The organism is Lysobacter hankyongensis, assembly GCF_039543145.1.
In the GTDB taxonomy this organism is placed as follows: Bacteria; Pseudomonadota; Gammaproteobacteria; order Xanthomonadales; family Xanthomonadaceae; genus Lysobacter_I; species Lysobacter_I hankyongensis.
In genome coordinates, this window is the sequence record NZ_BAABJE010000030.1 from 113,003 (window position 1) to 225,782 (window position 112,780).

Genomic DNA, 112,780 nt, shown 5'->3' on the forward strand with positions numbered 1-112,780 from the left:
GCACTACGAAGCCGCGGCCCTGCTGGTGCATCTGGCGGATGCCTTCCCGGCCGCCGGTCTGGCACCGACGCTCGCGGATCCGCAGCGGATCGATTACACCCAGTGGATGTTCAATCTCGCCAACATGGTGCAGCCGCTGTTCCGGCAGTGGTGGTATCCCCACGAACCCGCCGGCGAGGCGCAGGCCGATGCCGTGCTGCAGCACGTGCGGCCGCGGATCGAAGCGCAGTGGGACCGGATCGATCGGCACCTCGCGGAACACGGCCCGCATCTGCTGGGCGGGCGTCCGAGCGCGGCCGATTTCTATCTGGTCATGCTGATGCGCTGGTCGCGCAACATGCCGAAGCCCGCCACCGAATGGCCGCATCTGGCCGCGCTCGCGGCGCGGTTGAAGGCGCGTCCGTCGTTCGCGCAGTTGTACGCACGCGAAGGGCTGACCGAGTGGGCGTGAGTTCGTCGCACTGATCGTGTCCGGCTGAACGGCGGTCGCGACAGTCGCCGGGGCGGGGACATGCGCGCCCGCCCGCTTCCCCACTACACTCGGCGCTCTGTCCGCCCCGTGCCCGTTTCCCAATCGAGAGATCTTTCATGACCGCAGCCGCTGAAGCGACTCCGGCCGGCGACCCGGCCCGCCTGCCCCGCCAGATCCCCTACATCATCGGCAACGAGGCCTGCGAACGCTTCAGCTTCTACGGGATGCGCAACATCCTGGTACCGTTCCTGATCGGCAGCGTGCTGCTGTCCTACCTGCCCGAGGCCGAGCGCGAGGGCATGGCCAAGGAGGTCTTCCACAGTTTCGTCATCGGCGTGTATTTCTTCCCGCTGCTCGGCGGCTGGCTGTCGGACCGCTTTTTCGGCAAGTACCACACGATCTTCTGGCTGTCGCTGCTGTACTGCGCCGGCCACGCCTGTCTGGCCCTGTTCGAGGGCAACCGGACCGGTTTCTACACGGGCCTGTTCCTCATCGCGCTGGGCTCGGGCGGCATCAAACCATTGGTCTCGTCGTTCGTCGGCGACCAGTTCAACCAGTCGAACAAGCATCTCGCGAAAATCGTCTACGACGCGTTCTACTGGACGATCAACTTCGGTTCGTTCTTCGCCTCGCTGCTGATGCCGCGAATCCTCAGCGCCTACGGGCCGGCGATCGCGTTCGGCATCCCGGGCGTGCTGATGTTCATCGCCACGATCATCTTCTGGATGGGCCGGCACAAATACACCAACGTACCGCCGGCGCCGCGCGATCCCGATTCCTTCATGAGCGTGACCATGACCGCACTGCGTGGCGGCGCGCGCGGCGACAAGGGCGTCGGCACCGTGGTGGCCGCGTCCGGCGTGCTGCTCGCGTTCGCGCTGCTGGTCGGCTGGGCCGTTTCGCCGGCGTGGTGGCCGGAGAAATTCGGCTTCGTGATCTCGTTCTGCCTCGCGCTGGGCGCGGTGCTCGCGCTGGGCGGCATCGGCACGGCGCTGCAGCTCGAACGCGCGCGCGGCGCGCATCCGGATGCGGCGGTCGACGGTGTGCGCGCGGTGCTGCGGATCCTGATCGTGTTCGCGATCGTCAGTCCGTTCTGGTCGCTGTTCGATCAGAAGGCTTCGACCTGGGTGCTGCAGGGCAAAGAGATGATCGTGCCGCACGACCTCTGGTGGTGGCCGAGTTGGCTGGTGAAGGAAGCCGCGCAGATGCAGGCGCTGAATCCGCTGCTGGTCATGTTGCTGATCCCGTTCAACAACCTCGTGCTGTATCCATTGCTGACGAAACTCGGTTTCAAGGTCACCGCGCTGCGCCGGATGGGCTTCGGCATCGGGTTCTCGGGGCTGGCGTGGGTGCTCGCGGGCGTGATCCAGCTGTGGCTCGATGGCGGCGATCCGGTGTCGCTGGCGTGGCAGATCGTGCCCTACGCGCTGCTCACCTTCGGCGAGGTGCTGGTGTCGGCGACCGGCCTCGAATTCGCCTACAGCCAGTCGCCCCCGGCGATGAAGGGCGTGATCATGAGTTTCTGGATGCTGTCGGTGACTTTCGGCAACGTCTGGGTGCTGCTCACCAATGCGGGGGTGAAGAACGAGGCGATGAAGACGTGGATCGGCTCGACCGGGTTGAGCGAAAACGCCTTCCTGATGTTCTTCTTCGCCGGCTTCGCGTTCGCCGCGGCGATGATCTTCGCCTTGTACGCGCGGCGCTATCCGATGCAGGATTATTACCGTGAAGCCTGACCCCGCCGGTCGCCGCGGAGCGCGCGCATGACCGCCTACATCACGCTCGCGTTGATCGCGATCACCGTCATCGTGTCGTGGCAGGCCTGGGAGCGCGATTCGCTGTTCCAGCGGCTGATCCTGTGGCCGCCGGCGATCGACCGTCGCCGCGAGTACGACCGGCTGTTGACCCACGGCTTCATCCACGCCAACGGCATGCACCTCGCGTTCAACATGATCACGCTGTATTCGTTCGGCGGATTGATGGAAGCGTACTTCAGCGCCCGGATCACGCCGGTGGGCTATCTGCTGTTCTATCTGTCGGCGATAGTCGTCGCGATCCTGCCGACGTATCTGCGCCACCGTCACGACGCCCGCTACAGCAGCCTGGGGGCTTCGGGGGCGGTATCGGCGGTCCTGTTCGCGTCGGTGCTGCTCGACCCGTGGGGCGGCATCGTGCTGTTCTTCGTGCTGCCGGTGCCGGCGTTCGTGTTCGCCGGCCTGTACATCTGGTACAGCATCTGGATGGACAAGCGCGGCGGCGACAACATCAACCACAGCGCCCACCTGTGGGGCGCGCTCTACGGCCTGTTGTTCACGTTGCTGCAGCAGCCGGCGCTGGCCGGGCACTTCCTGCGCCGACTGGTCAGCCCCGACTTCGGGGGCTGACCAGTCCGTTCCGTCACGCCGCGTAGGCGGCGCGGGTATATTCGCCGCCGTAGGTCTGCTGCAGGCGTTTCTGGATCACGTAATCCAGCAGCTGGTACTCGCGGGTGGCGGTGTCGCCCTGGCGGGCGAGGTCGTAGAGACGCGCGACGACGGCGTCGTCGCTGACGTTGGCGGTGGGTACTTCGGGTTGCATTGGACTCCTCGAAAGGTCGTCGTCGCGTTGGACTCGGGTGGAACGCATTGCGATGAAACCTGCGATAAAGCGGGACACGCTGCACGGGTGATTCGCAGAGTGTTCAAGCAGGAAGCGTGCCAATCGATCCGTGCCCTCGGTCGCCGCGGAAACTTGCCGCAGCGCGTCACTTTCGACCGACCGGGGGCGTTGCTGACCCGCCGGGTCGGGTCCGTGGTCGTTTCGGCCGCCCGCAGGCGGAATCGGGCTCGCGCAGCGGAATCTCCGGGTGAAATCGCATGTCATCGCCGTTCGGCCTGCGGCGGGCCGCCAGCCGACGGGCGGCGACCGCCAGCCACGAAAAAAGTTCCATCCCCCACTTCACAAAACGGCGGCGTTGTGGTGTATGGTGGGCGCACTGTTCCAAGCGGGATCACGGTACATCGTGGCCCGATGGTAGATCCAAGGCAGCAACCGTTCCACGGTCGGCCCCAGACGATCCGCTCATCGTTCGCGTTACCCCTGGCTAGACAGTCGCGGCGCTCGCAAGGCCCCGTGTATCCACAAACTGTTGAAAGTAGTGAGGAGTAACACCCATGTCCGATCGTCAGAGCGGCACCGTCAAGTGGTTCAACGATGCCAAGGGCTATGGCTTCATCACCCCGGAAAGCGGCCAGGACCTGTTCGTCCATTTCCGCTCCATCCAGGGCACCGGCTTCAAGTCCCTGAAGGAAGGCCAGAAGGTCACCTTCAAGGTCGTGCAGGGCCAGAAGGGCCTGCAGGCCGACGAAGTCCAGGCGCTGTAATACAGCGTCGCCGAGACAACACCCTGGGCGCACTCGTCCGGGGTTTTTTATTGGTTCCCCCGGGGGGCCTCCGCCGTCAGGCGGAGCCCGGCGGCACCGTCCAGCAATTCTCAGGAGCAAACGCAACATGTCAGATCGTCAGAGCGGCACCGTCAAGTGGTTCAACGATGCCAAGGGTTTTGGCTTCATCACCCCGGAAAGCGGCCAGGACCTCTTCGTCCACTTCCGCTCGATCCAGGGCAACGGCTTCAAGTCGCTGAAGGAAGGCCAGCAGGTCACCTTCAAGGTCGTGCAGGGCCAGAAGGGCCTGCAGGCCGACGAAGTCCAGGCGCTGTAATCCAGCGTCGCCGGTACCGGGCCCCGGGCGTTCGCGCCCGGGGCTTTTTTGTGTCTGCCGTCTGCCGGTGCGCACCGTCGCCGCCGCTTCCGCTATCCTGCGCCCACTCCCCCATTGCGAACGGGACCTCGTCCCGACATGCGTCCCCCATGCGCACCTCCATTCCCAAGTTTTCCGTGAAGACCCCGGCGATGCTGGCGGTCGCCCTGACCCTCGCCTTGGGCCTGGGCGCGTGCAAGAAAAACGACGACGCTGCGCCGCAGGCGCAGGTCGAAGCGCCCGCGCCGGCCCCCGCGCCGCCGGCGGCCGTGGATCTGAAGGACGTGATCGAACAGGATGCCCGCTATGTCGTCGGCATCAGCTATCCGCCCGCAGCGAAGAAATACCCGGGCCTCGCCGAGGCCCTGCAGCGTTATGCGAACGGCGCGCGCGCCGAGCTGCTGAAATCGGTCCAGGCCGCCGACCCGGCCAAGCAGAGCGGCCCCTACGAACTGTCGCTGAATTTCACGCTGCAGGCGGAAACGCCCGAGATCGTGGCGGTGGGCGTGGAAGGCACCAGCTACACCGGCGGTGCGCACGGCGCGCCGCTGGTGGCGCGATTCGTCTGGCTGCCGCAGCAGAACCGGCTGTTGACCGCGAACGACCTGTTCCCCGAGGCCGCCAGTTGGGTCGCGATCTCGGACTACACCCGCGAACAATTGCATGCGTCGCTGTCGCAGCGCGTGGACGCCGACGAACTGCCGCCAGCCGAGCGCGCCGAAGTCATGCGCACGGTCGGGCGCATGATCGACGAAGGCACCGAACCGACGCCCGCGTCCTTCGCCGCGTTCGAACCGGTGCTCGCACCCGATGGTCACAAGCTGATGGCGCTGCGGTTCGTGTTCCCGCCCTATCAGGTCGGGCCCTACATCGACGGCGTGCGTTCGGTGGAAGTGCCGACATCGGTGCTGGCGCCGATGCTGGCGCCGCAGTTCCGGTCGATGTTCGTGTCGGTCGCGCCGGCGCCGACACCCGCCGTGGATCCTTCGGCACCGCCCGCGCTGCAGTCGACCACGCAGTAAGCGTCAATCGCGTCCGAATGCGGCGGCGAGCACCGCGCCGCATTCGCCTTCCAGCTTCAGGTCGACGAGCGCGTCCGCACGGGTGCGGCCGCGGTTGAGCACGGCCAGCGGCAGGCCGCGTTCCTTCGCCATCCGCGCGAAGCGGAATCCCGAATACACCATCAGCGACGAGCCGACGACCAGCATCGCTTCGGCCGCCTCCAATGCGGCCACGGCCCGGACATAGCGCGCCCGCGGCACGTTTTCGCCGAAGAACACCACGTCCGGTTTCAGCAGGCCGCCGCAGACCTCGCAGTGCGGCGGGGCGAATTTTTCCACCGCCGCGGCATCGATATCGGCGTCGCCGTCGGGCGCGGCCGCGGCATCGCGCGGACGCCAGCCCATGTTCGATCCATGCATCCGCGCCTGAAGCGCATCGCGTGCGGAATCTTCGCCGCAGCCGAGGCAGACCACGCGATCGAGACGCCCGTGCAGATCGATGACCGCGCGGCTGCCGGCGCGCTGATGCAGGGCATCGACGTTCTGCGTGACCAGCGCGGTGCAGCGATCCGTGGCTTCGAACGCGGCCAGCGCGCGATGCGCGGCGTTCGGCTGCGCCGACGAAAAGCCCGGCCAACCGACGAAACTGCGCGCCCAATAGCGACGATACGTGGCGGTGTCGCCGACCAGCGCCTGAAAGGTGACCGGGGGCGGGCGTTTCCATTCGCCGCCGGCATCGCGGTAATCCGGGATGCCGGAACCGGTGCTGACACCGGCGCCGGTCAGCACGAACACGCGGCCGAAGCCGTCGAGCCATCCGCGCAGGGTGTCCGCTTCCGCGGCGATGTCGGATCCTGCGTCGGGCGAGTGCGTCATGGCGACAGCTTATGCGATCCGCAGAGGGCCGAGTGCGTGGTGCATGCGCATGTTCCGAAGCCCGGAAACGACACCGCCCGGACGGGCCGGGCGGTGTCGTTGACGCGGAGCGGTGGAACTTACTTCGCGGTCAGGCCGCGACGTTCCAGCAGCGGAGCGATCTGCGGATCGCGGCCGCGGAAGTCGCGGAACAACTGCAGTGCGTCCTTCGAACCGCCGCGGCTCAGCAGCTTGTCGCGGAACCAGTCGCCGTTCTTGCGGGTGAGGCCGCCGTTTTCCTTGAACCATTCCACGCTGTCGGCATCCATCACTTCCGACCAGATGTAGGCGTAGTAGCCGGCCGCATAGCCGCCGAGGATGTGGCTGAAGTAGGGCGTGCGGTAGCGCGGCGGCACCGGCGCGTAGTCCAGACCGATGTCCTTCAGCGCCTTCGCCTCGTAGGCCATCACGCCCTTGGCGTCCGGCAACTGCTCGGCGCCGACCTGGTGCCAGCGCTGGTCGAGCATCGCGGCGCCGAGGTATTCGGTGGTGGCGAAGCCCTGATTGAACTTCTCGGCCGACAGCACCTTGTCGAGCAGCGCCTTCGGCATCGGCTCGCCGGTCTGGTAATGCTTGGCGTAGTTGGCCAGCACTTCCGGCCAGGTCGACCACATTTCGTTGACCTGCGACGGATATTCGACAAAGTCGCGCGGCACGTTCGTACCGCTGAAGTACGGATACTTCACGTTCGAGAACATGCCGTGCAGCACGTGGCCGAATTCATGGAACGTGGTGTTCACGTCGTCCCAGGTCATCAGCGCCGGCTTGCCGTCGGCCGGCTTGGTCACGTTGAGATGCAGCGCGACCACCGGCTTGGTGCCCATCAGTTCCGACTGGTCGACGTAGGAACTCATCCACGCGCCGCCGCGCTTCGACGGACGGGCGTACGGGTCGACCAGCACCAGCGCCAGCTGCGAACCGTCTTCGTTGAAGATCTCGTAGACGCTGACGTCGGGATGGTAGGTCGGCAGGTCGCTGCGGCGCTTGAACTTCAGGCCGTAGAGTTTCTCGGCGGCGAAGAACATGCCCTTTTCGAGCACGTTGTTCATTTCGAGGTAGGGCTTGAGCTGGGCTTCGTCGAAGTCGTACTTCGCCTGGCGCACCTTCTCGCTGTAGTAGGCCCAGTCCCAGGCCTGCAGCGGGAAGGTCGGTTCGCCCTTGGCCTTCTGCTCGCTGTCGATCATGGCCTGCAGTTCGGCGGCCTCGACCTTGGCGTTGGCCACCGCGGCCGGCGCCAGCTGGGCCAGCATCTTGTTCACGGCTTCCGGGTTCTTCGCGGTTTCTTCGGCCAGGCCGAAGGCGGCGTAGTTCGGATAGCCCATGATCTTCGCCCGCTCGGCGCGCAGCTTGGTCACGCGCGCGACGATGTCGGTGGTATCCCACTGGTTGCCGCGGCTGCCGCGGCTCATCGACGCCTTGTAGATGCGCTCGCGCAGGGCGCGGTTCTCGAGCTGCGCGGTGAGCGGCTGGATGGTGGTGTTGAGCAGGGCGATCAGATACTTGCCGTCCTGCTTCTTGTCCTTGGCGGCCGCGGCCAGACCTTCGATCTGTTCGTCGGTCAGGCCCTTCAGCTCGTCCTTCGAATCCACGATCACGGCCGAGTCGTTCACTTCGTCCAGCACGTTCTGGCCGAACTTCGTCGACAGCGTCGCCATCTCGGAATTGATTTCCTTGACCCGGGTCTTCTGCTCTTCGGTGAGGTTGGCGCCGGCGCGGACGAAATCGGTGTAGTAGCGCTCGACCAGGCGCACGCCCTGTTCGTCGAGGCCGAGCGTGTCGCGCTTCTCGTACAGCGACTTGATGCGCTCGAACAGTTTCGGATTCAGATAGATGCCGTCGCGATGCGCGGCGAACTTCGGCGAGTATTCCTCGTCGATCTTGTCCAGCGTGTCGTTGGTGTTGGCGCTGGTGAGATTGCCGAACACGTAGATCGCGCGCCCCAGCAACAGGCCGGAGCGCTCCATCGCGAGGATGGTGTTGTCGAAGGTCGCCGGCTCGGCGCTGTCCGCGATCGCCTGGATCTCCTTGACCTGTTCGGCCATGCCGCGATCGAAGGCGGGGGCGAAGTGGCTGTCCTTGATCTTGTCGAACTGCGGGAACTTCAGCGGCAGCGGGCTTTCGACGAAGAACGGGTTGTCCTGGGCGGCGTCGGCGGGCATGGCGGCCTTGTCGTTGGCGGTGGGGGCGGTGTTCTTGTCCTTGTCGCAACCGACGAGCGCGGTGGCGGACAGGGCCAGCGCCAGGGCGCAGGCGAGCGGGCGGTTCATCGGGAGGTCCTCGACGGGGCGGAACGTGCGGAATTGCGGCGCTCAGGGTAGCCGACGGGCGGGGTGCAGGGCCCATGACGAAAGACATGCTGCCGGCCGCTGCGGCCCGATCGGACTTGTCCGAACTTGTCCGCATGGAGGCCGGGGCCCGATCGGCGCCCCGGGATCACGAATTGTTTACAATTCGACCTCACGATTCGGCGCAGTACGGGGACCACCGGCCAGCCGGTCCCGCCGGGCGCGCCGGCCGGATTCATCACCCCCCAACCGCAGGATCCGCTCCCATGACTCACGCTCACCGCCACGGCCGCCGCGCGCTGCGCTTCGGCAGCCTCGCCGTCGCCATCGTCCTCGCACTGCCGGCCATGGCCCAAGAGGCCGCACCGGCCGACGCCGACGCCCCGGAACTCGACGCCATCACCGTCACCGCGCAGCGCCGGGTGGAGAACATCCAGGACGTGCCGATGGCGATCACCACGATCGACCGCGAAAGCCTGGAAGCGCTGACCGCCAGCGGCGACGACATCCGCCTGTTGTCCGGCCGTCTGCCCAGCCTGAACATCGAGTCCTCGTTCGGCCGCGCCTTCCCGCGCTTCTACATCCGCGGCCTGGGCAATACCGATTTCGACGTCAACGCTTCGCAGCCGGTGTCGCTGGTGTACGACGGCGTGGTCCAGGAAAACCCGATCCTGAAGGGCTATCCGCTGTTCGATCTCGATCAGGTCGAAATGGCCCGCGGCCCGCAGGGCACGCTGTTCGGCCGCAATTCGCCGGCCGGCGTGATCAAGTTCGAATCGGCCCGTCCGCAGGACGAATTCGGCGGTTACGCGCGCATCGGTTACGGCTCGTACGAAACCCTCAACGTGGAAGGCGCGATCACCGGCGCCCTCTCGGACAATGTGTCCGCCCGCCTGTCCGTGCTGCACCAGGAACGCGCCGACTGGGTGAACAACACGCGCAACGGTGGCGGCGACGATCTCGAAGGCTACGACGAGACCGCGGCACGCGCCCAGTTCCTGTTCGCGCCCGGCGACAATTTCGAAGCGCTGTTCAACATCCATGCGCGCAAGCTCGAAGGCACCGCCCGTCTGTTCCGCGCCAACATCATCCAGCCGGGCACGAACGAGCTGATCGACGGCTTCGAGCGCGAGGAAGTATCGATCGACGGCCGCAACGAGCAGCAGCTCGACCAGCTCGGCGCCAACCTGCGCATGCGCTGGGATCTCGGCCGGGTCAGCCTGTATTCGATCACCGGTTACGAAAGCGTCGACGCCTTCAGCCGCGGCGACATCGACGGCGGTTTCGGCGCCGCGTTTCTCGGCCCGGGCAACTTCGGCCCCGGCTTCATTCCGTTCCCGGCCGAATCCGCCGACGGTCTGCCGAACCATCGCCAGTACAGCCAGGAATTCCGCGTCGAATCCAACGAATGGGGCCGCTTCGACTGGCAGGCCGGCGTGTTCTGGTTCGACGAGACCATCGATGTCGACAGCTTCAGCTACGACAGTCTGAGCGCAGGCAACCCGCAGAACGGTTACGCCACCCAGCGCCAGGAGAACACCGCCTGGGCGGTGTTCGCATCGGCCGACTTCGACGTGACCGACAAGCTCAAGCTCCGCGGCGGCGTGCGTTACACCGACGACAAGAAGGACTTCACCGCGCAGCGCGTCGTCGGTCCGTTCGGTCCGCCGATCGCGCCGATCTCGGTCAGCCCGAGCGATACCGATGTCAGCTGGGACCTCAGCGCCGTGTACGCGATCAACGACGACGTGAACGTCTACGGTCGCGTCGCCCGCGGCTTCCGCGCGCCGAGCGTGCAGGGCCGTCTGATGTTCGCCGATGCCACCCTGCCGGCCGACGAGCTGGTCACCGTGGCCGACACCGAGACCGTGCTGTCGTACGAAGCCGGCGTCAAGGCCACGCTGTGGGACAACCGTCTGCGCGTGGGCTTCGCGCTGTACCGCTACACCGTCGACGACCAGCAGCTCACCGCCGTCGGCGGCGCCGCCAACGTCGCCCGTCTGGTGAACGCCGACCGCACCGTCGGCCAGGGCGCCGAACTCGATCTGCAGGCGTGGCTCACCGACCGTCTGCTGGTCACCTTCGGCGCCAGCTACAACGACACCGAAATCCAGGACGACAACCTTGCGGTGTTCGGCTGCGGCGGCGGCTGCACCATGCGCGATCCGGCCGGCACCGTCGCGGGCACGTTCCTGATCGACGGCAACGCCCTGCCGCAGGCGCCGAAGCACGTGTACAACCTCACCGCGCGCTACGGCATCCCGACCAGTCACGGCGAATTCTTCGCGTACACCGACTGGGCCTATCGCAGCGAGGTCAACTTCTTCCTGTACGAGTCGACCGAATTCACCGGCGACCCGCTGCTCGAAGGCGGACTGCGCGCCGGTTACCTCTGGGGCGACGGCAACTACGAGCTGGCGATGTACGGCCGCAACATCACCGACGAGGAAGCCATCGTCGGCGCCATCGACTTCAACAACCTCACCGGCTTCCTCAACGAGCCGCGCACCTGGGGCGTGGAGTTCAAGGCGCGCTTCTGATCGCTACGACGATCGCCGAGGGCGATCGCGCAACACGATCATGAATGACGATCGTGAAAGACAAAACCCGGCCTGCATTGCTGCAGGCCGGGTTTTTCATGTCAGCTCGGCGGCGCAGCCGCGATGCCACTGGGGGAGCATGCGACGGCCGCCAAGCGCGCCGACTCAGCGCTTGTCGCCGCCGGTCTTCGGGTCGTTCTGCTTGTCGCCCTGCTTCTGATCGGCCTGCGACGGATTGGTCACCGGAGCCTTGGTCGGCTGGCTCTGCGTGTCTTTCTTGTCGTTCTGGTTGTTGGGCTGGTTCACGGGTATTTCCTTGTGGGGGCATGCGCGGATTGCGCACGTGGAAGCTGTTGCATCATCCGTGCCAGATGCGAATGTAATGCGAATCAGTCGCTTGCGTTCTCGACGATGGCTGCGCATCGTGCAGGCTGCGGTGCGGTCGTGTGGCCCGTTCATTTGCGGACGATGTTTTGCGCTCTGGATGAACGAAAGTTTGACGCACTCGGCCTTTGGCTCATCGAAGATGCTGGCGTGCATCACGTGTTCGCATTCGCACAACACCAGACGTTGAACGCAGACGCCGGACGGAATGCCGTCCGGCGTTTTTCTTCCCGGCCTCAGAACTTGAAATTGCCGTCGTTGCGCGTGGTGGTGCCGCTGCAGTTCGCGGGAACCGTGAACTCGCGGTTGCCCGAGGTGGTGGTCTGATTGCTTTCCCACGCGGCGGTGCTGCCGTTCCACTTCACGTACTTGTACTGGATCGCCGCGCCCGCCGGCAGGTTCACGGTCCCGGTCCACGGCACGTTGGCGCCGCTGCCCTGGATCGTGAGCGCGAAGCCGGCGCCTGGCGACCAGTTGCCCAACGCGGCGACATTGCCGACCACGTAGAGGTTCTGGCCGACGACGGTGTTGGCATTGGCGATGGTGAAGGCGACCGCGCAGCTGCCCGGCGCCTGCGTGGTCACGTTCAGCGTGGCGCTGGCTGCGGAGACGTTGCCGGCGGCGTCGTAGGCGCGCACGGTGTAGGCGTACGCGGTGGAGGCCGACAGCCCGGCGTCGCTGTAGCTGGTCGAGGCCGTGGTGCCGATCTGGTTGCCGTTGCGGAACACGCGATACCCGGCGACGCCGACATTGTCGCTGGACGCCGCCCAGGACACCGTGGCCGAAGATGCGGTGACGGCGCTCGCGGCAAGTCCGGTCGGCACCGTCGGCGCGGTCGCATCGTCGTTGAGGCAGGGGTCGGTGGTCGTGATCGTGCCGTTCTCGATCCGCGACAGGCCGGTGCCGACCGGATAATTCGCGCCGTTGCGGCTGTCCCACGTGCCGCTGCCGTTGTTGAAGGTGACCTGCGCGCCGGTGGCGGCACCGAGGTTGATCACCTTCACCCGCCAGCCGGTGCAGGCCGCGTTCATCGCCTCGCCGGGCACCGCGGTCCAACTGCCGCCGTTCGGCGCGTAGTGGATGTTGACCGTGGTCCAGCCCGTCGCCGGTTTGTAGTAGACGGTCGCGGTGTTGTTCACCAGCGGTGGCGTGGTCACGTTGAGCGCCGTGCTGGCCGCCGACAGATTGCCGACCGCATCCTGCGCACGCACCGTATAGCTGTAGGCGGTGCCGGCGGTGAGCCCGCTGTTGGCGAAGCTGGTGGCCGACGTGGTGCCGATCTGGGTGCCATTCCTGTACACGAGATAGGTCGCGACGCCGACGTTGTCGGTGGACGCGGTCCAGGCGAGCGTGAGCGAGGTCGAGGTCAGGTTCTGCGCGACGAGTCCGCCCGGCACGCTCGGCGCCTGGGTGTCGCTGGGCGCGGGCGTGGCGACCGACACCGCGGCGCTCGCCGCGGAGAGATTGCCGGCGGCATCGTAGGCGCGGACGGTGTAGCTGTAGCTCGTCGACGCCGCGACCGTGTTGTCGACGTATCCGGTCCCCGTGGTTACGGTGCCGACCTGGGTCGCGCCGCGATACACGCGATAGCCGGCGACGCCGACGTTGTCGCTGGCGGCGGTCCACGACAGATTCACCGAATTCGCATCGATGGCGTTCGCGGCCAGCCCGGTGGGCGTCGACGGCGCCTGCGTGTCGATCGCGCAGGGATCGGTGCCGCTGCTCGCGGCGCCGTTCTGCACCACCGAGATTCCGGTGCCGAGCGCGTAGTTCTGGCCGCCGCGGTTGTCCCAGACCCCGCTGCCGTTGTTGAAGGTGGCCGCGAGCCCGGTGGCGCCGCCGAGATTGGCGGTGTAGCGATGCCAGCCGCTGCAGGCGACGCTCATCGCGACGCCCGGCACCGTGGTCCAGGTGCCGCCGTTGGGCGAGAAGTGCAGATTCACCGTGGTCCAGCCGCTGGGCGTGCGGTAGTAGACCGTGGCGACATTGCCGAAGGCGGTGGTGACGCTGGTCGCGGCCGATGCCGCGGACTGGTTGCCGGCCGCGTCCTTCGCGCGGATGGTGTAGCTGTACGCGGTCGACGGCTGCAGGTTGGTGTCGGTGTAGGCCGTCGTGGTCGACGTGCCTGCGAGCGCGCCGTTGCGATGGATCTGATACTCGGCCACGCCGTAATTGTCGGTGGAGGCGGCCCAGCTCAGCGCGATGGTGCTGGCGGTGACGGTGCCCGCCGTCGGTGCGCCGGGCGCCGACGGCGCCGTGGTGTCGGCCGTACGCGTGGTGATCGTCAACACCGGGCTGCGCGCCGACTGGTTGCCGGCCGCGTCGTAAGCGAGCACCTGATAGGTGTAACCGGTCGAGGCGGCGAGACCGCTGTCGTTGAACTGGGTGCCGCTGCCGGTGCCGACCAGGGTGCCGTTGCGGAAGATCTGGTAGCCGGCCACGCGCACGTTGTCGGTGGCGGGCTGCCACGACACGCTGACCGAGCGATCGGTGAGATTGCTCGATGTCAGCGCGCCCTGGAACACCGGCGCGGTGGTATCGATGGTCAGGAACGGGCGCACGCCGGCGACGGTGCCGTTCACGTCTTCGACGTGGCCGGAGCCGGTGGTGGTCTTGCGATAGGTGCCGGCGCCGACGTAGACCTGCTGGATCTCGCTGCGCGTGACGTTGCCGCGGCTGTCGGTGGCTTCGATGTAGTAATCGAGCAACTGATTGCGATAGTTGCCGAAGTAGGCGTAGTAGAGATTGCCGATCTCCTGCGCCGGCAGCACCTGCATCGTCTGCTGGGTCACCGGCATCCACGACACGCCGTTCATCACCGGACGCAGATCGCGCACCTGCATCGGATACGAGGCCCAGGCGCCGACGTTGGCCGGCGTCACCGACAGCCCGGGTTTGCCGACGTGCGCTGCGGGATCGTAGAGCTTGTAGGTGTCGTCGGTGGCGCTGATGTTCGACGAGGCGTGGGGGCGCACCTTGACCTGGATGCTCGCGATGTTGGAGACATCGTAGGCGTAGGTGTAGATCGCGAATTCGTGGTTGTAGTGCTGCACGGTCCAGCCTTCGGCCTTCGATGCGTTCACCGAGCCGGGGTTGTACGGATAGCGCTGCGGCCACCAGATCGACGGGCCGGTGCGATCCTTCGCCGCGTTCGGCTGCACGAACAGCTTCGAGAAATACAGCGAGTTGTTGAAGGCGAGCGTGGGCTTGACGTTGTCGTCCTTGTTCTCGTCGTAATAGCCGAAGCCGGAGTCCATCGCCGGCAGCAGGAAATACCACGCGAGCTCGGCGGGATTGGCGCCGCCGGCGTAATCGTTCGCGGGATTGCCCTTCACCGGATACGACATCATCCACGGATTGAGCTGATTGCCGGCGTGGGTGATCTGCTGGTCGAGCAGGGTGGTCGGCGACCAGTGTGCCGGATGATCGTCCAGCCAGATCTGTTCGGCGGTCTTCGCGTAATTCAGCGCCGCCTGCAGCAGCGCGAAATTGCGTTCGAGGTAATGCCAGCCGTGTTCGAACGACACCGTGGCGCCTTCTTCCTGCCCGGCGAGATTGGTCTTCGGCGCCAGGTTCATGCCGGTCGCGGCGTTGAACGCCGGGAACTGGCCCTTCCAGATCAGGAACGGCAGCCGCCAGTGGAACCAGGTCGGGTCGGAAGACGAATCGCGGGTGTCGATCCAGGAACCGTCCTGCACGTGCTGCACGTCGTTCTCGGGAATCGGGAAACGCTGCAGATACTCGTCGATGCCGAGGCAATAGCCGCTGCCGCTGCAGGTGGTGCCGTAGCCGTTCTGCCAGGTCGACAGTGCGCCGGCGCGACCGCCGGAGTTGTCGCCGTCGTGCGCGACCACGTGGAACTGGCGCGGTTCCAGCGCGGCGTAGGGCACGTATTCGTCGACCGTGACCGCGCCTTCCCAGCCTTCCAGCCACGAGCCGTTCTGGGTCACCGGAATGCCGGCGACCTTCGTCACCGCACCGGTCGCCGGATCGACATGCCGCACCCAGTGCGGGGTCGAGGCGAACGGGTATTTGTTCACCACCACCTGCTGCTCGTGCGCCATCTGCTGCGCGACCCACGATCCGGTGGTCGAGGTGTTGCGCAGGTCGGCGCGATTCGGCGGCGAGGTCAGGGTGTCGCCGGTGGCGTCGTAGGTCGCGTACGGATAATCCTTCAGCGTGCGCGAGAAGTGATTGTTGCCGATCACCGACCACTGGATGCCGAGTTTCGCCAACGTCGGGATGAGGCGATCGGAGAAGCCGAGTTCGGTGGGGAAGAAGCCGCGCGACGAGCGGAAATTCGCGCCGAGGAAAAACGGCTGCGCCAGCGTGGCGCTCTGGTGGATCAGGTCCTTGAGGAAATATTCCTGTCCGACCAACGGGCCCATGGTGTGGTGCCCGGTGAAATGGATCAGATCGAGCGTGCGATGACCGTTCTCGGTCGGCAGCCCGCCGTAGGCGTTGCGCCAAGACGCGCCCCAATTGGTGTTGTTGTAGCCGGGCACGTTCTGCAGCCGCTGCAGGCTGTCGACGTTGTTGACCACGGCGCCGGACATGGTGACGTGGATCTGCCCCTTCGCCGCCGACCAGTTGCGCACCTCGTTCGCCACCTGCTGAGGCCAGTACTGGTAGGCGCCGGTCTTCGCATCGTGGCTGTAATAGGCCACCAGATCGTCGTGCGGCATGATCGTGCCGCCGAGCGCGGGCGGCAGGTAATAACTGTAGCCCGCCGGCGGATTGTTCTTGAGCGCGATCACATCGCCGTCGTAGGCGTAGCGGATCGGCGCGCCGACCGCGGTGGCGTTGTAGGCCTTGCCCACGTCCACCGCGTAGAACGGCCAGAAATTCGGCATGTGGTTGTGATAGACGTGCGCTGCGGGGATCGCCGCGGGCGCGCCGGGAATCGCGGAGCAACAGATCACCATGCCGATCGCCAGCGCGATCGACGTTTTGCGCATCGCCATCGATGTCTCTCCCTGGACCTACGAATGCCGCTGACGGATCGCTTGTGGTTCCCGCTGCCGTTCGTCCCCTTCGCGTCGGCATCGTCGGGATGCGGACGCGCGAATCGTGCAGGCGATCCATGCCGCACGGTCGGCCCGCGGATTATTGAAGGGTTTCGATCCGAGGTGCGCGAATCTGCAAACGTATACATGCAAAAACATGTGCTGCTGCGCAGCAATTCCGCGCGCGATCGCACGCATCGCATTGCGCGGATGCGTGCGCATGCGACGTCGCGATCCGCATGCGGTCGGCATGCGGATCGCCTTGCGATGCGTTCGCTTCTTCGTGACCGCTATGCCTGCGGATGCGTCTGTGCGTTCGCGCGGATCGCCGCTTCGATGTAGGCGGCGAGGCCTTCGCCGCGCCTCTCGTAGTACGCCTGGAAGCGCGCGTCCGAGATGTACATGGCGGCCACGTTCGCATGCATCGCATGGCTGCAGGGATAGAAATGCCGTTCGATGTGTTCGCGGTGACATTCGGCGAGCGCGCGTGCGCGTTCGCTGTCGGCCGCATCGCCGCGCCGCATCGCGGCGAGGAATTCCGTGGCGATCGCATCGGCTTCGGCCTGGATGCGCGCCCAATCGTCCTTCGAGTATCCGCGCGTGCGTTGCCGCGATGTCGTCCATGCGTCGGTATCGCCCCAGCGGCGTTCGGCCTCTTCGGCGTATTCGCCATGCTGGAAGCGTTCGTAGCCGTCGAAAAGCTGTTCGGTGTTCATCGGAGTGTCGTCCCGTATCGATTGGAGGGTCGCATCGACCGCCATCAGAACCGCTTCCGCATGCCTGCGTTTCCGTTCCAGCGCCTCCCTCTGGGCGAGCAGCGCTTCGCGCCGCTGCTCGGCGGGCGCGTCGACCAGCGCGCGCACCGCGTCCAGGCCGAAGCCCAGTTCGCGGAACAACAGCACCTGTTGCAGGCGTCGCAGATCGTCGTCGCCGTAGAGCCGATAGCCTGCTGCGCTGCGGCATGAGGGCGTCGCCAGGCCGATGGCGTCGTAATGGTGCAGGGCGCGGACGCTCAGTCCGGTGAGCGCGGCGACCTGGCCGACGGTGCGTTCGCTGGCGGGCATGATGGGGATCCCGTGGTGGTGGATGCGGATGCGATCCTCATGCCTGACGCGGCGTGAGGGTCAAGCCCCCGCATCGTTGTCCGATGGGCGATTGTGCAGCTCGACGGTCGCGAACGCATCGGTGCGACGGGTGGCATGTCCTTCCGGCCTGTCAAAAGGACATGGCACGCTCTAGACTCCGTCCACGGAAGGGCTTGCGGCAGCGTGCCGCCATGCCGACAGGGGGCATGTTTTTTCATTCCCGACGGGAGAGGCTCATGAACCGCAGTGGTTTCCTCGGCATGCTGTTGGCCCTGACGCTCGCGCCCTGCGCGGCGCAGGCCGCCGAAACGCTCCGCTATGTCGTCCTGGTCGACGACGGCAAACAGGCCGGCCACCAGATCGTGGAACGCGGCGACGACGGCGTCACCCGCGTCGACTTTCTCTTCAAGGACAACGGCCGCGGGCCCGAGATCAAGGAGGAATACACCCTCGCCGCCGACGGCACCTTCGAGCGGTATTCGGTCAAGGGCAGCTCCACCTTCGGCGCGCCGGTGGACGAACAGTTCCGGATCGAGAACGGCATCGCGTCGTGGAGATCCACGGCGGAGTCCGGCGAACAGCCCGCAATGCCGGGCGCCGCCTACTGGTCGCTGGGCGGTACGGCGCAGAGCACCGCCGATGCGCTGGCCGCGCTCGCGCGTCGCGCGGACGGCAAACTGCCGCTGATTCCGAGCGGCACCCTGAGCATGCGCACCGTGGCCCAGGCCGACGTGACCAAGGGTGCCGAGAAGCGCACCGTCCGCCTGATGCAGGTGACCGGTGTCGGCTTCACGCCGTTCTTCCTGTGGACCACCGGTGGCGAACGGCCGCAGTTGTTCGCGCAATTGGTTCCCGGCTGGATGCAGATGATCGAGGAGGGCTGGCAGGAGAATGCCGGCCGCCTCGAAGCCCTGCAGAAGCAGGCCGAAGCCGACGCGTTGACCGATCTGCAGCGCCGCCTCTCGCATGCACTGTCCGGCACCACGCTGATCCGCAACGCGCGGGTGTTCGACAGCGAGAGCGCCACGCTCGGTGCCGCTTCGGACCTGCTGATCCGCAACGGCCGCATCGTTTCGATGTCCGGCGCCAACGAAGAGCGCTCGACCGCCGATCACGTCATCGATGCAGGCGGCCGCGTGCTGCTGCCCGGCCTGTTCGACATGCACGGCCACATCGGCGCCTGGCAGGGCGGCCTGCATCTGGCCGCCGGCGTTACCACCGTTCGCGACATGGGCAACGACAACGCGACCCTGCAGACGCTGATCGCGGACGAACGCGAGAACCGCGTGCTGTCGCCGTCGATCGTCGCGGCGGGTTTCCTGGAAGGCGAAAGCCCGATGTCGGCGCGCAACGGTTTCGTGGTCTCCGATCTCGCCGGCGCCAGGCGTGCGATCGACTGGTACGCGGCGAACGGTTATCCGCAGATCAAGATCTACAATTCGTTCCCGAAGGACATCCTGCGCGAGACGGTGTCGTACGCGCACAGCCGCGACCTGCGCGTCAGCGGCCATATCCCGGTGTTCCTGCGCGCGCAGGATGCGCTGGACGCCGGTTACGACGAGATCCAGCACATCAACCAGGTGCTGCTGAACTTCCTGGTCGACGAGACCACCGACACCCGTACGCTGGAGCGTTTCCGTCTGCCGGCGAAGCGCGTCGCCGACATGGATTTCAACGCGAAGCCGGTGCAGGACTTCATCGCGCGGCTGGCGAAGGACCAGATCGCGATCGACCCGACCCTCGCCACCTTCGATTTCATCCGCCACCGCGCCGGCGAGACCTCGCAGGCCTACGCCGCGGTCGCCGCGCACATGCCGCCGGACGTGCAGCGCGGCCTGAAAATGGCCGAGTTCGACATTCCCGACGACGAGACCGCGGCGCGCTACAACCGCTCCTACGAGAAGATGGTGGAATTCGTCGGCCGTCTGTACCGCGCCGGCGTGCCGATTCTCGCCGGCACCGACGGCACCCCGGGCTTCACGCTCCAGCGCGAGCTTGAGCTGTACGTGAAGGCGGGGCTCACGCCCGCGCAGGCGCTGCAGGTCGCGACCTGGAACGGCGCCAAATATTCGCGGACCCTCGACGAACGCGGCTCGATCGCGGTCGGCAAGCGCGCCGATCTGGTGCTGGTGGATGGCGACCCGACCCGCGACATCGCCGACATCCGCAAGGTGGCGCTGGTGATCAAGAACGGCAACGCCTATTACCCCGCCGACATCTACGAGGCCTTCGGCATCCAGCCGTTCGCGGCGCCGATCAAGGCGCAGCCACCGGTGGCATCGCCATGATCGCGGAGACGGTCGGCAGGATGCCCCTGCTAGACTGGTCCTCTTTCCGTGACCCGACAGGAGTCCCCGCATGACGACCGCCTACGATTTCTCCGCCATCGACATCGATGGCCACGACAAATCGCTCACCGACTACGAGGGCAAGGTCCTGCTGGTGGTGAACGTGGCCTCCAAGTGCGGCTTCACGCCGCAGTACACCGGTCTGCAGGCGCTGTGGGAGAAATACCGCGACCGCGGGCTGGTGGTGATGGGCTTCCCCTGCGACCAGTTCGGTCACCAGGAGCCGGGCGACGAAGCGGAGATCATGAATTTCTGCTCGCTCACCTACGATGTCGATTTTCCGATGTTCTCGAAGATCGACGTCAACGGCGCCAACGCGCACCCGCTGTGGAAATGGCTCAAGGAGGAGAAGGGCGGGCTGCTCGGGATCGGCGCCATCAAATGGAATTTCAGCAAATTCCTCGTCGGCCGCGACGGCAGGGTGATCAAGCGCTACGCGCCGACCGACAAGCCGGAATCGATCGCGCGGGACATCGAGGCCGCGTTGGGCTGATCGAGCGACGGATGACGCCCGGTTCCGGTCCCGACGAGCCCGGTTTCGATCTTCGCCTCGAAACCGAAAGCAGCGGCCTGGTGGCCAACGTCACCGGCCGCATCGACACGCTCGATGCGTTGATCGCCATGTTCCTGCGCATCGCCGCGGAACTGCGGCGTACCGGGCTGCGCAGCATCCTCGTGATCGACCACACCCACGGCGTGGTGCCGCCCGAGGATCAGTTGCGCAAGCTGGTGGGTGCGATGGAGGGGCAGGGCTTCGCGACGGTCCGCATGGCCTATGTCGACGCCCGCGGCACCGCGATCAGCCGGATGGAAGTGGGCGAGATCATCGGACGCGAACACGGTTACGAATGTCGGGTGTTCGACAACGAAGCCCGTGCCCGCATCTGGCTGCACTACGGCGAATAGCCCGGTCCGGCCGTGCGGCCGGCGACATCATCGCCCGCGTTTCGCGTCCGCTCGGCGCAGCACCTCGCCGATCGCGGGCGACCATACCGTCCACGCATGTCCGCCTTCGCGCACCAGCACCTGATCCTTCGGCAGGGCCGGGATCAGCAGCGGCATGGCCTTGCGCAGGCGGTCGCGGTCGCCGTAGGCCAGCCAGACGCGATCGGCCTGTTGCGGATTCCGCGACCAGCCCTGGATGTGGCGCCAGATCTCGCGTTGCCAGGTGTCCGCGTTCACGTCCTGCTTCGGGCCCGCATCCCATCGCGCGATGCCGCCGGCGTCGCCGATGTCGCGCAGCAGCCCGCGGTCGCCGAGATACGGCGCCAGCAGCACCAGTCCGTCCATCTCGCCCGGGTGCAGCCGGTCGTAGAGCAATACGCCCATGCCGCCCATCGAGGCCCCCACCAGCCAGACCTCGCGGTAAGCGCCGCGTTCGCGCGCCGGGGCGATGACTTCCGAATGCAGGCGTTCCGGCGCCCGCCCCTGCATGTAATAGCTCAGGGTCAGCTCGGCCAGCAGCACGTCGGCATCGGGCCATGCGCCCTGGATCGATTCGGCCATGCCGCTGCCGCGCAATGCGTCGAGGTCGTCGGCGCGCCCGGGAAGCACCACCACCAGGCGCGTCGCCGCCTGTTCCGAACGGACCAGATGGGTCGCGATCGGGCGATCCGCGTCGCGGACAGGGATGCAGCCGGCGATGGCGAGCAGGCTGGCGAGCAGAGCGACGGCAGGGATGAGGCGCATGGCGTTCTCCGGACGGGGCGAACCCAGCATACGCCCCGGGCCGATGCCCGGATGCACTCCATCGGCATGCGCGCCGCCGGGCGCGTCACTTCTCGACGAAGGCGCGCTCGAACACGTATTCGCCGGCGGTGCCGATCCGCGGCGACGCAGTGAAGCCGCGGGCGTCGAGGATGCGACGGAAATCGGCCAGCATCTGCGGGCTGCCGCAGATCATCGCGCGGTCGTGCGCCGGGTCCAGCGGCGCGAGTCCGAGGTCGGTGGCCATCTGCCCGCTTTCGAGCAGATCGGTGATGCGTCCGCGCCGCAGTTGGCCGTGCCAGTAGAAGTCCTCGCGGCTCACCGCCGGGTAGTACAGCAGCTTGGCGCGGATTTCCTCGCCGAGGAATTCGTGACGCGGCAGTTCGTTGACGATGTAGTCGCGGTAGGCCAGGTCGGGTTCGCCGCGCACGCCGTGGACGATGACGACCTTCTCGAAACGCTCGTAGGTCGCGGGGTCCTTCACCACCGCCATCCACGGCGCCAGGCCGGTGCCGGTGGACAGCAGATAGAGGTTGCGCCCGGGATGCACGTCGGAAATCAGCAGCGTGCCGGTGGGCTTGCGGCCGATCAGGAGGGTGTCGCCGGGCTTGATGTGCTGCAGGCGCGAGGTCAGCGGCCCGTTCGGAACCTTGATGCTGAAGAATTCGAGCTGCTCTTCCCAGTTCGCGCTGGCGATGGAATAGGCGCGCATCACAGGTTTTGTGCTGCCGTCGTCCTGCGGTACTTCCAGCCCGATCATCACGAATTGCCCGTTGTCGAAACGGAAGCCGTCGTCGCGGGTGGTGGTGAAGCTGAAGTACGCGTCGGTCCAGTGGCGGACGTCGAGGACGGTTTCCGTGCCGTAGGGGGAGGCCATGCGTGGGGTCTGGAGTATTAGTAGGGTCTAATTATAGCGGGGGGCGCGCACGACAATTCCTGATCCTGCTCAGAAATGCCGAAGGCCCGGGCGCTGCTGCGGGCCTTCGCATGCGCGGCGATCGCCGGACCTTCCAGCGCCACCGTGGATCGACCGCGCTCACAGCACGAGGGTGTGCACCACCTGCGCCCGGTCGTCCGGGTCGCTTTCGGTCGTGAAGCCCAGGTGATGCGCGAGATGCGCCATTTCCCGGTTTTCGGCGAAATCCAGCGACACCATGCGCTTGATTCCGCGTTCGCGGGCGGCATCGATCAGGCGATGCATGAGCACGGTGCCCAGACCGCGGCCCTGCCAGTCGTCGCGCACGGTCACCGCGATTTCGCACGCCAGCGGATCGGTGCTCACCGCATAGCGGGAAACGCCGACGATCGCCTTGAATTCGCTGTCCTCGGACAAGGCCACGAACGCCTCATCGTTGACGTGATCGACATCGACCAGTTTGGCGACCATTTCCGGGCTGGGTTCGCGGATCTGCTCCTGGAAGCGGTAGCGCCGGGACTGCGGCGACAGCGCGGTGATGAAGTCGCGTTCCGCATCGGCATCGCCCGGATTCATCGGCCGGATCAGCACCTTGCGCTGGTCCGCCAGGGTTTCGACGGTGTAGGGCAGGAAATGGCCTGCCGGATCGGCGGCGGGGGCGGCGGGGGCGGCGTTGGGCTGGACGTTGCTCATGGAACGACTCCGGCATGTGGGATGTCCGGAATTGTGCGCCGCAACAAGAAGCGGTTTTCTGATTCCGATCAGTTTGTGCCGATCGGTTTGTCCCGATCACGTTGTCATGACCGCATCGTGAGGACCGCTTTGTCGCGATCGCTTTGCTCCGATCGATCCGCCCGGCCACCGGCATGCCGAGCCGGCGGCCGGGTCGCGAGGTGGCATCAGCCTTCGGCGACGCGCTTCATCGTCGCCAGGCCGGTTTCGAAATCCCTGCCGATCATCTTGTCCATGCTCATGACCGTGTCCATCAGCTTGGAGACGTAGGGGCTGGGGCCATGCATCGCCCAGACCACCTCGGTGCCGGTCGGCGTGGGCGTGAGCGTGAATTCGGCGATGTTGTTGGCCTCGAACGGCGCGATGAAATCGAGCTTGACCACCAGCTTGCCCGGCGGTGCGGATTCGACGATCTCCATCCTGCCCTGGCCGATATCGCTGTTGCCGCTCCAAGCATAGGTTGCGCCAGTCCCTTTGGGGGCGCCGCCGTGGGTGCGGGTCATGGCCGGATCGAGATGTTCCCAGGGCGACCATTCGCCCCAGCGGTGGAAGTCCTCGATCATGGCGAACACCTTGTCCGGCGGCGCGGCGATCGTCGTCCTGCGCTCGACCCGGAAGGTATCGGGCTTGGTCGCCGCGTAGCCCAGTACGCCCGCGATCGCGATCAACACCACGATCAGCGATGACACCAGGATCTTCTTCAGCATGGCCCCGCCTCCCGCGCATGGATGTCCGGGCATTCTCTGCCGTTTCGCGGCGACCGCAAGCGTCTCCGGCCCGTCCCCCGACTTTCCGCCCGATGGCGCAAGGCGCGCTAAAATCGCGTCCCCACACGCCACGCCCGGTCTTCGCCCGTGTCCGCAGCCCATGACTCCGCCGCCAGCGCCTCCGCCATGCCCGCCGACCGCCGCCCGGTCTCGATCCGACAGGAAGACCTGATCCAGTCGATCGCCGACGGCCTGCAGTACATCAGCTATTACCATCCGGTCGACTACATCCAGAGTCTCGCCGCCGCCTACGAACGCGAGCAGAGCGCCGCCGCCAGGGACGCCATCGCGCAGATCCTGATCAACTCGCGGATGTGCGCCGAAGGCCACCGCCCTATCTGCCAGGACACCGGCATCGTCACCGTGTTCCTCGAAGTCGGCATGGACGTGCGTTGGGACGACGCCACCATGGGCGTCGAGGACATGGTCCACGAAGGCGTGCGCCGCGCCTACAACCATCCGGACAACAAGTTGCGCGCGAGCGTGCTGGCCGACCCCGCCGGCAAACGCATCAACACGAAGGACAACACGCCCGGCGTGGTCAACGTGAAGATCGTGCCCGGCAATACCGTCGACGTGATCGTGGCCGCGAAGGGTGGCGGCTCCGAGGCGAAGTCGAAGTTCGCGATGCTCAATCCCTCCGATTCCATCGTCGACTGGGTGCTGAAGACCGTGCCGACGATGGGCGCCGGCTGGTGCCCGCCGGGCATGCTCGGCATCGGCATCGGCGGCACCGCCGAGAAGGCGATGCTGCTGGCGAAGGAAGCGCTGATGGAACCCATCGACATCACCGAACTGCAGGCCCGCGGTGCGTCCAATCGCGCCGAGGAACTGCGGCTGGAGCTGTACGAGAAGGTGAATGCCTTGGGCATCGGCGCGCAGGGCCTGGGCGGTTTGACCACGGTGCTCGACATCAAGGTCAAGGACTATCCGACCCACGCCGCCAATCTGCCGGTAGCGATGATTCCGAACTGCGCCGCGACCCGCCACGCGCATTTCACCCTCGACGGCAGCGGCCCGGTGATGCTGGATCCGCCTTCTCTCGCGGACTGGCCGCAGCTGACCTACGACGCCAGCAAGGGCCGCCGCGTGAACCTCGACACGGTGACGCCGGAAGACGTCGCGAGCTGGAAACCCGGTGAAGTGCTGCTGTTGAACGGGAAGCTGTTGACCGGTCGCGACGCCGCGCACAAGCGCATGGTCGACATGCTCGACAAGGGCGAATCGCTGCCGGTCGATTTCAAGGGTCGCTTCATCTACTACGTCGGCCCGGTCGATCCGGTGCGCGACGAGGTGGTCGGCCCCGCCGGCCCGACCACCGCCACGCGCATGGACAAATTCACCGAGCAGGTGTTGGCGCAGACCGGTCTGCTGGGCATGGTCGGCAAGGCCGAACGCGGGCCGGTCGCCATCGATGCGATCCGCAGGCACCAATCGGTCTATCTGATGGCCGTCGGCGGCGCCGCGTATCTCGTGTCGAAGGCGATCAAGGCCTCGAAGGTCGTGGGTTTCGCCGATCTCGGCATGGAAGCGATCTACGAATTCACCGTCGAGGACATGCCGGTCACCGTGGCCGTGGATTCCACCGGCGAATCGGTGCACAAGACCGGGCCGCGCGAATGGCAGGCGAAGATCGGCAAGATTCCGGTCGTGGTCGAATAAGCTGCAGGAGACAGCGTCGTACGAAAGAAAAAGCCCGCAGACGATGCGGGCTTTTTCTTCGCGGGATTTTTCTTCGTCGGAGCGATGCGCCGACGGTCAGCGCAGCGTCGCGCGGTTGTTGACGATGCGGACGGTGGAACCTTCGCGGATGCCGTTCAGATCGTCCTGCGATACCACGATCTCGCGGCCGTCGCGCATCCGCACGAAGATGTTGTAACCCGTGCCGGCGCGGTTCTGGATCGCGTTGCCGATGACGCCGCCTGCGGCGGCGCCGGCGACGGTGGCGGTGTTTTTCCGGCCTTCGCTGTCGGTGCGGTTGTCGGCGAGTTCGCGTGCGGCCAAGCCGCCGATCACCGCACCGACCACGGCACCCGTGGCGTTCGGCGCGCGGCTGCCGGCGCCCTGTTCGATGCGGGTCACGGTGCCGCAGTCGTAACACGTGGTCTGCGAGCTGCCGTACCCGGTGCCGCTGCCGGCGTAGCCCGGGCCGGACGTGGCGCAACCGGCGAGCGCGAGCGGAGAGAGGGCGATGGCGATGGCGAGAATGCGCGATTTCATGATGAACCTCCGGAACGGATATGACTTCGGACTGCGATGCGGGCGCATCGCGATGTGACCGAACCGTATGCCGCGCAGAATGAATGTTCCGGAACCGTGCGCGATACACGAAGGCCGTGGTTCAGCAGGCCGCGCAAGGCTCGCAGCGTGCGACGCGTGGAATGTCGCGGGAATGCCGCTGGTCGGCGATATCGGTTTGTTATCCTTGCGCATCGAAGTAAGAAGCGCGGAGCGGGGCATGAGCCGGAAAAAATCGTACTGGGGGCAGTTCGATGCGCGCCCCGAGGCCGTCAAGGGCCTCGAGCAGCGACCCGATGTGATCGAAATGTCGAAGGGCGAGCTGTTCCTGGCCTCGATCGCGAACATCCTGCGCCACGAATACGGTTTCGTCGCCGCCACCGACGTCGACACGCCGCTGGATGCGAACGGCGCGTGGATCCCGCTCTTCACCTATCCCTGCATCGAATACATCGCGCAGTTCGATCTCAGCGACAAGCGCATCTTCGAGTGGGGCGCCGGTGCATCGACGCTGTACTGGATGTCGAGGGCGCGCTCGGTGGTCAGCATCGAAAGCGATCCGACCTGGTTCGAGCGGATGAACGGCCTGAAGGCCGACAATGTCGAACTGATCCTCGATCGGGGCGACGGCTATCCCGGACAGATCCTGCGCCAGGACGGATTGTTCGATCTCATCGTCATCGACGGCGGCGGCTACCGCTACGATTGCGCGACGCTGGCGCATCGCAAGCTCGCGCCGGGCGGCATGATCATCCTCGACAACGCCGACTGGCATGCGATGAGTGCGGGGCAGTTGAGGGCCGCCGGCCTGATCCAGGTCGATTTCTCGGGCTTCAAGGTCACCGAATCGCATGCGTCGACCACGTCGGTCTTCCTGCACCGCGCGTTCGATTTCAAGACGCTGCAGCCGTCGCAACCGGGGTATGCGATGGGTGCGAAGCGCGCGCTGTCGCGCTGGGACCAGCCGCAGATCGGCAAGCCGGACGCTTGATGCGCGCCTGTTTCAGATGCCGCGGAAATACACGTCCACGTAATCGGTGACGCCGTCGCAGGGATTGTCCATTTCCTGCATCCGCCAGTATCTGCGCTTGCCGGTCGCCTTGAAATGGAAGGTGCCGCTGCGCTTGCATTCGGCGCCGTCGGCGTTGTGGTGGACGCGGATCGCGATGTCGCCTTCGAACACGAAACCATCGCGACTGGCCGAAACGATCCGGCCCGACATCCGCAGGTAGTCGCCCGCGTTGTCGCCGCTGCCGAGCTGTTCTCCGCTCGCGGAGAGCGTGTCGCCGCTGTCCTCGACGCTCAGCCGGCCGGCGCCGGACAGGTCGCCCCAGCCGATCCACTGCAGGGTCAGCAGGTGTTCGCCGACCAGTCGCGCTTTCGCTGCGGCATCGAGGCCGTTCGCGACGGACTTCGCGGAAGTTATCTTCGAAGGCGCCGCATTCGAGGGCGAGGGATTTGCGGCATGCGCACAGAGCGGCGCGAAGGCGAAGACCGTGGCGATGAGGGCGACGATAGGGAGGCGCATGGGCGGTTCTCGTGAGACGGGCGCGTTGGGACGGATGATGCGTGCGGAGCGGCTCAGTTCTTCGGCGGCGGACCGCCGGGTGCGATGTCGGGCTGCAGCAGGTTCTGGGCTGCGTCGGCGCGCGCCTGTGCGACCTGCACATCGATGTCGCGGTTGACCGACGTGTCGACGTTGCCGTTCTGCGTCGGCTCGGCGATCGCATCGATTTCCTGCGCATCGCGCTGCCGCGAGGTGACGATGTGATAGGTGGTGCGCGGGCCTTCGACGCCGGCTTTCGCGAATGCCGCCTTCACCTGCCGGATCGCCTCGCTGCGGACCTTGCCCAGATCGCTCTCGCGCTGGTCCAGCCAGCCGAAGAAGCGCAACTGGATGCCGGCGGCGCCGTATTCCACCACCGTCCACGAGGGCGCGGGATCGTCGAGCACGCCTTCGATGTCGGTGATCGCCGAGATCGCCAGCGTCTGCGCCTCGCGGATCGACTGGCCGGCATCGATCAACATGGCGAAATCGAAGCGGCGCTTCGGGTTCTTGCTGTAGTTGAGGACCACCGACTTGAATACCAGGCTGTTCGGCAACTGCAGATGATTGCCGTCCATCGTCATCAGCACGGTGGCGCGCGAGTTGACCGAGATGACCCGGCCCTCGCGGCTTTCGATCAGGACGTGATCGCCGGGTTCGAACGGCCGGCGCACGCTGAGCAGGATGCCGGCGATGTAGTTCTCGGCGATGTCGCGGAAGGCGAAGCCGAGGACCAGGCCCACCACGCCGGCCGAACCCAGCACCGCGCCCACCACCGAGGTCAGGCCGAGCAGGTCGAGGGCGATCAGGATGCCGATCAGCATGATCGCGGTGCGCACGATCATCCGCATCAGCCCGCTCATGTACGGGTTCTGCGAGCGCAGCTTGATCAGGTGCAGTCGATTGGCGATGAAGCGCGAGGTCCATTGCGCGATCAGGATGACCAGCACCGCCAGCACCAGCTGCGGCACGCGCGCGAGCAGTCGCGCCAGCGCCGCGTTGCTGTTCTCGACGATCGCATCGAGACAGTCGCCGAGTTTGTCCAGCTTGCATTCGGCCGCCGCCACCGCGGGCGCGGCGATGATCGCGGCCGCGCCTTCGATCGGCGACGGCTTCTTTTCCGGTTGTGCGTCTGCCGGCGACTGCGCGCTCGCAATGGTGGCGCAGAGCAGGCCCGCGATCAGTGCGACTAAGAGCAGGCGGGTCAGTGTGCGGAGAACGGCCATGCGCGAACGCTCAGAAGAACCAGGCGAAGAAGAACAGGCCGAGCATCGCGAAGCCCAGGGTCAATTTCACGACCACGCCGAAGATGATCCCGAGCCAGGTGCCGAGACCGATCTTTGCGGCGTCGCCGAGATCGTTGCCGCTCATCTTGCGTCGGTACAGCAACTCGCCGACCACCGCACCGATGAAAGGCGCGACGAATACGCCCACGAATCCGAAGAACAGGCCGGCGATCGTGCCCACGGCCGCGCCGACGACCGCCCAGCGACTGGCGCCGACGCGCTTGGCGCCCATGGCGGTGGCGATGAAGTCGATCAGCAGGGAGAGGAGGGTGAGGATGCCGAGCACGACCAGCGTGATCACGCTGATCCGCTCGAATCCGTCGGTCCATGCCGCCAGCAGCATGCCGCCGTAGACCAGCGGCAGGCCCGGCAATGCGGGCAGGATGACGCCGAGCAGACCGACGACGATCAGGACCGCGGCGAGAATGTAGAAAAGGACCTGCTGCTCCATGGACGTTCCAGACGCGCGAAGGGGAGCGCGACGGGCGGATGATGGCATGCCGTGTACGGCCCTGCATGACCCGGAAGTGACGTGCCGATGTCCCGGCGACGCGGGACCGCAACGCACACGGCCCCGCGAGCGGGGCCGTGGCGATGACGCGTGACGCCGCTGGACTTGCGGCGCCGGCGTGGATGGATGGTCAGCGCAGGCTCAGCGGAAATCCTGATGGCAGCCCTTGCAGGTCTCGCCGATCTTCGCCGCCACTGCGGTGACGCCCTCGCAGTTGATCGGTGGCGCCGCCAGCGCGCCGTCGAGGGTCGCGCGCATCGCGCTGGCGTGCTTCGTGAAGCGCTCGTCGTCGCGCAGGTCGGGGAACGCGGGCTCCAGATCGTTGGTCAGCTCGCGCAGCGTGCGCAGGCTGGGCAGGATGTCCGTGGCGCCGCAGCGGTTCTGGGTCACCTTCTCTTTCAGCGTATTGGTATGCGCGTTCATCACGTGCATGGTCGCTTCGTGCCAGCGATCCTGCCAGGTCTTGCGGCCGTCCAGCGTGCGCAGCAGCATCACGACCGCGATCGCGCCGAGGACGAGGCCGATCAGGAAGACGAAGAAATAGCGGCTGAAGGCGGAGGACTTGGGGCGGGCCTGTTCGGGCGTGGTCGACATGCGGCAACTCCGTGCGAATTCGGCGGAAACATACCATGCCGGCGCGCGTCCGCGCCCGGACGGGTAAAATCGCGGCATGCAGGACACCCCTCTCGACGACCGCTGGGTCGAACGCTTCGCCGGCATCGACCGGCTCTACGGCGCCGGTGCGCTGGCCCGCTTCGCGCGCTGCCGCGTCGCCGTCGTCGGTCTGGGCGGCGTGGGCTCGTGGGTGGCCGAGGCGCTGGCCCGCAGCGGCATCGGCCACCTCACCCTGATCGACGCCGACGACCTGTGCGTGTCCAACACCAATCGCCAGTTGCCGGCGCTGGAGGGGCAATACGGCCGCAGCAAGGTCGAGGCCATGGCCGAGCGCTGCCGCGCGATCAACCCCGGCATGACGGTCGATCCGGTGCAGAGCTTCCTCACGCCGTCCAATCTCGAGGATCTGCTCGGCCGCGGCGAGGACCTGGTGATCGACGCCTGCGACAGCTTCCGCACCAAGGTCGAGGCCATCGCCTGGTGTCGCCGCCGCAAGCTTCCGATCATCACCGTCGGTGCCGCCGGCGGCCGGCTCGATCCGACCCTGGTGCGCGTGCGCGATCTGTCGCGCACCGAGCACGACGCGATGCTCGCGCTCATCCGCAAAAAGCTGCGTTCGGAATTCAATTTCCCGAAGAACCATCAGCGCTATTTCGGCGTCCCGGCGATCTATTCGCTGGAGAACGTGCAGTATCCGCAGGCCGACGGCAGCGTCTGCGGCCTGCGTCCGAAACTCGGCGCCGACGCGGCCCTGAAACTCGACTGCGGCGCGGGCCTCGGCGCCGCCACCCACATCACCGGCGCGTTCGCGTTCGCGGCGGTCGGCAAGGCGCTGGAGATGCTGCTGAAGCTGAAACGCGTCGAATAAGTGTGCTTCGGCGCATCGTTTCAAGGGCGAACAAAAGCGGTGCGCTGGGGCGCACCCTATGCGGGGGGAAGTCCGAACAGGCGTTCCGCGTTCGCGGTCGTCGCCTGCGCCAGCGATTCGGGCGACATGCCGCGCAGCGCGGCGATGGTGTCGCGGACGATCGTGAGTCGCGCCGGTTCGTTGCGCTGCCCGCGATGTCCGCTGTCCGGCTGGTCGGGGGCGTCGGTTTCGAGCAGCAGGCATTCGATCGGCAAGGTCGCTGCCAGCGTGCGCAGCCGGTTCGCGCGATCGTAGGTCACCGGGCCGCCGATGCCGACCAGGAAGCCGAGGTCGTACAGCCGCTTCGCCTGGTCCGCACTGCCCGGATAGCTGTGGATCACGCCGCGCAGCGGGCCGAAGCGACGGATCGCGGCCATCACCTGATCCACCGCGCGGCGCGCGTGCACGATCACCGGCAGCCCGAAGTCGCGGGCCAGCCGCAACTGGCCTTCGAAAAACAGCGACTGTCGCTGCGGATCGAGCCCTTCGACGAAGAAATCCAGTCCGCATTCGCCGACCGCGAGCGGGCGTTCGCGTGCGATCCATTCGCGCAGCGAGGCCAGGTGCTCTTCGCGATGCTGGTCGAGATACATGGGATGCAGGCCATAGGCCGGATACAGTCCGGGCTCCGCCGAGCACAGCGCGCGCAACGCGTCCCATCCGGACGCGACGATCGCCGGCACGATCTGTCGGCGCACGCCTGCGGCGCGCGCGCGGGCGAGCACCGCGTCGCGGTCGGCGTCGAATTCGGGCGCGTCGAGATGCGAGTGGCTGTCGACCAGCATGCGAAGCGCGTCAGCCGATGCGTTCGCCTTCGATCGGCGGCTTCGGCGATTGCATCTGCGGTTCCTTGCGCTTGCGGAAACTGGCCAGCAGCAGCGTGCCGATGCCGAGCAGCAGTTCGTCGATGAACGGGATGAAATCCGGGATCACCATGTCCAGCGCCCACAGCGCGGCGGCGAGCATGAACAGGCGCGGGAAACTGAGTCGGCCTAGGAAGCCGAGGATCGGTGCGACGAGCGGGTTGGCCATGGCGCGGCTCCGACGAGGACGAATGTGCGAACGCTAGCACGCGAAGAACGATCCGAGTGGCCCGATTCAGGGTTTCGTCATGCCCGGCTCGCCGGGGCGGGGCGTGGTTCAGGCGGGCGGTGCTGCAATCCGCCCCAAGGTGGGGGATTCGACTGATCGCACGACTCTCAGGAGGTCCGAATGAACAAGAACATGGTGGCCATCGCGCTCGCTTCGCTGCTGGTGGGCGGTGTCGCCACGGCGGCCTACATCAACAATCGCGGCCCGTCGCAGACCGGCGCCGATAGCTTCGACGCCGCGTCGGCCGCGCATCCCGCGAACGAACCGCAGATCTACGACGGCATGATCGACGACGGCACGATTCCGGCCGGCGGCAAGATCGAATACGCCGACGTGATTTCGGCCGAGCCCATCTTCGAGAAGGAAGCGCTGTACGCCACCGTCATCGGCACCGAGCCGGTGCGCGAGACGATCACCGGCTCGGCGCCCCGCGAAGTCTGCGAGGACGTGGCGGTGCAGGAGCGTCTGCCCGAACGTGACGGCAACGTCGGTGGGACCGTGGCCGGCGCGTTGATCGGCGGCCTGGTCGGCAACCAGGTCGGCGACGGCAATGGCCGCAAGGCCGCGACCGTGGCCGGTGCTGCGGCCGGCGGCTACATCGGCAATCGGGTCGACCGCAAGCATCAGGGCGGTCAGGTCGTGACCCGCACCGAGCGCCAGTGCCGCACCGTCTCCGACACCACCACGAGCAGCCGCACCGTCGCCTGGAATGTCACCTATCGGACGCCGGACGGCCACACCGACACGATGCGCACCGATCGCAAACCCGGCAGCCGGATTTCGATGGGCACCGAAAAGCGCGTGGTCGGCTACGACGTGACCTATCGCTACCGCGGCGAGCGGCAGACGCTGCGGATGGACGACAAGCCCGGCGACCGTCTGCCGGTGATCGACGGCCGCGTGGTGACCGGGGTCGCCGTCGCGGGGACTCCGGATCGTGGCTGAGTTCTGACGGCCTGCCCCGGGTGCCAGGAACGCCCGGAGCGGGAACGAAACGCTTCGCGGCCGACCCCTCGGACGGTCGCGAATCGGGCGGGGCCGGAGCGATCCGGCCCCGTCTTTTTGGGCGACATGCGAAATCGCGTCGTTCAGTCTGGAAATCGTCGTTTCGCCGGACCCGATTGGGCGGTTCGCAGGTACCGTCTGTGCAGGATGCCCACGTACAATGACGCTTTGCCCAAATCGGTCCCGGAACCATGGCCCTGAACCCCTACGATCTGTACGACGTCCGTTCCCTGCTCAGCGAAGAAGAGCGCGCGGTGCAGGACACCGTGGCCCGTTTCACCGACGAACGCGTGCTGCCGATCATCGGCAATGCCTTCGACGAGGGGCGTTTTCCGAAGGAACTGATCCCCGAGATCGCGGAACTCGGCCTGCTCGGTTCTTCGCTGCCCGAGCAATACGGCTGCGCCGGCCTCAATGCGGTCAGCTACGGTCTGATCTGCCAGGAACTCGAACGCGGCGACTCCGGGATCCGCAGCTTCGTCAGCGTGCAGTCTTCGCTGTGCATGTATCCGATCTACGCCTACGGATCCGAAGAGCAGCGCCAGCGCTGGCTGCCGGACATGGCCGCAGCCAGGGCCATCGGCTGTTTCGGTCTGACCGAACCGCACGGCGGCTCGGACCCGGCGAACATGAAGACGAATGCGAAGCGCGACGGCGGCGACTGGGTGATCAACGGCTCGAAAATGTGGATCACCAACGGCAACCTCGCCGACGTGGCCATCGTCTGGGCGATGACCGACGAAGGCATCCAGGGTTTCCTGGTCGAGAAGGGCATGCCGGGGTTCACCGCCCAGGAAATCAAGCACAAGATGAGCCTGCGCGCCTCGGTCACCAGCGCCCTGTTCTTCGACAACGTGCGCGTGCCCGACAGCAACCGCCTGCCGAACGTGAAGGGCCTCAAGGGCCCGCTGGGCTGCCTGACCCAGGCCCGCTACGGCATCACCTGGGGGCCGATCGGCGCCGCCATCGCGTGTCTCGACGAAGCCTTGCGCTACGGCAAGGAACGGATCCTCTTCGATCGTCCGCTGACCGCCAATCAGGCCGTGCAGCTCAAACTGGCGGACATGGCCCGCCGCATCACCACGGCGCAGTTGCTGTCGCTGCAGCTCGGCCGCCTCAAGGATGCCGGCAACATGCAGCCGACCCAGGTGTCGCTGGCGAAGTGGAACAACGTGCGCATGGCGATCGACATCGCGCGCGAGGCGCGCGACCTGCTCGGCGGCGCCGGCATCACCACCGAACATTGCCCGATCCGCCATGCGCTGAATCTCGAATCGGTCATCACCTACGAAGGCACCGAGACCGTGCATCAGCTGGTGGTGGGCCGCGAGCTGACCGGCATCAACGCGTTCTGAGTCGTGTGTGTCATACCGAGCGAGGCGAGGGACCTGCTTGATCCCAAAATCAGGTTCCTCGCTTCGCTCGGAATGACAACATGCCGATGAAGGAAGGTTGTCGATCTTCGCCTCTGTCCCGACCGGGCCCGCACGCATGTCCACCGCGCAGATCCAACTGGAAACCGAACGCCTGATCCTGCGCGTGCCGCGAATCGAGGATTTCGAGCGTTACGCCGAGATGCTCGCCGACGACTCCGCGCGCTTCATCGGCGGACCCAGCGTCCGTGGCGATGCTTGGCGTCGGTTCCTGCAGATGCCCGGGGCATGGGCGCTGCAGGGGTTCGCGATGTTTTCGGTGATCGAGAAATCGAGCGGCCTGTGGCTGGGCCAGGCCGGTCCCTGGTATCCCGAGGGTTGGCCCGGGACCGAGGTCGGGTATTCGTTCCATCCGGACGCGCGCGGCAAGGGTTACTGCACCGAAGCCTGCGTCGCGTCGATGGATTTCGCGTTCGACGCGCTGGGTTGGGACGATGTGGTCCATACCATCGTGCCGGACAATGCGCCGTCGCAGGCGGTGGCCCGCCGGCTGGGGTCGCGTCTCCGGGGGGCGGCGACCATGCCGCCGCCGCTGCACACGCTGGTCGCCGAGCTGTGGGGACAAACGCGCGAAGAATGGCGCATCAATCGCAGGGCATTCGCATGATCACGCTGTACGGCATGTCTTCGTCGGGCAACTGCTACAAACTCCAGTTGCTGATGGCGCAGCTCGGGCGCGAGTACGCCTGGGAAGAGATCGACGTCACCCGCGGCGAGAATCTGTCGCCCGAATTCCTGGCGATGAACGACCGCGGCAAAGTGCCGGTGATGAAGCTGGACGACGGCCGCACGATGTCGGAGTCGAACGCGATCCTCAATTATCTCGCGCAGGGCAGCGAATTGTTGCCCGACGCGCCGTGGGATCGCGCCAAGACCCTGCAGTGGATGTTTTTCGAGCAGTACAGCCACGAGCCCTACATCGCGGTCTCGCGCTTCATCTGCAAGTATTTGCCGGCCGACCATCCGCGCCGCGCCTCGCTCGATGCGCTGAAGGCGTCGGGCGAAGAAGCGCTGGCGGCGATGGAGCGCCATCTCGTCCGCCTGCCGTGGTTCGGCGGCGAGCGTTACACCATCGCCGACATCGCCCTGTTCGCCTACACCCATGTCGCCGAGGACGGCGGTTTCGATCTCGCGGCTTATCCGCACGTCGAGCGCTGGATCAAGCGCGTGCGGATGCAGCCGGGATTCGTGCCGATGCGCGACCCGCAGGCCGACTGACCCTACTCATTACAAACGACCGGCCTTCGCGCGCGAGGGCAGGGGAGACGCACATGTTCGCAGCCGTACCCAATCCGATTCCCGCCCGCATGAAAGGCCTGAACCGCGCCGAGATCTGCGACGCGAACTTCCAGGCGTTCGTGCGCGACTGGAGCGGCAGCGCGCTGCCGAAACCGTCGGCGGGCGAAAGCATCCTGGACGGCAGCGCGCTGGACGCGCAGGGCTTCCGGGAGCTGTTCGAATCGCAGTTGATCAGCCGCCATCTCGACCTGATGGCGCGCGTGCTGCGCGTGCAGAACAAGGTCTTCTACACCATCGGCTCCTCCGGTCACGAAGGCAATGCGATGGTCGCGCGCCTGACCCGCCATACCGATCCGGCGTTCCTGCACTACCGCTCCGGCGGGTTCATGGCCGAGCGTTTCCGCAAGATCCCGGGCATGGATCCGATCATGGATTCGGCCCTGTCGTTCGCGGCCAGCGCCGAGGACCCGGCCAGCGGCGGCCGCCACAAGGTCTGGGGCAGCAAGCCGCTGTGGGTGCTGCCGCAGACGTCGACCATCGCCTCGCATCTGCCGAAGGCGCTGGGCACCGCGATCGCGATCGACCATGCGCGCCGCATCGGCCACGCGCTGCCGATCCCCGGCGACAGCATCGCGATCTGTTCCTTCGGTGACGCTTCCAGCAACCACGCCACCGCCCAGACCGCGTTCAACGCCGCGGCGTGGACGGCGTACCAGAAACTACCGGCGCCGGTGCTGTACGTGTGCGAAGACAACGGCATCGGCATTTCGGTGAAGACGCCGGACGGTTGGGTCGCGCGCAACTTCCGCGATCGCGCCGATCTCGATTATTTCTACGCCGATGGTCTCGATCTCGCCGGCGGCTACGGCCAGGTGCGGGCCGCGGTCGAGCACTGCCGACGCACGCGTCGCCCGACCTTCCTGCATCTGCGCACCACGCGGATCATGGGCCACGCCGGTACCGACTTCGAGATCGAATGGCGCAACATCGAGGAACTGTGCGCGGTGGAAGCGAGCGATCCGCTGCTGCGCAGCGCCGGGATCGCGCTGGAATCCGGGGCGATGTCGAAGGAGGAGATCCTCGCGCTGTACGAAGACACGCGGAAGAAATGCTTCGCCGCCGCCGAGGAGGCCGACCGCCGTCCGCGCCTGACCTCGCTGGACGATGTGATGCGGCCGCTGGCGCCGTACACGCCGGACGCGGTGAAGGCCGAAGCCGAGCGCTTCGATTACGCCGAAGAGCGCATCGCCGCGTTCGGCGGCGAGGGCAAGCTGCCCGAGAAACAGCCGGCGAAGCATCTCGCGATCCAGATCAACCAGGCCCTGCACGATCTGTTCTGCAAATACCCCGAGACCCTGCTGTTCGGCGAGGACGTGGCCCAGAAGGGCGGCGTGTATACCGTTACCAAGGGCCTGCACAAGGCGTTCGGCAACAAGCGCGTGTTCAACACCCTGCTCGACGAGACGATCATCCTCGGTCTCGCCCAGGGCTACGCCAACATGGGCATGCTGCCGATGCCCGAGATCCAGTACCTCGCGTATTTCCACAACGCCTGCGACCAGATCCGCGGCGAAGCGGCCAGCCTGCAGTTCTTCAGCAACGGGCAGTACCGCAATCCGATGGTGATGCGGATCGCATCGCTGGGTTATCAGCGCGGCTTCGGCGGCCACTTCCACAACGACAACTCGATCACCGCGCTGCGCGACATTCCGGGGCTGGTGGTCGGCTGTCCCTCGCGCGGCGACGATGCGGCGATGATGCTGCGCACGCTGATGGCGCTGGCGAAGGTGGATGGTCGGGTCTGCGCCTTCCTCGAGCCGATCGCGCTCTACATGACCAAGGATCTCTACGAAGCCGGCGATGGTCTGTGGCTGACCGAATATCCGTCGCCGGAACAGGCAATGACGCTGGGCGAGGGCCGGGTCTACGCACCTGCGGACGGCGACGCGGGCGACGATCTGGTGATCTTCACCTTCGGCAACGGCGTGCCGATGAGCCTGCGTGCGGCGCGGGCGATCGAGGCGAAGCGCGGCTGGCGGGTGCGGGTGGTCGATCTGCGCTGGCTGGTACCGCTCAACGAGGCGTTCATCCGCGAACAGGCCGCGGGCGCCAGGCGCATCCTGGTCGTCGACGAGGGTCGGCGCAGCGCCGGCGTGGGCGAGGGCGTGATCACCGCGCTGGTCGAGGGCGGGTTCGGCGAGGTGCCGCTGCGCCGCGTGGTCGGCGCCGACACCTTCACCCCGCTGGCCGGGGCGGCGTTCCTGGTCATTCCCTCCGACGACGATATCGTCGCCGCGGCCGATGCGTTCGCCGGCTGAGGCGCGACGGACGCTGGGCGCTATGGGCAACCTGAACGACCGGCCTGTCGGCGGGGCATGACCCGCCGACGCGGGCCAGTGTAGTATCGGCTCATCCGTCTGGCCTGCCGATCGATCCGGCCCCGCGCGTACAGGAGCGAACCATGAAGTACGAAGCCAAGAACCCCTCCGATCCCGGTCATCCGGACTACGACCAGTACATGACTCTGAGGGGCATGGTCGACAAGATGCACGGCGAGAACGGCATCGACATCAACAGCAGCGACATCAGCCATCGCGCGTCCGCGGCCATGCTGCGCGCCTACAAGAGCGAAGCCGTTCGCGAGAACAGCACCCTCGATCCGGATTCCCGCGTCGATGGCGTGGTGCTCAGCCGCAACAACGGCCGTTTCGACGATGTCGGTGGCCGCTACGCGATCATGTATCAGGGCGACCCGAACAGTCCGACCGTGCGCACGCTCGCCGTGCCGACCCACGAGCTGACCCAGCCGGCCGAGCGGAACTTCGAGGAAGTGAACCGCATCAACCAGCAGCGCGAGCAGCAGTACGCGCAGACGCAGGTGCGGGAACAGGATCAGCGCCAACAGCACCACGACCACGATCAGGAACAGATGAACCGCGGCTCGCGTTCGCTGATCTGAGTCGCGGCGTCAGCGCGCAGTTCCTCGGTACGCCGATCCTCAGCGAACCAGTCCTCCGCGCATCGGCATCCGCACCCAGGAAGCCCCGCCCCCGGCGGGGCTTTCGTCGTTTTCGGGCCCGGCGACGGCGGATTCCAGCGACATCACCGCCAGCGCGACATCGCCGGCCGCGGAAACCACGGTGCCGACCGTCGTGTCGCTCACCGACAACCCGTCTCCCGGCGCCAGCAGTTCGGTGGCGCGAACCAATCCCAGACCACGCTTGGCTTGGCCCAGGAAATGGGTGCGGGCCACGATTTCCTGCCCGGGGTAGCAGCCTTTCTTCACGCTGTAGGCGCGCAACCGGTCGAGCGAGAGCTGCTGCGGGGTCCACTGTTCGGACTGGGTCGCGTCGAGGCGCGGCCAACCGTGCTCCAGATCGGCCCGGCGCCAGGCCTCGATCCCCGCTGCATCGCGTCCGGCTCCGGTGGCCGGCCCCAGCCGCAGGCTGCGGCCGGCATGGCCCGGGTCGAGGTCGCCGCTGAGATCCAGCTCGATCGCGGTCGCCGGGTCGCCGGCCCAGTGGTTGCCCGAGGCCAGATCCGAGGCTCTGAGGCGCCCGGCCACGTGCAGGTCGTCGCGAACTGCCAGACTCACCTTGCTGCGGAACACGAAACGCCGCAATCGTTCCACCAGGACATCGGCATCTGCATCCGGAACCACCATCCACAACGTATCGGTGTCGATGCGGATCAGCGCGAACAGGGCGATCACCCGCCCTTTCGGCGTGAGCCAGCCATTCCAGTGCCACTCGCCATCGAGCAGGGCGGCGACGTCGTTCATCGTCTGCGCCTGGGCGAAGGCCACGGCATCCCGTCCCTGCAGGACCACCAGACGATGGTCGTAGAGCGAAAACCACGGTGCGTTCGATGTTTGCGGGTTGTCCGGCATGGGGGTGGGACTTAAACTTGCGGGTTCAGGAATCACGACCATGATAGGCGAAACCATTCTCATTCCCGAACCGCGTCCCGACACGCCGGAAGGCGATGCCGAGGCGGGGCAGGTTCCACGTCCTGCGGGCAGGGAGATCGGCGGCCGCGAGGGCCCCGACCCGACCCGTTACGGCGACTGGGAAAAGAATGGCCGCTGCATCGACTTCTGAACCGTGTTGAGCAACGCAATCCCCTCTCCGATCTGGGCGCACCACGAATGAGCAACCGCGCACGTCCCCTGTCGCCGCATCTGCAGATCTACCGCAAGCAGATCACCAGCGTGATGTCGATCCTGCATCGCATCAGCGGCATCGTTCTTTCCTTCGGCGCGTTCGTGCTGGCCTGGTGGCTGCTGGCGGTCGCGCAGGGCGGCGAAGCCTACGACCGGGCCGCGGCATGCCTCGCGTCTCCGTTCGGCAAGCTGGCGCTGTTCGGGTTCTCGCTGGCGCTGATGTACCACCTGCTCAACGGCATCCGCCATCTGCTCTGGGACGCCGGCTGGGGTTTCCAGATTCCCCAGGTGTACAAGTCCGGTTACACCGTCGCGGGGCTGACGGTGGTGTTCACCGCCGCGATCTGGTTCTTCGCGATGCGGGGTGCGGCATGAGCGGTTCTCCGGTTCGCGATTTCCGCACGCCGGTCGGCCGTGCCCGCGGTCTGGGCTCGGCGAAGTCCGGCACCGGCCATTTCTGGTGGCAGCGCGTCACCGCCGTGTTCCTGGCGCTGCTGGCGCCCTGGATTCTCGGCATGATCGTCGCCCTCGTCGGCGCCGACCACGCCCAGGTGCTGGCCTCGCTGGCCAAGCCTGTCAACGCGATCGCCCTGGCGTTGTTCGCGATCAGCCTGTTCTGGCACGCCCGCCTCGGGCTGCAGGTCGTGGTCGAGGACTACTTCCATCATCGCCCGACCGAGATCTTCCTGCAGTTGCTGATCACGTTCGCCTGCGCGCTCGGCGCGCTCGCTTCTCTCTACGCGATCGGCCGCATCGCGATCCTGGCCTGACACCATGACCTCCGCATACAAGATCACCGAACACAAGTACGACATGGTCGTGGTCGGCGCCGGCGGCGCCGGCCTGCGCGCGACCTTCGGTCTCGCCCACAAGGGCCTGCAGACCGCGTGCATCACCAAGGTTTTCCCGACCCGTTCGCACACGGTCGCGGCGCAGGGCGGCATTTCCGCGGCGCTCGGCAACATGGGCGAAGACGACTGGCGCTTCCATTTCTACGACACCATCAAGGGTTCGGACTGGCTGGGCGACCAGGACGCGATCGAATACATGTGCCGCGAGGCCATCCCGGCGATCATCGAGCTCGAGCATCAGGGCGTGCCGTTCTCGCGCACCGAAGACGGCAAGATCTACCAGCGTCCGTTCGGCGGCATGACCACGCATTACGGCAAGGGCATCGCCCAGCGCACCTGCGCCGCCGCCGACCGCACCGGCCACGCGATCCTGCACACCCTGTACCAGCAGTCGCTGGCGCACGATGCGCGCTTCTTCATCGAATATTTCGCGCTCGACCTGATCATGGACGAGGACGGCGCCTGCCGCGGCGTGCTCGCGCTGGACATGGCCGAAGGCACGCTGCATCTGTTCCGCGCCCAGGGCGTGGTGCTGGCCACCGGCGGCTATGGCCGCGCCTACTTCTCCGCGACCTCCGCGCACACCTGCACCGGCGACGGCGGTGGCATGGCGCTGCGCGCGGGTCTCGGCATGCAGGACATGGAGTTCGTGCAGTTCCATCCGACCGGCATCTACGGCGCCGGCTGCCTGATCACCGAAGGCGTGCGCGGCGAAGGCGGCATCCTGCGCAACAGCAAGGGCGAACGCTTCATGGAGCGCTACGCGCCGAACGCGAAGGATCTCGCTTCGCGCGACGTGGTCTCGCGTTCGATGACCATGGAAATCCGCGAAGGCCGCGGCGTCGGCGAACACGGCGACCACATCCATCTCGACCTGACCCATCTCGACCCGAAGGACATCCACGAAAAGCTTCCCGGCATCGCCGAGAGCGCGCGGATCTTCGCCGGCGTCGACGTCGAGAAGCAGCCGATCCCGGTGATTCCGACCGTGCACTACAACATGGGCGGCATTCCCACCAGCTATCACGGCGAAGTGGTGCAGAAGCGCGGCGACGACAACGACGCCGTGGTCCCGGGTCTGTACGCGATCGGCGAAGCCGCCTGCGTGTCGGTGCACGGCGCCAACCGCCTCGGTTCGAATTCGCTGCTCGATCTGGTGGTCTTCGGCCGCGCGGTCGCCAACCGCTGCGCGGCGACGATCAAGCCCGGCGCGGCCCACAAGACGCTGCCGGGCGATGTCTGCGACAAGGCGCTGGCGAATCTCGACAAGCTGCGCAACGCCAACGGCGGCACCCCGACCGCGACGATCCGCGATCGCATGCAGCGCACGATGCAGAACGACGCCGCGGTGTTCCGTACCGGCGAAACCCTCGCCGAGGGCGTGGCCAAGATCCGCGAGATCCACGCTTCGTTCGCCGACGTCAAGGTCAGCGACCGTTCGCTGGTGTGGAACTCGGACCTGATCGAAACCCTGGAGCTGCAGAACCTGCTCGACCAGGCGCTGGTGACGATCGTGTCCGCCGAGAACCGCAAGGAATCGCGCGGCGCGCACGCCCGCGAGGATTTCCCGGATCGCGACGACACCGAGTGGCAGAAACACACCCTGTGCTGGGTGGACGATGCCGGCAAGACCCGCATCGACTACCGGCCGGTGCACATGTACACCCTGAGCGACGACGTCGACGTCGTCCCCGCGAAAGCGCGCGTCTACTGATTGGCGGATCGACAGCATGGCCGAGTTCACCCTTCCCAAGAATTCCAGGGTCCACAAGGGCAAGCGCTTCACCGCGCCCGCGGGCGCCAAGCGCGTGCGCGAGTTCAAGGTGTATCGCTGGAGCCCGGACGACGACGAGAATCCGCGCACCGACACCTATGAAGTCGATCTGGACACCTGCGGCCCGATGGTTCTGGACGCGCTGATCAAGATCAAGAACGAGATCGACCCGACGCTGACCTTCCGTCGCTCCTGCCGCGAAGGCATCTGCGGTTCCTGCGCGATGAACATCGACGGCACGAACACGCTGGCCTGCACCAAGGCGATCGACGATTGTTCGAAGAAGGAAGTGCCGATCTATCCGCTGCCGCACATGCAGGTGATCAAGGATCTGGTGCCGGACCTCACCCACTTCTACGCGCAGTACGCGTCGATCAAGCCCTGGATCCGCACCCAGACGCCACCGCCGCCGGACAAGGAGCGGCTGCAGTCCAAGGAAGACCGCGCCAAGCTCGACGGCCTGTACGAATGCATCCTCTGCGCCTGTTGCAGCACCAGTTGCCCGAGCTACTGGTGGAACGGCGACCGCTACCTCGGCCCGGCGATCCTGCTCCAGGCCTATCGCTGGCTCATCGACAGCCGCGACGAGGACACCGGTGCGCGTCTGGACGACCTCGAAGATCCGTTCAAGCTCTATCGCTGCCACACCATCATGAACTGCGCGCGGACCTGCCCGAAGGGGCTGAATCCGGCGCAGGCCATCGGCGAAATCAAGAAGATGATGCTGGCGCGGCAGGTCTGATCGACCCGTCGGGCGCCTTTCCCGATCCCGATTCCAATGCCGCGCATCCGCGCGGCCCGCGAGGTGGTGCATGTCGAACCAGGCGATCTTCCTGCCCGCACTGGCCATGGTCGCGCTGACCTTCGCCGTGCTGGGCGTGATGTTCAGGCGCCGGGTCGCGCAGATGAAGCGCGATCGCATCCATCCGCAGCGGGTATCGACGTCGCAGGAGGCCGCGGCGCTCTACACCGACGTGGCGCCGGCCGACAACTACCGCAATCTGTTCGAAATGCCGGTGCTGTTCTATCTGGCGCTGGTGGTGGCCGCACTGACCGATCAGGTCACGCCGACCGTGCTGGGGCTCGCCTGGGCCTATGTCGGCGCACGCGCGCTGCACAGCCTCATCCATTGCACCTACAACAAGGTCATGCACCGCTTCCGCGCGTTCCTGCTGAGCATGATCGCGCTGGTGTCGCTGTGGGGAGTGCTCGGCTACGGTCTGCTCGCGGGATGACGGGCTCGATGGGCGCGCGCGACGCCGACGCCGCCGAACTGCAGCGGCTGCGCTGGCGCAGCCGGCGCGGGATGCGCGAACTCGATCAACTGTTCGGTCGTTATCTCGACCGGCGCTGGGGCCAGGCGTCCGCCGAGGAACGCGCGATCTTCGAGCGCCTGCTGGCCTGCGAGGACGACCGTCTCTGGCGCTGGTTCCTCGGATACGACGCCGCCGAAGATCCCGAACTGCATGCGCTCGTCGAACGCATCCGCGCCCTGCCGGTTTGAACTGCGGCCTTCGCGGTGGCGGATCGGCGTCCTGCTGGCGCTGGCCGTGCTGGCGCCATTCGCGGTGCTCGTCTCCGACATGTCGCGCGCAGTGGCCTGGCCGCTGGCCGTGATCGCGCTGTCCGCGGGCGTTTTCTCGGCGTGGCGCGAGCGACGCCAGCCCGTGCATGCGGTCGTGATCGACGCTGCAGGCGCCGCGAGCGTGGACGGGATCGCCGTCGAGCGCCTGAGGATCGACTGGCGCGGGCCGCTGGCGTTCGTGTCCTGGCGGGACAGCGATGGACGTACGTTCCGCCGCAGCCTGTGGCCGGACACGCTGAGCGCCGCCGGGCGCCGTGAACTGAGGCTGGCCGCGGACCGTGATGATGCTGGGCGGCGGCCGGGTCCGATGGCACCATAGCCCGAATCACATCGCAGCCACGCATGTTCAAACCCATCCCCGTCGCCATCGGCCTGCGCTATCTCCGCGCGAAGCGCCGCAACGGCTTCATTTCCTTCATCTCCCTGGCGTCGATGCTGGGCATCGCGCTGGGCGTCGCCGCGCTGATCACCACATTGGCGGTCATGAGCGGGTTCCAGCGCGAGATCCGCGATCGCATGCTGCAGATGGCCGCCCACGCCACGGTCAGCGCCGACGGCGAGCCGCTGCGGGCCTGGGTCGACGCGGTCGACGAGGCCAAAAAGGACACACGCGTGGCCGGCGCCGCGCCCTACATCGAACGCCCGGTGATGCTGCAGGGTCCGCGCGAGGAAGGTGCGCTGCTGCGCGGCGTCGATCCGACCCGCGAGCGCGAAGTCTCGGTGCTTGCGGACAAGATGCTCGATGGCGCGTCGCTCAAGGCCCTGGTGCCGGGCGAGTTCAACATCGTCCTCGGCCGCGAACTCGCGCTGTGGCTGGGGGTGGGCGTGGGCGATACGGTCACCGTATATACCCCGGAATTCCAGACCACCCCGGTCGGCGCGATGGTGCAGATGAAACGCTTCACCGTGGTCGGCCTGTTCGAGGTCGGCCATCAGGAGTTCGACCGCAATCTGGCGGTGGTGCATCTCGCCGATGCGCAGCGTCTGCTTCGGATGGGCGACGGGGTCACCGGCGTGCGGCTGCGGCTGCACGACATGGATCAGGCGTGGACGGTCGCGGTGGATCTCGCGCACCGGCTCAGCAGCCGCATCGACGAGGCCTATCGCGTCAGCGACTGGTCGCGCGAGAACGCCAACATGTTCCGTGCGCTCAAGCTGGAAAAGACGATGATGGCGATCCTGTTGTCGCTGATCATCCTGATGGGCGCCTTCACCCTGGTGAATTCGCAGGTGATGCTGGTGACCGACAAGCAGGCCGACATCGCCATCCTGCGCACGCTGGGGCTGACTCCGCGCGGCGTGATGCAGGTATTCATGGTGCAGGGTTCGATGATCGGCATCATCGGTACCGTGTCCGGGGTGGTCGGCGGCATTCTGCTCACCCTCAACCTCGAAAACATCCTGCAGGCGATCGAGCGCGTGTTCGGCGTGGTGTTGCTGCCCGGAGACGTGTACTACATCACCGGGCTGCCCACCGAACTGAAACCCTTCGATGTCGGCGTGATCGCATTGGTGGCGCTGGTCATGGCCTTCCTGGCCACCCTGTATCCGGCGTGGCGCGCGGCGCGCACCGCACCTGCGGAGGCGTTGCGCTATGAATGACCGCATTCCGGTCGATGACGGCATGGTCGACGCGGTGATCCGCTGCGAAGGCCTCGCCATGACCTATGCCGAAGGGACGCTGCGCACACCGGTGTTCGCGGGCCTCGATCTGGTGGTGCGGCCGGGCGAGACGGTCGCCATCGTCGGCGCATCCGGTGCGGGCAAGAGCACGCTGTTGCATCTGCTGGGCGGCCTGGATACGCCCACCGACGGCGAGGTCTACGTCGCCGGACAGAAGATGAGCGACCTCTCCGATGCCGATCGCGGTCGCCTGCGCAATCGCGCCCTTGGTTTCGTGTACCAGTTCCATCATCTGCTGCCCGAGTTCACGGCGCTGGAGAACGTGATGCTTCCGGTGCTGCTGAACGGCACGTCGGTCGCCGATGCGGCCGGCCGCGCGCGCGCGCTGCTGGAAGCGGTGGGGCTGGGACACCGGCTGGAGCACAAACCGGGAGAACTGTCCGGGGGCGAGCGCCAGCGCGCCGCGGTCGCGCGCGCGCTGGTGAACCGGCCCGCCTGCGTGCTGGGCGACGAGCCCACCGGCAATCTCGACGAAAAAACCGCCTCCACGGTGTTCGAGCTGATGCTGGCGCTCAATCGCGAGCACCGGACCAGCCTCGTGCTGGTGACGCACGACCGCAGCCTCGCGCGTCGGCTCGATCGCGTACTGGAACTGCACGACGGCCGGCTGCGTCCGCTCGCCTGAGCGGTCTATGCGTCGGCACCGTTCATTGCATTGCCCACCGCGCTCCGGGACGGCATGCGCGCAGCTTGCGATCTTTCCGGATCGCTGAACGCGATGAAACAGGCCGCCTGCAGGCCATGCGGCGCCGAAGTGCGCCGGATTTCTTGACCAGCCGCAGCGGATCGGGCTATGTTCCCTAAACGCAGCCAAGGATGCGTTCCAGGCTGCCGGTCCCGCGAACCACCGGTTCGTTGGTCGAGCGGGGGCCGGGGGAGCATACTGGGGTACGTTAAGGACGCCGCAGCGGTTCGCAAGATTGTGGAACGGCTGTCGGCGGTGATCGGTGCGAGGAGGGGGCCTGATCTGTCGTGACAACAAGGATTTCGTCAGGCCGTTCCCGGCCGCACCGTGTCCGGTGCATCTTTCCAGTCGTGCCCTCGTCGGGGACGCAGGGTCGTGCGCCGCGCGCGTCCGTCCGTATCCGTTTACAGAATGCAGCCGTTCCGCCCGCTCCGTGCGGCGGGGCGGCGTCCGTTTCACTCAATTTCTCCGATCTTTCTCCGGGTGGCGTGTGAAATATCCAATCTCGATCCTGACCAAACTCCTGCTCGGCGCCGCGCTCGCGCTCGTGCTGTCCAGCTGCGCCACGCGTCCGGCCCCGGACTTCGGCGGACGCTGGAAAAACATCAACCGCTTCTCGGAAGAGACCCAGGCCATTCCGCTTCAGGACGCCTACCTCTTCTACGCATCGCCGATGGACCGCACGCTCAAGAACATGCTCGAGCGCTGGGCCGACGACTCCAACATGGTCCTGACCTATCGTCATCCGATGGATTACACGCTGTATTCCGCGGTCGCCGAGATCCGCACGCCGAGCCTGCAGGAGGCGCTGTCGCAGTTGAATGCGGCCTACGCATCCCAGCAGGTCTCGATCGGCGTGAGCGGCAACGAGATCGTCGTGCGCATCTCCTCCGGCGACGCCGGCGGCGGGTCGGCCCGCTGATCGGCGACGGCGCGACGCGCCCGATCCGTCGGGACGTCCGCCAGCCGCTTCGTCACGCTCCTTACCAGACATCCGGAATACAGGCGCCACAATGTTCGGCAAGAAGAAAGATTCGCCACAAATCGACAACACCGCCGCGAAGGGCGTCAATTTCGAGGTCAGCATCGCCGACCTCGCGCGCCGCAGCGAAAAGCGGGCGTGGATGATCGCCTGGACCTCGATCCTGATCGTTCTGATCATGCTCGGCGGTTTCGTGTACATCCTCCCGCTGAAGAAGGAAGTGCCCTATCTGATCATGGCCGACGCCTTCACGGGTCAGGCGACCGTCGCGACCCTCCGCGGCGATTTCAGCAGCCCCAACAGCATCACCCAGAGCGAAGCGCTGAACCGCGCCAACGTCGCCCAGTACATCACCGCCCGCGAGTCGTTCGACGTGGCGATGATGAACCTGCGCGACTGGGATCTCGTGAACGTGATGTCCTCGCCGAACGTGCGCAACGGTTATGCCGCGATCCACGCCGGCAACAATCCGGACAGCCCGTTCAAGAAGTACGGCAAGGAACGCGCCGTACGGGTGAAGATCCTCAGCATCCAGCTCCAGCGCAGCGGCCAGGGCGAAAGCGCCCGCAACAGCGCCACCGTGCGTTTCCAGCGCGTCGAATACGACAAGAAGACCGGCGACACCAAGCCGATCGACAGCAAGATCGCGCGATTGGAATTCACCTACAAGCCGAACCTGGCGATGGATGAGAAGCAGCGTTACAACAACCCGCTCGGCTTCCAGGTCACGGAATACACGCTCGACAACGACTTCTCGGCGTCGCCTCCGGTGGAAAACCCGGTGTCCGCGCAGCCGCAGGTGCCGGCGGGCTATCCCGTGCAGCCGGGTGCGCAGCCCTATCCGGGCCAGACCGTCCCCGGCCAGCCGGTCCCCGGTCAGCCCTATCCGGGTCAGCCGGTCCAGGGCCAGCCGGTCCCCGGTCAGCCCGCAGGTGCGCAGGCCTACCCCGCGGCGCCCGACTTCGGCGCGCCGGGCACCGTGCCCGCCGGTCAGCCGCAATATCCAGCCGTTCCCGCCGGTGCCGTACCGGCTGGTCAGCCGCAGGCTCCGGCCGTGCAGGCCCCCAATCAAGTCAATGGAGTAGGCAACAGATGAGTCGCTTGCATCGCTCTTGCTATGCGGTCCTGCTGTGCGTGCTGGCGTCGATGACGCTCGCCATGCCGGCGTTCGCGCAAGTCATCGTCGAGTACGAATACGAGCCGGACCGGATCTACGAGGTCCGTACCGGTCTGGGCATCACCACCCAGATCGAACTGAGCCCCAGCGAGGACATCCTCGACTACAGCACCGGTTTCAATTCGGGCTGGGAGCTCAACCGGCGCGACAACGTCTTCTACCTGAAGCCGAAGAACGTGGACGTCGACACCAACATGATGGTGCGCACGGCGACCCACTCGTATCTCTTCGAACTGAAGGTGGTGGCGACCGACTGGACGGCGCTGGAACAGGCCAAGCGTGCGGGCGTGCATTACAAGATCGCCTTCAGCTATCCGAACAACACCGTGTTCTCCGCCGCCGCCGCGGCCGAGGCCAAGGGTGGTCCCAAGCCGCGTCAAAGCGAGATCGACACCGAGCTCGACAAGACCCGCGCCTACTACTTCGACTATTCGTATTCGACCCGCACCAAGAACAAGTGGCTGGTGCCGGTGAACGTGTACGACGACGGCCAGTTCACCTACATCCGGTTCAACAACATCAACCGCTTCCCCACGGGCGACTTCCCGGCCGTGTTCGGCCGCGAGCGTGAGGGTGGCGAGGATTTCCTGGTCAACACCACCGTCGAGGACAACACCCTCGTCGTCCATGGCACTTATCCCTTCCTGGTCGTCCGTCACGGGAAGAACGTCGTCGGTCTGCGTAGGAACAAGCAAAAGTGAACCAGAATTTCCCGCCGAATCCGCCGGGACAGTCCGGCGACTACTCCTCTGGCGATCCGCAGGGCCAGGGCTACGATCCCAACGCGCAGGGGAGCAATCCCTATTACGCCGCACAGCAGCAGCCGTCGCAGCAGCCGAATCTCGATGCCGGCGCACCGCAGCTGAAGTCGGTCGAATCGCAGAAGATGAACCGCAAGGCGCTGATGTTCCTCGCCGGTATCGTCGGCCTGCTCATCCTGATGACGTTGATCGTCATCAAGAACGCAAGCTCCGACAAGGACGAAGACGTCAAGAAGCCGAAGGAAGAAAAGGTCGTCATCCCCGACCTGCCCAAGGGTGCCGGGCAACCGGGTGGTCCGGACTTCGCTGACGTGCAGCCGGAACCGCAGCCGGTGCCGGTGCAGGAACTGCCGCCGCTGCCGCCGGAAGAACCCGCGCGCCAGGCCGACAACCGTCGTCCCGAGCGCGATGAGTACCGCGATGCGGGTCCGCCGGAACCGCAGGGTCCGACCCTGGCCGAGCGCCGCATGGGCATGACCGACAGCGGTCGTGGCGGCTACGGTGGCGCGACCGCGGGCGGTCAGGCCAACGATCCGGTGCTGAATGCCATGCTCGGCAATCTGCAGAGCGCCCAGCAGCAGGCCGCGGGCGGCCCTCCGCAGGCGGCGGCACAGGCCCGCGACGGCGGCAACAAGGTCAGCATCGCGCAGTATCTCCGCAATCCGGACACGCTGCTGGTCCGCGGCACGTACATCCGCTGCGTGCTCGAAACCCGAATCATCACCGACGTCGACGGCTTCACGTCCTGCATCGTCACCGAGCCGGTGTACTCCATCAACGGTCGCCGTCTGCTGCTGCCGAAGGGTTCGAAGGCGCTGGGCCGCTACCAGGGCGAGCCGAAGGGCCCGCGCGTCGCTGTCGTCTGGGATCGCATCACCACCCCGACCGGTCTGGACGTGGTGCTCGAAGGTCCGGGCGTCGACAACCTCGGCGGTGCCGGCCATCCGGGCGACTACAACGCGCACTGGTTCAGCCGCATGAGTTCGGCGCTGATGATCAGTCTGATCAGCGACGCCTTCAAGTATTACGCGGCGGAAGAAGGCCCGCAGACGGATTCGGTCACCACCGGCGGCAACATCGTCACCCAGCCCTTCGAGAGCAACACCGCGAAGACGATGGAGCGCCTCGCCAATCAGGCGTTGAACAAGGCGATGTCGCGTCCGGCCACCGTGACCATCAACCAGGGTACGGTGCTGAACATCTACGTCGCCCAGGACGTCGATTTCTCCGGCGTCATCGCGCGCCGCTGATCGACGGGCCATCCTCGGGCAGGTCCATCCGGACCTGCCCGCCGGTCGCGGGTTCGGTCGCTCCGAACCCGTTTCCGCTTGTACGGTCGTCCTGACGATCGATCCGGGTGCGGCGCATCGCCGCATCGCCACGACGCCGAATCGTTCTGCGTTGCTCCACTACCCGACAGCGCCCTGCATGGATATCGACAACTCACCGATCGCCAACGTTTCCAACGACTTCCTGGAATACCAGTACAGCGTGCTGGGCATCCTGGACTACATGAGTTCCCCGGAAGTCACCGAAATCTGCATCAACCGGCCCGGCGAGTTGTACCTGGAAACCAACAAGGGTTGGCAGCACATCGAAGTGCCGTCGCTGACCTTCGAGCGGGCGCGGCAGTTCTGTACCGCGGTGGTCAACGAAAGCAATACCGGTCAGCGCATCACCGACGTCGACCCCGTGGTCTCGCTGACCTTTCCCACCGGGCAGCGCGCCCAGTTCGTGATTCCGCCGGCCTGCGATGCGGGCAAGGTCTCGATCACGATCCGTCTTCCGGCCAAGCGCAACTTCACCCTGCAGAGCTACGAGGAAAGCGGCTTCTTCAAGCAGATCCTCGAAGGCGCGCCGGAAGTCAGCGAACAGGACAAGGAACTGCTGGCGCTGCGCGCCGACCGCGACTACGCCGAATTCTTCAAGAAGGCCGTTTCCTACAAGAAGAACATCGTCGTCGCCGGCGCCACCGGCAGCGGCAAGACCACGTTCATGAAATCGCTGGTCGGCCATATTCCGCACGAAGAGCGGTTGGTGACCATCGAGGACGCCCGCGAACTGTTCATCGAACAGCCGAACATCGTGCATCTGCTGTATTCCAAGGGTGGCCAGAGCGCGAGCAACGTGACCGCGAAAAGCTGCATGGAGGCCTGCCTCCGCATGAAGCCGGACCGGATCATCCTGGCCGAGTTGCGCGGCGACGAAGCGTTCTACTTCATCCGCAACTGCGCCTCCGGTCACCCGGGTTCGATCACCAGTTGCCACGCCGGCAGCACGGCCCAGACCTGGGACCAGCTCGCGCTGATGGTCAAAGCCTCCAACGAAGGCTCCGGCCTCGAGTTCGCGGTGATCAAGCGCCTGCTGATGCTGACCATCGACATCGTCGTGCACATCAAGGCGCATGCCGGCCGCCGCTACATCACCGGCATCGATTTCGATCCCAGGCGTTCGCTGGGCATTCCCACCGCCGATTGACGCCGGCTCCGATCGAGGCCGGCACGGCGCTTCAGTCGCGCCGTTCTTCCATCGAGATACGGCCGTCGGCCGCGATCCGGATGTCGATCCGGCGATCGAATTCGTCCTCGCGCATCGGCGCGACATCGCAGGCGCACAGTGCCGCGGCCAGCGCCGGCACCGTATTGCTGTGGCCGACGATCAGCACCGTTCGACCGGCATGGGCCTGCCGCAGCGCTGTGGCGAATTCGGCGGCCGGTCGCGATGCATCGTAGGTCGTCACCGCGATGCCGTGACGGGCTGCGGCGGTCGCGGCGGTCGCTCGGGTGCGGCGATAGGCGGTCGCGTACGCCGCCGCCAACGGCGTGTCCGCGAGCGCATCCGCCAGTCGCGCGGCGCGCGCCATGCCTGCCTCGCTCAGCGACGGATCTTTCGGGTCGTCGTTCGCCTTCTCGGCGTGACGGACGAGCACGAAATGCGTCTCGCCCGTTGCGGCCGGGCGTTCGCCGCTGCCGCCCTGCGACGCGCAGGCGGCGATGAACACCAGCGACAGCGCGAGGAAACGGCGTGGACGGGTCATGCGTTCGGCCTCAGCGTGGCGAACAGGCCGCGGGCGGCCTGCAGGCGAGTGGCGGCATCGGGCAGATCGAGCTTGATCCGCAGCTTGTCGGGACCGTCCATCTGGTAATGCTTCGGCTGGCCCTGGATGAGCCGGATCACCGACATCGGATCGACATTCGGCTTTTCGACGAACTGGATCCGTCCGCCGGCGGCGCCGAGATCCAGTTTGCGGATGCCCAGCGCGGTGGCTTCGAGCTTCAGTTCCGCCGCCGCGAACAGATGCTTCGCCGGGGCCGGCAGCAGGCCGAAACGATCGATCATTTCCACCTGCAGCTCGCGCAGATCGTCGGCGCTGCGGGCGCTGCTCACGCGCTTGTACAGCGTGAGCCTCGTGTGCACGTCGGGCAGGTAATCGTCCGGAATCAGGGTCGGCACGTTCAGCTCGATATCGGCGCCGCGCTGTTCGTCCAGATCCAGGCCGAGGTTGTCCACGCCCGGCAGTTTGCCCTGGCGGATGCTGCGCACCGCGCGTTCGAGCAGTTCGGTGTAGAGCGAGAAGCCGACCTCCGCCATCTGGCCGCTCTGGTCCTCGCCGAGCAGCTCGCCAGCGCCGCGGATTTCGAGGTCGTGCGTCGACAGCGTGAAGCCTGCGCCGAGCTCATCCATCGATGCGATCGCCTCCAGACGCTTGCGCGCGTCGGCGGTGATCGTGCGGCCGTCGGGAATGACCAAGTACGCGTAGGCGCGATGGTGCGAGCGGCCGACACGGCCGCGCAGCTGGTGCAACTGCGCGAGGCCGAACTTGTCGGCACGGTTGATGATGATGGTGTTGGCGTTCGGGATGTCGATGCCCGATTCGATGATGGTCGAGCACAGCAGCACGTTGAAGCGCTGCTTGTGGAAATCGAGCATCACCCGTTCCAGTTCGCGCTCCGGCATCTGGCCGTGGGCGATGCCGATGCGCGCGTCGGGCACCAGCGCTTCGAGTTCGCGCTGCATGCGGCCGATGCTCTCGACGTCGTTGTGCAGGAAATACAGCTGGCCGCCGCGCGCGAGCTCGCGCTGGAAGGCTTCGCGCAACTGGTTGTCGTCCCAGGGCACGACGAAGGTCTGCACCGCGAGCCGGTGCGCCGGCGGGGTCGCGATGATCGACAGATCGCGCAGTCCGGTCATCGCCATGTTCAGGGTGCGCGGAATCGGCGTCGCGGTGAGCGTGAGCAGATGCACGTCCGCACGGAGCGCCTTCAGCGCTTCCTTCTGGCGCACGCCGAAGCGCTGCTCCTCGTCGACGATGACCAGGCCGAGATCCTTGAATTTCACGTCTGGTTGCAGCAGCCGGTGGGTGCCGACGATCACGTCGATGCGGCCGTCCGCCACCTTCTCCAGTTCGGCCTTGATCTCCTTGGTCGATTTGAAGCGCGACAGCACCTCGACCTTCAGCGGCCAATCCGCGAAACGGTCGCGGAAATTGCGGTAGTGCTGCTCGGCCAGCAACGTGGTCGGCACCAGCACCGCGACCTGTTTGCCGGCGATCGCGGCGGCGAAGGCCGCGCGCACCGCGACTTCGGTCTTGCCGAAGCCCACGTCGCCGCAGACGACGCGATCCATCGGTCGCGACGACGACAGGTCGCGCAGCACGGCTTCGATCGCGGCGAGCTGGTCCGGCGTTTCCTCGAACGGGAAAGTCGCCGCGAACGGTTCGTAGATGCCGCGGTCGACATCCAGCGCCAGGCCGGCGCGGGCGTGGCGCTTGGCCTGGATTTCGAGCAGTTCCGCGGCCACGTCGCGGACTTTTTCCGCGGCCTTCCGTTTCGCCTTGCTCCAGGCTTCTCCGCCCAGCGAATGCAGCGGTGCGGTTTCGGGCGAAGCGCCGGAATAGCGGCTGACCAGATGCAACTGGGTGACCGGCACGTACAGCCGGTCGCCCTTGGCGTATTCGATGTCGAGGTATTCGCCGGTCTGCCCGCCGGCTTCCAGCGTCACCAGCCCGCGATAGCGGCCGACGCCGTGGTCTTCGTGCACCACCGGCGCGCCTTCGCTGAGTTCGCCGAGATCGCGGATGATCGCTTCCGGCTCGCGTCCCGCGCGCCGCCGCCGGCGCGGCTGCGATGCGCGCTCGGGGAACAGTTGGCGCTCGGTGACGACGATCCACGGCAGCGTGCCGTCCTCTGCCGTGGCGTCGACGCCGAAGCCGTTGTCCAGCGGCGCGACCGCGACGAACAGGCGTTCGCCGCCCGCGGGCGCGGCGTGGAATGCAGGAAAGTCGGCGACCACCTGCGGCCGCAGCTCGGCGGCGCGCACGGTGTCCAGCAGCGCCTCGCGGCGACCGGCGGAATCCGCCGCGACCAGCACGCGGCCGGGATACGAGGACAGGAAGGATTTCAGCGCTGCGGCCGGCTCGGCATCCTTCGCCATCAGCGGCAGATCGGGGGCCGGCTGCACGCCGATGGCCAGCGCTTCCTCGCGGCGCGGATGCGTGTCGCCGCAGACTTCGATGCGGCGTACGCGGTTCAGAATTTCGCGCAGCGCGTCCGGCGGCAGGTACAGCTCGTCCGGCGGCAGCAGGGGCCGTTCGATATCGTGGCGACGCTGTTCGTAGCGTTCTCCGGTCGTGCGCCAGAAATGATCCGCGGCCTCCTGCACGCCCTCGCCGAGCACCGGCAGCGCGTCCGCGGCGAGATAGTCGAACAGCGTCGCGGTGCGATCGAAGAACAGCGGCAGGTAGTACTCGATGCCGGCGGGCGTGAGCCCGGCCTTCAGGTCCTGGAACAAGCCGCTGCGCCGGGTATCGATGTCGAAACGGTCGCGCAGCGTGTCCATCGCGCGCCGCAGCGCGTCGCCCTCGATCGGCACTTCGCGGCCCGGCAGCAGTTCCACCGACGCGTATTTCTCCAGCGAACGCTGCGACTCCGGATCGAAGGCGCGGATCGTCTCGATCTCGTCGTCCAGCAGTTCGATGCGATAGGGCTCGTCGGCGCCCATCGGATAGATGTCGAGCAGACCGCCGCGCACCGCGAAGTCGCCGGGATCGAACACCTGCGGGACGTTGCGATAACCGGCGCCTTCCAGACGCCGCTTCTCGGCGTCCATGTCCATCCGCTGGCCGACCTTCACGTCGAAACTGCCGCCGACCAGATGCGACAGCGGCGCCAGCCGCTGCATCAGCGTCTGCACCGGCACCACCACCACGCCGCGGCGCAGCGACGGTAGCCGGTGCAGGGCCGCGAGTCGCTGCGAGACGATGTCCGGATGCGGGCTGAACTGGTCGTAGGGCAGGGTTTCCCAGTCGGGGAAATGCAGCACCGGCACCGTATCGTCGCGGCCGATCAGCGTGCGCAGGTCCTGTTCGAGCTGGTGCGCGGACTGGTTGTCGCGGGCCACCGCGAGCAGTGGCGCGTCGTGGCTGCGCGCCAGCCGCGCGAGCGTCCACGCCAGTGCGCTGGCGCTGGCGGGCATGCGCCACCAGGCGCGCGATTGGCCCGGTTTCGGCAGGAGCCGGGCGAGGAAAGAGGCGTCGGACATGAGCCGCCGATTTTAACAGCGGTTCCCTGCGGCGGATGTCGGCATCGGATCTTCAAGGATGATCCGCACGGCCGATCTTCGTGGTCGATCTCCACGACGTCCCTTGTGGGCCGAACGCATCTTTCAGGTGTCGGCCGATTCCACGGCCGCGAGCGACTTCGGGTCGGAAAGATCGAGCGCCACCCGCACCAGCCCGGGCGTATCCGAATGCTCGCGACGGAATCCCAGCGATTCGGCCAGCGCGAGCATGGCGGTGTTGTGTTCCAGGACATCGCCGTAGAGACGGGTCAGCTGTTTGCGGCGGGCCCAGCGCACCAGGCGCAGCATCAGATGCCGCCCCAGGCCCATGCCGCCGATGAAATGACTGACGAGGATCGCGAATTCGGCCTCGCGGGTGCCGGGGTCGATGGCGACGCGCGCGACCGCGCCGATCAGGGCTTCGCCGGGAGGCAACGGTTCGGCTGCGACCAGCGCGAATTCGGTCTCGGAGTCCGGCCGGGTCAGCCGCGCGGCCGTTTCGGGGGTGAGTTCCTTGATCGCGTAGAGAAAGCGCTGCCGGATCTCCTCGGGACGCAGCAGGCTGAAGCCCGCGCGCAGCGGCTCGGCATCTTCCGGGCGGATCGGGCGGATGAGGATCTCGCGGCCGTCCAGAAGCCGTTTGTACTCGTGCCAGGGCGGTAGCCGATCGCGTTTCACGGCGGCATCTTCGCATACGCCGGATGAAGTTATGCTCTAGCCGGATTCTGCACGGAAAGGTCCTGAACGATGACGCCGGATGCCTTGCGCGCGCTGGTCTCGCCCTGGCCCGGCGTGACCGAAGACATCAAATGGGGCAACGATCTCGTCTTTTCGGTCGCCGGGAAGATGTTCTGCGTGCTCGACATCGCGCCAGCCGGGGAGGGCGGAACCGGTCGCCTCAGTTTCAAGGTCGACGATGGCCGTTTTCTCGAATACACCGACCGGCCGGGCATCGTTCCGGCGCCGTACATGGCGCGGGCGCACTGGATCAGTCTGACCGGGCCCGCTGCGCTGCCTGCTGCCGAGCGCGATGCGCTGATCCGCGGCAGCTATCTGCTGGTGCGGGCCAAATTGACGAAGAGAGTGCAGCGCGAACTCGGCGACGGCTGAGCCGTCGCGAGGTCTGCGGTCCGCGATGCCGGTCAGGCGGCCTTGGGCTTCTTGCCGCGCAGTTTCGCGACCAGCGCCAGCGCGGCGACGATGACGGCGCCGGCGACGATGCCGACCGCCGCGTCGAACAGCATCTGGATCAGCCAGCCCATCGAGCCGTGGGTGAAGGGTTCGATGAAGTGATGCGCGGCCGGGATGCCGTGGACGAGGATGCTGCCGCCGACGAGGAACATCGCCGCGGTGCCGGCGACCGACAGGAATTTCATCAGCAGCGGCGCCCCGCGCAGGATCAGTCCGCCGATCTTCCGCTTGAAACCGGCCCATGCGCTGGCCGCGGTGTCGCGGTTCAGGGCGAGACCGAGGTCGTCGAGCTTGACGATGCCGCCGACCAGGCCGTAGACGCCGACGGTCATGATCAGCGAGATCGCGGCGAGTACGCTCAGCTGTCGGGTGAAATCCGCATCGGCGACGGTGCCGAGCGAGATCACGATGATTTCCGCGGAGAGGATGAAATCTGTGCGCACCGCGCCCTTGATCTTGTCCTTCTCGAACTGGACCATGTCCACGTTCTCGTCCTGCACCGCCTGCACCAATTGCTTGTGGTGCTGGTCGTCCTCGGCCTTGCTGTGCAGGAACTTGTGCGCCAGCTTTTCCACGCCTTCGTAGCAGAGGAAGGCGCCGCCGAGCATCAGCAGGGGCGTGATCAGCGGAATGTTGATGCCCTGCCCATGCAGCCAGTGTTCCAGCGCGCTGATCGCCAGCGCCGCGGGCACGAGGATGATCTTGTTGACCATCGAGCCCTTCGCCACCGCCCACACGACCGGCAGCTCGCGGTCGGCGTCGATGCCCGAGACCTGCTGCGCGTTCAGTGCGAGGTCGTCGCCGAGCACGCCGGCGGTTTTCTTGGTGGCGACCTTGGTCATCACCGACACGTCGTCGAGCAGGGTGGCGATGTCGTCGATCAGGGCGAACAGGCTGGATCCGGCCATGGCGTCAGTCGGCGTTGCGAAGAGGGCCGCGGATTGTCGCATACCCGCCACCGTGGGCCATCCGGTGGCGGGTCCGGGATGTGGCCGACGGATGCGGTCGATCCAGGATCAGGCCGGCGCGCGCAGCCAGTCGGTCCGCGACGACGTCCCGGCCTCGCCCAGCGCGTCGCGCAGGGCGTCGGCCGCGGTGCGGGCGGCCTGGTCGAAGCGCCACGGTGCGTTGAGCACCAGCAGGCCGCTGCCGTTCATCCGCAGCGGCGAATCGTCGGGCCGCACCAGCAGTTCGCAGACCAGCGCCGATTTCGCCTCCAGCGCCGCCGCGGCGCGGTAGAAGGGCATCAGCGCACTGCGGCGCTTGATCGGATACCACAGCACGATCACCGCCTGAGGCCAGCGCGCCAGGCCGTCGCGGATCGCCGCGAGCGCGATGTCGAATTCGTCGAGCTGTGCCTCGTACGGCGGATCGATCAGCACCAGACCGCGCGCGAACCGCTGTCCCGCGACCTTCGGCGGCAGCAGCGCGCGCATCGCCGCATAACCGTCGCGGACATGGACCGCGACCCGCGGGTCGTCGCCGACGGCACGCTTGAGCAGCGCGGCGTCGTCCTCGCGCAGTTCGCAGCAGGCGATGCGGTCCTGCCCGCGCAGGGCGTGTGCCAGCAGCCGGGGCGAGCCGGGGCAGGCATCCGGCCCGCAGGCCGCGCGGCAAGCCGCCACGGCCGCGAGATAGCGCTGCACCGAAGGATCGCGCGGTGGCGCGGCCAGCAGCCGCAGCAGGCCGCCTTCGGCCTCGCCGGTGCGCGTCGCCTCGTCGCCCTGCAGCGCGTACACCCCCGCGCCGGCGTGGGTGTCCAGCGCAAACAGCGGCGCCGGCTTGGCGGTCAGCGCATCGCATAGCGCCAGCAGCAGCGTGTGCTTGAGCGCATCGGCGTGATTGCCGGCGTGGAAGGCGTGGCGGTAGTTCATGCGACCGTGGGCGCCCGGGTGGGCGGATGCGAGGCGGGTGCGCCATGGTATGCGAAGCGGCGCACCGCGAAACCGGCCGGCCTGCGGCCTACAATGCCGGCGACGCCCTTTCGCGACCCGCCATGGCCGCCACGCCCACGTCCAGCACCATCCTGATCGCCGAAGACGAGACCGCCATTGCCGACACCGTCGTGTACGCGCTGCGCGCCGAAGGATTCGCGGCCGAACATGTGCTGCTCGGCAGTGCGGTGGTGCCGCGACTGCAGGCCGGCGGCATCGATCTGATCGTGCTCGACATCGGTCTGCCCGATGTCACCGGCTTCGAGGTCTGCCGCGCGATCCGCGCCTTCAGCGAGGTGCCGGTGATCTTCCTCACCGCCCGCGACGGCGAGATCGATCGCGTGGTCGGACTGGAGCTGGGCGCAGACGACTACGTGGTGAAACCCTTCTCGCCGCGCGAACTCGTCGCCCGCGTGCGTGCGCGCCTGCGCCGCCGCGTCCAGGCCGAATCGGCGACCTGGCGGGTGCATGGCCATTTCCAGATCGATCGCGAAGGCAAGCGCATCCGTTATCAGGGCCGCGCGCTCGATCTCACCCGCTACGAATACGGCCTGCTCGAAGCGCTGCTGCAGCGCCCCGGCGCGGTGCTGTCGCGGGCGCAGCTGATGGATCGGGTCTGGGCCGATGCGCTGGACAGCGGCGATCGCACCGTCGACACCCACATCAAGACGCTGCGCTCGAAACTGCGGGTCTCGGACAGCGAGGACGATCCGATCCGCACCCACCGCGGTCTCGGCTATTCGCTCGAGACCGGCGCATAGACGATCCGGCACATCGCATGAACGCCATTCGATTGAAGCGCATTCGATGAACATCGGCCTGCGCATCCTGCTCGGCTATTTCCTGATCGTGGCCGTGGCCGCGCTGCTGCTGGGGCGGGTATTCCTGCAGGAAGTGAAGCCGGGCGTGCGCCAGGCGATGGAGGACACGCTCGTCGACACCGCCAACCTGCTGGCGGAACAGGCCAAGGACGATCTGCTGGCCGGGCGCATGGCCGACGGCCGCTTCGCCCAACACGTGCGCACGCTCACCGATCGCGATCTCGGCGCCGAGATCTGGGGCTTCAACAAGCGCAAGGTCAGCACCCGCATCTACGTCACCGACGCCCGCGGCATCGTGGTGTTCGATTCCAGCGGCGAAGACCTGGGCAAGGACTATTCGCGCTGGAACGATGTCTATCTCACCCTGCGCGGTCGGTACGGCGCGCGCTCGTCGCGCAGCGATCCCGCCGACGAAAGCAGCTCGGTGATGCACGTGGCCGCGCCGATCAAGCTGCGCGAGCAGGGCCGCGAGCGCATCGTCGGCGTGCTCACCGTCGCCAAGCCCAACCAGACCATCGCGCCGTTCATCGCGCGCAGCCAGGGCGTGATCCTGCGCTGGGGCTCGGTGCTGCTGGGCGTGGCCCTGGTCATCGGTCTGGTCGCCGCGTGGTGGCTGTCGCGCCAGCTCGGCGCCCTGCGCCGTTACGCCGATGCGGTCACCGCCGGCGAACGCGCCAGCCCGCCGGACAGCGCCGGCGAGTTCGGCGATCTCGGCCGCGCGCTGGAAACCATGCGCGCCAAGCTCGAAGGCAAGCAGTACGTCGAACAATACGTGCATGCGCTCACCCACGAGCTGAAGAGCCCGCTCGCCGCAATCCGCGGCTGCGCCGAACTGCTGGAATCTGCATCGATGGAATCCGCATCGATGGAATCGGCAGCCGGCGGCATGCCCGAAGCCGATCGTGCGCGATTCGTCGCGACCATCCGCGCCCAGAGCGAACGCATGGCCGAGATGATCGACAAGCTGCTCGCGCTGGCCGCGGTCGAACACCGGCAGCGCATCGAGCAGCCGCAGATCCTCGATCTGCGCACGATCGCCGACGAGGCCGCGGAGCGCATCGCGCCGAAATTCGCGCAGCGATCGCTGCGCCTCGATGTGCGCGAAGCGGTCGATACGCGCGGGCTGCGGGTGTCGGGCGACGCCTTCCTGCTGCGGCAGTCGCTGCTCAATCTGCTGGAGAACGCGGCGGATTTCGCGCCGCCGGGCAGCACGGTCGAACTGCGGCTGCGCCGCGATGCGGATCGCATCGGCGTGGACGTCTGCGATCGCGGCCCGGGCGTGCCGGACTATGCGCTCGATCGGGCATTCGAGCGGTTCTATTCGCTGCCGCGCCCCGAAGGCGGCAGCCGCAGCAGCGGCCTGGGCCTGTGCTTCGTCGCCGAAGCGGTGGAGCTGCACGGCGGCAGCGTCGCGCTGGCCAACCGCGACGAGGGCGGGGCGGTGGCGTCGATGGTGTTACCCGCGGTTTGATCCGCTTGATCCGGTAGAGCGGCCTTCAGGCCGCTGCTTTTATCGGAAATCCAGCAGCGGCCTGAAGGCCGCTCTACCGGGCGGGTGCCTTCGGAATTCACCCCGACTTCACACAAGCGCCATCGCCGCCCCGCATGCGCCGCCGAGACTGCCCGCGTCCACAACGCCGGAGGCGGTTATGCGCTTGTTGCTGAAGATTCTGATGGTGGTCGGCATGACCATCCTGTTGCTCGTTCCGTTGATGATGATCCGCGGCACCATCCAGGAGCGGCAGTACTACCGCGACGAAGCGGTGCGCACGATCGCGCGCACCACCGCAGGCGCGCAGGCGCTGGCCGGACCGGTGCTGGTGGTGCCCTACGTCGAGATCGTCGAAGTCGAAGAGAAGAACGCCAACGGCGAAGTGATCCGCAAGGTCAAGCAGGACGGCGAGTCCGGGCAGTGGGTGTTTTTCCCCACGACCATGGACGTGAAGGGCACCATCGACCCGCGCAGCAAATTCCTCGGTCTGCACGAAGTGCGCAGCTACGAATTCTCGAGCGCGACGAAGGCGAGCTTCCGCGCGAAGATTCCGGCCGACGAGAATCCGGAACTGCCGCGCAGGATCGGCCAGCCCTGGCTGAACTACGGCATCGCCGACGTGCGCGGTCTCGCCGGCGTGCCGCGGCTGAGCATCGACAATGTGGACGTGAAGCTGGAGCGCGGCCTCGGCGGTCGCGATGGCAGCGGCCTGCATGCCCGCCTGCAGGCGCCGAAGGCCGGCGAAGAAGTCGCGTTCGACACCGAGTTCAAGTTCTCGCTGGAAGGCACCGAGACCCTGGCGATCGCGCCGCTCGCGCAGCGCAACAAGGTCGTGCTGGAGTCGCCATGGGAACACCCGCAGTTCAACGGCTCGTTCAGCGCGCGCAGGAAGACGATCGGCAGCAGCGGATTCCGCGGCGAATGGGAAGTGTCGGCGCTGGCGACCAACGCGCAGGCGCAGTACCTCTCCGGCAGGATCCTGCCCAACACCGGCACCCTCGGCCATGCCGCGAGCGATGGTGAGACCGCGGTGGAACTCGATGCGGTCGCGGTGTCGCTGGTCGATCCGGTGAATATCTATTCGCAGGCCGATCGCGCCAGCAAGTACGGCATCCTGTTCGTGCTGCTGACCTTCGTCGGCTTCTTCATGTTCGAGCTGATCAAACAACTGCGCATCCACCCGATCCAGTACGGCCTCGTCGGCCTCGCGCTCGCGATCTTCTTCCTGATGCTGGTGGCGCTGTCGGAGCACATCGCGTTCGGGCAGGCCTATCTCGCCGCCAGCGCCGCCTGCATCGGCCTGCTCGCTTACTACGTCAGCCACGTCTTGCGCTCCTGGCTGCGCGGTCTCGGCTTCGCCGCGATGATCGCCACGCTCTACGCCGTGCTCTACGGTCTGCTGATCTCGGAGGACAACGCGATGGTGCTCGGTGCCGGCCTGCTGTTCCTGATCCTCGCCGCGATCATGGTGGTGACCCGCAAGGTCGACTGGTACGCCCTGGGCAGCATGGGCGCGCCGGCGAAGACCACGCCGCCGCCGGTGCCGCCGCCGGCCCCGATCGCCGGCGCCGAGTGATCCGGGAGCACGCCATGACCGCGAATCGTCGCTACGCCGCCCTGCTGGCCGCCGTCTTCGTCGCCTCCGCCAGCCTCTCGAGTGTCGTGCTCTATCGCGATCTGCAGCGCGAGGACTGCGGACTGCAGGTCCGTCAGGCGCGGGCGATGGTGGTCGAGGACCTGCGCAGTCGCGGCCAGCCGGTACGCGATCTGGTGCCTTCCGGAACAACGGGACCCTGCCGCTACGCTTTCCGCTACGGCGGCGACGGCACGCGGGTCGACTATGCGGTAAGCAGCGACTGGATGCGCGGCGTCAGCGTCGTGAGGCATGCGCGCGGCGACGCGCACTGAGATCTCCGCCGCGATGCCGACCGAACGCCGCGGGCCACGTGCCCGCGGCGTTCGCTTTGGCCTAGAATCCGTGCATGTCCACGCATCCCGCCCGCACCATCGACGCCCGCGCCATCGACATCCAGCGCCGTTCCGGGGCCGACGTGCGCGATCATCTCGAGGCCGTCGCCGCGCTGCGCATTGCGGTCTTCCGCGACTGGCCGTATCTGTACGACGGCGATGCCGCCTACGAGCGCGAATATCTCGATGCCTATGCGTCGTCGCCCGACAGCGTGTTCGTGCTGGCGTTCGATGGCGATGCGGTGATCGGCGCGTCCACCGGTTTGCCGCTGGCGGACGACACCGCCGAATTCCGCGCGCCGTTCGACGCCCGCGGCATCGATGTCGATCGCGTGTTCTATTTCGGCGAATCGGTGCTGTTGCCGGCGTATCGCGGGCAGGGCATCGGCCATGCCTTCTTCGATCATCGCGAAGCCCATGCCCGCGCGCTCGGTCGTTTCGATCTCGCCGCGTTCTGCGCGGTGGATCGCGACGACGGCGATCCGCGTCGCCCGCCCGGGCATCGCGGCAACGAGGCGTTCTGGACGAGGCGTGGCTATGCGCGGCAGCCCGGCATGACCATGCATCTGCACTGGAACGAGATCGACCGCGGCGAGATCGGCCACGACCTCACGTTCTGGACGCGAGCGCTGGCCGGGGAGAACGCAGCATGAGCGATGCGGGCCTGACCCTGGCGGTCGCGAAATATCCGATCGACGCGCCGTCGCGGTTCGACGATTTCGCCGACAAGCAGACGCGCTGGCTGTGCCAGGCCGCGGCTGCCGGCGCGCAGGTCGCGATACTGCCGGAGTATCTGTCGCTGGAACTCGGTGCGACCTTCGCGACGGGCGTGCGCGACGATCTGCATGCGTCGCTGGCGGCGTTGCAGGCGCACCGCGCCGCCTGGTGCGCTCTGTATGCCGGGCTCGCGCGCGATACCGGGCTGCACGTGGTCGCCGGCACCTTTCTGCTCGACGACGGCCGCGGCCGTTATCGCAATCGCGCGGATCTGTTCTCGCCCGGTGGCGGTCACGTGTGGCAGGACAAGCTGCAGTTGACCGGCTTCGAAAAGAAGACCGGCGTCATCGACGGCGGCGATGCGCTGAAGGTGTTCGAGATCGAGGGTGTCCGGGTTGGCATCGCGATCTGCTACGACATCGAATTTCCGCTGCCGGTGCGCGCGCAGTGCGAGGCCGGCGCGCGACTGGTGCTGGTGCCGAGCTGCACCGACACCGCCGCGGGCGCCACCCGCGTGCGCGTCGGCTGTCTCGCGCGGGCGCTGGAGAACCGCTGCTTCATCGCCCAGTCGGTCACCGCGGGCGACGCCGCGTGGAGCCCGGCGCTCGACGTGAACACCGGCGAGGCGACGATCTACGCGCCGATGGATGTCGGCCTGCCCGCGGACGGGATCGTCGCCGAAACGCGCGAACCGCACGGCTGGATCTACGCCGACTTCGACCCGCAGCGATTGCGCGAGACCCGCGACAGCGCGCAGGTCGCCAACGATCGCGATTGGCCGGGACAACTCGCGCCGGGTCTGCGCCAGGCGAAGCTCGAACCTGGCGCGTAGGGCGGGCCCTGGGCCCGCCGCTTTTCCAAAGCAGATCGCAGGCCCCCTATCCTCGGGCGCGCGTGATCGCAGAAAAACGGACCGCAGCGCGTCCGCACCCGCTTCCGGACGGGTTGGACGCGCTGCGCTCCGTGTGACCCGATGGCGATTACCCGATGGCGAACTGGATCGTCATGTTCCGCGCCCAGATCGAAGCGAGCGCAAGCCCACTGCCGATGCCGGTGGCGGCGAGCACGTCGCTGGGATAGTGCAGCCCCAGCACCACGCGCGAGACCGCGACGCTGGCGGCGAACGGAATCAGCAGCCACGCCAGCGCGGGCACGTAGGCCAGCGCGACGATGGTGAAGGCGACGGCATGCAGCGTATGCCCCGACGGAAAGCTGAATTCGTCCAGCGGCGCCACCCAGGCGCGGATGCGCAGATCCGCGGCGCAGGGACGCGGGCGTCGCGTCCAGCGCTTCAGCGCCTTGTACAGCGCCAGCGAGACCAGCCCGATCGCGGCCAGATGCAGCGCCGCCGCGCGACCGGCGGCGCCGCCCAGCAGCGCGAGTCCGGCCATCAGTGCGTACCAGAACACGCCGTCGCCCAGCCGGCTCACCGCGGCGAAGAAACGGAACGCGACGCGACGCCCGCACAGCGCGTTCGCGCGCAGGCACCAGGCCGATTCATTCGCGCGCAATCGGCGACGCAACGTAGGCTGAGTCATCACGGATCCCCGTTTGGGCGAGACGTTGGAGAATGGCGTCGAAATCCGCAGCGACCTGCGTGGGCCGCAGCGCCGACACCGCGTCGCGCGCGGCCATCCGCATCTGCGCGCGCAGGCCGGTGTCGGTCGCGATGCGCAGCGCGGCGCGCACGAAGGCATCGTCGGCCTGTGCATGTCCGTCGGCGACCGCGGCGCCGTGTTCGCCGTCGCGCAGGCATTCGTGCGCGGCGCCGTAGTCGAAGGCGACGGTCGGCACGCCGCTGGCCATCGCTTCCAGGGTCACGTTGCCGTAGGTTTCGCTGCGGCTGGGGAACAGGAACAGATCGGCGCTGGCGAAATGCCGCGCCAGCGCTTCGCCGCGCTGGATGCCGCAGAACACGAAATCCGGGTTGTCCCTCTGCAGCTGCGCGCGTGCCGGACCGTCGCCGACCCAGACGAAGCGGGCCTTGGGGATGTCGCGCTGGATCTCGCGGAAGGCGCGGACCGCGAGGGCGAGATTCTTTTCCGGCGCGATCCGGCCCAGATGGATCACCGCGAGATCTTCGGCGCGCAGTCCCCATTGGGCGCGCAGAACATCGTCGCGATGACGGGGGTGGAACAGGTCGGTGTCGACCGCGCGCGGCAGCCGTACGGCGTTCGCGAAGCCAAGATGGTGCAGTTCGCCGCGCAGCGCTTCGGTGGGCACCAGCGTCGCCTGTGCCCGGTTGTGGAAACGGCGCATCCAGGCCAGCGCCATCGGCTGCAGGAAAGGCACGCCGTAGTGGCGCATGTAGTCGTCGAATCGGGTGTGGAATCCGGTGGCCGCGGGAATGCGCAGTCGCCGCGCCGCACGCAATGCCGACCACCCCAGCGGGCCTTCCGTGGCCACGTAGATCGCATCCGGGCGGTGCAGGTGCCACTGCGAGATCAGCCTGCGCGTCGACGGCAGACCCAGGCGGAGGCCCGGGTAGCGCGGCATCGGCAGGCTCGCGATCAGTCGTTCGTGCGCGGCCGGCGATTGCCCGCGGGCCTGACGGGGCCGCACCAGCATCACGTCGTGGCCGCGTTCGCGCAGGCCCTGGTCGAGGCTCTGCACGGTGAGGGCGACGCCGTTGACTTCGGGCGGCCAGGTTTCGGTGACGATCGCGTAGCGCATCCGCTGTCTCTCGTTTTCGAGAGTGTGGGCGGCGGCGATGAAATCCCGATGGCGCGGCGGTGACAGCGCGATGACGCGCCGCGATCAGCCTTCGATCTGCAGATCGATCGCCAGCCCGGCGATGCCTTCCGGTTCGTGTTCGAGGTCGGAACGCAGCAGCGGGCGTTCGTCCAGCCACGATTTCGACAGCGACAGCGCGATCGCGTTGCCGGACGCGCGCGCGGTGAGTTTCGGGATCGATTCGGCTTCGTGCGAACGATGCAGCAGCACCGCCAGGCGCAGCACCGCGGCGCAGCGGCGCGCCGGCGCGAGCAGGCGGTCGGGCAGCACTTCCAGCGATTTGTTGGAGACGTTGCGGCGATGATTCCGCACCAGCGCCGCGAGGAACAACTGCTCCTGGCGCGAGAAACCGGCGATGTCGGAGTGTTCCAGGATGTAGGCGCCGTGGACGTGATACTGGCTGTGGGCGATGGCCAGGCCGATTTCGTGCACGCGCGCGGCCCAGATCAGCATGCGGCGTTCGTCTTCGCCGAGGTTCCACTTCGCGGCGACCTGATCGAACAACTGCAGCGCGGTGTCCACGACCCGCTGCGCCTGCGCGCGGTCGTTGCCGTAGCGCTGCATCAGCGCATCGATGGACGCGTCGCGCGGATCGTCCACGCCGCCGCGACCGAGCATGTCGTACAGCACGCCTTCGCGCATCGCCGCCTTGCTGACCTGCATCTTCTTCAGACCGAGCGTTTCGAACGCCGCCTCCAGCACCAGGATGCCGCCGGCGATGATCGCCTTGCGGTCTTCCGGCAGGCCGGGCAGGTCGATGTCCTCGATCCGGTCGGCGGCGAGCAGGCGATCGCGCACGATCGGCAGCGCCTCGGCGGTCACCGCGCCCTTGGTGAGCTTCATCGCCGCGCAGATCTCGCCGATGGCCTTGTTGGTGCCCGACGAGCCGATCGCCTCCTGCCAGCCGAGCGCGCGATACAGCCCCGCGAACTGCTGGAATTCGGCCTCGATCTCGGTCAGCGCGTCCTTCCAGCGCTTTTTCGAGAGCTTGCCGTTGCCGAAGAACCGTCGGGTGCTGGCGACGCAGCCGATCTGCAGGCTTTCGCGCTCGATGGTGTCGAACCCGGAGCCGATGATGCATTCGGTGGAACCGCCGCCGATGTCGATCACCAGCCGCCGCTGTTCCGGTTTCGGCGGCTGCGCGTGGGCCACGCCGAGATAGATCAGACGCGCTTCCTCGCGGCCGGAGACCACTTCGATGCCATGGCCGAGCGCGGCTTCAGCGTCGGAAAGGAAGACCTGCGGATCGCGCAGCGCGCGGACCGTGTTGGTCGCGATCGCGCGCACGCCGTGCGCGGGAAGATCGCGGATGCGCTCGCCGAAGCGCGAGAGGCAGTCCAGCGCACGCTGGCGCGCGTCGGCGCTCAATCCGCCGCGGGCGTCGAGGCCGTCGGCCAGGCGCACGGCCTCGCGCAGGCGGTCGATGATGCGCAGCTGGCCCAGCACCGTACGCGCCACGACCATGTGGAAGCTGTTCGATCCCAGATCGATGGCGGCCATGGCGTCGCCGTCCTGCAACAGGGCGGTGGGCGCGCGACCGTAGGCGGCGGATCGGTTCAAGCGGCTGGCCTGGGACGGGACGGTACGGGAGCGAATGCCGCGCAGCCTACCAACATGACCGGCCGAACGGAACGGCTTGCGGCCGGCTGGCGGATGCGCTTGGCGTCCACGCGCGGGGGCGACCGCTCAGAGCGTGTTATGCACTTTTTCATATGCCGCGAAGGCTGTCTGCGGGCCTGAGCCAAGGCGCGCGCCGCGGACAATGCTGGTGGCCTTGGCAAGGTGCGCAACGCCGGATGGGGCCCGCAGACGGCCTTCCCTTCGGGTTGCGCCCCTGTGGCGCCGATCCTGCGGCCCGCGGCTTGCCTTGGCCACCAGCCAAGACTGCGCCGCGGAACTTTGTCTCGGCGCCACAGGCTGCGCAACGCGGCACATGAAAAAGTGCATAACACGCTCTCAGCCGCAGAGCTTGGCGAGCAGACTGGACTGCGCCGAATGCGGCATCGCGTCGCTTTCGGGCTGCAGATGGCGATAGGTCCCGTCCGGCTGCAGCTCCCAGGCGTTGAGATTGTCGAGCAGATAATTGTCCAGCGATTCCTCTTTCACCCGCGCCGCCAGCGCCGGATCGACGATCGGGAAACCGATCTCCACCCGGCGCAGCAGATTGCGTTCCAGCCAGTCGGCGCTGGAGCAGAACAGCTCGGGCTCGCCGTCGTTGCCGAACCACCAGACGCGGCTGTGTTCGAGGAAGCGGCCGACGATGGAGCGCACGCGGATGTGGTCCGACACGCCGGGGATTCCGGGGCGCAGGGTACAGGCGCCGCGCACGATCAGATCGATGCGCACGCCGGCCTGCGAAGCGCGGTACAGCGCGCGGATCACCTGCGGTTCGTTGAGCGCGTTCATTTTCGCGACGATGTGCGCAGGCCTGCCGGCCCTGGCGTGCTTCATTTCGCGCTCGATCCGCTTCAACACACCGGCGTGCAGCGTGAACGGCGACTGCAGCAGCCTGCGCAGCTTGATCGCCGGCGCCAGCCCGGAGATCTGCTGGAAGATCTGGTGCACGTCGCTGCCGATGTCGGGGTCGGCGGTGATCAGGCCGAAGTCGGTGTAGGCGCGCGATGTGCCGGCGTGGTAATTGCCGGTGCCCAGATGGGTGTAGCGCTGCAGCTTGCGGCCTTCGCGGCGCACGATCAGCAGCATCTTGGCATGGGTCTTGTAGCCGACCACGCCGTAGACCACCTGCACGCCGGCGTCCTGCAGCCGGTCGGCGAGGCGGAGGTTCGCTTCTTCGTCGAAACGCGCGCGCAGTTCGATCACCACGGTCACGTCCTTGCCGTTGCGCGCGGCCTGGATCAGGTGTTCGACGATCGGCGAATCCTTGCCGGCGCGATAGAGCGTCTGCTTGATCGCGAGCACGTTCGGATCTTCCGCCGCCTGCCGGATCAGTTCCAGCACCGGCGTGAACGCGTCGAACGGATGGTGCATCAGCACGTCGCCCGCCGCGGCGCGCTCGAAGATGGTCTCCATGTCCTTCAGCTGCTGCGGCTGGTACGGCGGATACTTGAGGTCCGGCCGCTGCACCATGTCGTAGATCTGCGCCGCGCGATTGAGGTTCACCGGGCCGTGGATGCGGTAGACCGCGTTCTCGGGCAGTTCGAAGTTCTCCAGCAGCGAGCGCACGATCGGTTTCGGACAGTCCGAGGCGATCTCCAGGCGCATCGCGCGCAGGAACCCGCGGCCGGCGAGTTCGTCGCGCAGCGCGAGCGCGAGGTTCTCGACTTCTTCCTCGTCGACGATCAGTTCGGAGTTGCGGGTCACCCGGAACTGATAGGCGCCCTTGACCTCCATGCCCGGGAACAACTCGTCGACGAACGCCGACAGCACCGCGGACAGGAACACGAAATCGTGCTCGCCGCCCGAAGCCTTTTCCGGAAGCTGGATGATCCGCGGCAGCGAACGCGGTGCGCGCACGATCGCCAGATGTCCGGCGCGCCCGAACGCGTCCTTGCCCTTGAGCACCACCACGATGTTCAGCGACTTGTTGAGGATCTTCGGGAACGGATGCGCTGGATCCAGCCCCAGCGGCGACAGCACCGGCAGGATCTCGTCGCGGAAATACGCGCGCAGCCAGCGCGTCTGCCGTGCGGTCCAATGCTGGCGATGCAGCACGCGCACGCCGTTCTCGCTGAGGGCGGGCCGCAGCACTTCGTTCCAGCAGCGGTACTGCGCGTCCACCAGGTCCGCGGCGCGGTCGTGGATGCGTTTCAGCAGCGTCGCGTGCGGCACGCCGTCGGCGGCCAATGGCATGCCGAAATCCTGCGCCTGGCGCACGGTCGCGGCGCGGATCTCGAAGAATTCGTCGAGGTTGGTGCAGGAAATGCACAGATAGCGCAGCCGTTCCAGCAACGGCACCGAGGCGTCCTGCGCCTGCGCGAGTACGCGGAAATTGAAGTCCAGCTGCGACAGCTCGCGGTTGAGATACAGCGACGGGTCGCGCAGCGGGTCGGTTTCCTGTGGCGTCTCCGGCGCGACGGGCTGGCGCGGGGGCGTGCGTGCGGACGGACTCGGGCTCATGCGTGCTCTTCGGGATAGGGGACGCGATCGCGGGCGCGGATGCGCTCGCGTCCGAAACGACAGGCGAAACGGCTGCCGCGACCGACTTCGCTCTCGATTTCGAGACGTGCCTGATGCAGGTTCAGCACATGCTTCACGATCGACAGGCCCAGGCCGGTGCCGCCGCTTTCGCGCGAACGGCTGGTGGAGACGCGATAGAAACGTTCGGTGATGCGCGGCAGATGCGCGGCCGGGATGCCGTAGCCGGTGTCCTCCACCGCGAGGCTGACGCCGCCGTCGCGTTCGGAGACGAAGCGGATGTGGATGCTGCCGCCGGCCGGTGTGTAGCGGATCGCGTTGCTGACCAGATTCGAGAACGCGCTGTGCAGTTCCTTGGTCGAGCCCCACAGGTCGACGCCCGCGGCATCCTCGATCGCGATGCTGTGCCTGCGTTGGCTCAGCGCTTCGGCTTCGCGCTTGAGCGTGGACAGCATCGAGGCCATCGACACAGTCTCCTCGGGCAGGGCTTCCTGTGCCTCCAGCCGCGAGAGCGTCAGCAGATCCTCCACCAGTTGCGTCATGCGCTGCGATTGGCGCTGCATTTCGGTCAGCATCGGCGCCCAGTCCGGCTGTTCGGCCGGATCGAGCATGTCGAGGTAGCCGTGGACCACGGTCAGCGGCGTGCGCAGTTCGTGCGAGACGTTGGCGACGAAATCGCGGCGCATCTGCTCCAGCCGCATCAGCTTGCTGACGTCGCGCGCGACCAGCAGCCACAGTTCGTCGGAATAGGGAATCAGGCGCAGGCTCAGCCGCAGTTCCGGGCTGACCGGCGAGGGCGCGTCCAGCAGCGGTTCGGCGTGACGCCCGGCCGCCAGCCAGTGCGCGATCGGCAGCGGCTGCAGGCGGTCGCCGAGCGCGGCGCCGAGGTCGCGCGGATGACGCAGTCCGAGCAATCGGGTGCCGGCTTCGTTGAACCACAGGATGCGCTGGCTGTTGCGTTCGACCACCACGATGGCATCGGGCAGGGCGGCGGTCGCGGCACGATAGGCGCGCAGCATCTCGATCAGACGGCGCTTGCGGGCGCGCACTTCGTTCTGGCTGCGATAGAGGAGGCGGTCGACCTGGTTCCAGACGCCGTCGCCGACCGGTGGCGCCAGACGCTGGCGCGCGGTCAGCCGCAGCAGCAGCCGGCGCAGTTTCCAGTAGTGCCAAGCGACCACGCCGAGCGCGGCGACGGTGAGCACCGGCCACGGCTCGCCGACCGCGAAGCCGAGCGCGAGCGCGAGCCCCAGGGCCAGCGCGAGCTGGCCGAGCGTCGTGCGCCATGCGGAGCGGGCATCTTGCGGCATTACGCGCAGTCTATGGGATTGCGCGACGGGATCGCACGGCCGCGGCGACGCTCAGAGCGTCGCCGAGAACCGGTAACCGGCGCCGCGCACGGTCTGCACCATGCCTTCCAGCCGGACCGGTTCGAGCGCCCGCCGCAGCCGGCGGATGTGCACGTCGACCGTGCGCTCCTCGACGTAGGTATTGCCGCCCCAGACATGGTCCAGCAACTGGTTGCGGGTGTAGACGCGCTCGGCGTGGGTCATGAAGAAATGCAGCAGCCGGTACTCGGTCGGACCGATCTGGATCTGCGCGTCACCCGCGAACACGCGGTGCGAGGCGCCGTCGATCCGCAGGTCGCCGACCTGCACGCTGCCGTCCTCGTCGTCCTCGCGCGAACGGCGCAGCACCGCGCGGATCCGCGCCAGCAGCTCGCGCGCCGAGAACGGTTTGACGACGTAATCGTCGACGCCCGCTTCCAGCCCGCCGACGCGGTCGTTCTCCTCGCCGCGCGCGGTGAGCATGATGATCGGGATGTCGCGGGTCAGCGCGTCGCGCCGCCAGCGCCGGGCCAGCTCCAGGCCGCTGGCGCCGGGCAGCATCCAGTCGAGGAGGATCAGGTCGGGCACGCGTTCGGCGATGGCGGCCTGGGCCTCGCGGCCGTCGCCGGCATGGACCGGCTCGTATTCGCCCTTGCGCAGGGCGAAGGCCACCATGTCGCGGATCGCGGGTTCGTCGTCGACGATGAGGATGCGCTTCTGCATGACGTCTTCTGCGTGCAACCGCTGCGGGGGAGTGCCCGGCCGGGAACGGCTGGCCGGGGCGCGGATCACAGTAGACGACATTTTTGTGACCGGACCATGACGGCGTCGCCGCCGCCGAACGCCCGGGTTTGCGGGACTTCGAGCGACCCGGGTCGTCGTCCGCGCAGCGGCGACATCCTGCTGCAATACGGCGCGTCGGGCTCGTGTTCGATGTTTGTGTCGAAGCCGGGCCGGCTCAGCGCCGTTCGAGGACTTCGTCGCGCACGCCCTGGCGCCGCAGTTCCAGCACGGTGGGCGTGATCGCGGCGATCCGAGCCTCGATCCGGGCGCGGGCGTAGTAATCGACTTCCGGTCGCTTGATCAGCGTGTTCAGCTGGATCAGCGCCCGTTCCGGCCGACCGTTGAGGAATTCGGCCTCGGCATAGGCTTCGCCGGCGCGCACCGGATCGCCGGCGACCTCGCTGGCGCGGGCGAAGGTCTGCTGGAATACCGGATCGTCCTTGGCCGTCACCAGCAACGGCCGCAGCACCGCCTGGGCGCGGCGGCCGGCGGTGGCGTCGTTGCGCTCGGCCAGCAGGCGGGCATAGCTCAGGCTGGCCGCGCGGTGATTCGGCATGCGCGCCAGCAGCGCCTCCATCCGGTTGTCGGCCGCCGCGAGATCGCCGGTGCGGGCTTCGATCTCGGCCATCGCGATCACGATCCACGGGTCCGCCGGATATTCCGTCAGCAGCGGCGCCAGTTCCTTCGCCGCGATCGCGTATTGGCCGTCGCGCAGGCGGGCGGTGGCCAGGCCGTAGCGCTGGGCATCGGTGAGCGGCTTGGCCTGGCGCATGCGTTCGTATTCGCGCACCGCATCGGCGGCGGTGTTGGCGCTGAACACGCGGATGCGTTCGCGCGCCCAGCCGAACTGGACGTTGTCGTTGGCGCGGGCCGGGCCGGCGACGCGCAGGCTCGACGGCAGCAGCGGATTTTCGCTGGTGATCACGCTGCCCGGATCGAAGGCGCGGGGTTTGGTCGCCAGTTCGTCGGCCCGCGCCCGCGCTTCGCTGATGCGGGTGGTGTTCACGGGATGGGTGCGCAGATAGTCCGGCGCACGCTCGCGCTCTCCGCCCTGGTTCACCCGCGAAATCGCCTGCATCCGGCCGAACATGCCGGCCATCGCCTGCGGGTCGTAACTGGCGCGGGCCAGGGTCTGGATGCCCAGACGATCGGCCTCGGATTCGTTCGAACGGGTGTAATCGATCTGGCGCTGCTGCATCAGCGCCTGCGCCGAGGCCAGCGCGGCCATGGACGCGTCGTCGGACGAATTGCCGCCGGAAGACTGGGCGACGGCGATCGCGCCGAGCATCGCCAGCAGGATCGGCACGCTGTCCTTCTGCGCCCGCTCCACGCTGCGCAGCACGTGGGTCTGGGTGACGTGGGCGACTTCGTGCGACAGCACGCCGGCCACTTCGTCCTCGCTTTCGGCCGCCAGCACCAGGCCGGCGTTGGTGCCGATGTAGCCGCCGAGCGTGGCGAATGCATTGAATGCCCGGTCCTTGAGCATGAAGAAGGTGAAGGGATGCTGCGGCTTGTCGCTGGCGGCGGCGAGGCGGTGGCCCACCGATTGCAGCCAGCCGTCGATCAGCGGGTCGTCCAGCACGTAGCCGTAGTGGCGGAGCTGGCTGAGCATCATGCTGCCGTATTCGGCCTGCCGCGCCGGGTTCAGCAGTTCGTTGGCCGATGAGCCGATGTCCGGTAGCCGGTTGTCCTGCGCCGGGGCGACGGCTGCGGCCAGGGCGAAGGTGAGTGCGGCGATGGCGACCGGCAGGCGCATGAGGCGGAGTTCCGAGGGCGTTGTTCGTGCGACAGGATGACGGTTGGCGGCAATCCCGGCGTGAATGCGTTGTTAATCGGGCCGGCGGCGCCGGGATCGCACATATGGTTCGGACCGTGCGGGCCACGCTTCGTTCCATGCACCGCTGTGTTGCCTGCCCGCGAACGCCCGGCGGCTGGAAAAGGCCGCATCGCCCCCCCATCATGAACGCCGATGCTTTCCATCCGACTGCCGGCGCCACCGCGCCGTGAGGAGACCGTTTTGAGCGACCCGTCCAACCACGCGCCGATCACGATCTACACCACCGCGATCTGCCCTTACTGCGTCTCGGCCAAGAACTTCCTCAAGAGCAAGGGGCTGGGCTGGACCGAGATCCGCGTCGACACCGACCCCGCCGAACGCGAGCGGATGGTGGCGCGTGCGAAGCGCACCAGCGTGCCGCAGATTTTCGTCGGCGATGTCCACGTGGGCGGTTTCGACGACATGATGGCGCTGCACCGCGACGGCCGGTTCGAACCGCTGCTGGGCGGGGAAGGCGCATGAGCGGCGCCGGACAGGACGAGAAGGACCGCGTGGCCGAGTTCACCGCCTTCCGCAAGCGGATGAACGAGCGGATCCTCGCCGAACCCAACCAGGTCGTTCGCCGGTTCTTCGCGCTCGACACCCAGACCTATCAGGCCGGCGCGCTGGACGTGAAGACCAAGGAGCTCCTGGGCCTGGTGGCGTCCCTGGTCCTGCGCTGCGACGACTGCATCAGCTACCACGTCGCCCAGTGCAAGGAAGCCGGGGTCGATCGCGACGAGATGTTCGAAGCCTTTTCGGTGGGGCTGGTGGTCGGCGGTTCGATCGTCATTCCGCACCTGCGTCGCGCGGTCGATTTCCTCGACCGGCTGGAGCAGGGCGACGCCGGCGCCGCGCCGGCGCACGCCCACGACTGAACGGCGGCTGCCGGCAACGCGCTTCATCGACCATGGTCTGAGCCGTATTTCCAGCAGAATCAACGCACTTCCGGCATAATTCGCGGGTTGTACGCGCTGATCGCCACCGTTGTGGCGGTCGCGCGCGTACCGACCGACCGTTCAGCCCCGAATGATTCCGGCCCCCGCATGCCGTGGTGGGCCTGCCTGGAAGTGACCCAATGACCCAAACGATTACCGTCATCCGTGGCGATGGCATCGGCCCCGAGATCATGGACGCCGCCCTGTCCGTGCTCGACGCCATGAATACCGGCCTGACCTACGAAGACGCCGATGCCGGCATGGTCGCGCTGGAAAAGCACGGCGAACTGCTGCCGCAGACGACCCTCGATTCGATCCGCCGCAATCGAATCGCGCTGAAAAGCCCGCTGACCACGCCGGTGGGCGAGGGCTTCAGCTCGATCAACGTCGAGCTGCGCAAGCGCTTCGACCTGTACGCCAACGTGCGCCCCGCGAAGTCGTTCCCGAATACCAAGTCGCGCTTTCCCAGCGGCGTCGACCTGATCACCGTCCGCGAAAACACCGAAGGCGCGTACATCGGCGAAGGCCAGTCGCTGTCCGAGGACGGCGAAACCGCGATGCTGACCCAGAAGATCACCCGTCGCGGCTCAGAGCGCATCGTGCGTTACGCCTTCGATCTCGCGCGCAGGACCGGGCGCAAGAAGGTCACCGTCGTCCACAAGGCCAACATCCTGAAGTCGACTTCGGGCCTGTTCCTGCGCACCGCGCGGATCGTGGCCGCCGAATATCCCGACATCCAGTGCAACGAGATGATCGTGGACAACACCTGCATGCAGCTGGTGATGCGTCCGGAGCAGTTCGACATCATCGTGACCACGAACCTGTTCGGCGACATCATCTCCGATCTCTGTGCCGGCCTCGTGGGCGGTCTGGGTCTGGCGCCGGGCGCGAACATCGGCACCGAGGCGGCGATCTTCGAAGCCGTGCACGGTTCGGCACCCGACATCGCCGGCAAGGGCATCGCCAATCCCTGCGCGCTGCTGCTCGCGGTGGGCCAGATGCTCGATCACATCGGTCAGCCCGAAAACGCCACCCGTCTGCGCAACGCCATCGTCGCGACCCTGGAAGCCAGCGACTCGCTCACGCCGGATCTGGGCGGCACCGGCAACACGATGTCGTTCGCCAGGGCCATCGCCAGCCGGCTCTGAGCCGTCGGCGGACATGAAAAAGGGCGCCGATGGCGCCCTTTTTCGTTTGCGGTATCCGCCGCCGGTTCAGTCGCGCGACTGCAGCTTTGCCAGCAGGCGCAGGAACTCGATGTACAGCCACACCAGGGTGACCATCAGGCCGAAGGCGCCGTACCACTCCATGTATTTCGGAGCGCCGGCTTCCACGCCCGATTCGATGAAGTCGAAATCCAGCACCAGGTTCAGCGCGGCGACCACGATCACGAACAGGCTGAAACCGATGCCGATCAGGCCGGATTCGTGGATGTAGGGGATCTTGATGCCGAACAGGCCCAAGAGGATCGTGGCGAGATAAATGAGCGCGATGCCGCCGGTGGCCGCAGCCACGCCGAGCTTGAAGTTCTCGGTGGCCTTGATCAGGCCGGAGCGGTACGCGAACAGCAGCGCGAACAGCGTGCCGAAGGTCAGCATCACGGCCTGGAGTACGATGCCCTCGAACTGGGCGTTGTACATCGCCGAGATCGAACCGAGGAAGAAGCCTTCGACCAGCGCGTACAGCGGCGCGGTGATCGGCGACCACTCCTTCTTGAAAGTGGTGATCAGCGCCAGCACGAAGCCGCCGATGGCGCCGCCGATCATGTAGATCATCGCGCCGGGAGCGACCTGCATGCCCTCGGGGGTCTGGATCATGGTCTGCGACCAGGCGAATGCCGAGGTGAGGATGGTGAGCAGCAGCAGGATGCCGGTCTTGTTGACCGTCCCGTTGAGGCTCATCGCGTTGGCGCTGCCGGGATAGACGCTGCCGCTGCTGAGATCGAGGAAAGTGGAGTCCTTCAGGACCGGATTGCCGCTGCGCATGGTGTCTCCTTGGAAGCGTGACGTCTGGATTGAGGTGTCGAGGCGCAAGCATACCGTCGACGGTTCCGGATTGCGCGGGCCGCGCGCGCGTTGACAGCGTGCTTCCGGGTTCGGACAATACGCGACTGGTCCGGACGTGGACGCGTCTTCTTCGTCCGGCCGCCTCATCGGCGGGGTATAGCGCAGTCTGGTAGCGCGCCTGCTTTGGGAGCAGGATGTCGGGGGTTCGAATCCCTCTACCCCGACCATTCATCGCTTCCCGTGTCGGCTCCACCGCTCCGTCCGCCCGGCTATCATGCGCACATGCGCCCGTAGCTCAACCGGATAGAGCACCGGCCTTCTAAGCCGGTGGTTGCAGGTTCGATTCCTGCCGGGCGCGCCAACAGAAGGGTGCGCGGTTTGCGATTGCGGCAAGGCCCGGCAGGACGCCCGGGTGGCGGAGGCCCGCAGGGCCTGCGCAAGGTGTCCCAGGTTTCAATGGTGGCTGTAGCTCAGTTGGTTAGAGTACTGGATTGTGATTCCAGTTGTCGGGGGTTCGAGTCCCCTCAGCCACCCCAATTTCACTCCAGTTTTCATGGGTATGTCCGCGGTTTTCCGCATGCGTGCGTCGCTTCCTCGGCGCATTGCGGTCCGACGGTTGTCGGACGCGGGGCGGATGCGTTATCCTTTGCAAATCGGGCCGTTAGCTCAGTTGGTAGAGCAGTTGACTCTTAATCAATAGGTCCAAGGTTCGAATCCTTGACGGCCCACCAGTTCCAGCGACGCCCGGCTCATGCCGGGCGTTTTGCTTTCCGCGTCCATGGAACGAGCGCGGCATGCGAGAGTGGCGAAATTGGTAGACGCAACAGATTTAGGTTCTGTCGCCGAAAGGTGTGGGGGTTCGAGTCCCCCCTCTCGCACCATCCCTGCACGCGATGATGTCGCCGCGTCTCGGTCTGTCGAGGCAACCGCGTCCGAGGGGCCACGGCGTCTTCTCCGCGCGGTCCGGCGGGTTCGTCTCGCCGCGGCCTGCGACGCACGCATCGCGGTATCGCTCCGGGGCGGCATCGCGCGGAAACTGGCGGGAAACGCCGTAATCGGCCAAACTATCCCGTTCCGCTGGGGCGGCCCGCCATGGGTGTGCCCGACCGGCCTTCGCGGCCGCCCAGCCTCCACCTCAACCACACCAGATACGGGCCGCGCGCGACGGCGCGGCAGCAGGAGTCGCCAGCAATGCAAGTTTCAGTCGAATCCGTGGGTAATCTCGAACGCCGCATGACCCTCCGCGTGCCGGCCGAACGCGTCGAGAACCAGATCGGCGGCCGCCTGCGCGAGATCGCCCGCACCGCCCGCATCAAGGGCTTCCGTCCGGGCAAGGTGCCGGCCAAGGTGATCGAACAGCGTTACGGTGCCCAGGTCCGCGGCGAAGTGGTCGATGAATTGCTGCAGCAGGGCTTCGATCAGGCCGTCCGCGAAAACGAACTGCGTCTGGCCGGCAATCCGCGGATCGAACCGTCCGCCGAAGCGGGCGAGGGCGAACTGGCCTACGTCGCCACCTTCGAGGTCGTGCCGGACTTCGGCGACATCGACGTGACCACGCTGCAGGTCGTGCGTACGACCGCCGAGGTCACCGAAGACGATATCGATCGCATGATCGAGAATCTGCGTTTGCAGCGCCGCAGCTGGACGATCGTGAATCGCCCGGCGCAGCCCGGCGATGCGGCCGACGTGGAAACCTGGTCGGTGATCGGCGGCGAGCGGTTGCCGGCCGAAGGCGCCGAGCGCGGCGTCACCATGATCGGTTCCGGTGCGATGTTCCCGGAGATCGAGAACGCCATCGTCGGCATGAGCGCCGGCGAAGACAAGACCCTGACCGTCGACTTTCCCGAAAACTGGCGCGTGCCGCAGCTCGCCGGCCGTCAGGCGGTGGTGAACGTGAAGGTCGAAGCGATTTCCGAGCCGGTGCTGCCGGAAGTCGACGCCGAATTCATCCGCAGCTTCGGCGTGCGTTCGGGCGAGATGCCGCAGTTCCGTGTCGAGATCCGCAACAACCTCGAGCGCGAACTGAAGGGTGCGCTGATGGGTCGCCTGCGTCGCGAAGTCGGCGAACAACTGGTCGCCGCCTACGCCCATGTCGACATGCCGCCGCGCGTGGTCGAGAACGAAGCGCGGGCCATGCTCGCGCAGACCGTCGAGCAGGCCCGCCGTCAGGGTCGTCAGGTGGAGCCGCCGGCCGATGCCTGGCGCGAACTGCTGGAACCGGCGCGCAAGCGCGTGACCGTGGCGCTGCTGGTCGGCGAGATCGCCCGCCGCAACGAACTCGTGCTCGATCCGAAGCGCCTGAACGAAACGCTGCGTCTCATCGCCTCCACCTACGAAGAGCCGCAGCAGGTCATTGATTTGTACCGCAACGATCGCCAGCTCATGGCGGGCCTGCAGAATCGCGTGATGGAAGAGCAGGTCATCGACTGGATCGCCGAGCGTGCCGTGCACACCGACAGGCCGCTCAGCTTCCAGGAAGCGATCGCCCCGCAGTAACCTGCGGACTCCTACTCCGGGCCGCGTCCAGCGCGGCCCGTCCCCCGACAGGCGCCGCGCCCAGCGCGACCCGCCCCACCACAGGTGCCGCGACGCATGAACAGCTTCGAGACCAGAGCCCTCAACCTCGTTCCGATGGTGGTCGAACAGACCAGCCGCGGCGAGCGCGCTTACGACATCTACTCCCGGTTGCTGAAGGAGCGGGTGATCTTCCTCGTCGGCGGCATCGACGACTACATGGCGAACGTGATCGTCGCCCAGTTGCTGTTCCTCGAAGCCGAGAACCCCGAGAAGGACATCAGCCTGTACATCAATTCGCCGGGCGGCATCGTCACCGCCGGCATGGCGATCTACGACACCATGCAGTTCATCAAGCCTGACGTGAGCACCATCTGCGTCGGCCAGGCGGCTTCCATGGGCGCGCTGCTGCTGGCGTCCGGCGCCAAGGGCAAGCGCTACGCCCTGCCGAACTCGCGGGTCATGATCCATCAGCCGCTGGGCGGCTTCCAGGGCCAGGCGACCGACATCGACATCCATGCCCGCGAGATCCTGGGCATGAAGCAGCGGCTGAACGAGATCCTGTCCAAGCACACCGGCCAGGCGCTCGATACCATCGCCCGCGACACCGAGCGCGACAATTTCAAGAGCGCCGAAGCCTCGCGCGACTACGGTCTGGTCGATCATGTCCTCGAGCGCCGTCCCGAAGAGTCCATTCAGCCATCGTAACCGGCTGATTAAAAAGGCAATTCGCAATTTCGTCGCAACCCGCTTGCGGCCGGGAGCGCGAATGCTATCCTCCCCCTACCAGTGCAGATAACGACAGCAGCATGAGCGAAGACCGGCAAGGCCGCAGCGGCGACAGCAACAAGATCCTCTATTGCTCGTTCTGCGGGAAAAGCCAGCATGAAGTCCGCAAGCTGATTGCGGGCCCGAGCGTGTTCATCTGCGACGAATGCGTTGAGCTGTGCAACGACATCATCCGTGAGGAGTTGGAGGAGAAGGCGCAGGCGACCCGCAGCCATCTGCCCAAGCCGCGCGAGATCCTCGAAGTTCTCGATCAATACGTGATCGGACAGTCCCGCGCCAAGAAGACTTTGGCGGTAGCGGTCTACAACCACTACAAGCGGATCGAGAGCCGGCAGAAGAACGACGACATCGAACTCGCCAAGTCGAACATCCTGCTGATCGGTCCGACCGGCTCGGGCAAGACCCTGCTGGCCGAGACGCTGGCCCGGCTGCTCAACGTGCCGTTCACCATCGCCGATGCGACCACGCTCACCGAAGCGGGTTATGTCGGCGAAGACGTCGAGAACATCATCCAGAAGCTGCTGCAGAAGTGCGATTACGACGTCGAAAAGGCGCAGCAGGGCATCGTCTACATCGACGAAATCGACAAGATTTCGCGCAAGAGCGAGAACCCCTCGATCACGCGCGACGTCTCCGGCGAAGGCGTGCAACAGGCATTGCTGAAGCTGATCGAAGGCACCGTCGCCAGCGTGCCGCCGCAGGGCGGGCGCAAGCATCCGCAGCAGGAATTCCTGCAGGTCGACACCCGCAACATCCTGTTCATCGTCGGTGGCGCGTTCGCCGGTCTGGACAAGATCATCCAGCAGCGCAGCAGCGAATCCGGCGGCATCGGTTTCGGCGCCAAGCTCAAGAGCAGCGAGCGCAAGGCCGATGTCAGCAAGGTGCTGTTCGATGTCGAGCCCGAGGATCTGATCAAGTTCGGTCTGATCCCCGAGTTCGTCGGCCGCCTGCCGGTGGTCGCCACGCTCGAGGAACTGGACGAGACTGCGCTCGTGAAGATTCTCACCGAGCCGAAGAACGCGATCAGCAAGCAGTTCCGCAAGTTGTTCGAGATGGAGGGAGTGGAGCTGGAGTTCCGCGCCGACGCGCTGGCCGCGATCGCGCGCAAGGCGCTGAAGCGCAAGACCGGCGCCCGCGGCCTGCGGACCATCGTCGAGTCGGTGCTGCTCGACACCATGTACGAACTGCCGTCGCTGGAGAACGTCAGCAAGGTGGTCGTCGACGAATCGGTGATCGAGCACAAGTCCGAGCCGTATCTGATCTACCAGACGCCGCCGAACAAGGTCGCGTCCGCCGAGTAATCGCGTTTCGGCGCGCAGGCATCGACGGGCACCCCGGGTCACCGGGGTGCCCGTTTCGTTTTTGACGCTCATTCGAGACCGATCGCGCAGGAACGCCAGCTAAAACCGCAAGCCGCCATCATCGCGATGTCCGCCCGGCGGAGTGCGCTTGCATCCGGGCCGGCATGGCCCCATAACGGGCGCATTGGCCGCCGTGCGTCCCCGCCGACGGCCGCATCCATGATCGCGGAGCCCCCCCCCCCCATGAACGACCCGTCCGTCAGCCCCATCGCCGAACTGCCCGTGCTGCCGCTGCGCGACGTGGTCGTGTTTCCGAGCATGGTCATCCCGCTCTTCGTCGGGCGCGAGAAATCGATCAAGGCGCTCGATCTCGCCATGGATCGCGACAAGCGCATCCTGTTGGTCGCGCAGAAGTCGCCCGAGACCGACGATCCCGCCGCCGCCGATCTCTACGAGGTCGGAACGCTCGCCCAGGTGCTGCAGTTGCTGAAACTCCCCGACGGCACCATCAAGGTGCTGGTCGAGGGCGTGTCGCGCGTCCGCCTCAAGGCGGTGCACGAAGTCGACGGCGCGCTCGCCGGGCAGGCCGATCCGCTCGAATCGGCCGAGCAGCGCGAACCGCGCGAAGTCGAAGCCGTCGTGCGTTCGCTGATGGGCCTCTTCGAGCAGTACATCAAGACCAATCGCAAACTCCCGCCGGAATTGATGCAGACCCTGTCCGGCATCGAGGAACCCAATCGGCTCGCCGACACCATCTCCGCTCACCTCAGCGTGCGTCTTGCCGAAAAACAGCGACTGCTCGAAGCCGTCGACGTGTCGCAGCGGCTCGAACTGCTGGTCGGTCTGGTCGACGGCGAGATCGACGTGCAGCAGCTGGAGAAGCGCATCCGCGGCCGGGTGAAGTCGCAGATGGAGAAGAGCCAGCGCGAGTACTACCTCAACGAGCAGATGAAGGCGATCCAGAAGGAACTCGGCGAACTGGACGATGCGCCGAACGACATCGAGGAGCTCGCGCGCAGGATCGCCGAAGCCGGCATGCCCAAGCCGGTGGAAGCCAAGGCCAAGTCGGAGCTCAACAAGCTCAAGCAGATGTCGCCGATGTCGGCGGAAGCGGCCGTGGTCCGCAACTATCTCGACTGGCTGCTCGGCGTGCCGTGGAACAAGCGCACCAAGGTCCGCAAGGACCTGAAGGTGGCGCAGGAGACGCTGGATGCCGATCACTACGGCCTGGAAAAAGTGAAGGAGCGCATTCTCGAATATCTCGCGGTGCAGACCCGGGTGAAACAGATCAAGGGCGCCATCCTCTGCCTCGTCGGTCCGCCCGGTGTGGGCAAGACTTCGCTGGGACAGAGCATCGCCAAGGCCACCAACCGCAAATTCGTGCGCATGTCGCTGGGCGGCGTGCGCGACGAGGCCGAAATCCGCGGTCATCGCCGCACCTACGTCGGTTCGATGCCGGGTCGGATCGTGCAGAACCTCAACAAGGCCGCCAGCAAGAACCCGTTGTTCGTCCTCGACGAGATCGACAAGATGTCGATGGACTTCCGCGGGGATCCGTCGGCAGCGCTGCTAGAAGTGCTCGATCCCGAGCAGAACAACGCCTTCAACGATCATTACCTCGAAGTCGACCTCGATCTTTCCGAAGTCATGTTCATCGCGACCTCGAATTCGCTGAACATTCCGGGGCCGCTGCTCGACCGCATGGAAGTGATCCGCATCCCGGGTTACACCGAGGAAGAGAAGCTCAACATCGCCGAACGCTATCTGTTGCCGAAACAGCTGAAGGCCAACGGTCTGAAGCCGGTCGAGCTGAAGATCGGCGCGGATGCGTTGCGCGACATCGTGCGTTACTACACGCGCGAATCCGGCGTGCGCAATCTCGAACGCGAGATTTCGAAGATCTGCCGGAAGGTGGTGAAGGAGATCGCACTGGCCGGGCCGCAGAAGGGCAAGGGCGTCAGGGCCGTGAGCGTGACCGGCAAGAATCTGGACAAATACCTCGGCGTGCGCCGCTACGATTTCGGACGCGCCGAGAACGACAACGAAGTCGGCATGGTCACGGGTCTCGCCTGGACCGAGGTCGGCGGCGATCTGCTGCAGATCGAATCCACATTGATGCCCGGCAAGGGGCAGTTGATCCTCACCGGCCAGCTCGGCGATGTGATGAAGGAATCCGCGTCGGCCGCGCTGTCCGTGGTGCGTGCGCGTACCGAGCGCTTGGGCATCGATGTGGATTTCCTCCAGAAACTCGACGTCCATCTGCATGTGCCGGATGGCGCCACGCCGAAGGACGGCCCGAGCGCGGGCGCTGCGATGACCACCGCGCTGGTGTCCGCGCTGACGAAGGTGCCGGTGCGTGCCGACGTGGCGATGACCGGCGAGATCACGCTGCGCGGCAAGATCACGGCGATCGGCGGCCTCAAGGAGAAACTGCTCGCGGCGCTGCGTGGCGGCATTCGCACGGTCATCATTCCGGAAGAGAATCGCAAGGATCTCGCCGACATTCCGAAAAGCGTGACCGATCAGATCAGCATCGTTCCGGTGCGCTGGATCGACGAAGTGCTCGATCTCGCGCTGGAACATCCGATCGCGCCTGCAGCGAAAAAAGAGCCACGACCGGGTGCGCGCAAGACATCGAAGCCCGCCGCTAGCGCGCGACGCGAAGTCCGCAAACACTGAACGAAAACGAACGCGCCGTGATATGCGCGTTCATTCATCCGTTATATCGCTGTTTTTCCAGCATTTTTCACGTTTTTCGGTTGCGCGGGCCGGTCTCGCGCTGGTATAACGGACGCCCGCGAACGGGTCCCCAAAACCACTCGATCTCGATCGACGCAACGCAAGTCATGCATCACGCATCGCAGCTTCCGTTGTGCGTCGCGCATTCGTTTCAACCTCGTTCCAATTACGTTCCAACCCTACATATCGGAGTCATGACATGAACAAAGCCGAGCTTATCGACGCGATCGCCGCCGCCGCCGAGCTGTCCAAGGCCGATGCCGGGCGCGCGCTCGATGCCACGGTCGCCGCCATCACCAAGGCACTGACGAAGGGCGACACCGTGACCGTGATCGGATTCGGTTCGTTCGTGGTCCGCGAGCGCGCCGCGCGCACCGGCCGCAACCCGAAAACCAAGGAAGAGATCCAGATCCCGGCCTCCAAGAATCCGGTGTTCAAGGCTGGCAAAGCGCTGAAGGATGCCGTAAACTGATTGGCTCTTCCCGTTGGGGTGCTTAGCTCAGCGGTAGAGCGTCTCCTTTACACGGAGAGGGTCGGGGGTTCGAAACCCTCAGCACCCACCAGGGACGCCAGGCGATCGAAAGTAGGTATTCCGTTCGATCGCCGAACTGCGCTAGAATACGCGGCGCAGAAATGCAGGGTAACAACAGCGGAGTGGTAGTTCAGTCGGTTAGAATGCTGGCCTGTCACGCCGGAGGTCGCGGGTTCGAGTCCCGTCCACTCCGCCATCCCTCCAATTCCGCTTCCGCCCACGGGCGGGGCGCAGAAGGCACCGGAAACGGTGCCTTCGTCGTTTCCGGCTTCGGGATTCGAACCGGCGTGCGCCGGGGGCATCCGGCAGGACCTTCGCTTCGCGGCAGGGCATGCGGCCGCAGGGCATGCCGCGGCTCGCTTCAGCCGCTACACTAGGCGGCTCCTCTACCGGCAACGCTCGCCAATGCTGCAGGCCCTTCGCGAAAAATCATCCGGCTGGATCGCCACCGTCATTCTCGGGATGCTGATGATCCCGTTCGCCTTCTTCGGCATGGAGCAGTATCTGTTCCAGCGCACCGAGACGTTCGCGGCCAAGATCGAAGCCCCGCCCACTTGGTGGACCTCCGCCCCCGACTGGTGGCTGGTGCGCAAGGCGTTCTGGCAGCAGGAGGAAATCAGCGTCGACGATTTCCGGACCCGCTTCGAGAGCGCGCGCCAGCAGCAGCGCGCCGCGGCCGGCGAGAATTTCGACTCCCGCGCGTTCGAGAAGATCGAGAACAAGCGCGAAATCCTCGAAGCGATGATCGACGAGCGCGTCCTGCGCATGACCACCGAGCGCGAAGGCATCGTCGTCGGCGACGCCCAGGTGCGCGAGACCATCGAGTCGATCCCCGATTTCCAGAGCGATGGCAAGTTCGATGCGAAACGTTATCGTCTGATGCTGGCCTCGCAATCGCCGGCGAGGACGCCGTCCGAATTCGATCAGCAGATCCGCGAATCGCTCAAACAGCAGTTGCTGGCCTCGCGCCTGCGCGAGTCGGCGTTCGTGACCAACGGCGAAGGCCAGCGGCTCATCACGCTGCTGAGCGAGAAGCGCGACGTCTCCTACGCCATGCTGCCGTCCGCGCCGGTCGACACCACACCGGTGCCGGCGGCGGAAATCGCGAGCTGGTACAAGGCGCATCCCGAAGATTTCCGCGCGCCGGAGATGGTCACCATCGAATACATCGACGTCGATGCGTCGACCTTGGTCGACGCGGCGCCGATCGACGAAGCCGCGCTGCGCGATCGTTTCGCGCAGGAAAAGTCCCGCTTCGTCGAACCGGAACAGCGGCTCACGTCGCACATCCTCGTCCGGGTCGATGCCACTGCCGACGCTGCCGCGCAGAAAGCCGCCGAAGCGAAGGCACAGGATCTGCTCAAGCAGGCGAAGGGTGGTGCGGATTTCGCCGCGTTGGCCCGCCAGTACTCGGATGACTCGTCGAAGGATGCCGGCGGCGATCTCGGCTGGATCGCGAAGAACGGCCAGATGGTCAAGCCGTTCGAGGACGCGGTGTTCGCGACTGCGGTCGGGCAGATCTCAGGTCCGGTCAAGACCGATTTCGGCTGGCATCTGATCCAGGTCCGCGAGCTGAAGGCCGGCCGCGAAATGCCGTTCGAGCAGGCGCGTCCCGAACTCGAGCGTTTGGCCGCCGAAGCCGAACGCGAGCGCGCCTACAGCGATCTCACCGGCAAGCTGGTGGACGATGTGTTGAAGAGCCCAAGCTCGCTCGGCCCGGCCGCGCGCGCCTCCAAGCTGACCGTGCAGAAGCTCGGTCCGTTCGCACGCGGGCAGGGCACGGGAATCGCCACCAACCCGGCGGTGCAGCGGGCCGCGTTCTCCGACGATCTCAAGGAGAGCCGGATGGCCAGCGATCTGATCGAGATCGCGCCGAACCACAGCGTGGTGATCCGCGTGATGGATCACACGCCCGAGCGCGTCCAGCCGCTGGACAAGGTCGGCGCCCAGGTCGTCGCCGCGATCCGCGCGGACCGCGCGCGTAAGGCGGCCGAGGCCGAGGCGGATGCGGTGCTGGCGCGCCTGAAGAAGGGCGAATCGCTGGCGACGATCGCGACCGAGAAGAAATGGATCCTCGCGAACGTTCCGGGCGTGACCCGCACCGCGCCGGTGCCGGATGCGCAGGCGGTCCGCGCCTACTTCGAAGTGCCGGCGCCCGCCGCGGGCAAGGTTTCTCCGGGGAAAACTGCGACCGCGAACGGCCAGATCGTGGTGTTCGAGGTGACCAAGGTCGCGCAGGGCGACGACAGCGAGATCACGCCGGATATTCGTGCCGGATTCCTGCGCCAGTTGGCGCCGAGTATCGGCGAACAGGATGTGCTGTCGCTCGGCAAGTCCCAGCGCAAGCGCATGAAGGTGTCGGTGGCCGAAGACCGGCTCTGATCCGTGCGGTGCACCGCAACGAAAAAGCCCGGCATCGCCGGGCTTTTTCATGCGTCTCGGTCTGCCGCGAGGCTCACTCGATCCCGGTCATCCCGAGAATGTTGTAACCGGCGTCGACATAGGTGATTTCGCCGGTGACGCCCGCGGCCAGATCCGAACACAGGAAGGCGGCGACGTTGCCGACGTCTTCGATGGTGACGGTCCGGCGCAGCGGCGCGTTCTGTTCGACATGGCCGAGGATCTTGCGGAAGCCGGCGATGCCGGCGGCGGCGAGGGTCTTGATCGGGCCGGCCGAGATCGCGTTGACGCGGATGCCTTCCGGGCCGAGGTTGTAGGCCAGATAGCGCACGTTCGCTTCGAGACTGGCCTTGGCCACGCCCATCACGTTGTAGCCGACGAGCGCGCGTTCCGCGCCGAGATAGCTGAGGGTGAGGATCGAACCCTTGCGGCCCGACATCAGCGGGCGCGCGGCCTTGGCCATGGCCGCCAGCGAATAGGACGAGATGTCGTGGGCGATCGCGAAGTTCTCGCGGGTGAGACCATCGAGGTACTGGCCTGCGATCGCTTCGCGCGGCGCGAAGGCGATGGCATGGATCAGAATGTCGAAGCCGTCCCAGTGCTTGCCGAGCGCGTCGAAACAGGCGGCGATCTGGGCGTCGTCCGAGACGTCCAGCGGCAGCACGATGTTCGAACCGTATTCGGCGGCGGCGCTTTCGACGCGCGTCTTGAGTTTGTCGTTCTGGTAGGTGAATGCCAGTTCCGCGCCTTCGCGATGCATGGCTTCGGCGATGCCGGTGGCGATGGAGCGTTCGCTGGCGATGCCGGTGATGAGCGCGCGCTTGCCTTGCAGAAAACCCATGGTGGTCTCGTCGTTCCTCGGGGAACGATTAGTGTGCCACGCACGACCGACCGTGGGCTGCCGTATGGAGCGGAGCGGGGTCGTACGCGCTCAGGTGCGGAAGCCGTCCTTCCAGCGTCGCAGCTCGGCGAAGGTTTCGATGCGATCCTCGGGCAGGCGTCCAAGCCGTGCGGCGATCGCATCGCGGATGGCCGTCGAGTCGCAGCGCAGGAAGGGATTGGTCGCGCGTTCCAGGGCGATGGTCGACGGCAGCGTCGGCTTGCCGGCGGCGCGCAGCGCGTGGACGGCGTCGGCACGGGTCGCCAGCGCGGCATTGCCCGGGTCGACGGCCAGGGCGAAGGCGGCGTTGGCGGCGGTGTATTCGTGTGCGCAGCAAACCCGGGTGGCGTCAGGCAGCGCCGCGAAGTGATCGAGCGAGGCCAACATCTGTGCGGCGCTGCCTTCGAACAGCCGTCCGCAGCCGAGACTGAACAAGGTGTCGCCGCAGAACAGCAGGCCCTCGCCGATCTCCGGGCCGTGGAAGGCGATGTGGCTGCGGGTGTGGCCCGGCACTTCGAGGACATCGAAGCGCCAGTGGCCGACCTCGACCGCATCGCCTTCGCGGACGCGATGGGTCGCCGGCGCGATCCGCGGATCGTGCGGGGCGTGAATCGACAGGTCGGGCCAGCGCTCGCGCAGTGCGGCGAGGCCGCCGATGTGGTCGCCATGGTGGTGGGTGACCAGCACGGCCACCGGCCGAAGCCCGTCCGCGGCGGCCGCCAGGATCGGACCCGCGTCGCCGGGATCGACCACGACGGCGATGCCGTCGTCGCCGACCAGCGTCCACAGGTAGTTGTCGTCGAAGGCGGGCAGGGGCAGCAGGCGCATGCGGGGGTGGCGAGTCCGGACGTGGGCGGGTGTTGGACGGGTGCGGCGGCTTACAATGCCGCGATGCCCGCATTGTCCCACCAACCCTCGTCCGATGCCGCACTGCAGTGGTTCCTGCAGCCGGCGGGGCTGGCGGTACTCGACAGCGAGCAGACGGTCGTCGCCGATGCGCTGGCGGCGCATCCGGTGGTCGGGCTGCCGTGGCTGTGGTGTGGGCCAGCGCGGTCCGCGCAGGTGCCCGAAGGCCGCGGCCTGCACCTGAGCCCGGAGCATGGCGAATGGCGGGGGGCGGTGGTGTGCCGTCTGCCGCTGCCGCTGGCCAGCGAATCCCTCGGTGCGGTGGTGTTGCAGCACGTGCTGGGCGCTGACGGGGCGGACCCGGTGGCGCTGATCGAGGAATGCGCGCGGGTGCTGGTGCCGGGAGGACGTCTGGCGCTGCTCGCGCTCAATCCGCTGTCGCCCTATCGCTTCCGCTGGCGCCGTCAGGGACTCTCGGCGCACGATCCCGGGCACTGGCGGCGGCTGCTGACCGATGCGGGACTGACGCCCGAACCCGCCGCGCGTGGTGTCGGCCCGCAATGGACGCCGACCGCTTCGCCGAGCCTGCAGTCCGGTCCCGGCCTGCGCGCGGCTTATCTCCAGCGCGCCGAGAAACGCGCGCTGCCCATCACCCCGATCCGCCAGCGGCCGCCGCTGGCGCTCGCCGACGGAGTCCCCGCAGTCTGATGTCCGCGTCGATGAAGCATGCCGCCATGAAACACGTCCAGATCCACACCGATGGCGCCTGCCTCGGCAATCCCGGCCCGGGCGGCTGGGCCGCGCTGTTGCGCTATCAGCAGCGCGAGCGCGAGCTCGCCGGCGGGGAAGCGCTCACCACCAACAATCGCATGGAGCTGATGGCGGCTATCGTTGGACTGGAGACGCTGAGCGAGCCCTGCGAGGTCACCCTCTTCACCGACTCGCAGTACGTGCGCCAGGGCATCACCGAGTGGATGCCGAACTGGGTGCGCCGCCAGTGGAAGACCGCGGGTGGCGATCCGGTGAAGAACCGCGATCTCTGGGAGCGCCTGCATGCCGCGACCCAGCGCCACCGCATCGACTGGCGCTGGGTGAAGGGCCATTCCGGGGATCCCGACAACGAACGCGTCGACACGCTCGCCCGCGATCAGGCGACCGTCTACAAGCAGGCGGTCGGCGCATGAGACAGATCGTCCTCGATACCGAAACCACCGGCCTGGAGTGGAAGAAGGGCAATCGCGTGGTCGAAATCGGCTGCGTCGAGCTGATCGAACGTCGGCCTACCGGGCGCACCTGGCAGCAGTACATCCACCCCGAGCGCGAGTTCGAACCCGGCGCCCAAGAAGTCACCGGCCTGACCCTGGAATTCCTCGCCGACAAACCGCGGTTCGTCGAGATCGCCGACGCCTTCCTCGATTTCATCGATGGCGCCGAACTGATCATCCACAACGCCGCCTTCGACGTCGGTTTCCTCGATCACGAGCTTTCGCTGCTCGGTCCGCAGTACGGCCGCCTGCACGAACGGGTCGCCGGGATCGAGGATTCGCTCGACATGGCGCGCAAGCGCTATCCCGGCCAGCGCAATTCGCTGGATGCCCTGTGCAAGCGGCTGGGCGTGGACAACGCCCATCGCCAGTTGCACGGCGCGCTGCTCGACGCCCAGTTGCTGGCCGAGGTCTATCTCGCGCTGACCTCGGGCCAAGGCGAGATCGGTTTCGGCGGGGCCGTCGACGACAACGCCAAGGCCGCGGCGACCTCGGCCTTCGCCGCATTGCCCGCGGATATCGCCGCGCGCCCGCGCGTGCGCCCCACCGAAGACGAACTGACGGCCCATGCGGGGCGTCTCGATACGCTGCGCAAGAAGGCGGGACGCGCCCTCTGGGATGTCGGGTGAGCGCACGATCCTGAACCGGTGCCGGCGGGGCCACCGTTCAGGTTCGTCGTCCCGCGCCGAAGCGGCAAGGGCCTGACTGTACAATCCGCTGTCGTTTTTCCAGAGCAGGAGCGTTCGCGTGCCGACATGGCTTGTGACCGGCGGAGCCGGTTTCATCGGGGGGAACTTCGTGCTGGACGCCGTCGCCGACGGCATCCGGATCGTCAATCTCGATGCGCTGACCTACGCCGGCAATCTCGACACGCTGGCCGCCCTCGACGGTCATCCCGGCCACGTCTTCGTGCAGGGCGACATCGGCGACCGCGCGCGCGTCGCCGCACTGTTCGCCGAGTACCGGCCCGATGCGGTCGTCAACTTCGCTGCCGAGAGCCATGTCGACCGTTCGATCGACGGCCCCGCGGCCTTCGTGCAGACCAATGTCGCCGGCACCCTCGCGCTGCTCGAATGCGCGCGCGACCACTGGAAATCGCTGGACGGCGACGCCCGCGACGGCTTCCGTTTCCTGCACGTCTCCACCGACGAGGTCTACGGCTCGCTGGGCGACACCGGCAAGTTCACCGAAACCACGCCGTATGCGCCGAACTCGCCGTATTCCGCATCGAAGGCCGCATCCGACCATCTGGTCCGCGCCTTCCATCACACCTACGGCCTGCCGACGCTCACCACCAACTGCTCGAACAACTACGGGCCGTACCAGTTCCCCGAGAAACTCATCCCGCTGATCATCGCCAAGGCGCTGGCCGGCGAACCGTTGCCGGTCTACGGCGATGGCCGCAACGTGCGCGACTGGCTGTATGTCGGCGATCACTGCAGCGCGATCCGCGCGGTGCTCGAACGCGGCCGGGTGGGCGAGGTCTACAACGTCGGCGGCGACGCCGAACGCGAGAACATCGCGGTGGTGAAAACGATCTGCGCGCTGCTCGACGCGCGCCGTCCGCTGGCCGATGGGCGCGCGCGCGAGTCGCTGATCGCGTTCGTCAAGGACCGTCCGGGTCACGATCGCCGCTACGCGATCGACGCGTCCAAGCTCAAGTCCGAACTCGGGTGGTCGCCTTCGCTGACGTTCGAGGCAGGCATCGCGCGCACCGTCGACTGGTATCTCGATCATCAATCGTGGGTGAAGCGCGTGCTCGACGGCAGCTATCGGCTCGAACGCATCGGAGACGCGGCATGACCGCACGCAAGGGCATCATCCTCGCCGGCGGATCGGGCACCCGGCTGTATCCGATCACCCAGGCGGTCAGCAAACAACTGCTGCCGGTCTACGACAAGCCGATGATCTATTACCCGCTGAGCGTGCTGATGCTCGCGGGCATCCGCGAAGTGCTGGTCATCAATACGCCCCACGAACAGGCGCTGTTCAAGGCGCTGCTCGGCGACGGTTCGCAGTGGGGCATGCGCATCGAATACGCGGTGCAGCCCAGCCCCGACGGTCTCGCGCAGGCCTATCTCATCGGTCGCGAATTCGTGAACGGCGGGCCGAGCTGTCTGGTGCTCGGCGACAACATCTTCCACGGCCCCGGACTGACCGCGATGCTGCGCGAAGCCGATGCGCTGCAGCAGGGCGCGACCGTCTTCGGCTATTGGGTCAGCGATCCGGAACGCTACGGCGTCGCCGAATTCGATGCCGGCGGCAAGGTGATCGGGCTCGAAGAAAAACCGTCGAAGCCCAAATCCAATTACGCCGTCACCGGCCTGTATTTCTACGACGGCCGCGCCAGCGATTTCGCCGCGCAGCTGAAGCCCTCGGCGCGCGGCGAGCTGGAGATCACCGACCTCAACCGGCGCTATCTCGACGAGGATGCGCTGCATCTGCAGCGACTCGGCCGCGGCTACGCCTGGCTGGATACCGGCACCCATCAATCGCTGCTCGAAGCGTCGAACTACATCGAGACCATCGAGGCGCGGCAGGGCCTGCGCGTCTGCTGTCCGGAGGAGATCGCCTGGAACAACGGCTGGATCGATGCCGCGCAGCTGGAGGCGCTGGCGAAGCCGCTCGCGAAGAACGGCTACGGCCAGTATCTGCTCGGTCTCGCCGAGCGCGGCTTCGTTCCCTGAGCGCGGGCAAGACATGAAGATCATCGAAACCGATCTGCCCGGGTGCGTCGTCGTCGAACCGCAGGTGTTCGGCGACAGTCGCGGCTTCTTCTTCGAGTCGTTCAATCGCGACCGCTTCGCCGAGCACGGATTGGCGGTGCCGCAGTTCGTGCAGGGCAACGTGTCGTCGTCCACGCGCGGCGTGCTGCGCGGCCTGCATTACCAGTGGCCGAAGCCGCAGGGCAAGTACGTGTCGGTCGTCGAAGGCGAAGTCTGGGACGTGGCCGTCGATATCCGCCGCGGTTCGCCGACCTTCGGCCGCTGGACCGCGGTGCTGCTCAACGCCGAAAACCGCCGGCATTTCTGGATTCCCGCGGGTTTCGCGCACGGCTTCGTCACCTTGAGCGAACGCGCGGTGTTCACGTATCTGTGCACCGAAACCTACGACCGCGCGGCCGATGCCGGTATCCGCTGGAACGACGGCGAACTGGCGGTCGATTGGCCGGTGTCGGAACCGGTGTTGTCGGACAAGGACGCGAAGGCGCCGTTCCTGGGCGAGATCGCGCCGGAGCGCCTGCCGGTCTTCGCGGACTGAGGTGCATCGAGTGAGGATTCTGCTCTTCGGCGCCAACGGCCAGGTCGGTCACGAACTGCGGCGCAGTCTCGCACCGCTCGGCCAAGTGATCGCGACCACGCGCAGCGGTACGTTCGAGGACGGCACGGTCTGCGAGCGCGCCGATTTCGATGCGCCGGCCGCGCTGCCTGCATTGATCGAACGCATCGCGCCCGACATCGTCGTCAATGCAGCCGCCTACACCGCCGTCGACAAGGCGGAATGCGACCGCGATGCGGCGTTCCGCGCCAATGCCGAGGCGCCCGCGCGCATCGCCGAGGCCTGCGCCGCACGCGGCACGCTGATGGTGCATTACTCCACCGACTACGTCTTCGACGGCAGCGGGGCGCGCCCGTACCGCGAAGACGACGCCACCGCGCCGCTCGGCGTCTACGGTGCCAGCAAGCTCGCTGGCGAGGACGCGATCCGCGCCAGCGGTGCGCCGCATCGGATCTTCCGCACTGCCTGGGTCTACGCCGCGCATGGCAGGAATTTCATGCGCACCATGCTGCGGCTCGCCGCCGAGCGCGACGAACTGCGTGTGGTCGCCGACCAGCGCGGCACGCCCACGCCCGCCGCACTGATCGCGGACATCACCGCCGCCGCGCTCGCGCAGCCGTCGGTCCCGTCGGGGCTGTGGCATCTCACCGCCGCCGACGAGACTTCGTGGCACGGTTTCGCGGAAGCTATCGTTTCCGATGCGCATGCCCGCGGCCTGCTGCCGCGCGTGCCGCGGGTCGTGCCGATCGCGACTGCCGACTATCCGACTCCCGCGCAGCGGCCGGCGTATTCGGTGCTCGACACGATGCGGCTGAGGTCGGATTTCGGCATCGCCCCACCGCTCTGGCGCATCGGGCTTGCTGCGGTGCTGGACAGCCTGCGCACCTCCCGGCACGGCTGACGTTTCACCGCGCCGGGGGGCGCAGCAGCCGCGCCTCGCGCCGGCGCATGATCCTCGCCTGCGATACTTTCCGCTTTCGTAGTCGATATCCTGTCTTCAGACCATTCGGGGAGCGTTTCGTTGAAATCGATTCTCAGGAAGTTGTCCGGCATCGTGCTTGCCGGCCTCCCGCTGTTCGCCGCGGCGCAGCCTGCCGAACCCCCGCCGATCCGCGATTTCGTGCGTTACCCCAGCTACAGCGAGGTTCTGCTTTCGCCCACCGGCGAATATCTCGCGATGACCGTCAGCCGCGGCGAGAAGGATGTGCTCGTGGTGCTGCAGACCCGCGATCTGGCGGTGGCGTCGGTGACGGAACTGCCCGGAGACAACAGTGTCGGCAGGTTCTATTGGGGCAATCCGAAGCGCTTGGTCTTCAACGCCTACGTCAAGACCGGGCGATATGCGCTTGTCCGGCCGCCGGAGCTCGGGTTTCTCTATGCCATCGACGTGGATGGTTCCCGCCAGCGCATGTTGTTCCGCGACGCCAAAACGACGCTCGAGCGCGGCATGCAGTCCGCGCACGAAGAACGCGAGGGTCTGTACGAAGTGCTGGATCCGTTGCCGGACGACGAGGAGAACATCCTGGTCCGGATCCTCAATCCGTACATGTCGGGAAAGAAATTCAACCGGCTGGCGCTGCTGAATATCTACGACGGACGCACCCGGATGTTCGCGGTCGCGCCGGAACTGGCCTGCGACTTCGCGCTCGACAGCGCCAAACGACCGAATTTCGCGATGTGTGAGGATCCGGACGACGAAAACGAAGTGCATCCCGCGATCGATCTGTATCGACGCGGAGACAAGATGCAGTGGGACCGGATCCATGCAGGCAAGGCCACGGGCCACGCCCTGCGCGTGGTGGGGGCCGCCACCGATGGGCGCGTCTATGCGGTGCGCGACGATGGCGTCGGCACCTACGAATTCGGCGTTCTCGACGATCAGGGCGGTTTCCGCAGTCTGTTCCGCGACGAGAACGCGGATCCTGTCGGCTATCTCACGTCCGCCACCGGCGATGCGATCCTGGGCGTGGTCACCGCGTCGGCCAAGCCGAAGATCACGATGATCGACGAGACCCACCCGGACGGCGAACTCTACGCCTCGCTCGCCGCGGCCTTTCCCGATCAGTTCGTCGAGTTTTCGAACGCATCGTCGAAGGGCGATCTGATCGTCGTTTCCGTCCGCAGCGACCGCAATCCCGGCGAGTTGTATCTCTACGACCGCAAGACCGCCAAGGCCCGGTTCCTGATGCGCCGCATGCAATGGATCGAACCGGCGAAGATGGCGAGCGTGCGTCCGGTGCGGATCGCCTCGCGGGATGGACTGACGCTCCACGGTTATCTCACCGTTCCCAACGGTTCGAGCGGAAAGAACCTGCCGCTGATCGTCAACGTGCACGGTGGCCCGATGGGCGTGCGCGACGACTGGGGCTTCCATGCCGAAAATCAGTTGCTCGCCAGTCGCGGTTATCTCGTGCTGCAGGTCAATTTCCGCGGCTCGGGTGGCCGTGGCGCCAAGTTCGAGCGCATGGCCTATGGCCAATGGCATGCCGGCATCATCGACGACATCGTCGACGCGACCCGCTGGGCCGTGGCCCAGCGGCATGCGGACAAGGATCGCATCTGCATCTACGGCGCCAGTTTCGGCGGTTATGCCGCGATGATGGCGCCGGCCAGGGAGCAGGGATTGTTCAAGTGCGCCTTCGGTTATGTCGGCGCCTACGACGCCGAGATCCAGATGCAGGACAGCGATACCGCCCAGAGCGAACGCGGTCGCCGCTACATCGCGATGGCGCTCGGCGACAGCAAGTCGGTTCGCGCCGCGGCGTCGCCTGTCAACCATGCGGACAGGATCCGCATCCCGGTGTATCTGGCCGCGGGGCAGCGCGACGCCCGTTGTCCGCCGCAGAACACCGAAGCCATGCAGAAGGCGTTGACCGCCGCCGGCAATCCGCCGGAGGGCGTGATCCTGCAGGCGGGCGAAGGCCATGGCTTCTACAAGGAAGACAGCAACGTCAGGCTCTATACCGAGATGCTCGCATTCTTTTCGAAACACATCGGAAGCGACCGGCCGCCGGTCGCGGTGGCGGCACCGGCGAAGGAATGACCGCCCGGCGTGCCGGCCCCGGGGGCGGCACGCCCCTTCCGGCCCATGCGCCGCTGCCGTGCAGCCGATACACTGTGCCCGCTCGTTTCATCCCGGGGACTCCATGAAAAAGACGTTTCTGCTGCTCGCCGCGCTGCTGTCGGTCTCGGCCGGCGCCATCGCCCAATCGCCCGCACCGACCGCGGTGCAACCCTACGACCTCGGCGACTACATCCGCGACGACCGCTTCGTCGACGTGAGGCTCTCGCCCAAGGGTACCTATGTCGCCGCGACGGTCCCGCTGACGGTCGACGACAAGACCGTGCTGGTGATCCTCAAGCCGGGCGAGAGCAAGCCCTACGGCCACGTCACCCTGAAGAACCGCAACACGCATGTCGCGGATTTCTGGTGGGTCAGCGACGACCGACTGCTGTTCACGGTGGGCGAACGCGCCGGTGGCCTCGAACAACCGGTGAGCTTCGGCGAGATCTGGGGCACCAATGCCGACGGCAGCAAGCAGGGCATCATCGCCGGCGCGCGCGCCAGCGCATCGGCCTCGCGCGCGGGCGGACGCGCCAAGGCCGAGGGCGTCAGCATCCAGATGGTCGACACGCTCATCGACGACGACGACGAAGTGCTGGTCTCGGTGACGCCCTTCGCCGCCGGCGAAATTCCGTTCACTTCGCTCGAACGCATGAACGTGTTCACCGGCACCCGCAAGCCGGTCGCGCGCGCGCCGGCGCGCGGCGCGAGCTTCCTCGTCGATCACGCCGGGCAGGTCCGCTTCGCCGAGGGCCTGAACCGCGATTTCGATTCGGTGCTGTACTACCGCAAGGACGACAAGTCCGAATGGCAACTGATCAATGACGAGACCGCGAGCGGCACGGTCGTGAGCGCGCTCGGTTTCAGCGCCGACAACGCCACCGCCTATCTGCAGGCCGAGGAACTCCAGGGTCCGGATTCGATCCGCGCGTTCGATGTCGCCACCCAGACCATGAAGCAGGTAGTGCGCGACGAGTTGCACGATCCGGCCGGTCTGGTGCGCGCGGTCGGCAAGCGTTATCCCATCGGCGTGGTGTTCCTGGGCGGAAAGCCGCGCTTCGAGTATTTCGATCCGGCCTCGGCCGATGCCAAGCTCCATCGGGCGCTGCAGTCGAGCTTCCCGGGCAGCGTGGTCCTGGTGACGTCCGCGACGGTCGACGGCCGTTACGCGTTACTCGAAGTGTTCGACGACCGCAATCCCGGCGATCTCTTCATTTTCGACACCCAGGCCAAGAAGGCCGACCGCTTCATGAGCCGTGCCGACTGGCTGAAGCCGGATCGCCTCGGCACGATGACGCCGGTCTACTTCAAGGCGCGCGACGGCGTCGAGGTCGAAGCCCTGCTGACCGTGCCCGCGGGCAGCAGCGGCAAGAATCTCCCGCTGATCATCCATCCGCATGGCGGCCCGTTCGGCGTGCAGGATCTGTGGGGCTACAACCAGGACGTGCAGATGATGGCCTCGCACGGCTATGGCGTGCTGCAGGTGAATTTCCGCGGCTCTGGCGGTTACGGCAAGTCGTTCCTCGAGCTGGGCCACAAGCAGTGGGGTCTGACCATGCAGGACGACCTGACCGACGCCACCCAGTGGGCGATCCGTGAGGGCATCGCCGATCGCAACCGGATCTGCATCTACGGCGCGAGCTATGGCGGTTACGCCTCGCTGATGGGCGTCGCCAAGGAGCCCGACCTCTACCGCTGCGCCGTCGGTTATGTCGGCGTCTACGACCTCAAGATGCTGTGGGGTCGCGGCGACATCAGCCAGTCCTCGTACGGCCGCGACTTCCTGTCCGAAGCGCTGGGCAAGGACCAGCTCGACGGCTCGTCGCCGAACAAGCTCGCTTCGCGGATCAAGGTGCCGGTGTTCCTCGCCGCCGGCGGCGCCGATGTCCGCGCGCCGCAGTCGCATTCCGAAGCGATGGCGCAGGCGCTGCGCGCCGCCGGCAAGCCGGTGGAAGAGATGTACTACTCCACCGAAGGCCATGGTTTCGTGAAGGAAGAGAACCAGATCGCGTACTACACGAAGCTGTTCCAGTTCTTCGCCCGCCATCTCGGCGGTCGCGCGCCGGTCGCGCCGGCTGCGAAGAAGTAATCGTCGTCCTTGGCGGCGGTATCACGGAAAACGGCGCCGCGAGGCGCCGTTTTCCGTTGTCGTCGGCACTGTCGGCGCGCGGCGTTTCAGCGACCGGGCGTGACCAGCGTGCCGATCTTCTCGCCGCGCAGGATGCGCAGCAGCACGCCCGGCTGGCCCATGTCGAAGATGCGCAGCGGCAGCCGGCTGTCGCGGCACAGCGCGAAGGCGGCGGTGTCCATCACCTGCAGGTCGCGCGAGATCACGTCGTCGTAGGTCAGGGTGTCGTAGCGCACGGCATCGGCGTGCTTCTTCGGGTCCTTGTCGTAGACGCCGTCGACCTTGGTCGCTTTCAGCAGCAGATCGGCGCCGATCTCGATCGCGCGCAGCGCGGCGCCGGAATCGGTGGTGAAGAAGGGATTGCCAGTGCCGGCGGCGAAGATGGTGATGCGGCCCTTTTCGAGATGGCGCACGGCGCGGCGGCGGATGTAATCCTCGCACACGTCGTTGATCTTGATCGCCGACATCACCCGGCACTTCGCGCCGAGTTTCTCCAGCGCATCCTGCATCGCCAGGGCGTTGATGACGGTGGCGAGCATGCCCATCTGGTCGCCGGTGACTCGGTCCATGCCGCCGGCGGCGAGGCCGGCGCCGCGGAAAATGTTGCCGCCGCCGATCACCAGCGCGACTTCGGCGCCGGCGTCGCGGGCTTCGATCACCTCGCGGGCGAGGCGGCCGATGACCTTGGGGTCGATGCCGTAATCCTCGTCGCCCATCAGGGCCTCGCCGGACAATTTGAGCAGGACGCGGCGATAGGCAAGCTGGGACATGGCGGACTCCGGAGGCGTGGGCAAACCCCGCGATTCTAACGCCAGCCGCGACGAGTTCCGACTCAGCCCGCCGGCTCGTAGACGGCGTAGAGCTTGCGTGCCGGTTCCAGAACGTCCCAGATGCCGCGGAAACCGGCCGGAATCACGAAACTCTCGCCGGCGGCCACGACCGTCTCGCTGCCGTCGTCGCCGCGGATGCGGACCCGGCCGGCGAGCATGTGGCAGAACTCGTGCTCGGTGTAGTGCACCCGCCAGGCGCCCACGTCGCCTTCCCAGACGCCGCAGTGGAAGGCCTCCCCCGGGTCGGAATAGGCGTTGGCCACGGCCTGGGTCGGCGTCCCGGCGACGAGGCGATCCGCCGCGACCGGCGTGCGTTCCGCATCGGCGGCGGTATGGGGGATGGCGACGATCGAGGGCATGACGACTCCGCGGGGGGTGACTTTCCGGGATGGTGCCGGAGTGGCGGTGCATCGACAATGTCCGCACCGATCGTCCACAACCGAGAACCCCATGGCCGCCAAGACCCTCCAGGAATTCCTGTCCACCACGAAGGAGAAGGACCTCTCCGGAGATGCCTTCGAGCTGGAGAGCTCGCACATGCTCGAAGTCCGCGTCGACGGTCTGGTCTGGGCCAAGGCCGGTTCGATGATCGCGCGCAAGGGCGGGGTGAAGTTCACTCGTCAGGGCATGCTCGAACAGGGGCTGGGCAACCTGCTGAAGAAGGCCGTCAGCGGCGAGGGCATGACGCTGATGAAGATCGAAGGCCAGGGCCGCGTCTATCTGGCCGATGTCGGCAAGAAGATCACCGTGCTGCGGCTGCAGGGCGAATCGATCTTCGTCAACGGCAACGACGTGCTCGCCACCGAGTCCACGATCACCAACGAGATCAAGATGATGCGCAAGGCCGCGGGGATGATGACCGGCGGCCTGTTCAACGTGAAGCTGAGCGGCCACGGCCTGGTCGCGATCACGTCGCATTACGAACCGCTGACCCTGCCGGTCAACGCGACCACGGGACCGGTGTTCACCGACCCGAACGCGACCGTGGCCTGGTCCGGCGGGCTGTCGCCGGAGATCGTCACCGACATCAACATCAAGACGCTGATCGGCCGCGGTTCGGGCGAAAGCATCCAGTTGCGCTTCGCGGGCGAGGGCTGGGTGGTGGTGCAGCCCTACGAAGAGGTCTATTTCCAGCAGAGCGGCGGTTCGTCCGGCGGCGGTGGTCTGCTCGGCGCGTTGATGGACTGAAGGGGGCGCCGTGCCCCATGCGATGCTGGCGGCACGCCGCGCGCTGGAGCGACGTGATCGATTCCCGGGTGAACGATCATTCCGGATGCGGAACACGCCGCTGCCGACACCGGCCCGAACGAGGGAATTGACGATGACGTGCAATTTGTTGACGCGGCCGCTCGCCGCCTTCGCCCTGGCGATGTTCCTGTGCATGGCGACGTTCGCGGGTGCCGCCGCGGACGGGACGTCGTCGAAGCCTGCGGCCTATCCTCCGAACTGGTGGGTGGGCATGCGCGATGCGCGGCTGCAGTTGATGGTGCAGGGCCCCGGGATCGGGGCCAGTGAGCCGACGCTCGACGACACGCCCCGTGCGAAGATCGTCGGCGTCGCCCGCGGCGACAGCCCGAACTATCTGTTCATCGATCTGCGGATCGCCGCCGATGCCACGCCGGGCGATCTGACGTTCCGCTTCGCGCGCAGGGAAGGTCTCGTCACGCTGCGCTATCCGCTGCTGCCGCGCGCGCCCGGTTCCGCGCAGCGACGCGGTTTCGACAATCGCGACGTCATCCTCAATCTGATGCCGGACCGCTTCGCCAACGGCGATCCCGGCAACGACCGGGTCGCCGGATATGCCGATGCGGCCGATCGCGACAACCCCGGCGGCCGGCACGGCGGCGATCTGCGCGGCATGCGCGATCGTCTCGACCATATCGCGGGCATGGGCTACACCATGATCTGGCCGACCCCGCTGATCGAGAACGCACAATCGGCCTATTCGTACCACGGCTATGCGGCCACCGATCTGTACCGTATCGATCCGCGCTACGGCAGCAACGTCCAGTACCGCGATTTCGTCGCCGAAGCGCGCACCCGGGGCATCGGCGTGATCCAGGACGTGGTGCCCAATCACATCGGCGACGGTCACGTCTGGATGAAGGATCCGCCGACCGCGGATTGGCTCACCTATGCGGGCCGTTACGATCCGACCCGACACGGCCGCACCGCGCTCGCCGACCCGTACGCCGCCCAGAGCGACCGCGACGATTTCACCCAGGGCTGGTTCGCGCCGACCATGCCCGATCTCAACCAGAAACAGCCGCTGCTGGCGACCTATCTCATCCAGAACGCGATCTGGTGGATCGAGTACGCCGATCTGTCCGGTCTGCGCGTCGACACCTACGGTTATTCGGACGGTGCCTTCCTCGCCGAATGGACGCAGCGCATTCGCGCCGAATATCCGCATTTCTCCATGGTCGGCGAAGAATGGAGCGACAACCCGTCCGTCGTCGCGCGCTGGCAGAACGGTTGGGTCGACGGCAAGCCCGGCATGCCCAACATGATGGATTTCCCGCTCAGCGAAGCCGTGCGCATCGCGCTGAACGAACCCGCGAACGAGTACGCCGGCGGCCTGCGCAGGCTCTACGAGGCGATGGTCGACGATCGCCTGTACAGCGCGCCGACCGCGCTGGTGGCGTTCGAGGGCAATCACGACATGCCGCGAATCTACAGCGTGCTCGGCGAAAACGACGACAGTTTCCGCATCGCGCTGGTGCATCTGGCGACCATCCCGCGCATTCCCCAGATCTACTACGGCACCGAAGTGCTGATGACCAGCCCGACCGTTCGCGACGATGCGGCCACGCGCCGCGACTTCCCCGGCGGCTGGGCCGGCGATCGCGTGAATGCCTTCACCGGTGCCGGCCTGTCCCCGCGCCAGGCCGAAGCCCAGCGTTGGCTGCGCACGCTGCTCAACTGGCGCAAGACCGCGACCGCGGTGCATCGCGGCCGCTTCCTGCACTACCTGCCGCGCGATGGCGTCTACGTCTATTTCCGCGACGACGACCGGCAGCGGCTGATGGTGGTGCTGGGCCGCAACGACAAGGCGGTCGAACTGCGGCTGGATCGATTCGCGGAAGGCCTGAAGGACGCCAACGCCGCGCGCGATGCGCTGACCGGAACCGCCGCGCCGCTCGGCAGCTCGCTGACGGTGCCGGCCCATGCCGCGCTGATCCTCGAGCTGTGCACGCCGTCGAAGCCGTGCTGAAAACCGTCGCTTCCGTCCAGCGGTCTGCCGGGCATGCGTCCGGGCAACAAAAAACCCGCAGTCGCCTGCGGGTTTTTCGCTTTGATCCTAGCCGTTCGATCTTGGCCGTGGATCAGACCTGCATCGCCTTCGCCACTTCGGCGGCGTAGTCTTCCACCACCTTCTCGATGCCTTCGCCGACCGCCAGACGCTGGAAGCCGACCACGTCGGCGCCGGCGGCCTTGACCGCGGCTTCGACCGTCTGCTCGGTGTTCAGCACGTAGGGCTGGCCGTACAGCGTGTTCTCGTTGACGATCTTCGCGATCTTGCCGCCGATGATCTTCTCGAGGATGTCGGCCGGCTTGGCCTTGTCCTTGTCGGTCATCTTCGCCAGTTCGATTTCCTTTTCCTTGGCGATGAACTCGGCCGGCACGTCGCTGGCCTTGTTGTGCGGCGGGTTCATGGCGGCCACGTGCATGGCGATGCCGCGCGCCAGCTCGGCGTCGCCGCCCTGCAGTTCGACCAGCACGCCGATCTTGCCGCTGTGCACGTAGGCGGCGACGTTGTTGGCGCTGTCGACGCGGACCATGCGACGGACCTGCACGTTCTCGCCGACCTTGGCGACGATCGCGGCGCGGGCCTCTTCGACGGTTTCGCCCGAAGCGACCTTGGCCGACTTCAGCGCTTCGATGTCGGCGGCGCCGGAGGCCAGGGCGGCCTTCGCGACGCTGTCGATGAAGGCGAGGAAGTTGTCGTCCTTCGCCACGAAGTCGGTTTCCGAGTTGATTTCGACCAGCACGGCCTTGCCGCCGTCCTGGGCCATCGCGATGCGGCCTTCGGCGGTGACGCGGTCGGCCTTCTTGCCGACCTTGATGATGCCCTGCTTGCGCAGCCATTCGGACGCGGCTTCGAGGTCGGCATTGTTTTCGGTGAGCGCCTTCTTGCACTCCATCATGCCGGCGCCGGTGCGCTCACGCAGTTCCTTGACCAGGGAGGCGGTGATTTCAGCCATGGGATTTCTCTCGATTCTCTAGTGTCGTAGGAGCGGCTTCAGCCGCGACGGCGGTGAGGCGATGCCTGCGCGCACGTTGGCCGGGCGCGGATCGCGGCTGAAGCCGCTCCTACTGATGTGGGAAGCGGCCGCGCATGGTCGCGCGGCCGCATGACACGGGAATGACCCCGTGGAATTACTCGGCGGCCGGCGCGTCGGCAGCGGCTTCGGGCTTCTTGCCTTCCGGCTTCTTGCCGGCGCCGCGCGGACCGCGCGGACCGCGCTTGTCGCCCTTGCCTTCGCCGTCGGCATCGCCGAAGTCTTCTTCGCGGACCGAAGCGGCCGACGGTGCGGCGGCCTTGCCTTCGAGCACGGAGTCGGCGGCGGCGCGGGCGTACAGCTGCACGGCGCGGATGGCGTCGTCGTTGCCCGGGATCGGGTAGTCGACCAGGCTCGGATCGTAGTTGGTGTCGACGACGGCGATGACCGGGATGCCGAGCTTCTTGGCTTCCTTGATCGCGATGTCTTCATGGCCGATGTCGATCACGAACAGCGCGTCGGGCAGGCGGTTCATGTCCTTGATGCCGCCGAGCGAGGCGTCCAGCTTTTCGCGCTCGCGACGCAGGTTCAGCACTTCGTGCTTGACCAGCTTCTGGAAGGTGCCGTCGGTTTCGCCGGCTTCCAGTTCCTTCAGGCGGGCGACCGACTGCTTCACGGTGCGGAAGTTGGTCAGCGTGCCGCCCAGCCAGCGCTGGGTCATGTACGGCATGCCGCAACGCTCGGCTTCTTCCTTCACGGTGTCGCGCGCGCTGCGCTTGGTGCCGAGGAACAGGATGACGCCGCGACGCTGGGCCACGCCCGAGATGAAGTTCATCGCGTCGTTGAACAGCGGAACGGTCTTCTCGAGGTTGATGATGTGGATCTTGCCGCGGGCGCCGAAGATGTACGGACCCATCTTCGGGTTCCAGTAACGGGTCTGGTGGCCGAAATGGACGCCGGCTTCCAGCATCTGGCGCATGGTGATCTGGGGCATTGCGAAACTCCGATGTGATGGAACCGGCCGCCGGCGATCGTCTTGATGGCGATTGGGTGAGGGCGGTGCGCCTGCCGGGCGGCGGGACGCGGGTTCCGGGGTTGGGCCTCCCCGTCGCGCCGTAGCCAGATCCCGGGCCCCGGAAGGCGAACCTTCGGAGGACGCGGGACACCCCGGTACGGAATCGATGCGGCGGGTGTGGATTCGACGGTGACGTCCGTCGTGGACGGTCTGCATCGGGCCCGGGGCCCATACAGCCGCGGAATTCTAGCCGGAACGGCCGGTTGCGGGCAAGCCGGGAGGCGCCGCGGGACGGGATCGGCCATAATCCGCGCCATGGCCATGACCATCAAGACTCCCGAAGACATCGAACGCATGCGCATCGCCGGCCGGCTGGCCGCCGAGGTGCTGCAGATCGTCGCCCCGCACGTGAAGCCGGGCGCGACCACCGCCGATCTGGACCGCGTCTGCCACGACCACATCGTGAACGTGCAGCAGGCGATTCCCGCCAATGTCGGCTACCGCGGCTTCCCCGCCACGGTCTGCACTTCCGTCAACAACGTGATCTGCCACGGCATTCCCGGGCCGACCAAGGTGCTGAAGGAAGGCGACATCATCAACATCGACGTCACCGTCATCAAGGACGGCTGGCACGGCGACACCAGCCGCATGTATTACGTCGGCACGCCCTCGGTGATGGCGAAGCGCCTGGTCGAGGTGACCCGCGAAGCGATGTTCCGCGGCATCCGCACCGTCAGGCCGGGCGCGACCCTCGGCGATATCGGCCGCGCGATCCAGACCTACGCCGAATCCGAGCGTTTTTCGGTGGTGCGCGAATATTGTGGCCATGGCATCGGCCGCATCTATCACGAAGACCCGCAGGTGCTGCACTACTACACGCCGCACAGCGACAGCATCGTGCTGAAGCCGGGCATGACCTTCACGATCGAGCCGATGATCAACGAAGGCAGCCGCCACACGCGGTTGATGCCCGATGGCTGGACCGTGGTGACCAAGGACCGCAAGCTTTCGGCGCAGTGGGAACACACCATCGCCGTCACCGAGACCGGCGTCGAGATCCTCACCCGCCTGCCCGGCGACGACAACGACCTCTGAGCCGATGAACGCCGCTGCCCAGCCCCCCGCGGACGGCAGTTCTCCTCCTTCCACGCCCGACGGCGACGCCGCCTGGGCGGCCGCCGCACGCGCCGCGCTGGCGCGCAGCGACGCGGCGCTTGCGGCGCGCTTCGATCGCGGCGAAGAGGTCGATGCGCTGGTCGCCGGCCGTGCCGGTGCGGTCGATGCCGCGATCCGCGAGGCCTGGGCGCGCTGCATTGCCGCGGACGCCGGACTCTCGTTGTTCGCGGTCGGCGGGTATGGCCGCGGCGAACTGTTTCCGCAGTCCGACATCGATCTGCTGGTGCTGGGCGAGGAGGTCGCACAGCAGGCGCATCGCGACGCGCTGGCGCGTTTTCTCGCGTTGCTGTGGGATGCGGGCCTGCAGGCGAGCCAGGCGGTGCGTTCGCCGGCGCAGTGCACCGAAGCCGCCGCCGACCAGACCGTATTGACCGCCTTGATGGAATGGCGCGGTCTGGTGGCCGACGACGCTGCACGGCAGGCGCTGCGCGCGGCGATCGCGCCGGACCGGGTGTGGCCGGCGCGCGCGTTCTTCCGGGTCAAGGTCGAAGAACAGCGCCAGCGCCATGCGCGCTTCGGCGACACCGCCGACAATCTCGAACCCAACCTCAAGGACGGCCCGGGCGGCCTGCGCGACATCCAGACCCTGCGCTGGATGGCGCAGCGGTTGCTGGGCAGCGGCAATCTCGAGTCGATGCTGACCTTCGGCCAGATCGGTGCGGTGGAGTTCGATACGCTCGAGCGCGAGCGCAAGGCGCTGTCGCGGCTGCGGTTCGGCCTGCATCTGGTCGCCGGCCGTCGCGAGGAGCGGCTGCGTTTCGATTACCAGAAACCGCTGGCCACGCGGCTCGGGCATACCGACGATGCCGACAGCCTCGCGGTCGAACAGATGATGCAGGGCTTCTATCGCAGCGCCGGACGGGTGCTGCGCATCAACGACCGTCTGTTGCAGCGGTTCGAGGAACAGCTCGAAGGCGCCGGCGAAACGCTGCCGCTGGACGAGCGCTTCGAATTGCGCCGCGGCTATGTCGCCGCGCGCGATCGCGCCTGGTTGCAGCAGGGCGCGGCCGAAGTCTTCGAACTGTTCGGCGTGTGGGCGGCGCACCCGGAAAGCCGTGGCCTGCATTCGATGACCGCATGGGCGCTGGCCGAGACTCTGCCGAAGATCCCGGCCTACGACGAGGCGGCACCGGCGCTGCGCGAACGCTTCATGGCGCTGCTGCGCGGGCCGCAACCGGTGAAGGTGCTGGAGCGAATGGCGCGGCTGGGCGTGCTCGGGCGCTGGATTCCGGCGTTCGCGCAGGTCTCGGGGCGGATGCAGTTCGATCTGTTCCATGTCTATACCGTCGACCAGCACACGCTCGCGGTGCTGCGCAATCTCGCGATCTTCGCCGCCGGCAGCGGCGACGAGCGATTCTCGAACGCGCATACGGTGTGGCCCTCGCTGCGCAAGCCGGAACTGCTGCTGCTCGCCGGCCTGTTCCACGATATCGGCAAGGGCCGCGGCGGCGATCATTCCGAACTCGGCGCCGTCGACGCGCGCGAATTCTGCGAAGCGCACGGTCTGTCCGAAGCCGATACCGCGCTGGTCGAATGGCTGGTGCGCAAGCATCTGCTGATGTCGGTGACCGCGCAGAAACAGGACATCACCGATCCGGAAGTGATCCATCGTTTCGCCACCGCGGTCGCCGATCGCCAGCGCCTCGATCACCTCTATCTGCTGACCTGCGCCGACATCGCCGGCACTTCGCCGAAGCTGTGGAACGCCTGGAAGGATCGGCTGCTGGCCGATCTGCACACGGCCACGCGCTTCGCACTGCGCCGCGGGCTGGAGCATCCGGTGGCGGCCGGCGAACGCATCGCCGAAAACCAGGTGACTGCCCGCAACCTGCTCGTGGCCGACGGCTTTACCGACGCCGACATCGACGCGCTGTTCGCGTGCATGCCCGACGAGAATTTCCTGCGCAGCCGACCCGACCAGATCGCATGGCAGGCCGCGGCGCTGTACGGCGCCGACAGCGCCGCCACCGTGGTCGGTGCGCGGCTGCTGCGCGGCGATGCCGGCGGTTATGAGGTGTTCGTGCGCACGCCCGACCGTGACGGTCTGTTCGCGGCGATCGTCATCACCCTCGATCGCCTGGGTCTCGCGATCCAGCAGGCGCGCGCGCTGGACGGCCCCGGCGGCAGCATTTTCGACACCTTCCAGGTGTTGCCGAGCGATCCGCAGAACCCGCCCGCGCCGGCGCAGATCGAGGTCGCGCTGCAGCGCGCGCTGGCCGGCGATCTCGACCGCCTGCTGCCGTCGCGGCGCACCCAGCCGCGGCATCTGAAGCATTTCCGCATCGCACCGCGGATCGGGCTGGAGCCCGCGGCCAACGGCCAGCGCACGCGGATGAGCCTGATCTGCACCGATCGCCCCGGCCTGCTCGCCGATGTGACCCACGTGCTGCGTCAGCAGCATGTGCGCGTCCACGACGCGCGCATCGCCACCTTCGGCGAGCGCGCGGAAGATCTGTTCCTCATCGCCGACGCCGACGACCGTCCGCTGGACGACACCCGCAGCGAGGCCCTGCGCGAAGCGCTGCGCGCCGCGCTCGACGCCGCGTCGCCGCCATGAATCCGTCGACGCATCGGTCCCGGATTCCGAATTTTCCGTATCGCCACTCCCCACGAAGAAGATATCCCGCCGCATGAACACCGAGTCCCCCACCGAACTGCAGTCCCTCATCGACAGCGCCTGGGAGCGCCGCGCGGAATTGACCGCGGAAGAGATCGCCGATCGCGTACGCCCCGCGGTCGATCGCGCCATTGCCGGGCTCGAATCCGGCGAATTCCGCGTGGCCGCGCCGAACGACGCCGGCGGCTGGACCGTCAACGAATGGCTGAAGAAAGCGGTGCTGCTGTTCTTCCGCACCCAGGATATGCAGTTGATCGACGCGCAGCCGGCGCCGTTCTGGGACAAGGTGCCGGCGCGGTTCGAGGGCTACGACGAGGCGCGGTTCCGCAGCCTCGGCGTGCGCGTGGTGCCGGGGGCGATCGCGCGTCGCGGCGCGCACATCGCCCGCGACGTGGTGCTGATGCCGAGCTTCGTGAACATCGGCGCCTACGTGGGCGAGGGCACGATGGTCGACACCTGGGCCACGGTCGGCAGCTGCGCGCAGATCGGCAAGCATTGCCACCTCTCCGGCGGCGCCGGCATCGGCGGCGTGCTCGAACCGCTGCAGGCCTCGCCGACGATCATCGAGGACCACTGCTTCATCGGCGCGCGTTCGGAAGTGGTCGAGGGCTTCGTCGTCGGTCATCACAGCGTGATCGGCATGGGCGTGTTCCTGGGCCAGAGCACCCGCGTCTACAACCGCGCCACCGGCGAAATTTCCTACGGTTCGGTGCCGCCGGGCAGCGTCGTGGTCTCGGGACAGTTGCCGGCCGCTGACGGTTCGCATTCGCTGTACTGCGCGGTGATCGTCAAGCAGGTCGACGAGAAGACGCGGAGCAAGACGTCGATCAACGATCTGCTGCGCGGTTTGGCGGATTGAATGTGACGAAGATGCCTGCCGTACCGATTCGGCTCTCGGTTCCGGAGGCGGAGCTGTACTGGTGCCGCCGTGTCTGGCTGCTGGTGCCGTTGATGATCCTGGTGCTTTCCCTGGTCGTCGGAGTGGTTTCGGCGCTGAGGCTCGGCACCGGCGCTGGCCTTGCGTACATGCTCGACGGTTTTTGTGTTGCCGTTTTCGTCGCGATTCCGTCCTTCGCCATGTTTCGTTGGGATATCGCCGGTTTGTGCGAAGTCGCGCTGCTGTACCCCGATCGCATCGTGGTTCTGTGCGATGGCCGCGAGATTTCCCTGCGTATGACCGATGTGAAATCCGTTCATGACAGCTCGCTCCACTGGATGCGCGATCTCGTCAAGATGGATTGTCGCGTGAATGGCCGCACGGTCCGATTCTGCTTCTTCCCGCGCAATGATCCGGAATTCCTCCGTTGGGAGTTGGGCTCTCCTTTCTCCGCACTTTGGAAGCGCGTCAATCGGCAGACGATTGCATGGTGAACTTTCAGGTGCGCAGGTCGCGGTATAGTCCGCCGCACATTGCTCGTCACAGTCTTCACGGATACCACCTGCCATGACCACCCTCTACGGCCTGAACAACTGCGACACCTGCAAGAAAGCCCTGAACTGGCTGAAGCGCTTCGAGATCGCGCACGACTTCATCGATTACCGCGACCACCGGCAAACGCCGGAGACCCTGGTCGCGTGGAAGGAGGCGCTCGGCGGTTGGGAGGCGATGATCAACAAGTCGTCGACCACCTGGCGGCAGTTGCCCGACAACCGCAAAACGCCGGGTTCGGACGCGGAGTGGAAGCTGTTGCTGAAGGAGTATCCGCAGCTGATCCGGCGGCCGGTCGTCGTGACCGACGACGGCGTCGTCAGCCAGGGTTTCAGCGATAACGGTTTCAAGAAACGCTTCGGAGTCGGCTGATGTCGGACGTGTTCGATCTCACCTGCGATCTGGTCGCGCGCCGTTCGATCACCACCGAGGACGCCGGCTGCCAGTCGCTGCTCGCGGCGCGGCTGGAACGCGCGGGTTTCCGCTGCGAGCATCTGCGCTTCGGCCGGACCGACAATCTCTGGGCCACGCATGCGGGACGCGACGGAGACGCCGGGCCGGTACTGGTGCTGCTTGGACACACCGATGTCGTTCCGCCGGGACCGATCGACCAGTGGGCCAGCGATCCTTTCGTGCCCACCGTGCGCGACGGAAATCTCTACGGTCGCGGCACGGCCGACATGAAGGGCAGCGTCGCCGCGTTCGTGGTCGCGCTGGAACGTTTCGTCGCCGCGCATCCGGACCATGCCGGAACCGTCGGGCTGTTGTTGACCTCGGACGAAGAGGGCGATGCCATCGACGGCGTGCCGAAGGTCGCGAACGTCTTCCGCGAGCGCGGCCAGCGCATCGATTGGTGCATCACCGGTGAGCCGTCATCGAAGAGCGTGCTCGGCGATCTGCTGCGGGTCGGTCGGCGCGGGACGCTGTCGGCGACTCTGACCGTGAAGGGCATCCAGGGCCACGTGGCCTATCCGGAGAAGGCGCGCAATCCGATCCATCAGGCGATGCCGGCGTTGGCGCAGCTCGCCGCGTGGCGCTGGGACGAGGGTTACGAGAATTTTCCGCCGACCAGCCTGCAGATCAGCAACATCCATGCCGGCACCGGCGCCAACAACGTGATTCCCGGCGAATTGCAGGTGCTGTTCAATCTCCGCTACAACCCGACCTGGACCGCGGAGCGGCTCGAAGCGCAGTGCGATGCGATCCTGCGCGGGCATGGCCTCGAGTATCAGATCCGCTGGCACCGCGGCGGCGAGCCGTTCTACACCCCGGAAGGTCCGTTGCGCGCGGCCGCGCGCAACGTGCTGACCGCGTTCGCCGGCGCGCCGCCGGAGGAGAACACCGCGGGCGGCACCTCGGACGCGCGTTTCATCGCGCCGCTCGGCGCGCAGTGCGTCGAGATCGGTCCGGTCAACGCCAGCATCCACAAGGTCGACGAGCATGTGTCGGTCGCCGATCTCGAACGGCTGCCCGACCTGTATTTCGCGATCATCGAACGGATGCTGGTGGCGCGATGACGCCGATGCGCCTCCTGTGGGCGCTGCTGTGGGTGTCGTCGCTCGCGTCTTGCGGGCGCGCGACCGCCGATGCGACCCGCACTGAGCGCGTCGGCGCGCACCGGCTGGCGGTCGATGTCTACGAACCCGCGAATGTCGCGGAACGTACGGCGCGTCCCGCGGTGCTGATGATCCATGGCGGCGGCTGGGCCGCGGGCGATCGCGGGGAACTGCGCGATCTGGCGATGCTCGCCGCGCGCGAGGGCGTGGTCGCCTTCAGCATGGATTACCGGCTGACCTCGCAGGACGGCGTGCGATGGCCGATGCCGGCCGATGACGTCGCCGAGGTGCTGGCGTGGCTGCGTGCGCATGCCGGCGAGCTCGGCATCGATCCGCGGCGGATCGCGCTGCTCGGCGGTTCCGCCGGCGGCCACCTCGCGGCGTGGGCC

Annotated in this window: 104 protein-coding genes, 7 tRNA genes and 1 pseudogene (2 of these 112 cut by a window edge); 75 read left to right on the plus strand and 37 right to left on the minus strand. The window is 66.8% G+C overall.

Annotated features, from left to right (window positions below):
* From ABD974_RS18705 to ABD974_RS18715, 3 genes are all read left to right on the plus strand, one after another.
* Positions 1–451: the 3' portion of a glutathione S-transferase family protein gene (locus ABD974_RS18705; RefSeq protein ID WP_345304865.1), read on the plus strand. 206 nt of this gene lie to the left of the window's left edge; only the last 451 of its 657 coding nucleotides appear in the window; its start codon lies off the left edge, out of view; it ends in the stop codon at positions 449–451.
* A 137-nt stretch (positions 452–588) separates the two neighbouring features.
* Entirely contained in the window at positions 589–2,208 is a 1,620-nt protein-coding gene (locus ABD974_RS18710) for a POT-type proton-dependent oligopeptide transporter (protein WP_345304866.1), read from the plus strand.
* A 27-nt stretch (positions 2,209–2,235) separates the two neighbouring features.
* Positions 2,236–2,856, plus strand: a complete 621-nt coding sequence (locus ABD974_RS18715; protein WP_345304867.1) for a rhomboid family intramembrane serine protease — start codon at positions 2,236–2,238, stop codon at positions 2,854–2,856.
* 13 nt (positions 2,857–2,869) lie between these two features.
* On the opposite strand, the gene ABD974_RS18720 is transcribed toward ABD974_RS18715, so the two are convergent.
* Positions 2,870–3,049, minus strand: a complete 180-nt coding sequence (locus tag ABD974_RS18720) for a hypothetical protein (RefSeq protein ID WP_345304868.1) — start codon at positions 3,047–3,049, stop codon at positions 2,870–2,872.
* A gap of 575 nt (positions 3,050–3,624) precedes the next feature.
* Between ABD974_RS18720 and ABD974_RS18725 the strand changes: the two genes are divergently transcribed.
* The 3 genes from ABD974_RS18725 (at position 3,625) to ABD974_RS18735 (ending at position 5,232) form a co-directional block, all read left to right on the plus strand.
* On the plus strand, positions 3,625–3,834 hold the full coding sequence (locus ABD974_RS18725) for a cold-shock protein (protein WP_137851067.1): 210 nt from the start codon (positions 3,625–3,627) through the stop codon (positions 3,832–3,834).
* Positions 3,835–3,961: 127 nt separating this feature from the next.
* Positions 3,962–4,171 (plus strand): cold-shock protein, encoded by a 210-nt coding sequence (locus ABD974_RS18730; protein ID WP_345304869.1) that lies wholly within the window; start codon positions 3,962–3,964, stop codon positions 4,169–4,171.
* A gap of 149 nt (positions 4,172–4,320) precedes the next feature.
* Complete coding sequence (locus ABD974_RS18735) at positions 4,321–5,232, plus strand: DUF3298 and DUF4163 domain-containing protein (RefSeq protein WP_345304870.1); 912 nt, start codon at positions 4,321–4,323, stop codon at positions 5,230–5,232.
* A gap of 3 nt (positions 5,233–5,235) precedes the next feature.
* Here ABD974_RS18735 and ABD974_RS18740 read toward each other — a convergent pair whose 3' ends face one another.
* Positions 5,236–6,087: an NAD-dependent protein deacetylase gene (locus ABD974_RS18740; RefSeq protein ID WP_345304871.1), complete on the minus strand. Its 852-nt coding sequence runs from the start codon at positions 6,085–6,087 to the stop codon at positions 5,236–5,238.
* A gap of 119 nt (positions 6,088–6,206) precedes the next feature.
* On the minus strand, positions 6,207–8,393 hold the full coding sequence (locus ABD974_RS18745) for a M3 family metallopeptidase (protein ID WP_425562734.1): 2,187 nt from the start codon (positions 8,391–8,393) through the stop codon (positions 6,207–6,209).
* A 284-nt stretch (positions 8,394–8,677) separates the two neighbouring features.
* Between ABD974_RS18745 and ABD974_RS18750 the strand changes: the two genes are divergently transcribed.
* On the plus strand, positions 8,678–10,951 hold the full coding sequence (locus ABD974_RS18750) for a TonB-dependent receptor (RefSeq protein WP_345304872.1): 2,274 nt from the start codon (positions 8,678–8,680) through the stop codon (positions 10,949–10,951).
* Between the two features lie 165 nt (positions 10,952–11,116).
* On the opposite strand, the gene ABD974_RS18755 is transcribed toward ABD974_RS18750, so the two are convergent.
* From ABD974_RS18755 to ABD974_RS18765, 3 genes are all read right to left on the minus strand, one after another.
* The gene (locus ABD974_RS18755; protein ID WP_345304873.1) at positions 11,117–11,257 is read right to left on the minus strand and encodes a hypothetical protein; all 141 of its coding nucleotides are present in this window, start codon (positions 11,255–11,257) and stop codon (positions 11,117–11,119) included.
* Positions 11,258–11,571: 314 nt separating this feature from the next.
* A complete protein-coding gene (locus ABD974_RS18760; protein ID WP_345304874.1) occupies positions 11,572–16,299 on the minus strand; it encodes a carbohydrate binding domain-containing protein in 4,728 nt (1,575 codons plus the stop codon).
* 332 nt (positions 16,300–16,631) lie between these two features.
* Positions 16,632–17,405, minus strand: coding sequence for a MerR family transcriptional regulator (locus ABD974_RS18765; RefSeq protein WP_345304875.1), 774 nt, complete (start codon positions 17,403–17,405; stop codon positions 16,632–16,634).
* Positions 17,406–17,662: 257 nt separating this feature from the next.
* Here ABD974_RS18765 and ABD974_RS18770 point away from each other — a divergent pair, with 257 nt between their 5' ends.
* The 3 genes from ABD974_RS18770 to ABD974_RS18780 all read left to right on the plus strand — a co-directional run bounded on the left by ABD974_RS18770 (position 17,663) and on the right by ABD974_RS18780 (position 20,680).
* Positions 17,663–19,714 carry an amidohydrolase family protein gene (locus ABD974_RS18770; RefSeq protein WP_345304876.1) on the plus strand — a complete coding sequence of 684 codons (2,052 nt, stop codon included), beginning with the start codon at positions 17,663–17,665 and terminating at the stop codon, positions 19,712–19,714.
* A 70-nt stretch (positions 19,715–19,784) separates the two neighbouring features.
* Positions 19,785–20,267, plus strand: a complete 483-nt coding sequence (locus ABD974_RS18775) for a glutathione peroxidase (protein ID WP_345304877.1) — start codon at positions 19,785–19,787, stop codon at positions 20,265–20,267.
* 11 nt (positions 20,268–20,278) lie between these two features.
* On the plus strand, positions 20,279–20,680 hold the full coding sequence (locus ABD974_RS18780) for a hypothetical protein (RefSeq protein WP_345304878.1): 402 nt from the start codon (positions 20,279–20,281) through the stop codon (positions 20,678–20,680).
* Positions 20,681–20,707: 27 nt separating this feature from the next.
* Here the strand turns inward: ABD974_RS18780 and ABD974_RS18785 are convergent, their stop codons facing one another.
* The 4 genes from ABD974_RS18785 to ABD974_RS18800 all read right to left on the minus strand — a co-directional run bounded on the left by ABD974_RS18785 (position 20,708) and on the right by ABD974_RS18800 (position 23,836).
* Positions 20,708–21,463: a serine aminopeptidase domain-containing protein gene (locus tag ABD974_RS18785; RefSeq protein WP_345304879.1), complete on the minus strand. Its 756-nt coding sequence runs from the start codon at positions 21,461–21,463 to the stop codon at positions 20,708–20,710.
* 85 nt (positions 21,464–21,548) lie between these two features.
* Positions 21,549–22,358 (minus strand): ferredoxin--NADP reductase, encoded by an 810-nt coding sequence (locus ABD974_RS18790; RefSeq protein ID WP_345304880.1) that lies wholly within the window; start codon positions 22,356–22,358, stop codon positions 21,549–21,551.
* Between the two features lie 159 nt (positions 22,359–22,517).
* Positions 22,518–23,090, minus strand: a complete 573-nt coding sequence (locus tag ABD974_RS18795) for a GNAT family N-acetyltransferase (RefSeq protein WP_345304881.1) — start codon at positions 23,088–23,090, stop codon at positions 22,518–22,520.
* A 206-nt stretch (positions 23,091–23,296) separates the two neighbouring features.
* Entirely contained in the window at positions 23,297–23,836 is a 540-nt protein-coding gene (locus ABD974_RS18800; protein ID WP_345304882.1) for an SRPBCC family protein, read from the minus strand.
* Between the two features lie 186 nt (positions 23,837–24,022).
* Between ABD974_RS18800 and ABD974_RS18805 the strand changes: the two genes are divergently transcribed.
* Positions 24,023–25,558, plus strand: a complete 1,536-nt coding sequence (locus ABD974_RS18805) for a fumarate hydratase (protein ID WP_345305005.1) — start codon at positions 24,023–24,025, stop codon at positions 25,556–25,558.
* A gap of 96 nt (positions 25,559–25,654) precedes the next feature.
* Here the strand turns inward: ABD974_RS18805 and ABD974_RS18810 are convergent, their stop codons facing one another.
* A complete protein-coding gene (locus tag ABD974_RS18810) occupies positions 25,655–26,116 on the minus strand; it encodes a glycine zipper 2TM domain-containing protein (protein WP_345304883.1) in 462 nt (153 codons plus the stop codon).
* Positions 26,117–26,354: 238 nt separating this feature from the next.
* Between ABD974_RS18810 and ABD974_RS18815 the strand changes: the two genes are divergently transcribed.
* Entirely contained in the window at positions 26,355–27,125 is a 771-nt protein-coding gene (locus tag ABD974_RS18815; protein ID WP_345304884.1) for an O-methyltransferase, read from the plus strand.
* 12 nt (positions 27,126–27,137) lie between these two features.
* Here the strand turns inward: ABD974_RS18815 and ABD974_RS18820 are convergent, their stop codons facing one another.
* The 4 genes from ABD974_RS18820 to ABD974_RS18835 form a co-directional block, all read right to left on the minus strand.
* On the minus strand, positions 27,138–27,662 hold the full coding sequence (locus ABD974_RS18820) for a hypothetical protein (RefSeq protein ID WP_345304885.1): 525 nt from the start codon (positions 27,660–27,662) through the stop codon (positions 27,138–27,140).
* A 53-nt stretch (positions 27,663–27,715) separates the two neighbouring features.
* Positions 27,716–28,906, minus strand: a complete 1,191-nt coding sequence (locus tag ABD974_RS18825) for a mechanosensitive ion channel family protein (protein ID WP_345304886.1) — start codon at positions 28,904–28,906, stop codon at positions 27,716–27,718.
* Between the two features lie 10 nt (positions 28,907–28,916).
* Complete coding sequence (locus ABD974_RS18830; protein WP_345304887.1) at positions 28,917–29,417, minus strand: DUF456 domain-containing protein; 501 nt, start codon at positions 29,415–29,417, stop codon at positions 28,917–28,919.
* Between the two features lie 201 nt (positions 29,418–29,618).
* Positions 29,619–30,071 (minus strand): hypothetical protein, encoded by a 453-nt coding sequence (locus tag ABD974_RS18835; protein ID WP_345304888.1) that lies wholly within the window; start codon positions 30,069–30,071, stop codon positions 29,619–29,621.
* 76 nt (positions 30,072–30,147) lie between these two features.
* Here ABD974_RS18835 and ABD974_RS18840 point away from each other — a divergent pair, with 76 nt between their 5' ends.
* Positions 30,148–30,960, plus strand: coding sequence for a tRNA threonylcarbamoyladenosine dehydratase (locus ABD974_RS18840; RefSeq protein ID WP_345304889.1), 813 nt, complete (start codon positions 30,148–30,150; stop codon positions 30,958–30,960).
* 56 nt (positions 30,961–31,016) lie between these two features.
* Here ABD974_RS18840 and ABD974_RS18845 read toward each other — a convergent pair whose 3' ends face one another.
* Both ABD974_RS18845 and ABD974_RS18850 read right to left on the minus strand, forming a co-directional pair.
* Positions 31,017–31,784, minus strand: a complete 768-nt coding sequence (locus ABD974_RS18845) for a TatD family hydrolase (protein WP_345304890.1) — start codon at positions 31,782–31,784, stop codon at positions 31,017–31,019.
* A 10-nt stretch (positions 31,785–31,794) separates the two neighbouring features.
* The gene (locus ABD974_RS18850; RefSeq protein WP_345304891.1) at positions 31,795–32,031 is read right to left on the minus strand and encodes a DUF6116 family protein; all 237 of its coding nucleotides are present in this window, start codon (positions 32,029–32,031) and stop codon (positions 31,795–31,797) included.
* Between the two features lie 180 nt (positions 32,032–32,211).
* Here ABD974_RS18850 and ABD974_RS18855 point away from each other — a divergent pair, with 180 nt between their 5' ends.
* The 6 genes from ABD974_RS18855 to ABD974_RS18880 all read left to right on the plus strand — a co-directional run bounded on the left by ABD974_RS18855 (position 32,212) and on the right by ABD974_RS18880 (position 38,727).
* Positions 32,212–33,036: a glycine zipper 2TM domain-containing protein gene (locus ABD974_RS18855; RefSeq protein ID WP_345304892.1), complete on the plus strand. Its 825-nt coding sequence runs from the start codon at positions 32,212–32,214 to the stop codon at positions 33,034–33,036.
* Positions 33,037–33,287: 251 nt separating this feature from the next.
* A complete protein-coding gene (locus ABD974_RS18860) occupies positions 33,288–34,451 on the plus strand; it encodes an acyl-CoA dehydrogenase family protein (protein WP_345304893.1) in 1,164 nt (387 codons plus the stop codon).
* 136 nt (positions 34,452–34,587) lie between these two features.
* Positions 34,588–35,136: a GNAT family N-acetyltransferase gene (locus ABD974_RS18865; protein WP_345304894.1), complete on the plus strand. Its 549-nt coding sequence runs from the start codon at positions 34,588–34,590 to the stop codon at positions 35,134–35,136.
* On the plus strand, positions 35,133–35,747 hold the full coding sequence (locus ABD974_RS18870) for a glutathione S-transferase family protein (RefSeq protein WP_345304895.1): 615 nt from the start codon (positions 35,133–35,135) through the stop codon (positions 35,745–35,747). Before ABD974_RS18865 ends, ABD974_RS18870 begins: the two co-directional genes overlap by 4 nt.
* A 53-nt stretch (positions 35,748–35,800) precedes the next feature.
* Positions 35,801–38,086, plus strand: a complete 2,286-nt coding sequence (locus ABD974_RS18875; RefSeq protein WP_345304896.1) for a thiamine pyrophosphate-dependent enzyme — start codon at positions 35,801–35,803, stop codon at positions 38,084–38,086.
* A 143-nt stretch (positions 38,087–38,229) separates the two neighbouring features.
* On the plus strand, positions 38,230–38,727 hold the full coding sequence (locus tag ABD974_RS18880) for an XVIPCD domain-containing protein (RefSeq protein WP_345304897.1): 498 nt from the start codon (positions 38,230–38,232) through the stop codon (positions 38,725–38,727).
* Positions 38,728–38,766: 39 nt separating this feature from the next.
* Here the strand turns inward: ABD974_RS18880 and ygfZ are convergent, their stop codons facing one another.
* Positions 38,767–39,657, minus strand: coding sequence for a CAF17-like 4Fe-4S cluster assembly/insertion protein YgfZ (ygfZ, locus tag ABD974_RS18885; RefSeq protein WP_345304898.1), 891 nt, complete (start codon positions 39,655–39,657; stop codon positions 38,767–38,769).
* Between the two features lie 40 nt (positions 39,658–39,697).
* On the opposite strand from ygfZ, the gene ABD974_RS18890 reads away from it, so the two are divergent.
* The 15 genes from ABD974_RS18890 to virB11 all read left to right on the plus strand — a co-directional run bounded on the left by ABD974_RS18890 (position 39,698) and on the right by virB11 (position 51,906).
* Positions 39,698–39,868 (plus strand): DUF1674 domain-containing protein, encoded by a 171-nt coding sequence (locus ABD974_RS18890; RefSeq protein WP_345304899.1) that lies wholly within the window; start codon positions 39,698–39,700, stop codon positions 39,866–39,868.
* 47 nt (positions 39,869–39,915) lie between these two features.
* The gene (gene sdhC / locus ABD974_RS18895; RefSeq protein WP_345304900.1) at positions 39,916–40,305 is read left to right on the plus strand and encodes a succinate dehydrogenase, cytochrome b556 subunit; all 390 of its coding nucleotides are present in this window, start codon (positions 39,916–39,918) and stop codon (positions 40,303–40,305) included.
* Positions 40,302–40,700 (plus strand): succinate dehydrogenase, hydrophobic membrane anchor protein, encoded by a 399-nt coding sequence (gene sdhD / locus ABD974_RS18900; protein ID WP_345304901.1) that lies wholly within the window; start codon positions 40,302–40,304, stop codon positions 40,698–40,700. The genes sdhC and sdhD overlap by 4 nt, the downstream gene beginning before the upstream one ends.
* A 4-nt stretch (positions 40,701–40,704) precedes the next feature.
* Positions 40,705–42,495, plus strand: a complete 1,791-nt coding sequence (sdhA, locus tag ABD974_RS18905) for a succinate dehydrogenase flavoprotein subunit (RefSeq protein ID WP_345304902.1) — start codon at positions 40,705–40,707, stop codon at positions 42,493–42,495.
* 16 nt (positions 42,496–42,511) lie between these two features.
* Positions 42,512–43,297: a succinate dehydrogenase iron-sulfur subunit gene (locus tag ABD974_RS18910; protein ID WP_345304903.1), complete on the plus strand. Its 786-nt coding sequence runs from the start codon at positions 42,512–42,514 to the stop codon at positions 43,295–43,297.
* 70 nt (positions 43,298–43,367) lie between these two features.
* Positions 43,368–43,790, plus strand: coding sequence for an MAPEG family protein (locus ABD974_RS18915; RefSeq protein ID WP_345304904.1), 423 nt, complete (start codon positions 43,368–43,370; stop codon positions 43,788–43,790).
* 8 nt (positions 43,791–43,798) lie between these two features.
* Entirely contained in the window at positions 43,799–44,059 is a 261-nt protein-coding gene (locus ABD974_RS18920) for an FAD assembly factor SdhE (RefSeq protein WP_345304905.1), read from the plus strand.
* Positions 44,022–44,459: a YgfX family protein gene (locus ABD974_RS18925; protein ID WP_345304906.1), complete on the plus strand. Its 438-nt coding sequence runs from the start codon at positions 44,022–44,024 to the stop codon at positions 44,457–44,459. The genes ABD974_RS18920 and ABD974_RS18925 overlap by 38 nt, the downstream gene beginning before the upstream one ends.
* Before the next feature lie 23 nt (positions 44,460–44,482).
* Positions 44,483–45,742: a lipoprotein-releasing ABC transporter permease subunit gene (locus ABD974_RS18930; protein WP_345304907.1), complete on the plus strand. Its 1,260-nt coding sequence runs from the start codon at positions 44,483–44,485 to the stop codon at positions 45,740–45,742.
* The gene (gene lolD / locus ABD974_RS18935; protein ID WP_345304908.1) at positions 45,735–46,448 is read left to right on the plus strand and encodes a lipoprotein-releasing ABC transporter ATP-binding protein LolD; all 714 of its coding nucleotides are present in this window, start codon (positions 45,735–45,737) and stop codon (positions 46,446–46,448) included. Before ABD974_RS18930 ends, lolD begins: the two co-directional genes overlap by 8 nt.
* Positions 46,449–46,998: 550 nt before the next feature.
* The gene (locus ABD974_RS18940; RefSeq protein ID WP_345304909.1) at positions 46,999–47,430 is read left to right on the plus strand and encodes a hypothetical protein; all 432 of its coding nucleotides are present in this window, start codon (positions 46,999–47,001) and stop codon (positions 47,428–47,430) included.
* Between the two features lie 91 nt (positions 47,431–47,521).
* On the plus strand, positions 47,522–48,586 hold the full coding sequence (locus ABD974_RS18945; protein WP_345304910.1) for a VirB8 family type IV secretion system protein: 1,065 nt from the start codon (positions 47,522–47,524) through the stop codon (positions 48,584–48,586).
* A complete protein-coding gene (locus tag ABD974_RS18950) occupies positions 48,583–49,368 on the plus strand; it encodes a TrbG/VirB9 family P-type conjugative transfer protein (RefSeq protein WP_425562735.1) in 786 nt (261 codons plus the stop codon). Before ABD974_RS18945 ends, ABD974_RS18950 begins: the two co-directional genes overlap by 4 nt.
* Positions 49,365–50,678, plus strand: coding sequence for a TrbI/VirB10 family protein (locus tag ABD974_RS18955; protein WP_345304911.1), 1,314 nt, complete (start codon positions 49,365–49,367; stop codon positions 50,676–50,678). Before ABD974_RS18950 ends, ABD974_RS18955 begins: the two co-directional genes overlap by 4 nt.
* Before the next feature lie 178 nt (positions 50,679–50,856).
* Complete coding sequence (gene virB11, locus ABD974_RS18960; RefSeq protein WP_345304912.1) at positions 50,857–51,906, plus strand: P-type DNA transfer ATPase VirB11; 1,050 nt, start codon at positions 50,857–50,859, stop codon at positions 51,904–51,906.
* Between the two features lie 31 nt (positions 51,907–51,937).
* Here virB11 and ABD974_RS18965 read toward each other — a convergent pair whose 3' ends face one another.
* The 3 genes from ABD974_RS18965 to ABD974_RS18975 all read right to left on the minus strand — a co-directional run bounded on the left by ABD974_RS18965 (position 51,938) and on the right by ABD974_RS18975 (position 56,664).
* On the minus strand, positions 51,938–52,465 hold the full coding sequence (locus ABD974_RS18965) for a histidine phosphatase family protein (protein ID WP_345304913.1): 528 nt from the start codon (positions 52,463–52,465) through the stop codon (positions 51,938–51,940).
* Positions 52,462–55,968 carry a transcription-repair coupling factor gene (gene mfd / locus ABD974_RS18970; protein ID WP_345304914.1) on the minus strand — a complete coding sequence of 1,169 codons (3,507 nt, stop codon included), beginning with the start codon at positions 55,966–55,968 and terminating at the stop codon, positions 52,462–52,464. The genes ABD974_RS18965 and mfd overlap by 4 nt, the downstream gene beginning before the upstream one ends.
* A 123-nt stretch (positions 55,969–56,091) precedes the next feature.
* Complete coding sequence (locus ABD974_RS18975) at positions 56,092–56,664, minus strand: GNAT family N-acetyltransferase (protein ID WP_345304915.1); 573 nt, start codon at positions 56,662–56,664, stop codon at positions 56,092–56,094.
* 69 nt (positions 56,665–56,733) lie between these two features.
* Here ABD974_RS18975 and ABD974_RS18980 point away from each other — a divergent pair, with 69 nt between their 5' ends.
* On the plus strand, positions 56,734–57,096 hold the full coding sequence (locus tag ABD974_RS18980) for an MmcQ/YjbR family DNA-binding protein (protein WP_345304916.1): 363 nt from the start codon (positions 56,734–56,736) through the stop codon (positions 57,094–57,096).
* A gap of 32 nt (positions 57,097–57,128) precedes the next feature.
* On the opposite strand, the gene ABD974_RS18985 is transcribed toward ABD974_RS18980, so the two are convergent.
* On the minus strand, positions 57,129–58,085 hold the full coding sequence (locus ABD974_RS18985) for a DUF808 domain-containing protein (protein ID WP_345304917.1): 957 nt from the start codon (positions 58,083–58,085) through the stop codon (positions 57,129–57,131).
* Positions 58,086–58,193: 108 nt separating this feature from the next.
* The gene (locus ABD974_RS18990) at positions 58,194–59,051 is read right to left on the minus strand and encodes a 23S rRNA (adenine(2030)-N(6))-methyltransferase RlmJ (RefSeq protein WP_345304918.1); all 858 of its coding nucleotides are present in this window, start codon (positions 59,049–59,051) and stop codon (positions 58,194–58,196) included.
* Positions 59,052–59,173: 122 nt separating this feature from the next.
* On the opposite strand from ABD974_RS18990, the gene creB reads away from it, so the two are divergent.
* The 6 genes and pseudogenes from creB to ABD974_RS19020 all read left to right on the plus strand — a co-directional run bounded on the left by creB (position 59,174) and on the right by ABD974_RS19020 (position 64,941).
* Positions 59,174–59,872, plus strand: a complete 699-nt coding sequence (gene creB / locus ABD974_RS18995; RefSeq protein ID WP_345304919.1) for a two-component system response regulator CreB — start codon at positions 59,174–59,176, stop codon at positions 59,870–59,872.
* Between the two features lie 46 nt (positions 59,873–59,918).
* The gene (gene creC, locus ABD974_RS19000) at positions 59,919–61,403 is read left to right on the plus strand and encodes a two-component system sensor histidine kinase CreC (RefSeq protein WP_345304920.1); all 1,485 of its coding nucleotides are present in this window, start codon (positions 59,919–59,921) and stop codon (positions 61,401–61,403) included.
* Positions 61,404–61,581: 178 nt separating this feature from the next.
* Positions 61,582–62,931: pseudogene (gene creD / locus ABD974_RS19005) on the plus strand (cell envelope integrity protein CreD); the annotation flags it as partial.
* 83 nt (positions 62,932–63,014) lie between these two features.
* Positions 63,015–63,332: a hypothetical protein gene (locus ABD974_RS19010; protein ID WP_345304922.1), complete on the plus strand. Its 318-nt coding sequence runs from the start codon at positions 63,015–63,017 to the stop codon at positions 63,330–63,332.
* Positions 63,333–63,406: 74 nt separating this feature from the next.
* On the plus strand, positions 63,407–64,045 hold the full coding sequence (locus tag ABD974_RS19015; RefSeq protein WP_345304923.1) for a GNAT family N-acetyltransferase: 639 nt from the start codon (positions 63,407–63,409) through the stop codon (positions 64,043–64,045).
* A gap of 11 nt (positions 64,046–64,056) precedes the next feature.
* Complete coding sequence (locus ABD974_RS19020) at positions 64,057–64,941, plus strand: carbon-nitrogen hydrolase family protein (protein WP_345305007.1); 885 nt, start codon at positions 64,057–64,059, stop codon at positions 64,939–64,941.
* Positions 64,942–65,089: 148 nt separating this feature from the next.
* Here the strand turns inward: ABD974_RS19020 and ABD974_RS19025 are convergent, their stop codons facing one another.
* From ABD974_RS19025 to ABD974_RS19055, 7 genes are all read right to left on the minus strand, one after another.
* Positions 65,090–65,647: a phosphatase PAP2 family protein gene (locus ABD974_RS19025; protein ID WP_345304924.1), complete on the minus strand. Its 558-nt coding sequence runs from the start codon at positions 65,645–65,647 to the stop codon at positions 65,090–65,092.
* Positions 65,607–66,782: a glycosyltransferase family 4 protein gene (locus ABD974_RS19030; RefSeq protein ID WP_345304925.1), complete on the minus strand. Its 1,176-nt coding sequence runs from the start codon at positions 66,780–66,782 to the stop codon at positions 65,607–65,609. The genes ABD974_RS19025 and ABD974_RS19030 overlap by 41 nt, the downstream gene beginning before the upstream one ends.
* A gap of 84 nt (positions 66,783–66,866) precedes the next feature.
* Positions 66,867–68,342 (minus strand): exopolyphosphatase, encoded by a 1,476-nt coding sequence (gene ppx, locus ABD974_RS19035; protein ID WP_345305008.1) that lies wholly within the window; start codon positions 68,340–68,342, stop codon positions 66,867–66,869.
* 456 nt (positions 68,343–68,798) lie between these two features.
* Complete coding sequence (ppk1, locus tag ABD974_RS19040; RefSeq protein ID WP_345304926.1) at positions 68,799–70,919, minus strand: polyphosphate kinase 1; 2,121 nt, start codon at positions 70,917–70,919, stop codon at positions 68,799–68,801.
* Positions 70,916–72,247: a phosphate regulon sensor histidine kinase PhoR gene (gene phoR, locus ABD974_RS19045; RefSeq protein WP_345304927.1), complete on the minus strand. Its 1,332-nt coding sequence runs from the start codon at positions 72,245–72,247 to the stop codon at positions 70,916–70,918. The genes ppk1 and phoR overlap by 4 nt, the downstream gene beginning before the upstream one ends.
* 51 nt (positions 72,248–72,298) lie before the next feature.
* A complete protein-coding gene (phoB, locus tag ABD974_RS19050) occupies positions 72,299–72,988 on the minus strand; it encodes a phosphate regulon transcriptional regulator PhoB (protein WP_345304928.1) in 690 nt (229 codons plus the stop codon).
* 235 nt (positions 72,989–73,223) lie between these two features.
* Positions 73,224–74,804, minus strand: coding sequence for a M48 family metalloprotease (locus tag ABD974_RS19055; protein ID WP_345304929.1), 1,581 nt, complete (start codon positions 74,802–74,804; stop codon positions 73,224–73,226).
* A 261-nt stretch (positions 74,805–75,065) separates the two neighbouring features.
* On the opposite strand from ABD974_RS19055, the gene grxC reads away from it, so the two are divergent.
* The 3 genes from grxC (at position 75,066) to ABD974_RS19070 (ending at position 76,950) form a co-directional block, all read left to right on the plus strand.
* Positions 75,066–75,347, plus strand: coding sequence for a glutaredoxin 3 (gene grxC, locus ABD974_RS19060; protein ID WP_345304930.1), 282 nt, complete (start codon positions 75,066–75,068; stop codon positions 75,345–75,347).
* Positions 75,344–75,742 carry a carboxymuconolactone decarboxylase family protein gene (locus tag ABD974_RS19065; protein ID WP_345304931.1) on the plus strand — a complete coding sequence of 133 codons (399 nt, stop codon included), beginning with the start codon at positions 75,344–75,346 and terminating at the stop codon, positions 75,740–75,742. The genes grxC and ABD974_RS19065 overlap by 4 nt, the downstream gene beginning before the upstream one ends.
* Positions 75,743–75,942: 200 nt before the next feature.
* Complete coding sequence (locus tag ABD974_RS19070) at positions 75,943–76,950, plus strand: isocitrate dehydrogenase (protein ID WP_345304932.1); 1,008 nt, start codon at positions 75,943–75,945, stop codon at positions 76,948–76,950.
* Between the two features lie 66 nt (positions 76,951–77,016).
* On the opposite strand, the gene ABD974_RS19075 is transcribed toward ABD974_RS19070, so the two are convergent.
* Positions 77,017–77,787: a Bax inhibitor-1/YccA family protein gene (locus tag ABD974_RS19075; protein ID WP_345304933.1), complete on the minus strand. Its 771-nt coding sequence runs from the start codon at positions 77,785–77,787 to the stop codon at positions 77,017–77,019.
* 171 nt (positions 77,788–77,958) lie between these two features.
* Here ABD974_RS19075 and ABD974_RS19080 point away from each other — a divergent pair.
* The 13 genes from ABD974_RS19080 to ABD974_RS19140 all read left to right on the plus strand — a co-directional run bounded on the left by ABD974_RS19080 (position 77,959) and on the right by ABD974_RS19140 (position 88,065).
* Positions 77,959–78,035, plus strand: a tRNA-Pro gene (locus ABD974_RS19080).
* A gap of 57 nt (positions 78,036–78,092) precedes the next feature.
* Positions 78,093–78,169: transfer RNA gene (locus tag ABD974_RS19085), tRNA-Arg, on the plus strand.
* Positions 78,170–78,267: 98 nt separating this feature from the next.
* A tRNA-His gene (locus ABD974_RS19090) sits at positions 78,268–78,344 on the plus strand.
* A gap of 119 nt (positions 78,345–78,463) precedes the next feature.
* Positions 78,464–78,539 (plus strand) — tRNA-Lys (locus ABD974_RS19095).
* A gap of 65 nt (positions 78,540–78,604) precedes the next feature.
* Positions 78,605–78,689 (plus strand) — tRNA-Leu (locus ABD974_RS19100).
* A gap of 310 nt (positions 78,690–78,999) precedes the next feature.
* Positions 79,000–80,304: a trigger factor gene (tig, locus tag ABD974_RS19105; protein ID WP_345304934.1), complete on the plus strand. Its 1,305-nt coding sequence runs from the start codon at positions 79,000–79,002 to the stop codon at positions 80,302–80,304.
* A gap of 96 nt (positions 80,305–80,400) precedes the next feature.
* On the plus strand, positions 80,401–81,030 hold the full coding sequence (gene clpP / locus ABD974_RS19110; RefSeq protein WP_345304935.1) for an ATP-dependent Clp endopeptidase proteolytic subunit ClpP: 630 nt from the start codon (positions 80,401–80,403) through the stop codon (positions 81,028–81,030).
* Between the two features lie 101 nt (positions 81,031–81,131).
* The gene (gene clpX / locus ABD974_RS19115) at positions 81,132–82,412 is read left to right on the plus strand and encodes an ATP-dependent Clp protease ATP-binding subunit ClpX (protein ID WP_345304936.1); all 1,281 of its coding nucleotides are present in this window, start codon (positions 81,132–81,134) and stop codon (positions 82,410–82,412) included.
* Between the two features lie 243 nt (positions 82,413–82,655).
* The gene (gene lon, locus ABD974_RS19120) at positions 82,656–85,091 is read left to right on the plus strand and encodes an endopeptidase La (protein ID WP_345304937.1); all 2,436 of its coding nucleotides are present in this window, start codon (positions 82,656–82,658) and stop codon (positions 85,089–85,091) included.
* 259 nt (positions 85,092–85,350) lie between these two features.
* Complete coding sequence (locus tag ABD974_RS19125; protein ID WP_345304938.1) at positions 85,351–85,623, plus strand: HU family DNA-binding protein; 273 nt, start codon at positions 85,351–85,353, stop codon at positions 85,621–85,623.
* 16 nt (positions 85,624–85,639) lie between these two features.
* A tRNA-Val gene (locus ABD974_RS19130) sits at positions 85,640–85,714 on the plus strand.
* Positions 85,715–85,802: 88 nt separating this feature from the next.
* Positions 85,803–85,879, plus strand: a tRNA-Asp gene (locus ABD974_RS19135).
* Positions 85,880–86,088: 209 nt separating this feature from the next.
* On the plus strand, positions 86,089–88,065 hold the full coding sequence (locus tag ABD974_RS19140; RefSeq protein ID WP_345304939.1) for a SurA N-terminal domain-containing protein: 1,977 nt from the start codon (positions 86,089–86,091) through the stop codon (positions 88,063–88,065).
* Between the two features lie 73 nt (positions 88,066–88,138).
* On the opposite strand, the gene ABD974_RS19145 is transcribed toward ABD974_RS19140, so the two are convergent.
* Both ABD974_RS19145 and gloB read right to left on the minus strand, forming a co-directional pair.
* A complete protein-coding gene (locus tag ABD974_RS19145) occupies positions 88,139–88,924 on the minus strand; it encodes an enoyl-ACP reductase FabI (protein ID WP_345304940.1) in 786 nt (261 codons plus the stop codon).
* A 90-nt stretch (positions 88,925–89,014) separates the two neighbouring features.
* Positions 89,015–89,791, minus strand: a complete 777-nt coding sequence (gene gloB / locus ABD974_RS19150) for a hydroxyacylglutathione hydrolase (RefSeq protein ID WP_345304941.1) — start codon at positions 89,789–89,791, stop codon at positions 89,015–89,017.
* Between the two features lie 63 nt (positions 89,792–89,854).
* On the opposite strand from gloB, the gene ABD974_RS19155 reads away from it, so the two are divergent.
* From ABD974_RS19155 to ABD974_RS19195, 9 genes are all read left to right on the plus strand, one after another.
* Positions 89,855–90,517, plus strand: coding sequence for a class I SAM-dependent methyltransferase (locus tag ABD974_RS19155; RefSeq protein ID WP_345304942.1), 663 nt, complete (start codon positions 89,855–89,857; stop codon positions 90,515–90,517).
* A 26-nt stretch (positions 90,518–90,543) separates the two neighbouring features.
* Positions 90,544–90,993, plus strand: a complete 450-nt coding sequence (gene rnhA, locus ABD974_RS19160) for a ribonuclease HI (protein ID WP_345304943.1) — start codon at positions 90,544–90,546, stop codon at positions 90,991–90,993.
* Entirely contained in the window at positions 90,990–91,703 is a 714-nt protein-coding gene (gene dnaQ, locus ABD974_RS19165) for a DNA polymerase III subunit epsilon (protein ID WP_345304944.1), read from the plus strand. Before rnhA ends, dnaQ begins: the two co-directional genes overlap by 4 nt.
* 118 nt (positions 91,704–91,821) lie before the next feature.
* On the plus strand, positions 91,822–92,877 hold the full coding sequence (gene rfbB / locus ABD974_RS19170) for a dTDP-glucose 4,6-dehydratase (protein WP_345304945.1): 1,056 nt from the start codon (positions 91,822–91,824) through the stop codon (positions 92,875–92,877).
* Positions 92,874–93,761, plus strand: a complete 888-nt coding sequence (gene rfbA, locus ABD974_RS19175) for a glucose-1-phosphate thymidylyltransferase RfbA (protein WP_345304946.1) — start codon at positions 92,874–92,876, stop codon at positions 93,759–93,761. Before rfbB ends, rfbA begins: the two co-directional genes overlap by 4 nt.
* Before the next feature lie 13 nt (positions 93,762–93,774).
* Complete coding sequence (gene rfbC, locus ABD974_RS19180) at positions 93,775–94,335, plus strand: dTDP-4-dehydrorhamnose 3,5-epimerase (protein WP_345304947.1); 561 nt, start codon at positions 93,775–93,777, stop codon at positions 94,333–94,335.
* Positions 94,336–94,345: 10 nt separating this feature from the next.
* Positions 94,346–95,254, plus strand: coding sequence for a dTDP-4-dehydrorhamnose reductase (gene rfbD / locus ABD974_RS19185; protein WP_345304948.1), 909 nt, complete (start codon positions 94,346–94,348; stop codon positions 95,252–95,254).
* A gap of 120 nt (positions 95,255–95,374) precedes the next feature.
* A complete protein-coding gene (locus tag ABD974_RS19190; protein WP_345304949.1) occupies positions 95,375–97,396 on the plus strand; it encodes an alpha/beta hydrolase family protein in 2,022 nt (673 codons plus the stop codon).
* A 103-nt stretch (positions 97,397–97,499) separates the two neighbouring features.
* Complete coding sequence (locus ABD974_RS19195; RefSeq protein ID WP_345304950.1) at positions 97,500–99,506, plus strand: alpha/beta hydrolase family protein; 2,007 nt, start codon at positions 97,500–97,502, stop codon at positions 99,504–99,506.
* A gap of 86 nt (positions 99,507–99,592) precedes the next feature.
* On the opposite strand, the gene pyrH is transcribed toward ABD974_RS19195, so the two are convergent.
* Together pyrH and ABD974_RS19205 are read right to left on the minus strand one after the other, a co-directional pair.
* The gene (gene pyrH / locus ABD974_RS19200) at positions 99,593–100,315 is read right to left on the minus strand and encodes a UMP kinase (RefSeq protein WP_345304951.1); all 723 of its coding nucleotides are present in this window, start codon (positions 100,313–100,315) and stop codon (positions 99,593–99,595) included.
* A gap of 62 nt (positions 100,316–100,377) precedes the next feature.
* Positions 100,378–100,734 (minus strand): cupin domain-containing protein, encoded by a 357-nt coding sequence (locus tag ABD974_RS19205; RefSeq protein WP_345304952.1) that lies wholly within the window; start codon positions 100,732–100,734, stop codon positions 100,378–100,380.
* Positions 100,735–100,825: 91 nt separating this feature from the next.
* Between ABD974_RS19205 and ABD974_RS19210 the strand changes: the two genes are divergently transcribed.
* Positions 100,826–101,563, plus strand: coding sequence for an AIM24 family protein (locus ABD974_RS19210; protein WP_345304953.1), 738 nt, complete (start codon positions 100,826–100,828; stop codon positions 101,561–101,563).
* 133 nt (positions 101,564–101,696) lie between these two features.
* Positions 101,697–103,589 carry a glycoside hydrolase family 13 protein gene (locus ABD974_RS19215; protein WP_345304954.1) on the plus strand — a complete coding sequence of 631 codons (1,893 nt, stop codon included), beginning with the start codon at positions 101,697–101,699 and terminating at the stop codon, positions 103,587–103,589.
* A gap of 112 nt (positions 103,590–103,701) precedes the next feature.
* Here ABD974_RS19215 and tsf read toward each other — a convergent pair whose 3' ends face one another.
* Together tsf and rpsB are read right to left on the minus strand one after the other, a co-directional pair.
* Positions 103,702–104,580: a translation elongation factor Ts gene (gene tsf / locus ABD974_RS19220; RefSeq protein WP_345304955.1), complete on the minus strand. Its 879-nt coding sequence runs from the start codon at positions 104,578–104,580 to the stop codon at positions 103,702–103,704.
* A gap of 175 nt (positions 104,581–104,755) precedes the next feature.
* Positions 104,756–105,592: a 30S ribosomal protein S2 gene (gene rpsB, locus ABD974_RS19225; protein ID WP_345304956.1), complete on the minus strand. Its 837-nt coding sequence runs from the start codon at positions 105,590–105,592 to the stop codon at positions 104,756–104,758.
* A gap of 336 nt (positions 105,593–105,928) precedes the next feature.
* Here rpsB and map point away from each other — a divergent pair, with 336 nt between their 5' ends.
* The 7 genes from map to ABD974_RS19260 all read left to right on the plus strand — a co-directional run.
* Entirely contained in the window at positions 105,929–106,708 is a 780-nt protein-coding gene (map, locus tag ABD974_RS19230) for a type I methionyl aminopeptidase (protein WP_345304957.1), read from the plus strand.
* Between the two features lie 4 nt (positions 106,709–106,712).
* Positions 106,713–109,346: a [protein-PII] uridylyltransferase gene (gene glnD, locus ABD974_RS19235; protein ID WP_345304958.1), complete on the plus strand. Its 2,634-nt coding sequence runs from the start codon at positions 106,713–106,715 to the stop codon at positions 109,344–109,346.
* Positions 109,240–110,265 (plus strand): 2,3,4,5-tetrahydropyridine-2,6-dicarboxylate N-succinyltransferase, encoded by a 1,026-nt coding sequence (gene dapD / locus ABD974_RS19240; protein ID WP_345305009.1) that lies wholly within the window; start codon positions 109,240–109,242, stop codon positions 110,263–110,265. Before glnD ends, dapD begins: the two co-directional genes overlap by 107 nt.
* Before the next feature lie 2 nt (positions 110,266–110,267).
* Positions 110,268–110,777: a hypothetical protein gene (locus tag ABD974_RS19245; RefSeq protein ID WP_345304959.1), complete on the plus strand. Its 510-nt coding sequence runs from the start codon at positions 110,268–110,270 to the stop codon at positions 110,775–110,777.
* A gap of 73 nt (positions 110,778–110,850) precedes the next feature.
* Positions 110,851–111,207, plus strand: a complete 357-nt coding sequence (locus ABD974_RS19250; RefSeq protein ID WP_345304960.1) for a Spx/MgsR family RNA polymerase-binding regulatory protein — start codon at positions 110,851–110,853, stop codon at positions 111,205–111,207.
* Positions 111,207–112,352 (plus strand): succinyl-diaminopimelate desuccinylase, encoded by a 1,146-nt coding sequence (gene dapE / locus ABD974_RS19255; RefSeq protein ID WP_345304961.1) that lies wholly within the window; start codon positions 111,207–111,209, stop codon positions 112,350–112,352. The genes ABD974_RS19250 and dapE overlap by 1 nt, the downstream gene beginning before the upstream one ends.
* A 5-nt stretch (positions 112,353–112,357) precedes the next feature.
* On the plus strand, positions 112,358–112,780 hold the 5' portion of the coding sequence (locus tag ABD974_RS19260; protein WP_345304962.1) for an alpha/beta hydrolase. The gene runs 375 nt beyond the window's last position; the window shows 423 of its 798 coding nt (coding positions 1–423); the start codon lies at positions 112,358–112,360; the stop codon falls past the right edge of the window.

What these genes read in the sequence shown, in the direction of transcription:
- virB11 (WP_345304912.1), top strand. Translation starts at nt 50,857, where the DNA reads ATGGATATCGACAACTCACCGATCGCCAACGTTTCCAACGACTTCCTG.
- ABD974_RS18800 (WP_345304882.1), bottom strand. Translation starts at nt 23,836, where the DNA reads ATGCTGAAGAAGATCCTGGTGTCATCGCTGATCGTGGTGTTGATCGCG.
- ABD974_RS18770 (WP_345304876.1), top strand. Translation starts at nt 17,663, where the DNA reads ATGAACCGCAGTGGTTTCCTCGGCATGCTGTTGGCCCTGACGCTCGCG.
- phoR (WP_345304927.1), bottom strand. Translation starts at nt 72,247, where the DNA reads ATGCCGCAAGATGCCCGCTCCGCATGGCGCACGACGCTCGGCCAGCTC.
- lolD (WP_345304908.1), top strand. Translation starts at nt 45,735, where the DNA reads ATGAATGACCGCATTCCGGTCGATGACGGCATGGTCGACGCGGTGATC.
- ABD974_RS18815 (WP_345304884.1), top strand. Translation starts at nt 26,355, where the DNA reads ATGAGCCGGAAAAAATCGTACTGGGGGCAGTTCGATGCGCGCCCCGAG.
- ABD974_RS18985 (WP_345304917.1), bottom strand. Translation starts at nt 58,085, where the DNA reads ATGGCCGGATCCAGCCTGTTCGCCCTGATCGACGACATCGCCACCCTG.
- ABD974_RS18910 (WP_345304903.1), top strand. Translation starts at nt 42,512, where the DNA reads ATGGCCGAGTTCACCCTTCCCAAGAATTCCAGGGTCCACAAGGGCAAG.
- ABD974_RS18980 (WP_345304916.1), top strand. Translation starts at nt 56,734, where the DNA reads ATGACGCCGGATGCCTTGCGCGCGCTGGTCTCGCCCTGGCCCGGCGTG.
- phoB (WP_345304928.1), bottom strand. Translation starts at nt 72,988, where the DNA reads ATGCAGAAGCGCATCCTCATCGTCGACGACGAACCCGCGATCCGCGAC.
- ABD974_RS19025 (WP_345304924.1), bottom strand. Translation starts at nt 65,647, where the DNA reads ATGACTCAGCCTACGTTGCGTCGCCGATTGCGCGCGAATGAATCGGCC.
- ABD974_RS19215 (WP_345304954.1), top strand. Translation starts at nt 101,697, where the DNA reads ATGACGTGCAATTTGTTGACGCGGCCGCTCGCCGCCTTCGCCCTGGCG.
- ABD974_RS18860 (WP_345304893.1), top strand. Translation starts at nt 33,288, where the DNA reads ATGGCCCTGAACCCCTACGATCTGTACGACGTCCGTTCCCTGCTCAGC.
- ABD974_RS19140 (WP_345304939.1), top strand. Translation starts at nt 86,089, where the DNA reads ATGCTGCAGGCCCTTCGCGAAAAATCATCCGGCTGGATCGCCACCGTC.
- ABD974_RS18890 (WP_345304899.1), top strand. Translation starts at nt 39,698, where the DNA reads ATGATAGGCGAAACCATTCTCATTCCCGAACCGCGTCCCGACACGCCG.
- ABD974_RS18725 (WP_137851067.1), top strand. Translation starts at nt 3,625, where the DNA reads ATGTCCGATCGTCAGAGCGGCACCGTCAAGTGGTTCAACGATGCCAAG.
- creC (WP_345304920.1), top strand. Translation starts at nt 59,919, where the DNA reads ATGAACATCGGCCTGCGCATCCTGCTCGGCTATTTCCTGATCGTGGCC.
- glnD (WP_345304958.1), top strand. Translation starts at nt 106,713, where the DNA reads ATGAACGCCGCTGCCCAGCCCCCCGCGGACGGCAGTTCTCCTCCTTCC.
- clpX (WP_345304936.1), top strand. Translation starts at nt 81,132, where the DNA reads ATGAGCGAAGACCGGCAAGGCCGCAGCGGCGACAGCAACAAGATCCTC.
- ABD974_RS18845 (WP_345304890.1), bottom strand. Translation starts at nt 31,784, where the DNA reads ATGCTGGTCGACAGCCACTCGCATCTCGACGCGCCCGAATTCGACGCC.
- tsf (WP_345304955.1), bottom strand. Translation starts at nt 104,580, where the DNA reads ATGGCTGAAATCACCGCCTCCCTGGTCAAGGAACTGCGTGAGCGCACC.
- ABD974_RS19145 (WP_345304940.1), bottom strand. Translation starts at nt 88,924, where the DNA reads ATGGGTTTTCTGCAAGGCAAGCGCGCGCTCATCACCGGCATCGCCAGC.
- ABD974_RS18810 (WP_345304883.1), bottom strand. Translation starts at nt 26,116, where the DNA reads ATGAAATCGCGCATTCTCGCCATCGCCATCGCCCTCTCTCCGCTCGCG.
- lon (WP_345304937.1), top strand. Translation starts at nt 82,656, where the DNA reads ATGAACGACCCGTCCGTCAGCCCCATCGCCGAACTGCCCGTGCTGCCG.
- ABD974_RS18875 (WP_345304896.1), top strand. Translation starts at nt 35,801, where the DNA reads ATGTTCGCAGCCGTACCCAATCCGATTCCCGCCCGCATGAAAGGCCTG.
- ABD974_RS18825 (WP_345304886.1), bottom strand. Translation starts at nt 28,906, where the DNA reads ATGGCCGTTCTCCGCACACTGACCCGCCTGCTCTTAGTCGCACTGATC.
- ABD974_RS18915 (WP_345304904.1), top strand. Translation starts at nt 43,368, where the DNA reads ATGTCGAACCAGGCGATCTTCCTGCCCGCACTGGCCATGGTCGCGCTG.
- ABD974_RS19250 (WP_345304960.1), top strand. Translation starts at nt 110,851, where the DNA reads ATGACCACCCTCTACGGCCTGAACAACTGCGACACCTGCAAGAAAGCC.
- ABD974_RS18990 (WP_345304918.1), bottom strand. Translation starts at nt 59,051, where the DNA reads ATGAACTACCGCCACGCCTTCCACGCCGGCAATCACGCCGATGCGCTC.
- rfbC (WP_345304947.1), top strand. Translation starts at nt 93,775, where the DNA reads ATGAAGATCATCGAAACCGATCTGCCCGGGTGCGTCGTCGTCGAACCG.
- ABD974_RS18950 (WP_425562735.1), top strand. Translation starts at nt 48,583, where the DNA reads ATGAGTCGCTTGCATCGCTCTTGCTATGCGGTCCTGCTGTGCGTGCTG.
- ABD974_RS18750 (WP_345304872.1), top strand. Translation starts at nt 8,678, where the DNA reads ATGACTCACGCTCACCGCCACGGCCGCCGCGCGCTGCGCTTCGGCAGC.
- ABD974_RS19010 (WP_345304922.1), top strand. Translation starts at nt 63,015, where the DNA reads ATGACCGCGAATCGTCGCTACGCCGCCCTGCTGGCCGCCGTCTTCGTC.
- ABD974_RS18735 (WP_345304870.1), top strand. Translation starts at nt 4,321, where the DNA reads ATGCGCACCTCCATTCCCAAGTTTTCCGTGAAGACCCCGGCGATGCTG.
- ABD974_RS18840 (WP_345304889.1), top strand. Translation starts at nt 30,148, where the DNA reads ATGCAGGACACCCCTCTCGACGACCGCTGGGTCGAACGCTTCGCCGGC.
- ABD974_RS18720 (WP_345304868.1), bottom strand. Translation starts at nt 3,049, where the DNA reads ATGCAACCCGAAGTACCCACCGCCAACGTCAGCGACGACGCCGTCGTC.
- pyrH (WP_345304951.1), bottom strand. Translation starts at nt 100,315, where the DNA reads ATGTCCCAGCTTGCCTATCGCCGCGTCCTGCTCAAATTGTCCGGCGAG.
- ABD974_RS19205 (WP_345304952.1), bottom strand. Translation starts at nt 100,734, where the DNA reads ATGCCCTCGATCGTCGCCATCCCCCATACCGCCGCCGATGCGGAACGC.
- ABD974_RS18850 (WP_345304891.1), bottom strand. Translation starts at nt 32,031, where the DNA reads ATGGCCAACCCGCTCGTCGCACCGATCCTCGGCTTCCTAGGCCGACTC.
- ABD974_RS19210 (WP_345304953.1), top strand. Translation starts at nt 100,826, where the DNA reads ATGGCCGCCAAGACCCTCCAGGAATTCCTGTCCACCACGAAGGAGAAG.
- ABD974_RS18945 (WP_345304910.1), top strand. Translation starts at nt 47,522, where the DNA reads ATGTTCGGCAAGAAGAAAGATTCGCCACAAATCGACAACACCGCCGCG.
- ABD974_RS19065 (WP_345304931.1), top strand. Translation starts at nt 75,344, where the DNA reads ATGAGCGGCGCCGGACAGGACGAGAAGGACCGCGTGGCCGAGTTCACC.
- ABD974_RS18745 (WP_425562734.1), bottom strand. Translation starts at nt 8,393, where the DNA reads ATGAACCGCCCGCTCGCCTGCGCCCTGGCGCTGGCCCTGTCCGCCACC.
- ABD974_RS19195 (WP_345304950.1), top strand. Translation starts at nt 97,500, where the DNA reads ATGAAAAAGACGTTTCTGCTGCTCGCCGCGCTGCTGTCGGTCTCGGCC.
- sdhD (WP_345304901.1), top strand. Translation starts at nt 40,302, where the DNA reads ATGAGCGGTTCTCCGGTTCGCGATTTCCGCACGCCGGTCGGCCGTGCC.
- ABD974_RS18765 (WP_345304875.1), bottom strand. Translation starts at nt 17,405, where the DNA reads ATGCCCGCCAGCGAACGCACCGTCGGCCAGGTCGCCGCGCTCACCGGA.
- ABD974_RS18710 (WP_345304866.1), top strand. Translation starts at nt 589, where the DNA reads ATGACCGCAGCCGCTGAAGCGACTCCGGCCGGCGACCCGGCCCGCCTG.
- dnaQ (WP_345304944.1), top strand. Translation starts at nt 90,990, where the DNA reads ATGAGACAGATCGTCCTCGATACCGAAACCACCGGCCTGGAGTGGAAG.
- clpP (WP_345304935.1), top strand. Translation starts at nt 80,401, where the DNA reads ATGAACAGCTTCGAGACCAGAGCCCTCAACCTCGTTCCGATGGTGGTC.
- ABD974_RS18730 (WP_345304869.1), top strand. Translation starts at nt 3,962, where the DNA reads ATGTCAGATCGTCAGAGCGGCACCGTCAAGTGGTTCAACGATGCCAAG.
- ABD974_RS19075 (WP_345304933.1), bottom strand. Translation starts at nt 77,787, where the DNA reads ATGCGCAGCGGCAATCCGGTCCTGAAGGACTCCACTTTCCTCGATCTC.
- ABD974_RS18835 (WP_345304888.1), bottom strand. Translation starts at nt 30,071, where the DNA reads ATGTCGACCACGCCCGAACAGGCCCGCCCCAAGTCCTCCGCCTTCAGC.
- ABD974_RS19070 (WP_345304932.1), top strand. Translation starts at nt 75,943, where the DNA reads ATGACCCAAACGATTACCGTCATCCGTGGCGATGGCATCGGCCCCGAG.
- ABD974_RS18920 (WP_345304905.1), top strand. Translation starts at nt 43,799, where the DNA reads ATGGGCGCGCGCGACGCCGACGCCGCCGAACTGCAGCGGCTGCGCTGG.
- ABD974_RS19055 (WP_345304929.1), bottom strand. Translation starts at nt 74,804, where the DNA reads ATGCGCCTGCCGGTCGCCATCGCCGCACTCACCTTCGCCCTGGCCGCA.
- ABD974_RS18780 (WP_345304878.1), top strand. Translation starts at nt 20,279, where the DNA reads ATGACGCCCGGTTCCGGTCCCGACGAGCCCGGTTTCGATCTTCGCCTC.
- ABD974_RS19155 (WP_345304942.1), top strand. Translation starts at nt 89,855, where the DNA reads ATGCCCGCATTGTCCCACCAACCCTCGTCCGATGCCGCACTGCAGTGG.
- ABD974_RS18785 (WP_345304879.1), bottom strand. Translation starts at nt 21,463, where the DNA reads ATGCGCCTCATCCCTGCCGTCGCTCTGCTCGCCAGCCTGCTCGCCATC.
- sdhC (WP_345304900.1), top strand. Translation starts at nt 39,916, where the DNA reads ATGAGCAACCGCGCACGTCCCCTGTCGCCGCATCTGCAGATCTACCGC.
- ABD974_RS18790 (WP_345304880.1), bottom strand. Translation starts at nt 22,358, where the DNA reads ATGGCCTCCCCCTACGGCACGGAAACCGTCCTCGACGTCCGCCACTGG.
- ABD974_RS18820 (WP_345304885.1), bottom strand. Translation starts at nt 27,662, where the DNA reads ATGCGCCTCCCTATCGTCGCCCTCATCGCCACGGTCTTCGCCTTCGCG.
- ABD974_RS18775 (WP_345304877.1), top strand. Translation starts at nt 19,785, where the DNA reads ATGACGACCGCCTACGATTTCTCCGCCATCGACATCGATGGCCACGAC.
- map (WP_345304957.1), top strand. Translation starts at nt 105,929, where the DNA reads ATGGCCATGACCATCAAGACTCCCGAAGACATCGAACGCATGCGCATC.
- ABD974_RS18740 (WP_345304871.1), bottom strand. Translation starts at nt 6,087, where the DNA reads ATGACGCACTCGCCCGACGCAGGATCCGACATCGCCGCGGAAGCGGAC.
- tig (WP_345304934.1), top strand. Translation starts at nt 79,000, where the DNA reads ATGCAAGTTTCAGTCGAATCCGTGGGTAATCTCGAACGCCGCATGACC.
- ABD974_RS18805 (WP_345305005.1), top strand. Translation starts at nt 24,023, where the DNA reads ATGCCCGCCGACCGCCGCCCGGTCTCGATCCGACAGGAAGACCTGATC.
- rnhA (WP_345304943.1), top strand. Translation starts at nt 90,544, where the DNA reads ATGAAACACGTCCAGATCCACACCGATGGCGCCTGCCTCGGCAATCCC.
- ABD974_RS18760 (WP_345304874.1), bottom strand. Translation starts at nt 16,299, where the DNA reads ATGGCGATGCGCAAAACGTCGATCGCGCTGGCGATCGGCATGGTGATC.
- gloB (WP_345304941.1), bottom strand. Translation starts at nt 89,791, where the DNA reads ATGCGCCTGCTGCCCCTGCCCGCCTTCGACGACAACTACCTGTGGACG.
- ABD974_RS18715 (WP_345304867.1), top strand. Translation starts at nt 2,236, where the DNA reads ATGACCGCCTACATCACGCTCGCGTTGATCGCGATCACCGTCATCGTG.
- sdhA (WP_345304902.1), top strand. Translation starts at nt 40,705, where the DNA reads ATGACCTCCGCATACAAGATCACCGAACACAAGTACGACATGGTCGTG.
- dapE (WP_345304961.1), top strand. Translation starts at nt 111,207, where the DNA reads ATGTCGGACGTGTTCGATCTCACCTGCGATCTGGTCGCGCGCCGTTCG.
- creB (WP_345304919.1), top strand. Translation starts at nt 59,174, where the DNA reads ATGGCCGCCACGCCCACGTCCAGCACCATCCTGATCGCCGAAGACGAG.
- ABD974_RS18865 (WP_345304894.1), top strand. Translation starts at nt 34,588, where the DNA reads ATGTCCACCGCGCAGATCCAACTGGAAACCGAACGCCTGATCCTGCGC.
- ABD974_RS18965 (WP_345304913.1), bottom strand. Translation starts at nt 52,465, where the DNA reads ATGACCCGTCCACGCCGTTTCCTCGCGCTGTCGCTGGTGTTCATCGCC.
- ABD974_RS19015 (WP_345304923.1), top strand. Translation starts at nt 63,407, where the DNA reads ATGTCCACGCATCCCGCCCGCACCATCGACGCCCGCGCCATCGACATC.
- ygfZ (WP_345304898.1), bottom strand. Translation starts at nt 39,657, where the DNA reads ATGCCGGACAACCCGCAAACATCGAACGCACCGTGGTTTTCGCTCTAC.
- rfbA (WP_345304946.1), top strand. Translation starts at nt 92,874, where the DNA reads ATGACCGCACGCAAGGGCATCATCCTCGCCGGCGGATCGGGCACCCGG.
- ABD974_RS19030 (WP_345304925.1), bottom strand. Translation starts at nt 66,782, where the DNA reads ATGCGCTACGCGATCGTCACCGAAACCTGGCCGCCCGAAGTCAACGGC.
- ABD974_RS18880 (WP_345304897.1), top strand. Translation starts at nt 38,230, where the DNA reads ATGAAGTACGAAGCCAAGAACCCCTCCGATCCCGGTCATCCGGACTAC.
- ABD974_RS18925 (WP_345304906.1), top strand. Translation starts at nt 44,022, where the DNA reads ATGCGCTCGTCGAACGCATCCGCGCCCTGCCGGTTTGAACTGCGGCCT.
- ABD974_RS19125 (WP_345304938.1), top strand. Translation starts at nt 85,351, where the DNA reads ATGAACAAAGCCGAGCTTATCGACGCGATCGCCGCCGCCGCCGAGCTG.
- ppx (WP_345305008.1), bottom strand. Translation starts at nt 68,342, where the DNA reads ATGGCCGCCATCGATCTGGGATCGAACAGCTTCCACATGGTCGTGGCG.
- ABD974_RS18795 (WP_345304881.1), bottom strand. Translation starts at nt 23,090, where the DNA reads ATGAGCAACGTCCAGCCCAACGCCGCCCCCGCCGCCCCCGCCGCCGAT.
- ABD974_RS18830 (WP_345304887.1), bottom strand. Translation starts at nt 29,417, where the DNA reads ATGGAGCAGCAGGTCCTTTTCTACATTCTCGCCGCGGTCCTGATCGTC.
- ppk1 (WP_345304926.1), bottom strand. Translation starts at nt 70,919, where the DNA reads ATGAGCCCGAGTCCGTCCGCACGCACGCCCCCGCGCCAGCCCGTCGCG.
- ABD974_RS18855 (WP_345304892.1), top strand. Translation starts at nt 32,212, where the DNA reads ATGAACAAGAACATGGTGGCCATCGCGCTCGCTTCGCTGCTGGTGGGC.
- rpsB (WP_345304956.1), bottom strand. Translation starts at nt 105,592, where the DNA reads ATGCCCCAGATCACCATGCGCCAGATGCTGGAAGCCGGCGTCCATTTC.
- mfd (WP_345304914.1), bottom strand. Translation starts at nt 55,968, where the DNA reads ATGTCCGACGCCTCTTTCCTCGCCCGGCTCCTGCCGAAACCGGGCCAA.
- ABD974_RS18870 (WP_345304895.1), top strand. Translation starts at nt 35,133, where the DNA reads ATGATCACGCTGTACGGCATGTCTTCGTCGGGCAACTGCTACAAACTC.
- ABD974_RS18930 (WP_345304907.1), top strand. Translation starts at nt 44,483, where the DNA reads ATGTTCAAACCCATCCCCGTCGCCATCGGCCTGCGCTATCTCCGCGCG.